The organism is Pseudobutyrivibrio xylanivorans (assembly GCF_008935055.1).
Taxonomy (GTDB): Bacteria; Bacillota; Clostridia; order Lachnospirales; family Lachnospiraceae; genus Pseudobutyrivibrio; species Pseudobutyrivibrio xylanivorans_A.
Genome location: NZ_CP043028.1, coordinates 3285001 through 3400343, shown reverse-complemented (window position 1 = coordinate 3400343; position 115343 = coordinate 3285001). Strand labels below are relative to the sequence as shown.

Annotated in this window: 110 protein-coding genes, 1 rRNA gene and 1 pseudogene (1 of these 112 running past the window's edge); 101 read left to right on the top strand and 11 right to left on the bottom strand. The window is 40.4% G+C overall.

Going from position 1 to position 115343, the window contains the following annotated elements; translation table 11 throughout:
• Positions 1-325: 325 nt before the first annotated feature.
• Together FXF36_RS15245 and FXF36_RS16675 are read right to left on the bottom strand one after the other, a co-directional pair.
• Positions 326-1258: pseudogene (locus FXF36_RS15245) on the bottom strand (ISL3 family transposase).
• The gene (locus tag FXF36_RS16675; protein ID WP_243143537.1) at positions 1239-1682 is read right to left on the bottom strand and encodes a transposase family protein; all 444 of its coding nucleotides are present in this window, start codon (positions 1680-1682) and stop codon (positions 1239-1241) included. Before FXF36_RS16675 ends, FXF36_RS15245 begins: the two are co-directional and overlap by 20 nt.
• A 194-nt stretch (positions 1683-1876) precedes the next feature.
• Here FXF36_RS16675 and FXF36_RS15240 point away from each other — a divergent pair, with 194 nt between their 5' ends.
• Complete coding sequence (locus FXF36_RS15240; protein ID WP_167511420.1) at positions 1877-2263, top strand: hypothetical protein; 387 nt, start codon at positions 1877-1879, stop codon at positions 2261-2263.
• Positions 2264-2384: 121 nt separating this feature from the next.
• On the opposite strand, the gene istB is transcribed toward FXF36_RS15240, so the two are convergent.
• Positions 2385-3176, bottom strand: coding sequence for an IS21-like element helper ATPase IstB (gene istB, locus FXF36_RS15235; RefSeq protein ID WP_167511419.1), 792 nt, complete (start codon positions 3174-3176; stop codon positions 2385-2387).
• Positions 3177-3190: 14 nt separating this feature from the next.
• On the bottom strand, positions 3191-4756 hold the full coding sequence (istA, locus tag FXF36_RS15230; RefSeq protein ID WP_151625558.1) for an IS21 family transposase: 1566 nt from the start codon (positions 4754-4756) through the stop codon (positions 3191-3193).
• Positions 4757-4903: 147 nt separating this feature from the next.
• Between istA and FXF36_RS15225 the strand changes: the two genes are divergently transcribed.
• From FXF36_RS15225 to FXF36_RS15195, 7 genes are all read left to right on the top strand, one after another.
• Entirely contained in the window at positions 4904-5569 is a 666-nt protein-coding gene (locus FXF36_RS15225; RefSeq protein WP_151625556.1) for a hypothetical protein, read from the top strand.
• A 507-nt stretch (positions 5570-6076) separates the two neighbouring features.
• Positions 6077-6343, top strand: coding sequence for a pyridoxamine 5'-phosphate oxidase family protein (locus FXF36_RS16670; RefSeq protein WP_243143536.1), 267 nt, complete (start codon positions 6077-6079; stop codon positions 6341-6343).
• On the top strand, positions 6268-6567 hold the full coding sequence (locus tag FXF36_RS16665) for a pyridoxamine 5'-phosphate oxidase family protein (protein WP_243143535.1): 300 nt from the start codon (positions 6268-6270) through the stop codon (positions 6565-6567). The genes FXF36_RS16670 and FXF36_RS16665 overlap by 76 nt, the downstream gene beginning before the upstream one ends.
• A gap of 54 nt (positions 6568-6621) precedes the next feature.
• Positions 6622-7251 (top strand): flavin reductase, encoded by a 630-nt coding sequence (locus FXF36_RS15210; RefSeq protein WP_151625840.1) that lies wholly within the window; start codon positions 6622-6624, stop codon positions 7249-7251.
• Positions 7252-7352: 101 nt separating this feature from the next.
• Entirely contained in the window at positions 7353-7544 is a 192-nt protein-coding gene (locus tag FXF36_RS17030; protein WP_151625554.1) for a linear amide C-N hydrolase, read from the top strand.
• Between the two features lie 53 nt (positions 7545-7597).
• Positions 7598-8632 (top strand): DUF8462 domain-containing protein, encoded by a 1035-nt coding sequence (locus FXF36_RS15200; RefSeq protein ID WP_151625552.1) that lies wholly within the window; start codon positions 7598-7600, stop codon positions 8630-8632.
• Positions 8633-8676: 44 nt separating this feature from the next.
• Positions 8677-9294: an acetyltransferase gene (locus FXF36_RS15195; RefSeq protein ID WP_151625550.1), complete on the top strand. Its 618-nt coding sequence runs from the start codon at positions 8677-8679 to the stop codon at positions 9292-9294.
• Between the two features lie 68 nt (positions 9295-9362).
• Here FXF36_RS15195 and FXF36_RS15190 read toward each other — a convergent pair whose 3' ends face one another.
• Positions 9363-10637, bottom strand: a complete 1275-nt coding sequence (locus FXF36_RS15190; protein WP_151625548.1) for an O-acetylhomoserine aminocarboxypropyltransferase/cysteine synthase family protein — start codon at positions 10635-10637, stop codon at positions 9363-9365.
• Positions 10638-10893: 256 nt separating this feature from the next.
• Between FXF36_RS15190 and FXF36_RS15185 the strand changes: the two genes are divergently transcribed.
• The 7 genes from FXF36_RS15185 to FXF36_RS15155 all read left to right on the top strand — a co-directional run bounded on the left by FXF36_RS15185 (position 10894) and on the right by FXF36_RS15155 (position 17324).
• The gene (locus FXF36_RS15185) at positions 10894-12351 is read left to right on the top strand and encodes an MBOAT family O-acyltransferase (protein WP_243143534.1); all 1458 of its coding nucleotides are present in this window, start codon (positions 10894-10896) and stop codon (positions 12349-12351) included.
• A gap of 47 nt (positions 12352-12398) precedes the next feature.
• A complete protein-coding gene (locus FXF36_RS15180) occupies positions 12399-13475 on the top strand; it encodes a hypothetical protein (protein ID WP_151625544.1) in 1077 nt (358 codons plus the stop codon).
• Positions 13476-13543: 68 nt separating this feature from the next.
• Positions 13544-13834, top strand: coding sequence for a nucleotidyltransferase family protein (locus FXF36_RS15175; protein WP_243143533.1), 291 nt, complete (start codon positions 13544-13546; stop codon positions 13832-13834).
• Entirely contained in the window at positions 13815-14219 is a 405-nt protein-coding gene (locus tag FXF36_RS15170; RefSeq protein ID WP_151625542.1) for an HI0074 family nucleotidyltransferase substrate-binding subunit, read from the top strand. Before FXF36_RS15175 ends, FXF36_RS15170 begins: the two co-directional genes overlap by 20 nt.
• Positions 14220-14231: 12 nt before the next feature.
• Entirely contained in the window at positions 14232-14897 is a 666-nt protein-coding gene (locus FXF36_RS15165) for an ABC transporter ATP-binding protein (RefSeq protein ID WP_151625540.1), read from the top strand.
• Between the two features lies 1 nt (position 14898).
• The gene (locus FXF36_RS15160; protein WP_151625538.1) at positions 14899-16188 is read left to right on the top strand and encodes an ABC transporter permease; all 1290 of its coding nucleotides are present in this window, start codon (positions 14899-14901) and stop codon (positions 16186-16188) included.
• 11 nt (positions 16189-16199) lie between these two features.
• Positions 16200-17324 carry an ABC transporter permease gene (locus tag FXF36_RS15155; RefSeq protein ID WP_167511418.1) on the top strand — a complete coding sequence of 375 codons (1125 nt, stop codon included), beginning with the start codon at positions 16200-16202 and terminating at the stop codon, positions 17322-17324.
• Here the strand turns inward: FXF36_RS15155 and FXF36_RS15150 are convergent.
• Entirely contained in the window at positions 17229-18101 is an 873-nt protein-coding gene (locus tag FXF36_RS15150) for an AraC family transcriptional regulator (protein WP_151625534.1), read from the bottom strand. The genes FXF36_RS15155 and FXF36_RS15150 overlap by 96 nt on opposite strands.
• A gap of 177 nt (positions 18102-18278) precedes the next feature.
• Between FXF36_RS15150 and glgP the strand changes: the two genes are divergently transcribed.
• From glgP to hypF, 14 genes are all read left to right on the top strand, one after another.
• Positions 18279-20528 (top strand): glycogen/starch/alpha-glucan phosphorylase, encoded by a 2250-nt coding sequence (gene glgP / locus FXF36_RS15145; RefSeq protein ID WP_151625532.1) that lies wholly within the window; start codon positions 18279-18281, stop codon positions 20526-20528.
• Positions 20529-20719: 191 nt separating this feature from the next.
• The gene (locus FXF36_RS15140) at positions 20720-21196 is read left to right on the top strand and encodes a hypothetical protein (RefSeq protein ID WP_151625530.1); all 477 of its coding nucleotides are present in this window, start codon (positions 20720-20722) and stop codon (positions 21194-21196) included.
• 115 nt (positions 21197-21311) lie between these two features.
• Positions 21312-22172, top strand: coding sequence for a VanW family protein (locus FXF36_RS15135; RefSeq protein ID WP_151625528.1), 861 nt, complete (start codon positions 21312-21314; stop codon positions 22170-22172).
• An 81-nt stretch (positions 22173-22253) separates the two neighbouring features.
• Positions 22254-23861, top strand: a complete 1608-nt coding sequence (locus FXF36_RS15130; RefSeq protein WP_151625526.1) for a GGDEF domain-containing protein — start codon at positions 22254-22256, stop codon at positions 23859-23861.
• A gap of 94 nt (positions 23862-23955) precedes the next feature.
• Positions 23956-24522 (top strand): thymidine kinase, encoded by a 567-nt coding sequence (locus tag FXF36_RS15125; RefSeq protein WP_151625524.1) that lies wholly within the window; start codon positions 23956-23958, stop codon positions 24520-24522.
• Between the two features lie 189 nt (positions 24523-24711).
• Positions 24712-26526: a hypothetical protein gene (locus FXF36_RS15120; protein WP_167511417.1), complete on the top strand. Its 1815-nt coding sequence runs from the start codon at positions 24712-24714 to the stop codon at positions 26524-26526.
• A gap of 21 nt (positions 26527-26547) precedes the next feature.
• Positions 26548-27357 (top strand): ABC transporter permease, encoded by an 810-nt coding sequence (locus tag FXF36_RS15115; RefSeq protein WP_151625520.1) that lies wholly within the window; start codon positions 26548-26550, stop codon positions 27355-27357.
• Positions 27358-27477: 120 nt separating this feature from the next.
• On the top strand, positions 27478-28293 hold the full coding sequence (locus FXF36_RS15110; RefSeq protein ID WP_151625518.1) for a glycerophosphodiester phosphodiesterase: 816 nt from the start codon (positions 27478-27480) through the stop codon (positions 28291-28293).
• A 133-nt stretch (positions 28294-28426) separates the two neighbouring features.
• Positions 28427-29728, top strand: a complete 1302-nt coding sequence (locus FXF36_RS15105) for an ABC transporter ATP-binding protein (protein ID WP_151625516.1) — start codon at positions 28427-28429, stop codon at positions 29726-29728.
• A gap of 33 nt (positions 29729-29761) precedes the next feature.
• Positions 29762-30250 carry a hypothetical protein gene (locus FXF36_RS15100; protein WP_151625514.1) on the top strand — a complete coding sequence of 163 codons (489 nt, stop codon included), beginning with the start codon at positions 29762-29764 and terminating at the stop codon, positions 30248-30250.
• Positions 30251-30253: 3 nt separating this feature from the next.
• Positions 30254-33784 (top strand): rhamnan synthesis F family protein, encoded by a 3531-nt coding sequence (locus tag FXF36_RS15095; RefSeq protein WP_151625513.1) that lies wholly within the window; start codon positions 30254-30256, stop codon positions 33782-33784.
• 21 nt (positions 33785-33805) lie between these two features.
• Complete coding sequence (locus FXF36_RS15090) at positions 33806-36271, top strand: glycosyltransferase family 2 protein (RefSeq protein ID WP_243143532.1); 2466 nt, start codon at positions 33806-33808, stop codon at positions 36269-36271.
• 131 nt (positions 36272-36402) lie between these two features.
• Positions 36403-37647 (top strand): nucleotide sugar dehydrogenase, encoded by a 1245-nt coding sequence (locus FXF36_RS15085; RefSeq protein WP_151625509.1) that lies wholly within the window; start codon positions 36403-36405, stop codon positions 37645-37647.
• A 20-nt stretch (positions 37648-37667) separates the two neighbouring features.
• Entirely contained in the window at positions 37668-39929 is a 2262-nt protein-coding gene (gene hypF / locus FXF36_RS15080; protein ID WP_151625507.1) for a carbamoyltransferase HypF, read from the top strand.
• Here the strand turns inward: hypF and FXF36_RS15075 are convergent.
• Positions 39882-40223, bottom strand: coding sequence for a hydrogenase maturation nickel metallochaperone HypA/HybF (locus FXF36_RS15075; RefSeq protein WP_151625505.1), 342 nt, complete (start codon positions 40221-40223; stop codon positions 39882-39884). The genes hypF and FXF36_RS15075 overlap by 48 nt on opposite strands.
• Before the next feature lie 140 nt (positions 40224-40363).
• Here FXF36_RS15075 and FXF36_RS15070 point away from each other — a divergent pair, with 140 nt between their 5' ends.
• The 6 genes from FXF36_RS15070 (at position 40364) to FXF36_RS15045 (ending at position 44948) form a co-directional block, all read left to right on the top strand.
• Positions 40364-40627: a HypC/HybG/HupF family hydrogenase formation chaperone gene (locus tag FXF36_RS15070; RefSeq protein ID WP_151625502.1), complete on the top strand. Its 264-nt coding sequence runs from the start codon at positions 40364-40366 to the stop codon at positions 40625-40627.
• On the top strand, positions 40627-41670 hold the full coding sequence (gene hypD / locus FXF36_RS15065; protein ID WP_151625500.1) for a hydrogenase formation protein HypD: 1044 nt from the start codon (positions 40627-40629) through the stop codon (positions 41668-41670). The genes FXF36_RS15070 and hypD overlap by 1 nt, the downstream gene beginning before the upstream one ends.
• Before the next feature lie 71 nt (positions 41671-41741).
• Positions 41742-42743 (top strand): hydrogenase expression/formation protein HypE, encoded by a 1002-nt coding sequence (gene hypE, locus FXF36_RS15060; protein WP_330583201.1) that lies wholly within the window; start codon positions 41742-41744, stop codon positions 42741-42743.
• 160 nt (positions 42744-42903) lie between these two features.
• Entirely contained in the window at positions 42904-43287 is a 384-nt protein-coding gene (locus FXF36_RS15055; RefSeq protein WP_167511416.1) for a response regulator, read from the top strand.
• 413 nt (positions 43288-43700) lie between these two features.
• Positions 43701-44150, top strand: coding sequence for a DUF4869 domain-containing protein (locus FXF36_RS15050; RefSeq protein WP_151625496.1), 450 nt, complete (start codon positions 43701-43703; stop codon positions 44148-44150).
• Between the two features lie 3 nt (positions 44151-44153).
• The gene (locus FXF36_RS15045; RefSeq protein ID WP_151625494.1) at positions 44154-44948 is read left to right on the top strand and encodes an AAA family ATPase; all 795 of its coding nucleotides are present in this window, start codon (positions 44154-44156) and stop codon (positions 44946-44948) included.
• A gap of 33 nt (positions 44949-44981) precedes the next feature.
• Here the strand turns inward: FXF36_RS15045 and FXF36_RS15040 are convergent, their stop codons facing one another.
• A complete protein-coding gene (locus tag FXF36_RS15040) occupies positions 44982-46298 on the bottom strand; it encodes a DegT/DnrJ/EryC1/StrS family aminotransferase (protein WP_151625492.1) in 1317 nt (438 codons plus the stop codon).
• Positions 46299-46543: 245 nt separating this feature from the next.
• Here FXF36_RS15040 and FXF36_RS15035 point away from each other — a divergent pair, with 245 nt between their 5' ends.
• The 24 genes from FXF36_RS15035 (at position 46544) to FXF36_RS14920 (ending at position 69606) form a co-directional block, all read left to right on the top strand.
• Positions 46544-47986: an ATP-binding protein gene (locus FXF36_RS15035; RefSeq protein ID WP_151625490.1), complete on the top strand. Its 1443-nt coding sequence runs from the start codon at positions 46544-46546 to the stop codon at positions 47984-47986.
• A 471-nt stretch (positions 47987-48457) separates the two neighbouring features.
• Positions 48458-49951 (top strand): ISLre2 family transposase, encoded by a 1494-nt coding sequence (locus tag FXF36_RS15030; RefSeq protein WP_151624494.1) that lies wholly within the window; start codon positions 48458-48460, stop codon positions 49949-49951.
• The gene (locus tag FXF36_RS15025) at positions 49938-50216 is read left to right on the top strand and encodes a hypothetical protein (protein ID WP_151624496.1); all 279 of its coding nucleotides are present in this window, start codon (positions 49938-49940) and stop codon (positions 50214-50216) included. The genes FXF36_RS15030 and FXF36_RS15025 overlap by 14 nt, the downstream gene beginning before the upstream one ends.
• A gap of 170 nt (positions 50217-50386) precedes the next feature.
• Positions 50387-51154, top strand: coding sequence for a transcription termination/antitermination NusG family protein (locus tag FXF36_RS15020; protein WP_151625488.1), 768 nt, complete (start codon positions 50387-50389; stop codon positions 51152-51154).
• 317 nt (positions 51155-51471) lie between these two features.
• A complete protein-coding gene (locus FXF36_RS15015; RefSeq protein ID WP_151625486.1) occupies positions 51472-51717 on the top strand; it encodes a hypothetical protein in 246 nt (81 codons plus the stop codon).
• Between the two features lie 88 nt (positions 51718-51805).
• Positions 51806-52441, top strand: coding sequence for a sugar transferase (locus FXF36_RS15010; protein WP_151625484.1), 636 nt, complete (start codon positions 51806-51808; stop codon positions 52439-52441).
• On the top strand, positions 52434-53990 hold the full coding sequence (locus FXF36_RS15005) for an acyl-CoA carboxylase subunit beta (protein WP_151625482.1): 1557 nt from the start codon (positions 52434-52436) through the stop codon (positions 53988-53990). The genes FXF36_RS15010 and FXF36_RS15005 overlap by 8 nt, the downstream gene beginning before the upstream one ends.
• Entirely contained in the window at positions 53987-54571 is a 585-nt protein-coding gene (locus FXF36_RS15000) for a PglD-related sugar-binding protein (RefSeq protein ID WP_151625480.1), read from the top strand. The genes FXF36_RS15005 and FXF36_RS15000 overlap by 4 nt, the downstream gene beginning before the upstream one ends.
• 10 nt (positions 54572-54581) lie before the next feature.
• A complete protein-coding gene (gene fabD, locus FXF36_RS14995; RefSeq protein ID WP_151625478.1) occupies positions 54582-55454 on the top strand; it encodes an ACP S-malonyltransferase in 873 nt (290 codons plus the stop codon).
• 10 nt (positions 55455-55464) lie between these two features.
• Positions 55465-56097: an acetyltransferase gene (locus tag FXF36_RS14990; RefSeq protein ID WP_151625476.1), complete on the top strand. Its 633-nt coding sequence runs from the start codon at positions 55465-55467 to the stop codon at positions 56095-56097.
• 26 nt (positions 56098-56123) lie between these two features.
• Positions 56124-57065: a sugar-transfer associated ATP-grasp domain-containing protein gene (locus FXF36_RS14985; RefSeq protein WP_151625474.1), complete on the top strand. Its 942-nt coding sequence runs from the start codon at positions 56124-56126 to the stop codon at positions 57063-57065.
• A 48-nt stretch (positions 57066-57113) separates the two neighbouring features.
• Positions 57114-58211 (top strand): 3-oxoacyl-ACP synthase III family protein, encoded by a 1098-nt coding sequence (locus tag FXF36_RS14980; protein ID WP_151625472.1) that lies wholly within the window; start codon positions 57114-57116, stop codon positions 58209-58211.
• Positions 58212-58242: 31 nt separating this feature from the next.
• The gene (locus FXF36_RS14975; RefSeq protein ID WP_263008653.1) at positions 58243-58968 is read left to right on the top strand and encodes an SDR family NAD(P)-dependent oxidoreductase; all 726 of its coding nucleotides are present in this window, start codon (positions 58243-58245) and stop codon (positions 58966-58968) included.
• A 48-nt stretch (positions 58969-59016) separates the two neighbouring features.
• Positions 59017-59235 carry an acyl carrier protein gene (locus FXF36_RS14970; protein ID WP_151625468.1) on the top strand — a complete coding sequence of 73 codons (219 nt, stop codon included), beginning with the start codon at positions 59017-59019 and terminating at the stop codon, positions 59233-59235.
• Between the two features lie 44 nt (positions 59236-59279).
• Positions 59280-59942, top strand: coding sequence for an MBL fold metallo-hydrolase (locus FXF36_RS14965; RefSeq protein ID WP_167511415.1), 663 nt, complete (start codon positions 59280-59282; stop codon positions 59940-59942).
• Between the two features lie 248 nt (positions 59943-60190).
• Entirely contained in the window at positions 60191-61897 is a 1707-nt protein-coding gene (locus tag FXF36_RS14960; RefSeq protein ID WP_151625464.1) for a glycosyltransferase, read from the top strand.
• A 13-nt stretch (positions 61898-61910) separates the two neighbouring features.
• Complete coding sequence (locus tag FXF36_RS14955; protein WP_151625462.1) at positions 61911-63038, top strand: glycosyltransferase; 1128 nt, start codon at positions 61911-61913, stop codon at positions 63036-63038.
• Positions 63038-64249: a glycosyltransferase gene (locus tag FXF36_RS14950; RefSeq protein WP_151625461.1), complete on the top strand. Its 1212-nt coding sequence runs from the start codon at positions 63038-63040 to the stop codon at positions 64247-64249. Before FXF36_RS14955 ends, FXF36_RS14950 begins: the two co-directional genes overlap by 1 nt.
• An 18-nt stretch (positions 64250-64267) precedes the next feature.
• Entirely contained in the window at positions 64268-65614 is a 1347-nt protein-coding gene (locus tag FXF36_RS14945; protein WP_167511414.1) for a hypothetical protein, read from the top strand.
• Complete coding sequence (locus tag FXF36_RS14940; RefSeq protein WP_151625457.1) at positions 65580-66731, top strand: glycosyltransferase; 1152 nt, start codon at positions 65580-65582, stop codon at positions 66729-66731. Before FXF36_RS14945 ends, FXF36_RS14940 begins: the two co-directional genes overlap by 35 nt.
• 77 nt (positions 66732-66808) lie before the next feature.
• Positions 66809-68170, top strand: coding sequence for an MATE family efflux transporter (locus tag FXF36_RS14935; RefSeq protein ID WP_151625455.1), 1362 nt, complete (start codon positions 66809-66811; stop codon positions 68168-68170).
• A 105-nt stretch (positions 68171-68275) separates the two neighbouring features.
• Positions 68276-68893, top strand: coding sequence for a superoxide dismutase (locus FXF36_RS14930; protein ID WP_151625453.1), 618 nt, complete (start codon positions 68276-68278; stop codon positions 68891-68893).
• Positions 68894-69029: 136 nt separating this feature from the next.
• Positions 69030-69287 carry a type II toxin-antitoxin system Phd/YefM family antitoxin gene (locus tag FXF36_RS14925; protein WP_151625451.1) on the top strand — a complete coding sequence of 86 codons (258 nt, stop codon included), beginning with the start codon at positions 69030-69032 and terminating at the stop codon, positions 69285-69287.
• A complete protein-coding gene (locus tag FXF36_RS14920; protein WP_151625449.1) occupies positions 69277-69606 on the top strand; it encodes a type II toxin-antitoxin system RelE/ParE family toxin in 330 nt (109 codons plus the stop codon). The genes FXF36_RS14925 and FXF36_RS14920 overlap by 11 nt, the downstream gene beginning before the upstream one ends.
• Positions 69607-69927: 321 nt before the next feature.
• On the opposite strand, the gene FXF36_RS14915 is transcribed toward FXF36_RS14920, so the two are convergent.
• Positions 69928-71757 (bottom strand): AAA family ATPase, encoded by a 1830-nt coding sequence (locus FXF36_RS14915; protein WP_167511413.1) that lies wholly within the window; start codon positions 71755-71757, stop codon positions 69928-69930.
• A gap of 245 nt (positions 71758-72002) precedes the next feature.
• Between FXF36_RS14915 and FXF36_RS14910 the strand changes: the two genes are divergently transcribed.
• The 9 genes from FXF36_RS14910 (at position 72003) to FXF36_RS14870 (ending at position 81523) form a co-directional block, all read left to right on the top strand.
• Positions 72003-73151 (top strand): THUMP domain-containing class I SAM-dependent RNA methyltransferase, encoded by a 1149-nt coding sequence (locus FXF36_RS14910; protein WP_151625445.1) that lies wholly within the window; start codon positions 72003-72005, stop codon positions 73149-73151.
• Positions 73152-73154: 3 nt separating this feature from the next.
• Positions 73155-74879: a lectin like domain-containing protein gene (locus tag FXF36_RS14905; RefSeq protein ID WP_151625444.1), complete on the top strand. Its 1725-nt coding sequence runs from the start codon at positions 73155-73157 to the stop codon at positions 74877-74879.
• A gap of 2 nt (positions 74880-74881) precedes the next feature.
• Positions 74882-75949: an N-acetylmuramoyl-L-alanine amidase gene (locus FXF36_RS14900; protein ID WP_151625442.1), complete on the top strand. Its 1068-nt coding sequence runs from the start codon at positions 74882-74884 to the stop codon at positions 75947-75949.
• 87 nt (positions 75950-76036) lie between these two features.
• Entirely contained in the window at positions 76037-76648 is a 612-nt protein-coding gene (locus FXF36_RS14895; RefSeq protein ID WP_151625440.1) for an XTP/dITP diphosphatase, read from the top strand.
• Positions 76629-77132 (top strand): metallophosphoesterase family protein, encoded by a 504-nt coding sequence (locus FXF36_RS14890; protein ID WP_151625438.1) that lies wholly within the window; start codon positions 76629-76631, stop codon positions 77130-77132. The genes FXF36_RS14895 and FXF36_RS14890 overlap by 20 nt, the downstream gene beginning before the upstream one ends.
• Positions 77122-78642, top strand: a complete 1521-nt coding sequence (locus FXF36_RS14885; protein WP_151625436.1) for an ASKHA domain-containing protein — start codon at positions 77122-77124, stop codon at positions 78640-78642. The genes FXF36_RS14890 and FXF36_RS14885 overlap by 11 nt, the downstream gene beginning before the upstream one ends.
• A 281-nt stretch (positions 78643-78923) precedes the next feature.
• Entirely contained in the window at positions 78924-79511 is a 588-nt protein-coding gene (locus FXF36_RS14880; protein ID WP_151625434.1) for an NADH peroxidase, read from the top strand.
• Between the two features lie 515 nt (positions 79512-80026).
• A complete protein-coding gene (locus tag FXF36_RS14875) occupies positions 80027-81100 on the top strand; it encodes an acyltransferase family protein (protein ID WP_151625432.1) in 1074 nt (357 codons plus the stop codon).
• Entirely contained in the window at positions 81101-81523 is a 423-nt protein-coding gene (locus FXF36_RS14870) for a GtrA family protein (RefSeq protein WP_151625430.1), read from the top strand. It abuts the gene before it with no gap.
• 19 nt (positions 81524-81542) lie between these two features.
• Here FXF36_RS14870 and FXF36_RS14865 read toward each other — a convergent pair whose 3' ends face one another.
• On the bottom strand, positions 81543-83153 hold the full coding sequence (locus FXF36_RS14865) for a hypothetical protein (RefSeq protein ID WP_167511412.1): 1611 nt from the start codon (positions 83151-83153) through the stop codon (positions 81543-81545).
• On the opposite strand from FXF36_RS14865, the gene FXF36_RS14860 reads away from it, so the two are divergent.
• From FXF36_RS14860 to FXF36_RS14825, 8 genes are all read left to right on the top strand, one after another.
• On the top strand, positions 83152-84993 hold the full coding sequence (locus FXF36_RS14860; protein WP_151625425.1) for a glycosyltransferase family 2 protein: 1842 nt from the start codon (positions 83152-83154) through the stop codon (positions 84991-84993). The two genes, FXF36_RS14865 and FXF36_RS14860, sit on opposite strands and share 2 nt — an antisense overlap.
• A 13-nt stretch (positions 84994-85006) precedes the next feature.
• Positions 85007-85978: a glycosyltransferase family 2 protein gene (locus FXF36_RS14855; RefSeq protein ID WP_151625423.1), complete on the top strand. Its 972-nt coding sequence runs from the start codon at positions 85007-85009 to the stop codon at positions 85976-85978.
• Positions 85979-86105: 127 nt separating this feature from the next.
• Positions 86106-87530: a sugar transferase gene (locus FXF36_RS14850; protein WP_174819759.1), complete on the top strand. Its 1425-nt coding sequence runs from the start codon at positions 86106-86108 to the stop codon at positions 87528-87530.
• A 2-nt stretch (positions 87531-87532) separates the two neighbouring features.
• The gene (locus FXF36_RS14845) at positions 87533-89047 is read left to right on the top strand and encodes a glycosyltransferase family 2 protein (protein WP_151625421.1); all 1515 of its coding nucleotides are present in this window, start codon (positions 87533-87535) and stop codon (positions 89045-89047) included.
• A gap of 155 nt (positions 89048-89202) precedes the next feature.
• Positions 89203-90594 (top strand): LCP family protein, encoded by a 1392-nt coding sequence (locus FXF36_RS14840; protein ID WP_151625419.1) that lies wholly within the window; start codon positions 89203-89205, stop codon positions 90592-90594.
• An 83-nt stretch (positions 90595-90677) separates the two neighbouring features.
• On the top strand, positions 90678-92510 hold the full coding sequence (gene glmS, locus FXF36_RS14835) for a glutamine--fructose-6-phosphate transaminase (isomerizing) (RefSeq protein WP_151625417.1): 1833 nt from the start codon (positions 90678-90680) through the stop codon (positions 92508-92510).
• Positions 92511-92627: 117 nt separating this feature from the next.
• Positions 92628-94001, top strand: coding sequence for a S1C family serine protease (locus tag FXF36_RS14830; protein WP_151625416.1), 1374 nt, complete (start codon positions 92628-92630; stop codon positions 93999-94001).
• Positions 94002-94047: 46 nt separating this feature from the next.
• Positions 94048-94509, top strand: coding sequence for a VanZ family protein (locus FXF36_RS14825; protein ID WP_151625414.1), 462 nt, complete (start codon positions 94048-94050; stop codon positions 94507-94509).
• On the opposite strand, the gene FXF36_RS14820 is transcribed toward FXF36_RS14825, so the two are convergent.
• Positions 94448-95380: a carbamate kinase gene (locus FXF36_RS14820; protein WP_151625412.1), complete on the bottom strand. Its 933-nt coding sequence runs from the start codon at positions 95378-95380 to the stop codon at positions 94448-94450. The two genes, FXF36_RS14825 and FXF36_RS14820, sit on opposite strands and share 62 nt — an antisense overlap.
• A gap of 255 nt (positions 95381-95635) precedes the next feature.
• Here FXF36_RS14820 and FXF36_RS14815 point away from each other — a divergent pair, with 255 nt between their 5' ends.
• The 25 genes from FXF36_RS14815 to FXF36_RS14710 all read left to right on the top strand — a co-directional run.
• Positions 95636-95809, top strand: a complete 174-nt coding sequence (locus tag FXF36_RS14815; protein WP_243143531.1) for a FeoA family protein — start codon at positions 95636-95638, stop codon at positions 95807-95809.
• 16 nt (positions 95810-95825) lie between these two features.
• Entirely contained in the window at positions 95826-96044 is a 219-nt protein-coding gene (locus tag FXF36_RS14810) for a FeoA family protein (RefSeq protein WP_151625410.1), read from the top strand.
• Between the two features lie 23 nt (positions 96045-96067).
• A complete protein-coding gene (feoB, locus tag FXF36_RS14805) occupies positions 96068-98503 on the top strand; it encodes a ferrous iron transporter B (protein WP_151625408.1) in 2436 nt (811 codons plus the stop codon).
• On the top strand, positions 98469-98564 hold the full coding sequence (locus tag FXF36_RS16660; protein WP_243143530.1) for a FeoB-associated Cys-rich membrane protein: 96 nt from the start codon (positions 98469-98471) through the stop codon (positions 98562-98564). The genes feoB and FXF36_RS16660 overlap by 35 nt, the downstream gene beginning before the upstream one ends.
• Before the next feature lie 72 nt (positions 98565-98636).
• Positions 98637-99725, top strand: coding sequence for a glycosyltransferase family 2 protein (locus FXF36_RS14795; protein WP_151625404.1), 1089 nt, complete (start codon positions 98637-98639; stop codon positions 99723-99725).
• 72 nt (positions 99726-99797) lie between these two features.
• The gene (locus FXF36_RS16415; protein ID WP_167511410.1) at positions 99798-99935 is read left to right on the top strand and encodes a hypothetical protein; all 138 of its coding nucleotides are present in this window, start codon (positions 99798-99800) and stop codon (positions 99933-99935) included.
• A gap of 67 nt (positions 99936-100002) precedes the next feature.
• Positions 100003-100830, top strand: a complete 828-nt coding sequence (locus FXF36_RS14790) for a DUF4422 domain-containing protein (protein WP_202880049.1) — start codon at positions 100003-100005, stop codon at positions 100828-100830.
• A 179-nt stretch (positions 100831-101009) separates the two neighbouring features.
• Complete coding sequence (locus FXF36_RS14785; RefSeq protein ID WP_151625401.1) at positions 101010-102257, top strand: nucleotidyltransferase domain-containing protein; 1248 nt, start codon at positions 101010-101012, stop codon at positions 102255-102257.
• Between the two features lie 18 nt (positions 102258-102275).
• Entirely contained in the window at positions 102276-104006 is a 1731-nt protein-coding gene (locus FXF36_RS14780) for an ABC transporter ATP-binding protein (RefSeq protein WP_151625399.1), read from the top strand.
• Complete coding sequence (locus FXF36_RS14775) at positions 103963-104238, top strand: PqqD family peptide modification chaperone (RefSeq protein WP_151625397.1); 276 nt, start codon at positions 103963-103965, stop codon at positions 104236-104238. Before FXF36_RS14780 ends, FXF36_RS14775 begins: the two co-directional genes overlap by 44 nt.
• A gap of 3 nt (positions 104239-104241) precedes the next feature.
• Entirely contained in the window at positions 104242-104670 is a 429-nt protein-coding gene (locus FXF36_RS14770) for a lasso peptide biosynthesis B2 protein (RefSeq protein ID WP_151625395.1), read from the top strand.
• Between the two features lie 122 nt (positions 104671-104792).
• Positions 104793-105710 carry a dephospho-CoA kinase gene (locus tag FXF36_RS14765; protein WP_151625393.1) on the top strand — a complete coding sequence of 306 codons (918 nt, stop codon included), beginning with the start codon at positions 104793-104795 and terminating at the stop codon, positions 105708-105710.
• Complete coding sequence (locus FXF36_RS14760; protein WP_151625391.1) at positions 105711-107648, top strand: asparagine synthase-related protein; 1938 nt, start codon at positions 105711-105713, stop codon at positions 107646-107648.
• A 126-nt stretch (positions 107649-107774) separates the two neighbouring features.
• A complete protein-coding gene (locus FXF36_RS16410; RefSeq protein WP_167511409.1) occupies positions 107775-107912 on the top strand; it encodes a hypothetical protein in 138 nt (45 codons plus the stop codon).
• A 42-nt stretch (positions 107913-107954) separates the two neighbouring features.
• Positions 107955-108089, top strand: coding sequence for a hypothetical protein (locus FXF36_RS16760; RefSeq protein ID WP_263008652.1), 135 nt, complete (start codon positions 107955-107957; stop codon positions 108087-108089).
• A 138-nt stretch (positions 108090-108227) separates the two neighbouring features.
• Positions 108228-108926: a response regulator transcription factor gene (locus FXF36_RS14755; RefSeq protein WP_167511408.1), complete on the top strand. Its 699-nt coding sequence runs from the start codon at positions 108228-108230 to the stop codon at positions 108924-108926.
• Between the two features lie 59 nt (positions 108927-108985).
• Complete coding sequence (locus tag FXF36_RS14750; protein WP_151625387.1) at positions 108986-109819, top strand: sensor histidine kinase; 834 nt, start codon at positions 108986-108988, stop codon at positions 109817-109819.
• A 23-nt stretch (positions 109820-109842) separates the two neighbouring features.
• Entirely contained in the window at positions 109843-110661 is an 819-nt protein-coding gene (locus FXF36_RS14745; RefSeq protein WP_151625385.1) for a metallophosphoesterase, read from the top strand.
• 174 nt (positions 110662-110835) lie between these two features.
• Positions 110836-111777, top strand: coding sequence for a hypothetical protein (locus FXF36_RS14740; RefSeq protein ID WP_151625383.1), 942 nt, complete (start codon positions 110836-110838; stop codon positions 111775-111777).
• An 84-nt stretch (positions 111778-111861) separates the two neighbouring features.
• Positions 111862-112755, top strand: coding sequence for a hypothetical protein (locus FXF36_RS14735; protein WP_151625381.1), 894 nt, complete (start codon positions 111862-111864; stop codon positions 112753-112755).
• A gap of 69 nt (positions 112756-112824) precedes the next feature.
• A complete protein-coding gene (locus FXF36_RS14730; RefSeq protein ID WP_151625379.1) occupies positions 112825-113784 on the top strand; it encodes a Gfo/Idh/MocA family protein in 960 nt (319 codons plus the stop codon).
• Between the two features lie 157 nt (positions 113785-113941).
• A complete protein-coding gene (locus FXF36_RS14725; protein ID WP_151625377.1) occupies positions 113942-114145 on the top strand; it encodes a PspC domain-containing protein in 204 nt (67 codons plus the stop codon).
• Positions 114146-114166: 21 nt separating this feature from the next.
• Positions 114167-114382, top strand: coding sequence for a hypothetical protein (locus FXF36_RS14720; RefSeq protein WP_151625375.1), 216 nt, complete (start codon positions 114167-114169; stop codon positions 114380-114382).
• Positions 114383-114468: 86 nt separating this feature from the next.
• Positions 114469-114933 (top strand): hypothetical protein, encoded by a 465-nt coding sequence (locus FXF36_RS14715; RefSeq protein WP_151625373.1) that lies wholly within the window; start codon positions 114469-114471, stop codon positions 114931-114933.
• Positions 114934-115287: 354 nt separating this feature from the next.
• Positions 115288-115343, top strand: a 16S ribosomal RNA gene (locus FXF36_RS14710) (it continues 1476 nt past the right edge of the window).

The following is a 115343-nucleotide window of genomic DNA, read 5'->3' as shown; positions in this document are numbered from 1 at the left end:
TCGGGCCAGCGGTCCATGGTGCGCGCGAATGCCCCTGAATTGTATATATCATCCTCGTAAGTGGTTACATATGTAATATTAATGCAATATCAGCTGTTAAGCAACTTCCTGTTAGTTGTAAAGTAAACGGTAAATCGGTTCTTTCCAAACTTAGTTGAATTTATAGTATAATTGCTCTTGCAACAATACTTTTGCCTTTAACAACTAAAAACTGTTTCTCCCATACATCACTCGCTTTATTACCTTTATCTTATTAACGCTGCCTACTGCTAATCCATTATTATACTGAAGATCAATTCCATTTTTTACAGCATCTATATCTGTTCTAATTCCATTTTACATATGTCTGTAATTCAGGAATGTTATAATCCTCCAGTCTTGATAACCAAGCATCTAGTCTATCTGAATGCTTAGAGTAAATAATTTCGTATAATTCCTTTACTGAAGCGTATAAATCAGCAATTATAGGATATGTCATGCCATCACTTCTCAACTTGATAACTTCAGCTTCATATGGTGCAAGTTTACCGGGAATTCTGACATTGTAATGCCCATTTTCAACGGAATAATCAGGGGACAAATAATTTTGTATCGTCTTAAATGTATGATGCATCTCTTTAGAGATTTCTTCAATCGGAACCCCACTTTTAGCTAGCATTCTGGCATTTTCCACCTCTTGCTGCTTTTGCTGTAATGCCAATAAATGTTGTTTTTCTTTAATTATAATTCTGTCTTCTATCTCAGCGGGTTCAAATTTCAAATACTTTTGAACCGTTTTAGTTGAAGAATGTAATAATAAAGCTATTTCATTTACAGTTAATTCTTCATCATGCTTTTGATGAGCAAATGCAACCCTTTTCGATCTGTTATTAATATCTAGATGTTGTCTATATTCAACATCATTGATGGACAAAGCAGGTATTTGTATTCTAGCGGGAAACTCTCTTATCAAATATTTTGAAACAGCTTCTGTTAGCCCTTTTATTATATGAAACCTGTCACTTACCTGTACAATATTAGGATGTGATTTTCTAGCAGCATTAGCTTATATTTGAGCACCATCTCTTGAGATAACCTCAATATTGGGAAACTGCGAAAGCCAATTATTTACTTCTTCCGTATTTCTTGTAGGTATCAAATCGATGATTCTGTGATTTTCCAAATCTACCATCATCGTTCCATACGAAAATCTTTTTCTTAGAGCAAAGTCATCAACACAAATTTTTCTAACAGAAGAGTTATCCACAAGTGCTGGCATTTTTTTTAAGCATCACACATATGCTGCTTTTCGAAACATTAATATGATTTGATTTCAATATTTTAGAAGCTGCCACCGAGCTCAATTGTGTGGATGTATAAAGAATATTATCCTCTAATCTGGTTGTTTTCTTAGCATTCTTACCAACGAACTTATGAATCTCAGAAAAGGTTTTCCTCTTACATAAATCATTGTCACAGAAAAATTTGCGGGTTGAAACCAATAAAACTACCTTTTTATTTTGAATTGGCAAGTCTTGTATTTCTCTTTGATATGTAGAATGTACTCTACTCGAAATAGCACCGCAATAAGGACATTTAGCCTCTGTTGCTTTATTTGCTATTTCAAATACTATTGTATCTACCTTATTTCTATATCTTATTAATTTATAATTAGTGTCCAAGTCGTTAATAATTGTTTCCATAGCCATCCTCCGATAACTATAATTATCTCACTTTAACACTTTAAATTCAACCAAGACTGGAAAGAACCTATTTACCGTTTACTTCTTTCAAAAACGAATGAGTATTACACTAACAAGGGAAGTATAGATAAAGTTCGTAAGTGTTTGCCATGATGAGTTTAAATAGTTAGGATTTAGAGGATTAGTGCTACATAATGAATAGACCTGATATTTTTAGTATGGAGAGTATTGAAAAAATATTAGGATATTGGTTATGTCTTAATATGAAGAGCAAAATATTACAGTTTATAATTGATGCTGTGGTATTGTTTGGAATAGGATTAGTATGTGATTTTTTCCTATCCTTCTATTTTTGTTTACTTATAGACTATGAAGGTGCATTTGGAGAGATCTATTGGCATATTTTTATCACATATTTCATGATAGTTGTTGTAATAGAGATATTGAATTATGAGCATAAAGATAGGCTAGTTTTAAATAAAATATTAAACTTGGTGATATATATATATATATTAACAAATGATAAAAATGTCAAAAATAAAATTAAAAAAATACTGCTAGGAGATTTTTGTCTATTCTGATTATTCTTGCCAATTTGGTACAAGCATCCTGTAACATTCGGACAATGGTTCCTGTATTATCCGGACAACGGTTCTAATAACATCCGGACAGGATTCCTGTACCAAGTTGACAAGATGACATCTATTTTTCTTCAGTATAATTGTTTGCGTTGGAACTGTCACCTCCAGCGTCAGCTGGCTGATGTTCCACCGTAGGTCTTCTTGATGGACCTTTTAGGTCGAAACGATATGCATTTCGCACGATTCTGTCAAGTACCGCATCTGCAATAGTTGGATCCTTGAAAACCGAAGGCCACTCCTTCACTGGAAGCTGTGCTGAAATAGCGATAGCTCTTTGATGATGGTAACGTTCTTCTACAACTTCAAGGAAATCCTGTGTCATTGGTAAATCCATTTGTTTCATCCCAAAATCATCAAGGATTAATAAATCAGGTTTTACCAGGTCACGCATAAGCTTATTGTATGAGCCGTCACCTTTACCAATGGTCAAATCGGTTAGAAGCCTTGTTGTTCTATAACTTCTAACTGAATAGCCCAAAATACAAGCAGCTCGGCCAAAAGCTGATAGCAAATAGGTCTTACCCACTCCTGTGGCGCCTGTGATAATTAAGTTGTTACCGTTTTTAATCCACTGGCAGTCAGATAGTCTTGCAACATCAGCTTTTTTTATCTTTCTAATTGGATCAAAGTCAATGTTTTCAAGCATAGCTGTAGGTTCTCTTAGCGAAGCCAGCTTAATAAGCCTATCTGTTTTTGCCCGCTGCCTTGCGTCATACTGAGCTGTGATAATCATTGCAAATCGCTCATCAAAAGGTAAGTCTTCTGATGCCGGCAGTTCATCTTGTCTTGCATACTCAAGACGCATCGCATGCAGCTTCATTGTTGATAATTGTTCAGCAGTTTGATAATTCACGGTGTACACCTCCTTTACATCCATTCTCCGATACGGAGATTTTCATGGTATGGAGTTGGGGTGTCCGCATCGGAACTGCTTTGCTTAATTGGTAACGAATCCTGACCATTCTTTAGAATGTTTTTCAGGGTTGTATATGTGACAGAGTTAAGACTAAGTGCTTTTTCACAAGCGTTCTCAACTCTAGTATCACCATATGTACGGCTGAAATTAATCACAGCCATGCATGATTTATAAGCCTGCTCTTCAAACTCATAAGAAGATATAAGCTTATCGACAAAGTTAAATGTGTTTGGTCCTATCCTAAAAGCTTTTTGCTTATAGTAAGTGCCATTAAAACCATTAAATTCAGCAATAGCTTGATGGTTTGCTGGCATGTGATCTGTATTTGTTACGTAGCGCTGACCCGCATATCTTCTTTGATGAATAGCGATTCTATTACCCACTACATCAAAGATTTCTATCTTTTTAGCGTAGGCATGAATTACAACACTACGCTTATAGTAGCTATACGGAACAGAATAATAAAAATCAGCAAATTTTACATGATAATTGTTTGGAACCTTGCTAACCTTTCTGGTTGTAAAGGCTTCAAAACGGTCCTGTGGTAATGGCCTGAGTGCTGGCTTATCTATAGCAATAAAGTTACTTCTTCTTGAACCAGGACGATGCTTAAATTTCACTTCAACAAGCTCTAGGACACGTTCTCTTATGTCGTGATTAAGAGCTTCAAAGCTGTAATAGATTCGTCCCTTAAGCCATTCAAGAAGCCAGGTTTCAAGCCAGCCAACACCTGATTCAACAGAGGCTTTATCACGAGGCTTACGCACTCTTGCTGGAATAATAGCGACCTGATAATGACGAGCCAATGCATTGTATGCCTCATTAATCTTTGGATCATAAAGGTTTGTATGCACAACAGCTGTCTTGCAATTATCTGGAACAAGTATGCGTGGCAAACCACCATACCACTCAAAGGCATCTATGTGAGCCTGATTCCAGTTAAGCTGTGTTTCATCAGGAAAAGCTTCAACAAATGGATACGAACTGTCACCAAGTGTTGTAACAAAGAAATGAGCTTCATGTTTTTCACCTGTGATGTTATCCACGACACAAGGAAGCGTATCGCCAATCCAGTCGATAAATAGTTCCTTGCCTGGCTCTCTTTCCTGAGGCATGACAACATTTTTACCAGTGTTGTCTTTCCACTCATTGTACTTGGCACAGAATCTGCTGTAACTGTATCCATCAGGATACTCAGGACGGTATTCTTCCTGCCAAATGTATTGGAGGTTTCTTCTTGGATTTATCAGTAACTCCTTGTGATAAACCTCCCAATCAGGTTCTTCTTTGGATTGCTTACGCCCAAAAGCGTCAGGATAAATGAGCTCATTAATTCTAGCAGGAGATAATTGTAAAGCATCTTGGTATGTGAGCCCACATTTTTTGCAGCGTGACAAAATTCCAGAAACAGTTGATTTTGAACAGCCAGCTGCTTCTCCAATCTCACGACAAGTTAGATGAATTTCTTCCTTCAAGCGAAGGATTTCAGTAATAGTCATCATTGGTAGACACCTCATTTCATTACCCTCCTTAGAATGTATTTACATACATTCTAAGTGAGTAGAATTGCGATGTCATTTGTCCGGATGTTTCAGGAACCTTGTCCGAGTGTTATAGGATTGCGTGTCCGAATGTTATAGGAACGCTGTCCGGGAGTTACAGGAATGCTGTCCGAATATTGCAAGAATCATCATCTATTCGTAGCGGTATTGGGAATTGTTCTCTATGGTTTTAGTATTGAATCATTTGGAGATAAACTTATAAAATCGGGCGATAACAGTTTATATATGCTTATAATATATATTTTTGTTACTCTCGTATATGTTATTTATGGAAATATTTCTTTTATTGAAAGAGATAATAAGAGACGAAAAATATGGGTTAATACTGTGGCTACAATTTTATGGTTTGCAATTCTTAGCTACAGAATACACATATATGTTGATGGAGCACAATCCGAAATACAGTACATTGATGCTGGTTTGTTGGTATTTAGTGCCTTCTTTATTATTCCCAATATAGAGAAAGATTTAGATTATATAAAATGCGTTTTTGTAGAATTATTTTCACAGGATGTTAGTCGCAAACGCAAAGAATTGCTCGAGTATTGTGATAAACGATGTGATGATACTAGAAACAGGATGACCTTGGTAAAGGAAAATCTAAATAGATTTACAAAAGTATATAAGAGAAGATGGAAAAACGGGGAACGGAAAATGGTAATAATTGATATAATTATTATGGTTATCATTGTAGCAACGTTTTTAATCTGTTATATAGTATTAATTAAAATGATTATATTCAAGCGAGTGGGTTCAAGATTTTGCTAAAGTAGGCACTAATTTTCTGGTTTGGAATTACTGTACAAAAGACGTGGAGATTTGATGACGTTCAAGATGATTTACTGTATATATGTGGGAGAAAAAATAAATCTGATTTATCGGGCTCATAAATTAAGTAAGTAATGTAACTTAGAAAGTGGTTAGAAGAATCGAAACCAAGAAAATATATTCCTAATTATTCAAAAAATATTGACTTCTACCAAATTCTGGAGCAGAAGGCCGATGAGGCGGTTAAAAATGCATCGAAATTGAAAAAACATTTTGCAGGAGAAAAGTGGCCATCTGCGAATTGCAATCCGAGAACAGAGGTTGGGGAGTTGGTGGAGATAATTCGTGAGTAGCGACTTGCGAATAACAAATCGATAAAATATAATAATTAATAGCTAGTGACTGTTTTTTCACAGGTATGATTAGGACATAGATCCTGCGGAGCATCCTGTTTACGGCGCTAGCTATTTTTATAAAGTACAGCAGGAGGCTGCTCAGTAAATAATAATGACCAAACGTGAACGAGAAATAACTGACCCAAACCAAATAGATGAAATCCTACGCTCGTGTATGCACCTGCATCTTGGACTGGTGGATGAAGGTAAGCCTTATGTGGTTCCGCTTAATTATGGCATTACTAAGGATGAGGAGGACGGTCACTACTTATCTACCTCCACAGCGGAAATACCGGACGTAAGTTGGAAATCATTAGAAAGAATCAAGACTGTTGTTTTACCATGGAAAGAAATGTGCAGCCGTTTGAAGGGCGCATAGCCTGCCAGCATGGAACAGCTTATGAGTGTATAATGGGTACGGGAAGGGTACATATCATTGATGATTCTACTGAAAAGATGAAGGCGCTGGAAAGCCTTATGTGCACCCAAACAGGTAGAAGTGACTTTGCCTTTGATGAGCGAATGATATCAATTGTTACTGTGATGCGCATAGACGTGGAGGAGCTCACAGCCAAACGTCGTCCACTTCCAGGAACGATGTAAATAATTACAAACATATTTTATTATAGTGTAAAAGGAGGTATCCCAATGTCAGATATGAACACAAAAGCAATGTACAAGCTATCTTATGGTTTATTTGTCTGCACGGCGGTTGAGGGGCAGCGAATGAACGGCTGCGTCATCAACACAGCCATTCAGGTTGCATCGGAGCCTAACTGCATTTCTATTGCTGTCAACAAGGCGAACTTCACTCATGATATGATTGTGAAGTCGGGCAAGTGCAACATCTCTGTGATATCTCAGGAGGCCAGCTTTGAGCTATTCAAGCATTTTGGTTTCCAGTCCGGTAGGGATGTGGACAAGTTTGCGGATTACCCATCTTCAAATTATAAGATGGCGGACAACGGAATTCCTTACATTACAGCTGGCACAAATGCATATTTTTCATTAGCGGTAAAGCAGACTGTTGATTTAGGCTCTCATACATTGTTCCTGTGCGAGCCAACAGCCATGGAGGTCCTCGCGGACGCATCTTCGTGCACCTATGAATACTATCAAAACAATATCAAGCCAAAGCCGGAAGCAGTGGGTACCACTCCAAAGGGTGAGACTATATGGCGCTGCCGTATATGCGGATACGAGTGGGTTGGAGAGGAGCTCCCAGATGACTTTATCTGCCCTATTTGCAAGCATCCGAAGGCCGACTTTGAAAAAATAGAAAGATAATAAATCAAAGCAAAGTTAAAAGCAATCTGAATGAAATAAACAAGCATTGCCTATAACTTTGCTTTTTTCTTTGTTGGAATGGCTACAAAAGGAGGGGGCCTATGTGTACTGCAGCAACATATTACAGCAAAGATCATTACTTTGGGAGAAACTTAGATTTAGAATTCTCCTATAATGAAACTGTTACCATCATGCCTAGAGGTTACAAATTCCCTATTAGACATGCCGATGACTTAGCGAATTGGATGTTATGTGAGTGCTACATAGTTGCCAAAAGTTATAGAAAGTTATAGAATGAAGAAAAAGTTATAGTAAGTTATAGAAAGAATTAGAAAGCGAGTTCAAAATGACTAATCCATTTACATTATCATTTGGAAAACAGCCACTAACATATATTTCCAGATTAGAACAGACTAATGAGGTTGTTGAGAATTTTTCATCTGAGCCTGCTAATTGCATGATGTATATGATTACAGGGGTCAGAGGAGCTGGAAAGACGGTTTTAATGACAAGCATAGCAAAGGAATTGGCAGAAGATAAAAAATGGATTGTTGTGGAATTGAATCCCGAGCTTGATTTATTAGAGCAGCTTGCAGCTAAGTTATATAATTTACCAGAGAGTCATGTGCTATTTACAAAAGCTAAAATTGATTTGTCATTTTTTGGAATAGGATTAAGTGTAGAAGGTGGGCAGCAGTTTACAAGTATTGATACAGCGATTGAGACTATGTTATCCCTTCTTAAAAAAGAAGGAAAAAAGGTGCTAGTATTACTTGATGAGGTCACAAATAATAAATCTCTGAGAATCCTAGCCCATTCTTTCCAAATATATATTAGAAAAGAATTAGACATTTTTATTCTAATGGCAGGTCTTTATGAAAATATTTACCAGTTACAAAATGAAAAATCATTAACATTTTTGTATCGCGCACCTAAAATTCACATGCTACCATTAAACACTGGAGCAATCATAGATAGTTACAAATCTATTTTTGATATTGACCAAAAATCTGCAAAGGAAATGGCTGATGAAACCAAAGGGTATGCCTTTGCTTATCAGGTTTTGGGATATGTTAAGTGGAGGAATCCAGAAAAAACCTTGAAACAGATTTTACCTGAATATGAGCAATATTTGGAAGAGTACGTATACCAAAAAATATGGTCAGAGTTGTCTGATACGGACCGCAATGTATTATTTGCGCTTGAAGGTAAAGAGGAAATAAAAATTAAAGAACTGAGAGATAAGATAAATATGTCATCTAGTTTGTTCTCAACATACAGAGATCGCTTGGATAAAAAAGGACTGATTGATACATCTAAGTATGGATTCATTGGATTACTATTACCAAGATTTTCAAATTTTGTGGAGAAGCAGAGATAGACAGTTGGAACAACACCAAAGGCAGATTTTGAAAAGGTGGAAAAATGAAAAGTATAGCAATAATGGGTGCCAGTGGGCACTGTAAAGTTGTGGCAGATATTGCCCTTTTAAATGGATATGACGAGATTGTTTTTATCGACAAGAATCCACAGATAGATATGCTAGCGGAGTATCCAGTGGCAGACGAGGATACTGATTTGGATTATTATATTGACCATCACTACGATTTTGTGGTCGGGATCGGAGAGGCCGCAATCCGCCGTAAGGTTCAGGAAATGTTGGAGGAGCGAGGAGCTGATATCGTCAGCCTTATTCATCCGGCAGCAACCATCGCTTATGATGTGAAAATAGGCGAGGGTACAGTGATTATGGCCGGAGCGGTCATTAATCCAAACACTGTAATTGGCAAGGGCTGCATTATCAATACCTGCGCATCAGTGGATCATGACAATGTGATTGGAGATTTTGCCCACATTTCCGTTGGGGCTCACACTGCAGGTACTGTTACAATGGGCGATAACAGCTGGCTTGGAATTGGCGCTGTTGTGAGCAACGATATCAATGTATGTAACGATGTGTTCATCGGTGCTGGTGCTGTTGTGGTGAAAGATATCACTGAGCCTGGAAAATATGTTGGTGTACCAGCAATAAAAACTTTATAGATTATTTATGATAAAACAAACCCCACCGAGCATTGAAATCGGTGGGGCTTTTAACACTAGAAGAAATATTATTTTAATGCCTGCGCAATATCAGTAATAAGATCAGCACTGTCCTCAAGACCGCAGGAAACTCTGATAAGTCCAGCTGGGATGCCAGCCTCTTCAAGCTGCGCGTCTGTCATCTGACGATGTGTTGATGTAGCTGGGTTAAGGCAGCAGCTTCTTGCATCAGCAACATGTGTTTCGATAGCAATAAGTTTAAGCTTCTTCATGAAGCTTTCAGCAGCCTTTCTGCCGCCTTCAAGCTCGAAGGAAACAACTCCACAGCCTCCATTTGGAAGATACTTCTGAGCGATTTCGTAATATTCATCACCTTCAAGACCTGGATAGGTAACCTTCTTTACCTCAGGTTGTTCAGAAAGGAACTTGGCAACAGCAAGACCATTTTCAACATGACGAGGCATACGAACATGAAGCGATTCGAGACCAAGGTTGAGAATGAAAGCATGCTGAGGTGACTGAATGCAGCCAAAATCACGCATAAGCTGAGCGGTACACTTAGTGATGAAAGCGCCTTCCTTCCCGAACTTTTCGGCGTAAGTGATGCCGTGATAGCTATCGTCTGGAGTGCAAAGTCCAGGGAATTTATCTGCGTGAGCCATCCAGTCAAATTTGCCGGAATCAACGATACATCCACCAACAGCAGCGCCGTGGCCATCCATATATTTTGTGGTAGAGTGAGTGACAATATCAGCGCCCCACTCGATTGGACGGCAGTTAACAGGTGTAGGGAATGTGTTATCCACGATAAGTGGTACACCATGCTCATGAGCTGCTTTGGCAAATTTTTCGATATCCAAAACAGTAAGAGCTGGGTTGGCAATTGTCTCACCAAATACGGCTCTTGTATTATCCTGAAATGCTGCGTTAAGCTCTTCCTCTGAAGCCTTTGGAGAAACGAAAGTGACATCGATTCCCATCTTCTTCATAGTCACGGCAATGAGGTTGAAAGTACCACCGTAGATTGATGATGACGCAACGATGTGGCTACCGCATTCGCAAATATTGAAAAGCGCAAAGAAGTTTGCAGCCTGTCCTGATGATGTGAGCATTGCAGCAGTTCCACCTTCAAGCTCGGCAATCTTTGCAGCAACATAATCATTTGTTGGATTCTGAAGACGTGTATAGAAATATCCGCTGGCCTCAAGGTCGAAAAGCTTTCCCATGTCTTCGCTTGTATCATATTTAAAAGTTGTAGACTGTACGATAGGAATCTGGCGAGGCTCACCATTTCCAGGAGTATAGCCTGCTTGTACACATTTTGTTCCGATTGTAGAGTTCATTTGAATACCTCCTAAGAATTTGCTGCATTCACTTTATCACATTAAAGAGTTGATTTCTACAATACTGCATATTTTTGGAAAAAAGTTGCATTTTCCATTAAAGAATGCAAAGATAAATTGATATGATTTCTTGCATGGAAAGATGAAAATCCACCAAAGAAACTACAGATTTTGAAGGGATTTAGTATTTATGCTATTTAATTCATATATTTTTATATTCCTATTTTTGCCTATATGCATACTGGGATATTTCCTGTTGAATCGAAATGGAAAATATCAGCTGGGACATGCCTTTTTATTGGGAATGTCCCTGTGGTTTTATGGCTATTTCAATCCAAGCTATCTGCTGATTATAATAGCAAGCGTGTGTGTGAACTATACCTTCTATTATTTGATGAAGCGGATGCAGAAGGAGACAATGCTTGCCGCTGTAACAGAGAATTATGAGCTGGCAAATGTAGCCAGTTCCTGTATTGGCAGGCTGAATAAATGCAAGCCAATAATGATGTTGGGAGTTGCGGTAAACCTTGGAATTATCTTTTATTTCAAGTACATGGATTTCTTCATCGAAAATGTTAATGCCATTGCAAAGACCGACTGGCCGCTTATGCACATTGTGCTGCCTCTCGGCATCAGCTTTTTCACATTCCAGCAGATTTCGTTTATCGTGGACACTTATCGCGGAGAGGTTCCAGAATATGATTTTCTCACATACGCCTGCTATGTTACATTCTTCCCACAGCTTATTGCCGGCCCAATCGTCACTCACGATGAGCTGATTCCACAGCTTAAAGATAAGTCGAAGAAGTCGGTGAATTGGGACAACATGGCGCGTGGCTTCTACATGTTTGCCATCGGAATGGGCAAAAAGGTGCTGCTTGCAGATGTTTTTGGTGTGGCAGTAAACTGGGGTTATGAAAATGTTTCTGAATTACAAGCGACCAATGCCATTCTCATTGCGGTTGGATACTGTTTCCAGCTTTATTTTGATTTCAGTGGCTACTGCGATATGGCAACAGGCCTTGGAAAGATGTTGAATATCGATTTGCCACAGAACTTTATTTCGCCATACAAGGCACTTACTATCACTGATTTTTGGAATCGCTGGCACATGACTCTCAGCCGATTCTTTACCAGATACGTGTACATTCCGCTTGGCGGAAGCCGTAAGGGAAATGTGCGTACCTATGTGAACTTGTTTATTGTATTCCTTCTTAGCGGCTTTTGGCATGGAGCGGCATGGACCTTTGTTCTTTGGTCGGTGTTGAATGGAATCTTTTGCATAATCACTAGAATGTTTAAGAAGTTCTTCAAGGAACTACATCCTGCATTGGGCTGGATGATTACACAGGGCTTTTTCACTCTGTCGGTAGTGTTCTTCCGCGCCAATACAATTCATGACGCAGTGGAGCTGATAAAGCAGATTCTTTATGTGGATTTCACACCAATCGATGTTCATATCTTGGAGGCATTCAAAATCCCGGGCCTGAATTACTTCTGGGATGGCACAGCACTGACACATTCTTTGCCATTTATTTATGTGGCTGTATTCTATTATTTGGCCCTTTATATTGTGCTTGGTTGCAAGAACTCCTTCGAGAAGATGAAGGCGTTTAAACCGACTGTCGCGAACATGCTTTGGTCGGGCGTACTGCTCGCCTGGGCAATTGCGTCGTTGTCCGGCATAAGCACATTCTTATATTTTAATTTTTAAAAATACGTAGAGCCTGTAGGCGTAACAGGCGGACTTGGAGCTTTTAGATGGTAAAATCAAGAAACTGGTTGATTGGCTTGTTGATAGTAGTGGTGGTAATTCTTAGTATGGTGGCCACCGTCATAATATATATTGATCCATACTTCCATTATCACAAGCCAAATGAAAACTTATATTACGATTTAAATAACGAACGCAGCCAAAATGATGGCATCATCCGCCACTTCAATTACGATGGGATGATTATCGGAACCTCTATGGCTGAGAATTTTAAGACTAGCGAAGCAGAGGAGCTGTGGGGCGGCACTTTTATCAAGGTCCCATTTGCTGGCGGAACCTACAAGGAACAGAATGACAACATTGCTAAGGCCATTGAATACAATCCAGACCTGAAGGTGGTAATTCGTCCTTTAGATTATGCTTATCTCATGGATGATAAAGATCGAGTTCGTAACGACCTTGGGTCATATCCTGAGTATTTGTACGATAATAACCCATTCAATGACGTGAAGTATATTTTCAATAAGCAGATTCTCTTTGATATTTGTCTGCCAATGCTTGATAACGCCAGGGCTGGGGTTGCAGGAGGCGTCACATCTTTTGATGAGTACGCTAATTGGATGGAGGATGCCCAGTTTGGCGCTGCAGTGGTACTTGGTGATAGAACGGAATATAAGCAGCCAGAGACCATTCAGCCATTCGTTGATGAAGTAAAGGAAATGGTAGAAGCCAATATCACTCAGAACGTAACGGAATTGGCTAAGGCACACCCTGAGGTGCAGTTCTATTACTATTTGACTCCATATTCCGTGGCTTGGTGGGGCTCCCAGATGGAGCTTGGCACTGTTGACAGGTGGCTTGCCGTGGAGCAGTATGCCATTGAGCTCATGCTAGAGTGCGATAATATACATCTATATTCCTTCAACAACGAGTTCGACATCACCTCAAACTTGGACAACTACAGTGACGAGTGCCACCATGGCGACTGGATGAACTCCCAAATTTTAGCGTGGTTGTTCAGTGGGACTGACCAATTGACACAGGATAATTACAAGGATTATTTATCTGTTGAGAGCAATTATTATAGATATTTTGATTATCAGGGGATTCTCACGAATAGATAGACTATAGAAACAATAATATTTTAGTAATATGGCTATAATGTTATAATCCTGTTATGGAGGGCTAGATTATGGTAAACCATTATACAATGCCAATTGATGAAATAATTAACCGAGTAGTCGCTATTGCGCATAAATATAATGTGGAAAGATTAGATCTTTTTGGTTCATTTGCGTTAGGAACAGCATCTGAAAGAAGTGATATAGATTTTATTGTTAGAGGATGTAGTGATATTGATAATTTCGAGGAAGAGGTTAACAACATACCTACACTCAGAAAAATTGACATTTTTAATTATGATGAAGTTTGCAGTGACTTGCTAAGGGAGGATATGGATAAGTATGGAAAGCAAATATTTTAATAGATATCAGAGCCTTTGCAGGAGCCTTGAAAACTTGAGACAATCAAGAGGTGCAGATATTGATGATCAGTTTGTTTTACCAGCAACAGTTCAGAATTATAATCTTACTTTTGATTTATCTTGGAAGGTGTTAAAGGAATTAGTGACCCATGAATTTGGAATGACTGATTTTGCAGCGGGGTCACCAAGAGAAGCATTGAAATCAGCTTTTTCAGTTGGACTGATTAGTGATGACAGATGGATGGATATGCTCAGAGTTAGAAACACTTTGGCTCATGATTATGATGGACAGGTTGCATTAAGATATTTTGATGATATTGTTGGTGATTATTTCACTTTAATTGAAGCTATGGTTATGGATATTGCACAGTACTATAAGGAATAGTAGAGATTAAAAATGTTTGAAATTAAAGGGATTGAGAAAAGTTATGGAAAGCATCAGGTGCTGCAGGGCGTAAGCTTTACTGTGGAACCTGGTGAGATAATTGGAATATTAGGAGCGAACGGCAGTGGCAAGAGCACACTGCTTTCTATTCTTGCGGGATTACAGCGGCCAAATGGCGGCTTTTTTTGTATGGGTGGCAAAGATTTGATTGGTGATTCAAAGTTGAAAAACCAGCAAATAGCCTTTGTACCACAGGAGAATCCGCTGATAGAAGAGTTGAATGCCTGGGATAATCTTAGGATGTGGTACGACAAGGCGACACTTGAAAAGGAACTGAAAAATGGAGTGCTTAAGCTCCTTGGTGTGGATGAATTCCTGAAGGTGCCAGTGAGAAAGATGTCTGGTGGAATGAAAAAGCGCCTTACTATAGCCTGTGCCATGAAGGGCAGTCCAAAACTCATGCTACTGGATGAGCCTACAGCAGCCTTGGATTTGGTATGCAGAAATAAAATCTATGACTATTTTGAGCAGTTCAGAAGTGAAGGTGGATCTATTATTGTGGCGACCCATGAACTACAGGAAATTGAGCTGTGTGACCGCTGCTTTATTTTGAAAAATGGTGTACTTTCTCCATACGAGTTTGATGGTGATTTACCACATTTGATAGGAAGGCTGTAGCATGATTAGCTTCAAAGATTATTTCCTGGTACAACTGAAAAGAATTCTAAAAATCCTTCCTGGAACTATCGTGATGCTGGCTATTTTTGCAGTCCTTTGCGGGACTATAGCCTATGCTTTGATTAATAATGAATCGATACTTGCGGAACATCAGCGATACAAGCTTGGTGTAGTTGGAGATACTTCAGATGATATGCTTACTATGGGCATAGAGCTTCTTGAAAACAATGACGATTCTCGTTTTATGCTGGAAATAGTGCGGTTGAATGATGAGTCTAAGGCGAAGGCGGCATTGCGCGAGGGAGCTATTTCAGCCTATGTTTTGGTAAACGACGATTTTATAAATTCGTTGAATGCGTTATCCAATGATATGAGTTTAGAATATTTTGCAACTTCAGGCCAAAGAGGAATAACTAATGTGATGATGGATGAAATTGCAGACATCGCATCTAATCTTGTAGTCAATTCGGAAAAAGGATTACTTTCGCTGAGGAAGCAAATGGAAGATGCAGGATATCCTGCAGAGGTGATAAATGGCAATACAAATGAGCTTCTAGCCCTTTATATTGGGGCAATGCTGGCCAGAACAGACATGGCAGAGATTAAGGATTTAGGTCTATCTGACGGTTTGTCTACAGAGCAATATTACAGCATTTCCTTGAGTTTATTTTTCTTACTTTTGATGTCATTTTGTGGAGTGAGCCTTTTTCTGGATGATAAAAAAGCAACCCATAAGTTTGTTAGCGCAAAAGGACTTGGAGCGGTTAGGCAGATTCTTGCGGAATTCCTAGCCTATTTTTTAATGAATTTATTTTGTGTAGAAGTAATCTTATTCTGTGTAAGAAGACTTTCAAATATAGGTGCCATTTCTAGTGAAAGTGCTGAAATGATTGGAGATTCTTTATTTATTAAATCAGAGATTAACATAATTCCGACGATAATTCTCTTCTCTGCATTAGGATTTTTGATATTTGAAGCTATCTCAGGAGTGATTAACAAGTGCTTGGCAGCTTTTTTTCTTTACACAGGCATGGCATACATTTCCGGATACTTTTATCCGAAGTCTTTTTTCCCAGATGCACTTCAGAGGATAGGGGGTGTTCTTCCAACAGGTGTTGCTTTTAGATATATGGAAGGGCTTCAGCGCGAATCTTTTTCATCAATTACTTCAAGTCGGATGATGGTTGGAGCCTATATTAGCCTGCTGCAATGCTATTTACTTATAGCTGCATATACTACTGTGTGTGTTTTAGGGGCAATTATCGTTAGAGGACTAAAAATTCGAAAATGAGATATCTTCTTTTGCTAAAACGATTATTTAAAAAGAAAAGTTATATATTAATGCTACTGCTGGTGCCTCTTATGGTCTTTCTTCTCAGATTTATAGGTGAAGATAATGGTGGTATCATGACTGTTGGTATTTGCATAATGGGAGACGATGCCAGCTCAATCATTTTCAGGGCGAGCATTCCTGAAGAAACTAGCCCAATTCATTATGAATTTTATGAATCAAAAGAATCTCTGATTGAGGCAGTGGAAAATAACACCGTCGATGAGGCATGGATTGTGCCAAAGAATTTGGATGGTATTGTAGAAACTGTAGCGAAAAATGAAATCCCCCTTGAAAGTGTGGAGATAGTTGTTCGTGAAAATGGATTATCTCATCTTCTAGGCAGGGAGATTCTGTGTAGCAAGATATACCCATCGGTTGCTAAGCAGTTGTTGATAAACTATATGAATGCCAGAGTCTATGGTGGAAACATGACAGAACAGCAACAGGCAGAATTAATGGAAGCCTTTGACAGCTTTGCTCTATCAGAAAGCTTATTTAATGCAGGTTATGTGGATGCTTCTGAAGTGGAAGATACATCCATTATACTGATGCCTCTTCGCGGAATATTAGCTCTTTGGCTTATGCTTTGTGGAATTGCCACATCCATGTATTATCTTGAGGATCAGGAAAATGGACTTTTTATTTGGTGGCATATCAGGGCTATTTTTATCAGAGAATTGGGATACTATCTAGTGGCCTTTATAGCTCCATCCGTTGTTGTGTTAATTAGCCTGGCTTATAGCGAAAGTTTCACAACAGTATCCCGTGAGCTTCCCGCACTTTTCTTGTATATCTTAGCCACTATCATTTTATCCATAATATTGAGGTTAGTTGTGCCAGATAAAAAGCATATAGGAATATTAATCCCAGCTTTAATAATTCTAAACTCGCTTTTATCTCCAGTGTTTATTGACTTTAAAGAGCTTCGCCAAATACAAAAATGCTGCCCGGCATTTCATTACCTGAGCAGCATCCATGATATATATTATTTGAAGACATTATTTGTTTATACGGTACTCCTTGGGGGTCTTGCTGTACTTCTTTTTAAACTGCCTGTTAAAATGAGACAGGTTTTCAAAGCCCACCTGCTGTGAAATCTCTAAGATATTTTCCTCGGTGGAAAGTAGCAGGCGCGCCGCCATTGAAAGCCTGTAGTCATTTAGATAAGTAATAAAGCTTACTCCGAAGGTCTCCTTAAAGAATCGCATGAAATGTGATTCTGAAAATCCGGCGCGGTCTGCCATGTCTGCCACAGTCATTGGCTCGCTGTAGTGTAGCTCTACATATTTGATGACGGGCTTTAGCTTGTCAATTCTGCGGATGCTTGAGGCATCCCTTTTTTCTTCATATAAAGTGACCAGATCAAAAAGCATCAGATAAAGGTTTCCCTTTATGGCAAGTCCCCATGCACCTTCACGATGACTTGAAATATTATCGTTACTATCTAAGTACTTGCGTAAACTCTCATACCCAGGAACGCCCTGTTTAAAAATCTTTGGCACCCTTACCGCATTCTCAAAAAACGGAAGTAGAAAAGTATCATAAAAATCATCCATCGAGGAAGAGAAGATTTTCCCATCAAATAGGATATTTTCATATTCCATTGTGGAATCATCCTTCTGAAAGATTCCATGAACATTTCCAGGGATAATGAGCGCAATGTCTCCAGCTGTCACAGCATACTCCTTGTTGTTGACAACTATCAGTCCCTCTCCCTTCTTTATATAAATGAATTCCACATCCTCGTGCCAGTGTAAAGGCACACTTTCAAAGTCCAGCGGAATCGTGCAAGGGTAAGTGTTGTAGGCAATATTATAGTCAAAGTGACTAGTCTTTTCGTGGATGGCTTGATATTCGTTTATGTTAATCATAGCAGAATAGTATCACTTTATAATAGAATTTCGCAAGTAAAATCGTATATCTTAGCAGTATACTCATACTATCATATGATGCTTAGTAAGTTTTTAAACAATTAAATGAGCCTGAGATACCCTGCGGGAGCACGGAGTACTGGAGGATATCTCAGGCGGACTATTAGGAGGATAAAAATGACAGCTAACGAGTATATCAAGGTAAGATTTGGCAGACACATGGACCAGTGCACAAATGAAGAGATTTACATCGGTCTTTTGGAGTATGTAAAGGACAAGGCACAGGATAAGGAAATCAAGGGTGGCAAGAAGAAGCTCTACTACATCAGTGCAGAATTCTTAATTGGAAAGCTTCTTTCAAATAACCTTATTAATCTTGGTCTTTATGACGAGGTTCAGAAGGAGCTTGAGGCTTGTGGAAAGTCACTTGCAGAAATTGAGGAGATTGAGGTTGAACCTTCACTTGGTAACGGTGGTCTTGGAAGACTTGCAGCTTGCTTCCTTGATTCAATCGCAACACTTGGACTTAATGGTGATGGTGTAGGTCTTGCATACCACATGGGTCTTTTCAAGCAGGTATTTAATAACAATCTTCAGAACGAGGTACCAAACCCTTGGATGTCTGAGCACAGCTGGATGACAAAGACAGACAAGACATACCAGGTAGATTTCGGTGGCTTCAACGTTCAGTCAAGAATGTATGATATAGATGTTACAGGTTATGATTCAGTAACAACAAAGCTTCATCTTTTCGATGTAGAAACAGTAGATGAGAGTATTATTAAAGATGGAATTAATTTTGATAAGGGCGAGTTTACAAAGAACCTTACACTTTTTCTTTATCCAGATGATTCAGATGATAACGGTAGATTACTCCGTGTATATCAGCAGTACTTCATGGTAAGCAACGCAGCTCAGCTTATCTTAGATGAGGCTGTAGAGAAGGGTTCTAACCTTTACGACCTTGCTGATTACGCAGTTATTCAGATAAACGATACACATCCATCAATGGTTATTCCAGAGCTTATTCGACTCCTTCAGATTCGCGGGCTTACTATGGACGAGGCAATTGATGTGGTTTCTAAATGTACTGCCTACACAAACCACACAATCCTCGCTGAAGCTCTCGAGAAGTGGCCAATCCACTTCATGATGAAGGCTGTTCCACAGCTCATGCCTATAATTCGCGAGCTTCACAACCGCATCGCAAAGAAGGTAAACGACCCAGATGTAGACATCATCAAGGATGGTCTTGTACACATGGCACACATGGACATCCACTATGGTATTTCTATCAACGGTGTTGCTGCCCTTCACACAGATATTCTTAAGGAGACAGAGCTTCACAAGTTCTACGAGCTCTATCCTGAGAAGTTCAACAACAAGACAAATGGTATCACATTCCGTCGTTGGTTATTATATTGCAACCCAGAGCTTTCAAAGCTTATTGAAGAGCTTATCGGACCAGGCTTCAAGAAGGATGCTACAGAGCTTAAGAAGCTGGAGCAGTTTATGAATGATGATGCTGTTGTACAGCGTTTCCTTGATGTAAAGAACACTCGAAAGACGGTTCTCAAGAACTACCTTGCTAAGACACAGGGAATCGAAATTGATGATAACTCTGTTTACGATATCCAGATTAAGAGACTTCACGAGTACAAGAGACAGCAGATGAATGCTCTCTATGTAATCAACAAGTATTTTGAGATTAAGGAAGGCAAGAAGCCAGCTCGTCCAATCACTGTCATCTTCGGTGCAAAGGCAGCTCCAGCATACGTAATTGCTAAGGATATTATTCATCTTATCCTTTGCCTCTCTGAAATCATTGCAAAGGATCCAGAGGTAAGCCCATACCTTAAGGTTGTTATGGTTGAAAACTACAACGTAACACTTGCAGAGAAGCTCATCCCAGCATGTGATATCCACGAGCAGATTTCACTTGCTTCCAAGGAGGCATCTGGTACATCAAACATGAAGTTTATGCTTAACGGCGCTGTTGCCATCGGTACAATGGATGGTGCTAACGTTGAGATGCACGATTTTGTAGGTGACGATAACATCTACATCTTCGGCGAGGATTCAGACACAGTTATTAAGCGTTATGCTGATGCAAGCTACTGCTCACGCGACTACTACGAGAAGGATGCAAATCTTAAGAAGTGTGTTGATTTCATCGTTTCAGACAAGCTTATGGAAGTTGGTCAGAAGGAGAATCTTGAGCGTCTCTACAACGAGCTCCTTAACAAGGACTGGTTTATGACATTCCCAGATTTCAAGGATTACTGCCAGACTAAGGAAAAGGCTTACAAGGATTTCGAGAACCGCACAGAGTGGGGCCGAAAGATGATAAAGAATATCGCAAACGCAGGCTTCTTCTCGTCAGATCGTACAATTGCTCAGTACAATGAAGATATTTGGCATTTATAAGCCGCCATACATAACCTAAAGCTAAGCTGGTAGGTATCAAGCTCTTGGTGTTACTCAGTGAGACATGTAGTCGAGCAGAGTAATACCAAGGCTTGAGGCCGTAACCAGCTTTTTATTGATTTTAGAGTGGCGGCATGATAATATATTCCTAGTTGTGGCTCCCGGGGAGCCTAGAAATTGGAGGATATTTAATGAGCACAGGATTGATCGTTTTGCTTGTGATCTTGGTAGTTATGATTGCAGCATTGGTTGCTCTTTACTTCATGGGTAAGAAGGCAGAGGCACGCCAGGCAGAGCAGAAGGCTCAGATGGATGCAGTCGCACAGCAGGTTTCAATGCTTATCATCGACAAGAAGCGCTTAAAGATGAAGGAGTCTGGTCTCCCAGAGGCAGTTATTTCAGCAACACCTTGGTACGCTAGAAATTCTAAGGTGCCAGTTGTTAAGGCAAAGGTTGGCCCACAGATGATGACTCTCATCTGCGATGCAGAGATCTTCGATGAGGTTCCTGTAAAGAAGGAAGTTAAGGCTACAGTTTCGGGCCTTTACATCACAAAGGTTAAGGGACTTCGCGGTGGCAATGCTCAGACAGAGACTAAGAAGAAAAAGGGTCTCAGAGCATGGGCACTTAACAAGCGTAAAGAGCTCGAAGCAGAGAAAAATAAATAGAGTTCACAGAATTTTTAAGAGCACCAGCGTTGGTGCTCTTTTTTATTACCCTCTAAAGTGATAGAATATTCTTAAAATTTAGAATATTGCGCGATAAATTGCGCTGGAGGGGTTTATGGAAAAAATGATGAAGAAAATTAGCAAGCTATTTCTGTCCTTTGCGTTGGTACTATTGGCTTTTTCTGTGATGCCAAAGCTGACAGCCCAGGCGGCTTCAAATGATGAACTTACCGCCTGCTCAAAGGTTTTTGATGGTGCATATTATGCGGCTCTTTATCCGGATGTTGCAGCATCAGTAAATGGCAGCCAGCTTGGACTTTTAAATCACTATGTATATTTTGGCATTTACGAAGGACGCAACGCCAGTGCAGCCTTCAATGCCACTGATTATATGAACAAAAATCCTGATCTTCAGGCATTGTACGGTGATAATCTTTTGGGCTACGTATTTCATTATGTAAATGCAGGAAAGGCTGAGGGCAGAGATGCAACTCCTGTGGCAGGCTCTGAAATCGTCATTCCTTCTAATTATACTTTACTTGGAATTTATTCTACCGAGTATAATGCCGAGCAGGCTCGCGCAACTAATATCAAGATTGCAGCTGACCATGTGAACGGCACTGTTGTTGAATCTGGGAAAACATTTTCAGCCAGCAGATCAATTGGTCCACGTAACACTGAAAATGGATTTGTAACAGCTCCTGTTTTCATTAATAAGGAGCACGCTATGGGAATCGGTGGTGGTGTCTGCCAGGTTTCTTCGACAATATACGCAGCAATGAAGACTGCAGGTATTGCAGCAAGCGAGAGACATCCACATTCTCTTCCTGTAAACTATCTTCCAGCTGGCTGGGATGCCACTATTTCAGGCAATGCGTTGGATTTGAAATTCGTAAATCATTACGATTCAAATATTGTTATATATGAAACAGCAAATAATGGAATTTTAACCGCAGCGTTATATCTTGAGAATTAAATCGCGTTAGGGCTAGATTTATAACGTATCTGATGCTATAATGGGCAAGTATTTTTGTTTTTTATATGCGAGGATAATATTGTGGAAGAGTTATTAAGTAAGAAGTCTCCGGACGTCGCGGAGTACATTCGACAAATTAATAGAGCTCGAAAAGTCGACAATGCTAAGCATTTAGATCTTGCCTGTGATTTGTTCGATATGGCCCAGGAGCGCGGCAACGAAGACTTGAAGGATTTTGCCAGCTGCACATTGGGAGACGCATGCTGTCAAAATAACGATTTTTCTCAAGCCCTTTACTATTTGTCTGCGGGAATAGAAGGCTTGGCGAAGACAGACGAATATATGCTCATTTGTCAGAGCTATAACGAAATGGGCATCATTTATAGAAGCGAAGGACATTCCATTACCAGTGAGGAGTGCTTCCTTAGTAGCATTAATATTGCCCGAGAGCATCGTCTGTATTATCAGGAGGCTCTTGCATGCTCGAATTTTGCGGCACTTTGTGAGCAGATGGGCGCAATGGCAGAGGGCTTGGAGTATCATTACCGCGCGGTTGAGTGCTGCGGTCTTATTGATAATTCCCAGCTGAAGAATACATTCCTGGTTGGCGAGTATGCGCTTATTACCACTCTCTTTGTTATGCTTGATAAAATCAGGGAGGCCAAGGGCACTCTTGACGATATGGAGCGCCTTGTGAAGCTCTATCCAGAGTTCAATGAGTCCTTTGAAATTTGCATAGCCCGTTGGTACTATTACAACGCTGTTGAAAATAATGAACGTTCCGAGGAGTGTAAGCGTGCCTGCATCAAGGCGTTCTATGACTGCGCAGATTTGGTACGCTATTTTGATGAGATTAACGCTTTCTCAAAGCTGATGCTTTATGATAAGGAATATCGCGAGCTCGAGAAAGTATTCGAACATATTGATAATGTATTTGTTTACGATGATTTGACAAATCTTCATCTTCATATAGAAGAGTACAAAATTGGTATGTATCAGGACATGGGTGATGAGGCGAAGATGCTTGAGGCCTCTTATAACTTCTATGAGTACAGCCGAATCAAGGCTGCCGACTCGAAGAAGTCATTCATGACAACCCTTAGACTTCGCTCCGAATTGCTTCAGCAGAAGACGAAAAATCTTTTCCTTTCTGCTGCTGCGGAGACTGACATGCTGACAGGTCTCGCCAACAGAACAAAGCTCAATAATGTTATTGATGAGCTGTTCATTATGGCTAATAAAGAGTGCAAAAGTCTTGGCGTTGAGATGCTTGATGTGGATTACTTCAAGCAGGTTAATGATAACTATGGTCATGCCAAGGGAGACCAGCTTCTAAAGACAATTGGTAAGGCTCTTAAGGAGTTTATAAATGACAAGATTTTCATCGCCCGTTACGGCGGAGATGAGTTCGTAATCTACTATTATGATATGACAGATGATCAGATTCTTGAGGTTGTTCGTGAAATTCAAAACAAGATGGATATCATCGGCGATGAGTTAGACCTTGGCGTAATCACTGTGTCTCAGGGTATTGTTAATCGTATACCAGAGCCTTGCAATAGAGCTTGGGATTATCTTAATTCTGCTGACTATGCCCTTTACTATGTTAAGAACAATGGTAAGTCAAATGCCCGCCTGATTCATGCTCGAAAAGAGCTTGAACAGGAAGAATGGTGCAAAGTTTTTTGACACATTAGATACTAAAAGTTTATAATATGTAATTAATTAGACAGAAGACATTTAATCGGTCTTCTGTCAATTTATGTGCGGGGGTATACTCATAATGGCAAAGCTATATTTTTACTACGGTGCAATGGGCTCATCCAAGACTGCGAATGCGCTTATGACACATTTCAATTACGAGGAGGTTGGGCAGAATGCACTTTTAGTGAAGCCAGCGGTGGATACCCGCGATGGCGAGCGCGTGGTTCATTCCAGAATCGGTCTGGAAAATGAATGCATCTTCCTCGAAGAACTGACAGAGATGGCAGAAGAGGAAATCAAGAAATACGATTGTATTATTGTTGATGAGGTTCAGTTTGCCACACCTGAGCAGGTGGATTATCTCTCAGATATCGTTGATTTTATGGATGTTCCAGTTGTAGCATACGGACTCAGGGCTGATTTTCAGAATGAACTGTTCCCAGGTTCAAAGCGCCTTATTGCAATTGCAGATGTGATTCATGAGGTAAAGACTGTGTGCTGGTGCGGACGCAAAGCAACCTGCAACTGTCGCTACAACGAAAATGGAGTAGTGCGCTCTGGCCCTCAGGTTATGCTTGGCGCCAACGACTCCTACGTGGCGTTGTGCCGTAAACACTTCAAGTTGGGACAGTTGAAGGATAATTAGGATTTAGATGAGCTGGTAAGTAACCAGCGGACTGAGGTATAGATGATATTCAGTATTACAACAACTTTAATATTTTTCTTGTATTGCATAGTGTGGATACAGATTCCAGGCTTGTTGCTGGTAACATTTTTACTGCCGAGAAGATTAAAGTTTTCCACAAGACTCTTGGCAGGCTTTTTCATGGGCTTTATGCTCATGGCAATGGTGTATTATCTGGAGTCTCTGACGGGCATCAAGTATTTGACTATGCTGGCAGGACCGATTGCAACACTTGTTGCTGTGGCCCACTATTCAAAAAAAGGCCGCCCTTCAGTTTTTAATGCTGGGGAGCAATTTAGATGGTCCTATTTGATTTTGTTTGCAATTATATATATTGCAGCTACTTTGAATGTGCAGGTGAAGTATCTGTTTGCTCTTGGTGGTCAGACCACGCAGGTTTATCACGACATTCTGTTTCACACAGGAAATATTGTTTCCCTTAGTCGTTCATTTCCTGGGGCGGACATCAGAATTGATGGCCTCACATTTTATTATCACTACTATTTTGAATTGATATTTGCCATGTGTAAGCACATCTTCGGCATGGATGCCTTCAGCGTATATATGAATGGCAATTCACTGATTAGTGCATTTCCACTTACATTGGCATTGATTACAATAGGCGAGAGAATTCGAGGGGGAAGAGTAGTTACTCCTTTCAAATATTTCTTCTTTTGCTCAGGAATTTTGGTTTCAGGCATTGCACTTTTACCATTGAATGTTGCAGGCGGACGCTTCCCACTTTCATGGTCTAACAATCATTTCTTCGGAAATATTAATGCAATGGGCTTGGCGGTTGCATTGACAATTCTGATGGTGGATATACTTGCTGAATTATGGTACGACTCACTTGATCACAAAAATCTAATCGCGATTTATCTTTTGAGCTGCGCGGCTACAGGCTTCAAGGGTACCACAGGAGCAATGCTGGTTGGAATTACCTGGTCAGTATTTGTAATTGAGTCTTGCATAATGAAGAAGTTTCACTTACAACAGCTTTTATATAATGCAGTTTTAACTTTGGGATTTATCCTTACATGCATTTTTGTTACCGTAGGACTGAATCCCTCAGGTGCCAACAATCGTTCAATGGAAATTACCTGCCAGGGCACTCTTGAGGCCGGAAGAGTAGGTCAGTTAATCGAAAAACTTGGCTTCAACTATATGTCATTTCCTTGGGTTGTGCTTGCAGTGCTTCTTACTGTTATATGTATTATAGGACCATGCATTATCGCTTTTGTTCCATTTACATTTGGTAAGTTTAAGACTCTCATCCAGGAAGGTGTCATCGGAGATATCTTTGACTGGTTTTCAATTGGAATGATTTTGATGGGACTCATTGGCTTTTGTGCTGTCAGTGTTCCTGGTCTTTCACAGGGATATTTTGTGATAACCACAGCAGGTCTTATCTTTTATTGTGCTATGAAATATATGAGCCTGAACAGGCTTAACAATATATATAAAATTATGCATTTTTGCTTTTTTGTGGGGCTTTTGATTCTGATTGCAGATGTGGCAAATTTCTGTTGCACAGACTACAAGCAAATGGCAGTATATGGTACTCCAGCTGATGACAGAGCGGACCTCGTATCTTCAGATACGATGGAGGCATATCTTTGGCTGCGGGATAACACTGAAGAGGATGCAAAGATTGCAGTGGACAGGTTGTCTGAGGAGCTTGATCATCGAAGCATTTACTTCTATGCCAGTGCCTTTTCAGAGCGCCAGTGCTATCTTGAGGGCTATGATTATTCTGATATTGCTGAGAAGCAGGTGGAGGCGATGCTTGCTACAAATGAGAAGTTCTTCAGCGATAATTTCATGGAGGCACAGGCTGCCATGGAAATAAATGGGATTGATTATCTGGTGGTCACAAAGCAGATGCATCCAGATTTCCAGCCTGAGAGCCAGAGATTTGAGCTGGTATTTAAAAACAGCGATGTTACAATTTATAAATACATGTAAAACACGTGATTTAGGAGTTTTATGATTAAAGACATTATCACCAACAAAAAATTAATAGCAAAGCTTGCAAAAAACGATTTCAAGCAGAAGTTTGCAGGTTCGACATTAGGTGTGATTTGGGCATTCGTGCAGCCGGTAATCACGGTGCTTGTGTACTGGATTGTTTTTGATAAAGCATTGAATCAGGGAACTCAGGGCACTAAGGCAGGAATTGATGCTCCATTCGTGCTTTGGCTTTCAGCAGGTATCGTGCCTTGGTTTTATTTCAGCGAAGTCCTTTCTGCTGGAACAGTTGTACTTCATGAGTACAACTATCTGGTTAAAAAGGTAGTGTTCCCAATCAATGTACTTCCAATCGTAAAGGCAGTTTCGTCGCTTTTTGTACATGGATTTTTTGTGCTCTTTACACTTGTTGTTTACCTACTTTATGGTTATGGAATTTCTCCATACATTTTGCAGGTGGTATATTATTCTGTTGCAATGATGGCACTTGTCATTGGACTTATTTATCTTACCAGTGCACTTTGTGTTTTCTTTAAGGATATGGCTCAGCTCATCAATATTTTCCTTCAGGTAGGAATTTGGGCTACACCAATCATGTGGAACTTCGACACAATGATGGAAAAGATTCCAACATGGCTTCAGATTCTGCTCCAGCTGAACCCAATGTATTACATCACCAGTGGCTACCGAGATTCCTTTATTTCGCAGACAGCCTTCTGGAACCGCCCATATTTAACAATCTACTTCTGGGCCCTCACAATCGTACTTTTCATTTTAGGAACACACGTATTCCGTAAATTACAGAGTCAATTTGCTGATGTATTGTAGGTTCTCGGAAAACTATACTAAAATACCCTGAGATTTTGGGGTATTTTTTTATCTGAAAATTTACAAAATCTTGGATGTGTTGTGATAAAATGAAACTAGCTAGAAAGAGGGGGCCTGCGTATGAAAAGTAAGTTATTTTCAAAAGTCGGGAGAACCGTCGCTGTCAGCATGGTTGCCTTACTTACTTCTTTTGTATTCTTAAATGCCTTCAACTATTTACCAGCCAATGCTGATGAGGATATTGTAGTTCAATTAGTGGCTCATAGAGGTTACTCTGGAGCCTATCCTGAAAATACTCTTAGCGCCTTTGCAGGCGCTTATGCTTGCGGCGCAAAGACAGTTGAATTTGATGTTCGAAAAACTAAAGATGGACAGCTGGTTATCTATCATGACGAGAATTTGCAGAAGATTGGCGGCGATGAAAGTACTATCGCCGATCACACCTATGAGGAGCTTTTGCAGTATGATGCAGGAATGTGGTATGGCAGGGAATTCCGCATGGAGCGTATTCCTACTTTAGATCAGACATTGAGCTTGCTTCAGTCTACCAATATGCGTATTTTCTGTGAGCTGAAGGACATAGGGGAGGACCCAGAGTTTGTAGCCCAGGTTTACGATAGATTTGAAAAGTTTGGACTTTTGGATAAGGTAATTTTTCTTTCCTTCAACTATGATTACCTGATGGGAATTAAGGCCATCAATCAGGATCAGCCAATTATGAAGCTGGCTTCCTTCGGAAAGTCAAATCTTCCGACTAAATACCCTGCAGAGTACTATGGGGTAAATATGAAGACACTTACACCTCGCACCGTGCGGGCTATTCACGAGGCAGGATCAAAGGTATATTGCTACACACCGGAGACAAAGGGCCAAATGCTTTCGCTTCAGCGTCTCGGCGTAGATGGGGTTATTACAGACAATGTTGTCTTTCAATAATTATCGCGTGTAACATATTCACCCGCTTTAGGTATGGGGTTGCCTAAAGCTATGGGGCACCAATAGTGGTGCCCCTTTTTTGATGGTGGAAAATGTGTTAAAATGGGGATTGATTAGTATATTAGGAGACGATATGAGCGATTACGTTATAGAAGTTAAGCATGTGGACAAGGTCTACAAGCTTTTTGATAGTAATAAAGCCAGAGTTGCTGACACTCTTGGCCTCACTCGAAAGAAGAATTATAAGGAGCACTTCGCCCTCAAGGATATGTCCTTTGAGGTGAAAAAGGGCGAGTGCGTTGGATTGATTGGAACCAATGGTTCCGGAAAGTCCACCATTTTAAAGATTATCACAGGTGTCCTTTCACCAACTAGAGGTGAGGTCAATGTAGACGGCAGAATATCAGCTCTTTTGGAGCTTGGAGCAGGCTTTAATCAGGAGTATACAGGCATTGAGAATATTTACCTGAATGGCACTATGCTCGGCTACACCAAGGAGGAAATCGACGAGAAGCTTGATGATATTCTCAGCTTCGCAGATATCGGAGATTTCGTTTTCCAGCCAGTAAAGACCTATTCTTCAGGTATGTTCGTGCGTTTGGCATTTGCTGTTGCGATTAATATAGATCCAGAAATCCTTATCGTTGACGAGGCTCTTTCCGTTGGAGATGTTTTCTTCCAGGCAAAGTGCTACAAGAAGTTCGAGGAGTTCAAGGCAGCTGGCAAGACTATTCTTTTTGTTTCTCATGACCTTGGTGCTATCAGCAAATATTGCGATAGGGCAGTGCTCATTAATAAGGGCGACAAGGTTGCAGAGGGCACACCGAAGGATATGATTGATATCTACAAAAAGATTTTAGTTGGTCAGGAACCTGCGCTAAACAGCAAGGTAACCGGACTCGATGACCTTTTGGATTCCAATGGACAGGCAGCTTCGGGAGCTGCTGACAATGGAAAGGCATGGAAGTCAAACTACCAGCTCAATCCAAATGTGAATGAATACGGTGATGGTCGCGCAAGTATTGTGGATTTCGCCGTAATTGATGATAATGGCAATTATACTAATGCAATCATGAAGGGTAGCACCTTTACGGTGAAATCAAAGGTGCACTTCAATACTGATATCGAAAATCCGATTTTCACTCTCACATTTAAGACACTGAAAGGAATCGATGTCACTGGCACAAACACCATGTATGAGAAGTGTGATGTGGGCCTCTGCAAAGAGGGCGACGAATATGTTGCAACCTTCACTCAGAAGATGGATATGCAGGGCGGCGAGTACCTCATGTCTATCAGCTGCACTGGCTATGACGGAGTGGATTTTGTGGCCTACCATAGGCTTTACGATGTAATGAATATCACAGTGGTCAGCACAAAGAACACTGTCGGTTTCTATGATATGAATTCAAAGGTTTCAGTTGAAAAAGTGTAATGTGCAATTACTATTTTGAAGGGATAGGTGCCTATGATTCAGGAAAAATATAACAGAAGAATCTTTGACGAAGGAACCATCGATGCAATTGAAAATTTGAGCCACCTGAGAAGTAATGTGCTCTCACCGGTGGGAATTGGCAAGGACGATAATGTGCTGATTCTTGAGCCGGACTGCACATCTATTGTTGAGTGGCTGCAGGAGACTGCATCTCAGGTGACCGTTGCAGGTTCGGGAACAATAGAAGAAGTTAAAGGCACATTTAATATTATTATAAACCTCGGACATATGATCGAGACCCCATCTGCTTTGAAAAAGCTTCTGTCAACAGACGGCAGGCTGGTTTATGCTTTGGCGGAAAAGGATAGACTGGCAGCCTTTGTTAAAAAGCTTTTGCTTGAAGCAGGCTTTGAGGACATCACCACATTCAGGGTGAGCCCGGACTACTTATTCACTAGAGAGATTTATTCTGAGGATTACATAGGGGGAGGGGCAGGTGACTATCTGCTCATTGCTAAATAATTTATGGAAAGATTACTTTACGAAAAGCTTTCAAACGAACGCAATCCTAAATATAACATTATCACAGATATTGTAGAGCGTGATGGCAAAAGGGTGGTTATCAAAAAGCCCTACGACAGTCAGGCGATAAATCATATACATAGAGTTTTCAACAGTTACAGAGGCTTGCAAGATCTTTTGCAGGGCTCTGCTTTTTGCGTAAATGAGAGTCAGCTTGTAGGCGATACAATCGAAAGCGAATTCCTTGAGGGTGAGCATCTTACGGCTGCTGATAGTCAGCAGTTTCTTGATGCGGTAAAGTCAGCCTTCATTCCAAAGTCTACTGAATTTGATGCAAGCGATGAATTTACCAAAGTGTTTGGTGAGGTGGATTTGCCTAGAGGAGTGCTTGCTTGCAAGTTCTTAGATATAGATTTAATTTTTGATAATATTATTAAGACGGACAAGGGATGGGAAATCATTGACTACGAGTGGACCTTTGATTTTCTTGTGCCTATCAACTATATGCTTTATCGCGTTGTGAAGTTCAGTGATCTTCCAGGAAATCTGGTGGAGATTTCTGACGAGGAGCGTGCGCAGTATGAAAAGATGGAAGCTCATTTTCAGTATCAGTACTGCTTTAAGGATGTGAAAAACCTTAAGGAGCTTTTCGAACATGCGGATAGCCGCAGCAAGACCAGTGCTGATTTTGCAATTGCAAGCCGTGACTATCAGATTTCTCAGTTGCAAGAATTGATCGCTGCAAAGGACACTCACATCAGAAATATCGAGGCTGTGAATGAGCAGCTTCGCACAATATATGACAACACCGTGAATACCAGAGGCTACAAGACTTTGGAGAGCATCCGCGCCTTTAAGTCCTTCCTCACTGGAAAGCAGACTCCAGCCAGGGAAGCCAAGCGTGCCGAGAGAGAAGCTGCAAAGGCCGCCAAGGCCGCAGCAAGAGAAGCTAAGAGGGCAGCGGAGCGAGGCGAGGAAGCACCTTCTATTGCCGTGCATCTTCATCTTTTTTATGTGGATTTGCTGCCAGAGTTTGTCAGCTATTTTGCAAACATACCTTACGGATTTGATTTGTATATTTCCTGCCAGGAGGGGGCAGATGTTAATGCCATAAGAGCAGGGCTTAAGGAACTGAAGCTTGCTAAGACAGTGGATATCAGACCACTTCAAAATCGTGGTCGAGACTTGGCACCGCTGTATGTAGCGTTTGGTTCTGAGATTTTAAAACACGATTATATTTTGCATGTACATTCAAAGAAGTCCCTGTATTCAGGACAGGAGAAGGGTGGCTGGAGACAGTTCTCCCTTGAGCTTTTATTAGGCTCTCCAGAGAAGGTTAATTCCATTTTTGATATGTTCAAAAATAAGAATGCTGGCCTTGTGTACCCAGATATTCATGAGGAAGTGCCTATGATTGCCTACTCATGGCTTGCAAACGCTGGCCTTGGAGCTAAGCTTGCCCAGGAGTATGATTTGGGTGAGCTGCCAAGCGTTTTCAATTATCCAGCAGGAAGCTTTTTCTGGGCTAAAACAGATGCAATCAGACCTGTTTTTGAGCATGGATACAGCTATGAAAGTTTCCCAGAGGAAGCAGGCCAGACAGATGGCACATTGGCACATGCCCTGGAGCGAATCCTTCCGTTTATTTCCCGCAAGCAGGGGTATGATGATTTCATCCTCTATTTGGAGGATGGTGACACCAGAATGAACAAGAGCCTTCGTCCATTTGCTGGAAACTTCAAGGTGGATAAGCAGCTTTTGATTATGAAGCTAGTTGCCTATGACGTTATTTCCTTTGATATTTTCGACACACTGATTACCCGCACAGTCTATGAGCCTGATGATGTGTTCAGACTTTTGGAGCGGATTATCTTTAACAAATATGGTAAAAAGGTGGATTTCCTGAAGCTTAGAAAAGCGGCCGAGTCAGCAGCTACTGAGAAGTACGGGGCCATGACTACCATCGATAAGATTTATGTTGAGGTGGCAAGGGACAAGACCATTGGTGATATCGCCATGGATATAAAAAAGCTTGAAATTGAGCTTGAAACTGCGGTATGCATTCCAAGACATGATATGGTCGAGGTTTACAATGCCATGAAGAGCATGGGCAAGCATGTCATTCTCGTCAGCGATATGTACCTGAATCGTGTGGAGGTGGTTGGCCTTCTTCACAAATGTGGTATTGCTTATTACGATGAGCTTCTCATTTCCTGTGAGGTGGGAGCACGCAAGGATGATGGTACTATGTGGAACATGGTTCTTGCAAATATGCCAAAGGATCGCTTCATCCATGTGGGTGATAACTTCCGTTCTGATTCACAGATCCTAATGGATAGAGGCGTGGCAAGTCACATCGTCCTCAATCCTAGGGATATGCTTACGCTTTCGGATTTCTCTTATTTTGGAAAGCTTGCCAAGAGAAGTCTTGCGGATTCTGTAATTGTAGGACAGGCAGTTAACGGTGGCATTTTCAATTCGCCATTTGCTTTCGATGAGAGTGGAAGCCTGCACTTTAAGAGCATGTACGATTTTGGCTACACAACCATGGGACCGCTGATGGCACGATTCACCCAGTGGATTGTTGATGAAAATACAAAGAGCGGGGAGCGACTGCTACTTCTTGCCAGGGAAGGCTATATGCTGGAGAGACTTATCAAGGGATACTGTCAGGCAAAGGGACAGCAGGTTCCTGATATTCACTATTTCCTTACATCACGACGCGCCTGCGCTGTGCCAGCTCTTGAAAATGATGAGGACATCCGTGAGTTAATCAAACAGAAGTATCAGGGAAGCTTTAGCAATCTTCTGTGGGAGCGCTTCGGCCTTACCATTCATGATGGTGATGAGGATAGGGAGTTTGATTACGAGACCAAGCCAGAGACCATAATGGAAGCGCTGGCTCCATATAAGAACGAGATTTTTGTCAAGGCTAAAGCTGAGAAAACTGCTTATCTAAACTACGCCAGTGATTTCTTTGCTGGTGCCAGTGATTTGGCCGTTGTAGATGTGGGATTTTCAGGCACAATCCAGTACTTCCTTATGAAGCTTACAGAACGTGATATCGCCGGACACTATCTGGCACTTCATTCTAACAAGCCAGAGAGAATCGGTGGCAGAGCAGATGCGATTTTTACAATTACGGACCCACGTCTTATTGATGAAAGTAAGCTTTTGCGCTACCAGCTTTTCCTTGAAAATGCACTTAGCGCACCATTCGGTCAGCTCATCAATTTCGAGATGAAGGATGGCAAGCCAAAGCCAAACTTCAAGGATGATGACTATGTGAGCGAGGCTGTAAAACAGCTACAGCAGGGCATCTTAGACTTTGTTATTCAATATGCTGCTACACTTCGCAGCACTGGAGATGGTATGGTTTCTGATGCAAAGCTTGTAGAAGATTTATTCTATGATATAATTGCTGCTGGTACACTGACACCAGAAATCGCGGAAAGCCTTACAGTTGAGGACGGCTACAGCCGCGGCGGTGTGCAGAAATTTGATGTAAAAACAGGAGCCTGGAAGGTTGAGTAGGCTTCTCCTTGAGGTGTAATATTGAGAGATACATTCAATGTGGTATTCATCCGATACCATCTAACCAAACAAAATACTCTGCTCTTCCAGGGCTTCTACCCTTTTGACAACCCAAAGGGCTATGACCTTGTGGCAGAGCTAAACGGCAAGCCTTACAAGATGGACATCACCATCAACGAGGGCAACGAAGTTCGTCGGCGCTACATTGCAGCCCACAAGAGTGTTTCCAAGGAATACGTGGGAGAGATTGAGCTTCCAGAGGATTTGAGCACAGTAAAGAGCCTGAAGCTTATTTGCGTTTTAGGTGAGAGTGGTGCTTCAAATCAGGTTCGCTCTGTGGTTTACAAGGCTACAGGCCGCGACCTTCAGAAGTTGAAAAAGGAATACGAGTACAATCTTGAGCGTGCAGCTGTCACGGATGACAAGATTCAGATTCTCGGTTGGGCAATTGGAAATGTTCCCGAAGAGTTCCATCTTTACGATGGCACAAAAGAAATCCCAATTTCTGTAAAGCGTATGTTCCGTAAGGATGTTTACGGGGTTTACCCAGAGCTTACCGAAAAATGTGACTCAGGTCTGGAGATTGTTTTCGACAAGGGCAACTACAAGAATCTGAGGCTTACTATCACAGCAAATGGTCAGGTTTACGATTGTAAGGTTGACACAGCACACGTGCTCACAGGTGGAAATCTTCTTCCAAAGAAGACACTCTGGGAGCGAATCGAGCTTTATCGTCAGGACAACGGACTTAGTGCCACAATCAAGCATGCCATTGATAAGTTCAAGGATGCCGATGCGCCAAAGTATACCTACATGGATTTCCTTACAAGCTTCGGTCCTACAGATGTTGAGCTTCAGCGTCAGCGCGATGAGAAGTTCGAGTATAATCCGTTGATGAGTATTGTGGTTCCGATGTATCAGACTCCTGAGAAGTTCCTTGTGGAGCTCATTGATTCAATCGTTGCTCAGACCTACAGCAACTGGGAGCTTTGCCTTGCAGACGGAAGCCCGGACGACAGCCTTGGGCAGTTCATTAATAAAAAATATGGCAAGGACCACCGTGTAAAATACACACATCTTCAGGCGAACCTTGGTATTTCTGATAACACAAATGCTGCAATCGCCCTTGCAACAGGTGATTATATAGTTCTTTCGGACCACGATGACACTCTTGCACCAAATGCTATGTACGAGTGCGTGGCTGCAATTAATAAGGACCGTAGCATCGATGTCATCTACACCGATGAGGACAAGATTTCCATGGACTCAAAGGAGTATTTTGAGCCAGTTTTCAAGCCAGATTACAACCTGGATTTGCTTTGCTCCGTAAATTATATCTGTCATCTCTTCATTTTCAGACGTGACATTTATGAAAAGGTGGGAGCATTTAATAAAGAATATGATGGCGCACAGGATCACGATTTCATCCTTCGTTGCTGTGAGGCAGCTGGAAATGTTCATCACGTTCCAAAGGCCCTTTACCATTGGAGAAGTCATGCGGCATCAACAGCCATGTCTGCTGAGAGCAAGCTTTATGCATTCGATGCGGGAGCCCGTGCTGTACAGGCTCACTACGACAGACTTGGCATCCCAGCAAAGGTTGAGCAGGATACCTTCTACGGCTGCTATCGAACCATTTACAACTGGGATAAGGAGCCACTGGTTTCCATCATCATTCCTAACAAGGACCATACCGATGATTTGGACAAGTGCATCAAGTCAATTGACACCAAATCATCTTACAAGAATATTGAATACATTATCGTTGAGAACAATTCCACTGAGCCAGAGACCTTCGAATACTACAAGTCAATCGAAGGCCGCCCAGATGTAAAGATTGTTCGCTACGAAACACCAGGCTTCAATTTCTCCGCTATCAACAATTGCGGTGCAAAGGCAGCCAGCGGTGATATGTACTTGCTTTTAAATAACGATACAGAAATTATCAACGAGAACTGCATCAAGGAGATGGTTGATGTTTGCCTTCGCCCTGATGTTGGAATATGCGGAGCACTTCTCTATTATCCAGACAACACCGTGCAGCACGCTGGCGTTGTAATGGGAATCGGAGGAATCGCTGGACACACCTTCGTAGGTCTTGAGAGAAGCGAGCCAGGCTATATGTTCCGTGCCGTTACTACTCAGGATTTGTCTGCGGTTACCGCAGCCTGCTTGATGGTGCGTAAGGATGTTTTCGAAGAGGTCGGAGGTCTCACAGAGGAGCTTGCAGTGGCATTCAATGATGTGGACTTCTGTATGAAGGTTCGTGATAAGGGCTACCTGGTAGTCTATAACCCACACGCAGAGCTTTACCACTACGAGTCCAAGTCCCGTGGTTACGAGGACACAGGAGAAAAGGTTGCCCGCTTCAACTCCGAGGTTGAGAAGTTAGAGCAACGCTGGCCAGACATCCTCGAAAAGGGTGACCCATACTACAACCCGAACCTGTCGATCCTCGATGGATGGTATCGTTTAAAAGAAGAGTAAATGTTAGTAAATGATTAAAGAATTTAGATGAGCCTTGTAACTATCAAGCTCTTGGTGTTGCTTGCAGAGCCAATCTCGCTCAAGAGCAATACCAAGGCTTGAGAGTGTAACAAGGCGGATTTGGAGAAATCATGAACAGAAAAATTGCAGTAGCCGGTACCGGCTACGTTGGTCTTTCAATAGCTACATTGTTATCTCAGCACAACCATGTTGTTGCCGTGGATGTAATTCCTGAAAAGGTGGATTTAATCAACAATAGAAAGTCCCCAATTGTGGACCCAGAAATCGAAGATTTCCTGGCTCACAAGGATTTGGATCTAACAGCAACCTTAGATGGCGAGTCAGCCTACAAGGACGCAGAGTTTGTAGTCATTGCCACACCTACAAATTACGACAGCGCAAAGAACTTCTTCGACACATCAGCTGTCGAGGCAGTCATTGAGCTTGTGCAGAAGGTGAACCCAAATGCCTACATGGTAATCAAATCCACAATCCCTGTTGGCTATACTCGAAACATCCGTGAAAAGATGGGGAGCGATAAGATTCTTTTCAGCCCAGAGTTCCTTCGTGAATCAAGAGCATTGTATGATAATCTCTATCCAAGCCGTATCATCGTAGGCACAGATGAAAGCGATGCTGATTTGACAAAGGCCGCTAATGAGTTCGCAGCACTTCTTGCTGAGGGCGCAATCAAGGAGAATATCGATACTCTTGTAATGGGATTCACAGAGGCAGAGGCGGTTAAGCTTTTTGCGAATACCTATCTTGCCCTTCGTGTCAGCTATTTCAACGAGCTGGACACTTATGCAGAGACGAAGGGACTTGATACACAGGCTATCATCAAGGGCGTTTGCCTTGACCCACGTATCACAGATCAGTACAACAATCCTTCCTTTGGCTACGGTGGATATTGCCTTCCAAAGGACACAAAGCAGTTGCTTGCAAACTATGCCGATGTGCCACAGGATTTGATTCGCGCAATTGTGGAGTCAAACCGCACCCGCAAGGATTTCATTGCCGATCAGGTGCTTAAAAAGGCTGGCTACTATGGCTATCAGGATACAAATCAGTACAGCAAGGAGCACGAGAAGGAAGTAACTATCGGCGTTTACCGACTCACAATGAAGTCAAACTCTGACAACTTCCGTCAGTCTTCAATCCAGGGCGTTATGAAGCGTGTGAAGGCAAAGGGTGCTACAGTTGTTATTTATGAGCCAACTCTTGAGGATGGCACAACCTTCTTCGGCTCAAAGGTTATCAACAACCTTGAGGCGTTCAAGGGCCAGTGCGATGCGATTATTGCAAACCGCTACGACAGCTGCCTTGACGATGTGAAGGATAAGGTCTACACTCGCGACGTTTTCGCAAGAGATTAATCTGGGATTGCAAACTGAAAATGGTTAAGAAATTTATTATAAAAGGCTTGGTACAGGGAATCGGGTACCGGCCTTTTGTTGCAAAGATAGCTGATGAACTGAATATCGCCGGCTGGGTCAGAAACACCGGCGGCATCGTGACAGTGATGGCTTGCGGAAGTGAGGAGGATTTAAAATCCTTCCACCGCAAGCTTTCTTTTGATGTGCCAACAGGTGGATTTGTAACGGATATTAGAATTGAAAATGTGGATAACTCGGACGAGTTCCGATTATCAGAGAAGGGCACAGGATTTGTGATTCTTGAATCGGATGAGGATGTGCAGGAGAATCTTCCACTGATTCCGGCAGATATTGCCACCTGTGATACATGTAAATCGGAGCTTTTGGATCCAGCCAATCGCCGTTACATGCATCCTTTTATCAGCTGCACAATCTGCGGACCAAGATACTCAATTATCGAAAAGCTGCCTTATGACAGGGATACCATCACCATGGCAGATTTTGAAATGTGTGACGATTGTAGAGCAGAATATACCGGCAAGAAAGACAGGCGTCGTCATGCCCAGACTATTGCATGTAAAGATTGTGGACCTAGTCTGAAATTTGTAAGATTAAAGTACAAAATTACTGACAATGTTACCGAATGTGGAAATGTTGATAACATTGTGGATATATATAACGAAAACGATATAGTTTCTGAAATTTCAAGGTCTTCTCAGTTGATAAAGTCCGGTGGAATCCTTGCTATAAAGGACATTGGCGGCTATCATCTGGCATGCGACCCATTCAATGAAAAAGCGGTGGCAGCCCTTAGAATCCTTAAACATCGCGAGGCCAAGGCCTTTGCGGTCATGTTTGAGGATGTGGATAAAGTCAGAGAGTTTTGCAATGTGGATAACTTTGAGGCTGATTTGTTAGAATCCCCTGCAAGACCAATTGTCCTCGTTAGGAGACGAGAAGATGTAAGTTTTCCACAAAACGTGTGCCTGACAAGTCCAGATATAGGTGCCATGTTACCATGTAACCCTGTGCAGATAATGTTGGTGCACGAGTGTGGATCACTGATTATGACAAGTGGCAATGCCAGCAGAGATGTGCTTGAAATTGACAATGACAGAATGACTGCCTGGCTTCAGGAACGGGTGAACTCAGGAGAATTACCAGAGGATGTGCCTGTTGGAATACTGAGTCACAATAGAAGGATTCTTCGACCTATGGACGATTCGGTTATGAAGGTTGTCAGAGGCCGTAAGCAGTTTATCAGACGTGGAAGAGGACACGTACCTAACCCTATACCTGTGGATATCTCTGGGGAAATATTTGCAGCAGGTGGAGATTTGAAGTCCAGCTTTTGTTATGTGAAGGATGGGCTTGCTTATGTAAGTCAGTATCTTGGGGATTTGGAAGCTGTCAGCTGTCAGCAGTTTTATAAAAATGAAATGACAGGCATGGAGCAGATTTTCGGATTTAAGCCGGAGGCTGTTGTCTGCGATTTGCACCCAGGATATTTCAGTCGCAAAATGGCGGCTCAGCTAGCTGAGGATAGGGCACTTCCTATAAGCTATGTGCAGCATCATAAGGCCCACGTGGCAGCTGTAATTGCAGAACATCATCTTCAGGGGCAGGTCCTTGGATTTGCCTTTGACGGTACAGGATATGGCGAAGATGGAACCGTTTGGGGCAGCGAAGTATTTATTTGGGATGGAAAAGGAAATATGGAGCGAGTAGCCCATATGAAGCCGGTAAAGCTAATCGGCGGAAATGAAGGTGCAAAGAACTGTGACACGATTCTCACCGGAATGCTTCATGCAGCAGTTCAGGACGATAAGGATACTAACCCAAACGCCAAGCTGATTGCAGCAGCCATTGATAACAATATAAATACGGTAGTTTCCACATCTATGGGCCGCTGGTTTGATGCAATGTCTGCGCACCTGGACATATGCCACTATAACAGCTATGAGGGGCAGGCTCCTATTGAACTGGAAAATATCGTATATACGAATTCAGATAAAGGAATAATAGCAAGAGAGTTTATATATTCTGTGGCAGATTTCATTCTGACACAGGCTAAGAAATATCAGATTAAGCAGGTGGTGCTGTCAGGAGGAACCTTCCTAAACAGAATCCTCCTTGAAAGAACTATAGACATTCTGGAGGCAGAAGGCTTTCAGGTTTACATCTCAGAACAGCTCCCACCAGGAGATGGAAGCATATGTTTGGGACAAGCGTATTTAGCACACTTCAATATTCTTCACCACAAACTCCGTACACCTTCTTAACCTCAAATTCTCACCCCCACACCTAGGACAGGTGTCTTTGAAGTCATGCCTACTGGTTTCTGTTCCACAATCCTTGCAAAGAATCATGGACTCCTTCACCTCGGCATCCACTTTAACACCCTCCAAAGGAGTCCCTTCGCTCATTACCTGAAGATATTCTTCGATAATCTCTGGGACATAATCACATTGATCCCCCATCAATAAATGAATCTTATTTACATGGCTGGCGCCCGCTGCGTCAGCCTGTTTTTTTACCAAATTAAAAACGTATTCCGTCACCGCAAGTTCGTGCATTATAAGTCCTCCAATACATTACAAGTACTAAATATTATATCAGATGACACCTCATCCGTCAGCACAGCTGACACCTTCCCCTCTTGGGGAAGGCGTGGTAAAATAGTTAGGCTGGAAATTGATTTTTAGGGGGAATTACAATGTGTGTTGCAATACCAGGTTTGGTAAAGAAATTAAAGGATGGCAAGGCCACTGTGGACTTCAATGGAAATGAGGTTGAAGCCTATGTGGGACTTGTTGATGTAAAAGAGGGGGACTATGCGCTGGTACACGCCGGCTGTGTAATCCAGACTTTGAAAAAGAGTGAAGCAGAAGAAATTTCAGAACTTATGAGCTCCACTGATGAGAGGCTTCCCCTTGAGGGGAAGCTGTCACCAAAGGTGACTGATGAGGTGTTTATATAATGGACATAAAACAGATGGTGGCTTACCTCGCATCCTATGCCGGCTCACCCATTCACCTCATGGAAGTCTGCGGCAGCCATACTCATGCAATCCAGGCTCATGGTATCAGGGATTTGTTGTCACCCAATATAGAATTATTAAGCGGCCCAGGGTGCCCAGTGTGTGTCACTCCAACAGCCTATATTGATAAGCTGATAGACTTAAGCCTTCAGCCAAACACAACGGTTGTTACCTTTGGTGATTTGCTTCGTGTACCGGGCTCCAAAGAAAGTCTGAATGAAGCCAAGGGCCGAGGCGGTTCGGTGGAGATGGTTTATTCTCCCATGAATGTGCTTCAGCTTGCAAAGGATAATCCAAATCGTATATACGTATTTGCAGCAGTTGGATTCGAGACCACTGCGCCTGTGTATACGGTGTTGCTGGACAATGCCATAGCCGATGGCATTACTAATATCAGGCTGTTGACCGCCTTAAAGACAATGCCAGGGGCTATTTCATATCTTTGTGATAATGGAGCGAGGATTGATGGCTTTATCGCACCGGGGCATGTGAGTGCAGTAACAGGAGCGGATTATTTTAATGGACTAGCAGAAAAATATCACATACCATTTGCAGTGTCAGGATTCACCGCAAAGGAGCTGGTGGTGGCAATCTATGGCCTAGTGAAAATGATTGAAAACGGTGAGGCGAGAGTTGCTAATTATTACACATCTGTGGTGGAGACCTCAGCCAATGTAATTATCAGCAGGCAGCTTGAAAAATATTTCAGACCATGTGATGTGGCATGGCGCGGAATGGAAATCATCCCTGGCTCAGGGCTGCTGTTAAGGGATGGGTATGCACATTTTGATGCAGGTTCTGCCGACCTGAATGTGGACAACAAAAAGAATAAAGCATGCCGCTGTGGAGAAATCCTTATGGGCAAAGCAAAACCAACCGACTGCCCACTTTTCGGAAAGTCCTGCACCCCAATGAAACCACAGGGCGCGTGCATGGTGTCGGAGGAAGGTTCGTGCTTTAACGTATATTTGACAAAGAATTAATAGAAAAAGTTAAAAATATAGATGAACAAATTGTAGGCGTAACAATTTGTGTACTAGGGGTTTGATTAATTATGATGAAAATACAGATGATGCATGGTTCAGGTGGCCGTGCAACAAATGAATTGATAAAAGATATATTCGAGACTGAATTTGATAATGATGTGCTTTCTCAGATGGAGGATGCAGCAGTCATCCCGGGTGATGCCACAATTGCCATGACTACAGATAGCTTTGTGGTGACTCCGCTGGAGTTCCCAGGAGGTGACATTGGAAGACTTTGTATTTGTGGCACAGTGAATGACCTGTGCATGCGCGGAGCTGTTCCAAAGTATATCACATGTGGATTCATCCTTGAGGAGGGTGCTGATGTGGAGACCCTCCGCCGTCTGGTGAAATCCATGGCAGCCACAGCAATGGAAGCTGGTGTAACAATCGTTGCCGGAGACACAAAAGTAATAGAAGGGAATGGGGGTATTTATATCAACACTGCTGGTGTGGGGTTTGTCCCAAAGGGTGTGGATATAAAAGCAAAAAATGCAGCAGCCGGTGATACTATTATCGTTTCAGGAAATGTGGGTGACCACCATGCCACAGTTCTAAGCCAGCGCATGGAAATCAAGAATTCCATCGAAAGTGACAATGCACCTCTTCAGGAGATGGTTGGAAATCTTATGGAAAGTGGCATACCAGTGCATGTACTTAGAGACGTGACCCGCGGTGGTCTTGCCACAGTTTTAAAGGAACTTGCAGTTGCAAGCCAGCTTACCTTTGAAATAGAAGAGGAAAAGCTTCCTGTGGACCCACAGGTGAAATCCTTCTGTGGCCTGCTTGGCCTTGATCCACTATACATGGGAAATGAAGGAAAGCTTGTGGCAATTGTTCCTGATGACCAGGCTGAAAGGGCAGTGGAAATAATCCGAAATAGTAAATATGGCAAGGATGCTGCTATCATCGGAAAAGTATCGCTTCCGGGAGGGGAGGACCCAAAAGGCTCCCTTATCCTTAGAACAGAGCTAGGAGGTCGCCGCTACCTCGATATTCTCCAGGGCGAAGGCCTGCCAAGAATATGTTAAACAAAAGGCTTCCCCTTGAGGGGAAGCTGTCAGCTTTAGCTGACTGATGAGGTGTGTATAAAATCTATCACAATTAATTCATAATTAGTTCGTATCATCCTATGCTATAATATACCTACACATCCAAATTAATCGTTTGTGGAAGAGGAGGATGCTAGTTTTGGGAAAGACAGTTCTTATAGTAGACGACTCCAAATTTATGCGAGCTGTTGTCAGAGGCGAGGTTGAGAGAAATGGTTGCACAGTAGTAGGCGAAGCAGATTGCAGTGATGGAGCTGTTGTTAAATACAAGGAGCTAAGGCCAGATATAGTCACCATGGATATTACCATGACGGTGGACGGCCATACAGTTGGACGAAGCTCCAATGGAATTGATGCTATCAAGCAAATCAAGGAATTTGATCCTGATGCCAAGATTCTCGTGGTAAGTGCCATGGGTCAGAAGTGCTATGTTATCGAAGCAATCGAGGCCGGCGCCAAGGATTTTGTCATCAAACCGTTCGATGAAGTTCGATTTGCCGAGGCTTTAGCACACTTTACATAAAACTTAATATTGCAATTCAGGAGACCACTTCATGTGGTCTCTTTTTTGGATGTGTCAAAGAACACAGAATTTTCATTTTTTTCTTGCAATAGTCTTTTAACTATATTATAATTCGAGACGTGGTAGGGAGTTTCCTTGCCGCACCCTTATTAATTATTTATACTCCCCTCAAAAAGACCGAAAACTCGGTCTTTTTCTTTTTATAGTAAATCATCTTACTCACCTGTCTTTTATGCCATAAAATCCGAGAGTTTCCATCGTGCACAACTAAATAAGAATAATTCTTGAAAACTTGTGCACATTAAACAAAGAGTGTGGAGAAATATATAGAAGTTCCTTTTTGATTGCGGAAACTGTATAATTGAGATGTCGTTATATTTTAGAGAATTAGAAGAAAAACTGGAGAGTTTTTTATGTTAAAAATAGTATTTGGAGATGTGGATAATTCAATTTATCACCCACCTACATATTTTGATAACGTATATTTGGATGAATGGATTACAGATCCTTTTTCCGTGAAAGCTATCAAGGATATTGATAAATCAGATGTCATTGGTCCTCGTGCGATTGACAGTCCATTTCTTGGCTCTATATCTACTAAGGAATTGTCTGGTGGAGTGAAGACCTTGATTCTTATGAGATTTGATGAAAGTGGAAAGATTTTCAATGCTTCAGCCTGCGGAGATAATTGCGCCAAATGGATTGTGGAGATTAGCAAGAAAAAGGATTTAACTATAAATCTTCATCATATTATGGACTTTAGCGCTTGTGAGACTTTCGAGGCTTATATTATTAATACGGACAAAACAGTGCATAGTTATCAGGAATATCTGGATGAAGCGATGAAGATTGAGGAAAGATAATATATGAAGGGAAAGTACCATATTATAGTTCAAAACGCCCGAGTAAAATTTGAATTTGACATAAAGAGGAATATTACAATAATTCGTGGTGACAGTGCCACAGGCAAAACTACTTTGATGAATCTTGTGGAAACACATGAAAGGCTTGGAGATGAATCAGGCATAACAATCTCGTGTGATAAGAAATGCAAGACATTAAATAATAGCAATTGGGAAAGTGTAATTGAACAAAGCAATGAATGTATCATTTTTATAGATGAAGAGACTCGTGCGATTAAGACGGTTGAATTTGCTGAAAAGATTAGGGAATCTAATAATTACTATGTGATTATAACAAGAGAAAGTTTGCCTAATCTTCCATATTCGGTGGAAGAGGTTTATGGAATCCATACAGCTGGGAAATATGCCGATGTCAGACAGACTTATAATTCTTTTTATAGGTTATATACCATGGATAATAAGGTAACTGAAGCAGCAGAGGTGATAATAGTTGAGGATAGTAATTCCGGGTTTGAATTCTTCAATGCCGTAAAGGGTGAGGATATTCAGTGCATATCAGCAGGGGGAAAGACAAGGATAAGAAGTATTGTAAATAATTACAATGGGCAAAAGGTTTTAATAATAGCTGATGGGGCAGCCTTTGGCTCAGAAATGAGTGAATTATACCTATATATGATGAGCAATCCTAAAATAAGTTTGTATCTGCCGGAATCATTTGAGTGGATTATTTTAGCATCTGGTCTGATTGATGGAAAGCGTATAGCTGGGATAATTGAAAGACCTGAGGATCATATGTAGAGCTAGAGTCTCCAGCTAGTGCTGGAGACCTTTTTATTCAAAGCAACTATGAATAACCTCAATTATAAAATCCTGCTCAGCTTCAGTCATCTTGATATCACTTGGTAGGCAAAGCCCTCTGCGGAAGATATCAGCGCCAACATCAACTCCGGTACCTGCAATATAAGCATTAGTCTTTCCACGTCCATTGCCTTCAACAGTAATAAATGGATGATTACGATATATAGGCTGCATATGCATCGGCTTCCAGATAGGGCGGCCTTCGGCACCATAGAAAGCGAGGGCATCGAGAATCTCGTGAGGGCTGCTCTTGCCAGGCTCAGTGGTCCAGAGGTAATCAGATTCGCCACGTACCATAGGAGCCAGAGCATCTTCATCAATAATCATGCAACTGAGCCAGTAATTAGGAACAGAACGCTCGGCGTCATATGGATTCATAGAAACAGGCAGGTCTTCAAAGCCAGCCTTATAGCGCTCATAGATTGCCCGCTTGAGTTCAATATGATCCTTCAGATGAGGCATCTGGCCACGGACAATGCCTGCGACCACGTTGCTCATGCGGTAGTTGTAGCCAATCTCTTCGTGCTGGTACCAAGGGGCAGCCTCACGGCTTTGTGTGCTCCATTTGCGCACCTTGTCAGCATCCTCTTTAGAATTGGTAAGGAACATTCCGCCAGAACTTCCGGTGATGATCTTGTTTCCATTGAAGGAAATGCAGTTGTATGAACCGAGGGCACCAGTCTCAACCCACTTGCCACTAAGCTTGTACTTGGCACCAAGGCTTTCAGCAGCGTCCTCAACAATTAAAGCGCCATGCTCATCTGCAATTCGTCTTATCTCCTCCATCTTCCCAGGAGTACCATAGAGGTGAGCCACGATAATCAGCTTCACATCAGGATAGATCTCAAATGCTTTCTCCAGGGCCTCCGGAGACATATTCCAGGTATCATATTCAGTATCTATAAAGACAGCCTCGCCATCCTCGTAAGCTACCGGATTGATTGAGGCATCAAATGTCACATCAGAGCAGAAGACCTTGTGGCCTGCAAGGGTGCCTGCATTAGGCTTGGCCTGACCGTATACCTTCTCTCCAGCAAGCTTTGTTGCAAGATGAAGTGCAGCAGTACCAGCGGAGAGTGCCACAGCATGCTCAACTCCGATATACTCAGCAACCTGTTTTTCAATTTCATTTATGTTTGTACCAGCTGTTGTGACCCAGTTGGTATCAAAAGCCTCATCAACAAAGGTGCGCTCCTCACCATGCATTGTAGGTGAAGCAAGCCAAACCTTGTTCACAAGAGGCTCTAACCCTGCAAATCTAGTGTCACTACTAAAGTCGTATTTATTCATAAACCTTAACCCCCTTTAGGAAATTCGTATTCCCAATAATATGAATTTAATTGTATCACTCATGAAGGTGACAGACAATTCTGGAAAGATTCTCGACTTTTAAATTTATGGAAACTTCAGCAATGTAGTTGATTTTGAAGTTATTGAAGCTGACTTTGAAGTTATATTGAAGTTGACTTTGAAGTGACCTTGAAGTAAAGTTGAAGTAACAAGAAGTAAACTATTAATCTTAGCGAGGAGATATTATGATTTTAGAAGAATTAGTCAATGGATTGTTGATTGAAAGTTCAAAATATGAGTGTAAAAGTAAGTTAAATCGCGAAGATGTACTGGGGTGGCTCAAAACAATAGCTGGATTTGCTAATGCTGAGGGTGGAAATTTCTATATAGGTGTAGAAGATAAAAGTAATAGGCTTATTGGTTTTGATAGAGAAGACGTGGATAATGAGCGAAACTATTTTAATAACCAAGTAAATGAGCATCTTATCCCAAGGCCAGAGCTGCACATTTCTTTTCTTCAGTATAAAGTTAAGGATAAGGAACGTTATATTATTCAAGTGAATGTTCCAGAATCAAAGGTTAAGCCGGTTGTGTTGAAATATAAGGGAATCCCATCTATTTTTATGAGAAGAGATGGTTTTACAAATGGTGCTACCTATGAAGAAATCATAGAAATGAGTATAAAGAGCAAGAACACCCAGTATGATGTCTTATATTCAGATGAGGAATATGATCCTAATAATTTTCAACAGTTACAAGACTTTTGTGCAAAACATAATGAAAAAAATCCGCATATTACTGATAAGGCGTTTAAGTCTATGGGATTTTTTGATGAGAATAATAAGCTTAGCAATGGGGCAACTTTATTTGCTGATGGGTATGATGGAGATAAAACACAGGTTCAGTGCTCACTATTTTCGGGATTTAATAAGGGAAGCGAAAGAATAATAACAATTAATAGATATTGTGGGAATATAACTTCCGTTATTGAGTACATTTTGGAGTTTGTTCATCAGAGGATGAACAGATCAATAAAAAAGCTTGGTGATGGACGTATAAATATAGATGCTTACCCAGAAAGAGCTTTGTTTGAAGGAGTAATAAATGCTGTAGCGCATAGAGATTATTATCTGGATGGAACTCAAATTCAGGTTGATATGTTTAAGGATAGATTAGAGATATCCTCTCCAGGAGGTTTCTATCATGGAGAAAAGATGGGGAAAACATACGATTTGTCACAAATTATTTCGAAACGAAGAAACGAGATAATATCAAGTGTTTTAGTTAGATGTAATGTAATGGAAGCCGCAGGTACTGGATTTGACAAGATAATAGAAGAATATGAAGGAGAAGATGACTTACACAAGCCTTATATATGTTCTTCATCAGATCATTTTACACTGGTTCTGCCAGACTTGACATATGAAGGTGGTATTGATAATTCTGAAAATCCGATTGTGGAATTTGTGCCTGTCCCAAATGGAACTAGCTATGACGCACAGGTATTATCCTTCTGTTATTACAAGGCTCGTAAAGTGGCTGAAATAGCAGAAGTTCTTGGTATATCAGATTCAACATATTTGCGAAAGAATATTTTGGGAAATATGGTAGATACAGGTTATCTTATTTTCAATAAAGAAGGCCGAGCATCATATTATAAAACTAATCCTGAAATGGTTAGAGTGTAATGTTATGACTTGAAAGGGACAGTCTATTTTGAATGGATTGTCCCTTGATTTTTTATTTAAAGCATCTATGATTAACCTCAATTATAAAATCTTGCTCTGCTTCAGCCTTCTTGAAATTATTGAAGTTGACTTTGAAGTGACCTAGAAGATATCTTGAAGTAAACCAATAAATGGAAAAAGTTACATCATGGTGGTGGAAAGCCCCATGCGTAATTATGATGTTATATTTCTCTACGAAAGCATAAAATTATGTTTCATAGAGAACTATAACATGAAGGCATTTGTGTTAACTAGATAGAGCTATCGATAAACAATTTATCATTCATAGAAGAAATGCTAATTCTGAAAAAAGTGTGAAGATAACGCTAGAGTAAAATTTTTATCGGAAAATTAAACAAATAAAAAGAACATCCTTCTTTGTGATAAGATATTGGTTTGCGAAACTATACTAACAAGGGAGGATGTTCTTTTATGGAAGAAATTATAAAGTATTTCGCAGATGTTTTCATCACAAATTTATATGATGCTAAGATTGATTTTTATAAGAATCCACAATCGTTAGCTGAACTGGTCATTGCAACTAAGAAGGAAACAGATGAGTTGGGACGATTGTTCATTCAGTCTGTGCTGCAGGAAATGGATACACTTTTAAAGGAATTACCTAAGAGAAAACGCTTATGGAATGTAGAGCATAAGGCAGATGCCAGACAGATTCTTACAACACTTGGAAGAGTTACTTTTACAAGAGCACTTTACGTTTCAAAGAACTCAAATTCAGATGAGAAGGAAGAATTATGCTACCTGTTAGATAAGTTGATTGGTCTAGGCGATAATCAGCAGATGACAGAAGACGTTATGGCGAACATTTATAGTGAAGCTGTTCAGACTTCATATCGGAAGGCTGGAGAGGTTGCATCTATTCCTGAAGGAGTTACTAAAACAACTGTAAAAAATTTGCTTCATAAGACAAAATTCCCAAAGAATTTCCAGATTCCTGAAATAAAAAAGGAAGTGGATTATTTATACATAGACGCAGACGAGGATCACTATCATCTTCAGTTTAAAGAACAACGTGGTGATTTAGAATACAACGATTACGGTAGAAAGCTAAATGGTGCTATTAATAAGATTATCTACGTATTTGAAGGAATAGAGCCTGAAGCACCTAGAAGTAAACGAAATAGACTTGTTGGAACACACTATTTTTGCCGTGGAGATGAACAGGACAATAAGGAGCTATGGAAGGAAGTTTTTGATTATGTAGAGGCAACATATGATGTAGAAAAAATAAAGAAAATATATATAAATGCTGACGGAGGAGCATGGATAAAAACTGGATATAGAGGTTTAGCCAATGTAACATTTGTATTAGATGAATTTCATATATCAGAGCATGTTTCTAGAATAATTTCACACATGAAGGATTCTAAAGATGATGTAAGGATTGAAATATATAAAACGATAAAAAGCAAAACAAATGCTGATTTTCTAAAACTGGTTGATAGATTAAAAGAATACACTTCTTCAGAAAATATACTTGCAAAAATATCGGCTTCAGCTGATTACATAAGTTCAAATTGGAATGCAGCTAAATATCGATTAAGAAAGCATGAAGGAGTGTTGGCCTGTTCGGCAGAAGGGCATGTATATCATGTGTTATCCAGTAGAATGAGTACGCAAGCGATGGGCTGGAGTAAACATGGAGCAAATCAGATGGCTCATCTGCGTGAGTATTATTATAACGATGAAGACATGTTAGAACTTGCAAAATTCCAAAAAGAAGAACTGCCGATGGCAGCGGGGGCAGAAAAAGTTATATTGACTGCTAATGATGTCCTGGCATCAGAAAAAAACAAGAGAAGTCAGCTATTGCGAGAATACGGTAAATATTCAGAGGCAATTCATTCAAGTATGAGTGTTCAAAATAGTAAACAGTTATTGTTTATGTTGAATGGAAAGCTGTAAAAAGGGAACAACACCTGACGGTGTTGCCTTTAATAAAGTGCTACGCACGGATCTAATCTTTCATTTGCTTGATTTACAGTGTATCTGCCCAGAAATGGGAGTCAAGGATGCTACGCACCGAAGGCTGAAGTCCTTGACACCCATTTCAAGGCAGATAAAATATCAACAAGCAAACGAAGGATTAATTGTCGTACAAAAAAGTACGGCTTTTAAACCAAAATCAGAGGCTTGCGGAGCAGGGCTTCCTTTTAGAATAGAAAAATAGTAAGATAATCACAAATCTAATTCTTGTCACAAAAACACAGGGATAGTCTTTTCTGTGATTTCCGAGTACAAATTTACGCTGCCTTTCCCCCTACAAAAGTTGCTCCACATTATCAGAAATGTTAGAATAAATATTATGAATTGAAAGAATACTGGGGAGAAGGCATAAAAATGTGGTATGTTATTCAGACATTGGCGGGCAAAGAGAACGAAATCTGCATTTGGGTTAACTCTTGTGTAGATAAGCGTTTATATAAAAAATGCTTTGTTCCTCTTTTTGAGGATGTTTGGCGTAAAGATGGGGTTGGAAATATTAGCGTAAAGAAAATGTTTCCAGGATATCTGTTTGTGGATACCGATACTCCGGAGGAGTTCTACGAGGGCTTGAGGAAAATCCCTAAGAAGAGCAAGCTGCTTTCGATAGAGGATAAGGGAAAGCGTTGCTTTACACCTCTTTACCCTGAGGAGCAGGAATTCTTTGATAATATTTTGGATGATGGCATAATGCGTGTCAGCTATGTTCACCGCAATAAAAATGGCAAGCTTGATCGTGTGATTGGAGCACTTTCAGATTACACAGATAAGATAGTGAAGGTTGACCTGCCACACAGACGTGCAATTATAGAGTTTTTCATGCTTGGCAGAATGAGACAGATAAAGTTTGGCTTGTGGCTTGATACAGATGGAAAGATAGGCTGGATAGAACAGGGCAAGGCGAAGCTTGGTGCGGAGCCAAAGATTAAAAGTGATGTGGGAAATTTCCTGGGATATACTGTTGGCGATAGGGTGACTGTAACCAGCGGGATATATGGAGATTCATCACTAGAGGTATCTGAAATCAGACCACGCCGTGGCACTGTGATTCTAAATGTGCCAATGTTTGGTACCATTGCAAAAGTTGAAATAAATGCAGATGAAATATGTAGAGCTTCCAGCTAGGCTGGAGGCTCTTTTTTTAACATAGAGTATTGTCTGACAAATATGGATTCCTTTTGTGAATAAACTGTGTCTTTATTGCATCACACTTCAATAACCACTATAATTGGTATTAGTTATAAGCAATATCTAAATGAAGGCGCCACATATTGATTAGTACATGCTGACAGTATGGTGGAATCGGATATAAGGATTGCTTTGCCGGGGTGAGTAATGTTTGGGGAAATACCGCGACAGTGGCGAAGCTCGGCTTTTAGGAACTGTGCAGATGCAGTTCTTTTTTTGAGATTTTCGCCTCGACAAAGTGGGAGGAGATTCATATGTTAGCAAAAGAAATGCCAATAATAGATGAAGCTTCTAAAACAGTATATGAAGTCACAGCTGAGGAGCATGCAAGACAGCTTTTAAAGGCTCGTCAGGATCAGATTAGATGTGAGAATGATGCAAAGCTTTACAAGGAACGTTTAGAAAAGAGATGTGCTGAGGCTGAGCAGGCTTATGAGGAAGTTAAAGCAGAGAATGAGGAACTTAAGCGTAAACTTGAGGAACTGTTAAAGAACAAATAGATAATTCATTAGGTAAATAACAGACAGGAACCACATATTGTGGTTCCTTTTTGAATGCAAAAAACTTGATAATTGTAGGGAGAGGAGAATGTACGAAAAATACGTCAAACAAATTTTAGATACTATAATAGCTCTCTTGGCAATTATTATTTTAAGCCCGCTTTTATTAGTACTTACTATAGTGGGGGCAATAAAGATGAAAGGCAATCCGTTCTTTACCCAGGAACGGCCTGGTAAAGATGAGAAGATATTTAAACTAATAAAGTTTCGAACAATGACAAATGAAAAAGATGCAGATGGGAATTTGCTTCCTGATGAGGACCGTCTTATTCCATATGGCCAATTCCTGAGAGCGACTTCACTGGATGAGCTGCCAGAATTATTTAACATCGTAGGTCAATCTATGTCGGTGGTAGGGCCCCGTCCACTGCTACCGCAATACCTTCCATGGTATTCCGAAGAACAATCACACAGGCACGATGTTCGTCCAGGACTCACAGGTTATGCTCAGGCCCATGGACGTAACACTGTAGACTGGGATGATAAATTCGCTATGGATGTCGATTACGTTAACAACATTACCTTCTTGGGCGATGTAAAGATAATAATAGATACCGTTAAGGTCGTGCTAAAGCGTGAGGGTATTAGCTCAGCAACAAGCGCAACAATGGAAAGTTTTGTAGATTATTGTAAAGAAAAAGGTAGGCAACCAAGAAATGTCTAAAGAACAATGGAATCCAAAATACATAGAGGACCTAAAACAACGACGTGCAAAGGCAAAAGCTGGCGGTGGAGAAAAGAGAGTTGAAGCCCAGCATGCAAAGGGGAAACTTACAGTATGGGAGCGAATCAGCTACCTCTTTGACGAAGGTTCATTCCAAGAAGTTGGATCTTTGGTAGAATCCCGCTTCACTGATATGGGGATGGATAAAAAGAAACTTCCAGGCGATGGTGTAGTTACAGGTTTTGGGACAATCAATGGAGTTCCAGTTTATGTGGCAGCAGAAGATTTCACGGTAATGGGTGGAACCTATGGTGAGTATCACAGCCGAAAGATTGTCAGAATAATGGATATGGCTTTTCAATCGAAAGCACCATTTATAACCATAAATGATTCGGGTGGAGCTCGAATGGAAGAGGGCATAAGTGGTTTGGATGGCTACGGAGACATGTTCCTTAGACATACAAGAGCCAGCGGAAAGATTCCACAGATTGCCGTTATCATGGGTCCATGTGCTGGTGGCGCATGCTATGGACCGGCCCTTTGTGATTACGTGTTCATGGTGGAAAAGACAAGCCAGATGTTCCTGACAGGACCAGTGGTAGTAAAGACTGTATTGGGAGAAAATATCAGTACAGAAGAGCTTGGCGGGGCTACTTCACACAGTTCTATGAGTGGTGTTGCACACTTCAAATATCCATCCGAATATGAATGTTTGGATGGAGTGAAAAAACTTCTTTCATATCTTCCAAAGAATTATAGAGAAAAGCCAGTAAGGATTATAGGTAAGGCGAGAGATCATTCTGAAGAGTTACAGGAAATTGTAACCGACAATCAGAAAAGAGCATATGACATTCATAAAGTAATAGATACGTTTGTAGATGAAGGCTCATTCTTCGAGGTACATGAGGATTTCGGAAAGAGTATAGTCGTGGGCTACTGCAGGATAGATTCCGAGGTGGTCGGAATTGTAGCATCGAATCCAATGTTTCTTGGTGGAGCACTTGATATTGACTCCAGCGAGAAGGCAGCACGGTTTGTGAGATGTTGCGATTGCTATGGAATTCCTCTTCTTACATTAATAGATGTACCAGGATTCATGCCAGGTAGCAAAATGGAGCATGGTGGGATTATTAGACGAGGAGCAAAGCTTCTGTACGCATATTGCGAAGCATCAGTTCCCAAGGTAAGTCTCATCCTGAGAAAAGCCTATGGAGGTTCATATATTGCTATGAATAGCAAGGGCATGGGGGCAGATATAGTTTATGCTTGGCCGATTGCACAGATTGCAGTTATGGGAGCTGAGGGTGCAGTTGGAATCATGTATAAGCATGAGCTTGAAAATGCTGCCAACCCTGAGCAGGTACGACAGGAAAAGATTCAGGAATATAATGACAAGTTTATGTCTCCATATATCGCAGCAAAGCTTGGCATCATAGATGAAGTAATCAGTCCAGAGGAGACAAGAAGAAAAATAAGAACAGCTTTTGAGAGTCTAAGTTCGAAGGAGCGTAGTGAGATAGCATTTTCACACGGGAACATACCATTATGAAAAATATCGTAATCATTGGAGCTGGAGACCTAGGTAAAGAGGTTGTCTGGCTAATAGAGGACATAAATAAACATAATCCAAGCTACTTGATTCTTGGATTTCTAGATGATGATCCAGACAAGCTTGGTGGAGAATTTTACGGCTACAAGGTTCTTGGAAAAGAAGAGGATCTGGAGGAAATAGCAAAAAAGACACCTCTTTCAGCAGTTATCGCAATACAGGATGGCAAGGTCAGAAAAAGAATTGTTGAAAAGCATAAAGATTTTGATGCTTGGGAAAGTATAATTCACCCTTCAGCTGTAATAGCTCAGTCAAGCTCAGTTGGAAAAGGTGGTATGGTGTTCCCACAGGTGTCTATTTCAGTAGATACAAAGGTTGGTGATTTCAGCCTATTGTATATTAATGCAACTATTTGTAACGATTGCAGGATTGATGATTATGTATCAGTTATGAATGCAGCATCAGTATCAGAAAGATGCGAGATTGGAAGTGAATGCTTTCTGGCAGCAGGCTGTACCGTTTATCCGCATAAGAAATTAGGCAATCAAGTGGAAGTAGGACGATTTTCATTATTTAAATGAGAGGACGAGTATGAACGCATTTTTATTTCCAGGTCAGGGCTCACAGGAAGTGGGCATGGGCAAAGCAGAATATGAAACAATACCAGAAGCAAAAGAGTTGTTGGACAAAGCAAACGAAGTTCTAGGATATGACTTGAAGGATCTGATGTTTAATGGTCCAATAGAAAAACTTACTGACACACAGTTTGCTCAGCCAGCAATTTTCACTTGCTCAGCGATGCATTTGGAAAAAGCTAAAAAAGAAGGAATTACATACGATTATGTGGCTGGTCATAGCTTGGGAGAGTACAGCGCATTATATGCAGCCGGAGTTATCAGTTTTGAAGATGGATTGAAGCTAGTAGACAAACGTGGTAAAGCGATGGCTGCACAGAATGGTAAAGGAACCATGGCGGCAGTACTTGGATTTACTGAAGACGAGCTTAAGCCATATATGAATGATGGAGTGGTAATGGCAAATCTGAATTCCAAGACACAGATAGTTATTTCTGGAACCATCGATGGCATAGACAAGGTAGAGGCTGCACTTCAGAACTTGATTGAGACTGAGGAAGTAAAGTTTAGAAGGCTTACAGTATCAGCAGCTTTCCACAGCCCGCAGATGCAAGAGGCTGAAGATGCAATGAAAGATATTATCGTAAATACGAATTTTAATGAACCTAATTGCAATGTGGTTTCCAATGTGACAGGAAAGCCAACAAAGGATTTGGAGGAGATTAAAGATAATCTCATAAGCCAGATTACCGGTCAGGTGAGATGGAATGACAGTATTCTTAACCTTAAAGATGCTGGAATAGATCAGTACTATGAAGTAGGACATGGAGAGGTTCTTAAGAAGATGAATAAAGGCATCACCTTGAGACCTAAGTGTCAGGTGATTTAGTGGAGTAAATATGCAAGATTTAATAATAGTTGGAGCCAGCGGATTTGGGCGAGAAGTGTTAGGTCTAGTCGAGACAATTAATGAAATCAATCCAACCTGGAATGTTCTTGGATTTATTGATGATAATTTACAAGCCCTAGATGGATTTGATTTAGAATACAAAATCTTAGGAAAGATAAGTGAGTGGCAGCCAAAAGATAACGAGCAATATGTACTAGCGATAGCCGCACCTAAAGTTAAAGAGAAGATTGTTCCTATATTAAAAGAACGAGGTGCTAAGTTCGCCACAGTTATACATCCCACAGCTACAGTTTCAAGAACCTCAGCTATAGGTGAGGGATTAGTTTTATTTAGGCATGCTAGTATAAGCGTAAATTGTGAAGTGGATGAATTCGTTTTTTTTAATGCGTATGCTCAGATAGGACATGATGTAAAAGTAGGCAAATATTCGACTTTATGTCCTAAAAGTGCAATGGCAGGGGGAACAACACTTGGCGAATGTGTTTTTGTAGGAACATCTGCATCGACTTATCCTGGTATAAAGATAGGCAATGGAGCAACAATAGGAATGAATAGTGCTGTTATTAGAAACGTAAAACCTGGAACAACAGTAATGGGCGTTCCAGCAAAGGTAATGGTGTAAGAATAACTTTGGAGAAATAAATCTGTATGAAATACATAGATAGATACATTGAAAGAAAAAAATACTATCAGACAAGTAAAGGCACGTTTATTTCTATGATAGTTAATTATATACTATTTGGCTCGTCAATTAATGATTATTTCATGTATCGTTTTTACGAGTTGCCTTGGAGAGAAAAGAGTACATATATCACTTGCAAAAAACATAAAAAAATACAGCTGATAGAAAATAACACTGAAAACAAAGCGTGTTTCATAGATAAGAGTATATTTAATGAAATATTTCAAAAATATATTAAACGTGAATGGATTGATATTGACAAAGCTCATATAGACGAGATACAGGAATTTATTGATTCACATATTATTTTTTTTAAAAAAGATAAAACTGGATGTGAAGGAAAAGGTGTTGAAAGAATAGAAAATAATAAACTTGATGCAATTCAAATAAAAAATGAGTGGGGGGGCTATCTATTAGAAGAGGCGGTATATCCTTGTATAGAATTATCCGAGTTTTGCCCTGATTCGCTGAACACTCTTCGAATAACTTGTTTACGTACAAGAAAAAATAGCTATGAAATTATAAGTGCAGTATTAAGAATGTCTTCTAGCGGTCCACTTGATAACTTATATCAAGGAGCGATTATTGCAGATGTAGACGTGAATACAGGTGAAGTTTTAACAAGTGCAGTTAATCGAAAAGGAGAAGAATTTGCTATTCATCCACTTACAGGTAAGAAAATCAAAGGCTTTAGAATCCCCCAATGGGAGAATGTGATATCCATGGTTAAGGAGATGAATGGATTGGTTCCTGGTGTGGGATATATAGGTTGGGATATGGCAATTACAGCCGATAGAGGAGTGTTAGTAATTGAAGGAAATGATTGTGCTGATCACGATGTTCCACAATTAGCAAAAAGGAAAGGTATGTGGAACGAGGTTCGTGAAAAGTTACCACATGTTGTATAAGATTTATAATCTTGAAATGAAAAAATACTTTGAAAGGAATAGAGAAGTATGGCTAGATTCAAATTTGATAACATTAAGATTTCTGGAATTGCAAGTGCGGTACCAACCAAGATAATCAAAAGTACAGATTATAATGAGCGATTTGGTGAGGATGCTGTGCAGAAATTTGTTGATATGACAGGTGTTAAGGAACACAGAGAGTCATTATTACACCAAACTGCTTCAGATTTTGGGTATGCTGCAGCTGAGAAGCTCCTTACAGAAAAAAATATAGACAGAGAAACTATAGGTGTTTTACTGTTCGGCGCGCATAGCACGGACTATCGGCGGCCCGCAACTGCTTGCGTGTTACACAAAAGACTTGGATTAAGCCGAGAATGCGTTGCGTTTGACGTTGGTCTTGGTTGTTCTGCTTTTGTCTACTGTGTACAGATTGCTGCTTCATTGCTTGAATGTTCTCAAGAAAAAAGAGCATTAATAATAGTTGGTGAGACCATGACAAAAATGATTAATCCTGAGGATAAATCAGCGGCGATGTTATTTGGAGACGGAGGGGCTGCTGTCCTACTTGAAAAAGCGGAAGATAGTTGTATAGAAGGAAAATTATGTTCTGATGGTACTGGCTATCGCGCAATAATTGCCCCTGCTGGTGGTTTTAGAAATTTAGAGGATTCTCATGAGCCTATGGTTTGGGCTGATGGAAGTACTAGAACCTTATACAACACAAACATGAATGGAACAGATGTATTCTCTTTTACGGTTACTAAAGTACCTAAGACTATAAAAGAGTTTTTGAGCGAGACAGAACAGGATGTCACACAATTTGACTGCTTGGCATTTCATCAGGCAAATCAGTTCATACATCAGCAGCTAGCTAAGAAGCTTAAGGCGGATATAAATAAAATGCCATTATGTCTTGATCGTTATGGAAACACATCGGCTCCGGCGATACCGATTCTTTTATCTGATGCATATGGTAATGATAGAACTGGTCAAAAACTGAATGTATTGATGTGTGGATTTGGTGTTGGATTATCATGGGGCGTAATGTCAGCTCATATTAATACTGACGATATCCTACCAATTATAGAAACAGATGAGTTATTTGAAGAGGGCGTGATTCATTCGCCAGAGGATATGCAATGAGAAACATAATTGATTTGTCAGGAAAAAAATATTGATAACTGGTGCTTCGTCTGGGATGGGGGCGGAAACGGCAATCTTGTGCAGTCAACTCGGAGCTTCTGTAATTTTAGTTGCAAGAAGGGAAGAGAAACTCATAGAAGTGAAAGAAAAGTTAGAGGGGAATGGACATATCATTTTTCCTTTTGACTTGAGTAAAGTCGATGAAATAGAAGGATTGGTAAAAAGTATTATAACTGAGTCAGGCGCATTAGATGGTTTTGTTCACAGTGCCGGAATTAGTAGTACGCGTCCACTGAAAATGCTTAAACCTAGTCATTTGAGTGAGGTTATGAATATCAATTTTAATTCATTTGTAGAAATAACCAGATGCATAACAAAGAAGAATTGTTTTAATGATGGATTAAGTATTGTTGGTGTGTCATCTATATCGTCTACACTTGGGAATCAAACCAAAACCGCATATTGTGCATCTAAGGCCGCAATGGATGCTGTGGTGAGGTGCTTTGCCAAGGAATTTGCTAAAGATGGTGTGAGAGCAAACACTGTGTGCCCAGGAATGATTAATACTGACATATATGAAAAATTCAAAGACAATGCAGGCGATAGTTATGATGCGGAGGTAAGGATGTATCGTCAGTATTTGGGACTAGGAGAGCCGGCGGATGTAGCAGAAGTGATAGCATTTTTGTTATCAAATGCGTCAAGATTTATTACAGGTTCAAACATAGGTGTTGATGGAGGAATGTTATCCTCTTGAATATAGAAAAAGATAATATGAAGGAATAAATATATGGAGGATTTTAGAATGACTGATGAAATTAAATTAGAATTATTGGCAGATTTATTTGAGTGCGAAGTAGAGGATTTGTCAGCTGAAATGTCCGTTGATGAAATAGAAAATTGGGACTCAATGACCAAGCTATCACTAATAGTTCTGATGGATGATGAGTGTGGGAAGACACTTACAAGTGATGGAATAAAAGCATTTAAAACCGTTAGAGATATTATGGATTTTATGGGTTAAATCTGAAAATCTAAAGATATTCATCTTACTTTGGAGAGTTGAATTTGGAAATAAAGCAGTTTACCTGGGATGTGGTCGATTCCAATTCCTGGCTAGTAGTTGAAGATGGGCATGGGTTACTAGTGGATGCAGTGGATAGCCAAGATTTATTTGATACGATAGCAGTGCTCAAGGATTTAATTGTGATCGTGACGCATTGCCATTTTGATCATATCGTGGGGCTTAATAAGATTCGTGAATTGAGGTCAGATGTGAAGGCTATTTCCACAGAAAAATGTAGTGAGTACCTTGGTAATGTTCATCGCAATATGTCTGCTATCGCGACAACGTTTGTGAGCTTCTATGATGGAGAAGTCAAGCGAAATGTTAAAATAGAGCCATTTACCTGCGAGAAAGCCGATGACACATTTGATGTGATAAAAGAGTTTGAGTGGTATGGACACAAGGTTGTACTTGAAGCGGTTTATGGTCACGGAGATGATGGATTGCTAGTCATCCTGGATAATGAGTATTTATTTTCTGGAGATACGTTGCTAGGAATCCCGACTGTTACTAGCTTCCCGAGGGGGAGTACAAAGCGTTTCTGGGCAGAGGATGTACCGAGGCTGAGAAAATTAAGTAAGAGTGCGAGAACAGTATACCCTGGACATGGGAGTCCTGGTGAAATTGCGGATATGTTGGGGAAAATCATCAAAGGACGCGTGTAACATGCGTAAATATTCACTTAGTAATCTCATAGAATCAAAATACAAGCGAAGATGAATTTCAGGCCTACCTTGAAAAACGTGGCTGGATATTGAAAACTTCCATAGGCCAACCATTTCGGGCATATAAATTTGTTCCTCTACACATTAGGCTTGGAGCGGATTTTATTCCAGATTTCATAATTATAACAGGTCAGTCAGATAGTTTTATTGGTACAAGTAGATTATTAAAGAATGCTAGGAGATAAATAGTGAAAAAAAAGGCATTAATGGTATCTACAATAGTCGGATTTCTCGCAACATTTGAAATCAATGATATTAATATTTTGCAGGGAATGGGATATGAAGTTCATTGCGCATGTAATTGCAGCAAATATGCTGATGAAAAACGGATTGAAAAATTAAAAGCTCAGAATATTATACTCCATCATATACCATTTACACGGTCTCCTTTTTCAAAAGAAAATATTAGAGCATACAAGGAATTGAAGCAACTTATGATATCAGAACAATTTAACCTTGTGCATTGCCATACCCCGGTAGGTGGAGTGTTAGGAAGAATGGTAGCTCATAAGTGTCGAGTGCCAAACATACTATACACTGCTCACGGATTTCATTTCTATGATGGGGCACCGCTCAAAAACTGGATAGTTTTTTATCCGATAGAAAAGCATTTTAGCAAATATACTGATGTACTTATCACTATAAATAAAGAAGACTATAAGAGAGCATCTGAAAAGTTTAATGCAAAGAAAACAGTCTATATTCCGGGTGTTGGAGTAGATACTGAGAAATTTGCTATCTGTAAGATAGATAAAAGTGTAAAGCGAACAGAGTTGGGCGTGACGGATAATGATTTTCTGTTACTTTCAGTAGGAGAATTATCTAGAAGAAAAAATCAGAAGATTATAATTGATGCTCTTGGGGAAATGAAAGCTGAAGGAACTTTAGGAAACATTGTTTATCTTGCTGCTGGAAGAGGGACACAGGAAGAAGAGTTTAAGCTACTAATTAAAGAGTATGATTTAGAAGATAATGTAAAACTTTTAGGTTTTCGTTCAGATATAGATGAGTTATGCGAAGCCGTTGATTGTTTTGTGCACCCGAGTATTAGAGAGGGCCTTGGAATTGCTCCGCTTGAAGCTATGGCAGCTGGATTGCCTTTGATATCTGCGGATGTTAATGGAATTAGGGATTATACAGAAGATGGTGTGTCAGGTTGCTGTATTAATCCTAGTGATGTTGCTGCGATGGTCAATGCAATAAAGCGAATGCGTGATGATATGGAGTTTAGAAACTCATGCGCTGCAAATAATAGTAGGACAGCAAAGATTTTTGATATAAGAAATACAAATGAAATAATGGAACAAGTGTTCAAGGGGGGGTGGAGTCACCTTGAATATTTGGCAATTAGACAGCAGAAACGAACGGAATTAGGGCTTAAAGCAGATGATTTTGTGATTATATCCGTGGGAGAATTAAATGACAACAAAAATCACCAAGTTATTATAAGAACTCTTAAATTGATTCCAAATCAAATAAAGTATGTTCTGGTTGGTCAGGGATGTCTTGAATCTAAGCTGAAAGCTTTAACAAGCGACTTAAAAGTAGAAAATCGCGTAGTTTTTACAGGATTTAGGTCAGATGTTAAGGAATTATTATATGCTGCAGATTGCTTTGCCTTTCCGTCCAAGCGAGAAGGTTTAGGGTTGGCTGCAATAGAAGCGATGAGTGTTGGATTGCCCATTGTTGGGCATAATGTTGGGGGTATTAGGGATTTTGTAGTCGATGGAGAGACTGGGTGGTTGTGTAAAAATAATACGCATGATGAATATAAACGATTAATTCTTGAGGTGATGACAAATCCAATTGATACAAAACAAATTGAGTTAAAAGCGGAAGGATTTGCTAAGAGTAAGACTAATACAATAATGAAAGAGGTATATAAGTTTTTTTAAAGGAAATATAATTATGCAACGAGACACGATAGTATATTTTGGAATTATCCAGTTCGAATATAATAATGCAATGTGTCAACATGCAACAGGGATAAAGAAAATGATATCAGAGCTGGGTTATAAAAGTGTATTAATTGGTGTTGATAGTAGTGTAAAAAGTAGGTCCTACAAAAAAATAGATGAGGGTGTTTTCGTTGTGAATGACCCCAATAATATGAGTGAGCGATTAACGGAGTGTGTTTCTGCATCAGCAATAAAATCAATACTTCTTAACATTGATTGCGACAGGATTAAAGCATTTATAATGGCTGACTATCGATTTATTCCTATGAGGCAGATGCAAAAATTTTGTAGTGCAAGGAATATCAATTATGTGGTAGATATAATGGACTGTTTTGTTGGAGGTCGTAGCCTAGTCACCAAGTTAAAAAAAATCGATAGTGACATAAGAATGAAGTATTTTTATTCAAAAGTAGAAAGAAGAATATATATATGTAGTAGTTATATAGAGCTGTTAGGAGAAAGTGCTCATACGGTTGTGGTTCCTGGAGTTACATGGGAACAAGTAAAATGTAATAAGAACGTATCTAGTAAGATAAGATTGTCTTTCATGGGGAGACCTGGAAGGAAATGTGATAAAGAGAAGATTGACTGGATAATAAAAGGGGTTTATGAGGCAGGATTAACTGATAAATATTACGTGCAACTAGCTGGTTTTGATAGAGATGAATTCTTAGCATGTAATCCAAATTTAACGAAATATGTCACTGATAACATTCAATTCGTTGGGCGACTTTCAAAACAAGAATGTTCAAATTTACTGAAGGAGTCTGATTTTAGTCTTGTTATTAGGCCAGATACGGTTCTCTCAAAATATGGGTTTTCTACGAAAATAAGTGAGGCATTTTCATACGGTGTCCCGGTCCTTGCAACGGATACAAGTGATAATAGAAAATATATTTTAGACGGTGACAACGGATTTGTATGTGGATGTACATACGAAGATGTTAAGGCTTTGCTTATAAGAGTTAGCCAATTGACAAATGATGATATTGAAAGAATTAAAGACTATTGCTTTAACAATAATCCCCTTTGGTACGAGAACTATTTGGAGAAATTTTCAAGGGTAGTGGTTGAATAATGAAAATTCTAGAGATTAATGCTTATTACGATTTTGGAAGTACCGGTCATATAGTGAAGGACCTATGTATTGAGGGTTTAAAAAGAAATTATGAAATGTATGCAATCTATTGGCTCTGCCGAAAGAAGGAATGTACTTCAGCTAATGTAATTTACTGTGGTGAAATGTTTGAGCCTTCTAAAATGAGAAAACTTACGCAGTGGATTATAAACGGCGGAAGGTTGAATTATAACGATGATAGGACAAAAAGGATAATTAGCGAAATAGAAAGGATTGCCCCTGATATAATCCATTTGCACAATTTGCACGGAGATTTTGAACATGGTTCAATTAATATAGAAATGCTACTTACAGCAATTGCAAAACTAAAATGTAGAGTAATTTGGACATTTCATGATTGTTGGCCTATCACAGGAAGATGCTACTATTTTAGTTATAAGTGTTGTGATAAATGGAAAAGTGGCTGTGGAAATTGTCCTCAAAGATGGTTCGATCGTCAAGGAATAATCATAGATTATAGTACCGAAAATTGGTTAAGAAAAAAGAAATTGTACGAACAAATTGAAGATTTGACAGTTGTTACAGTTTCAAACTGGCTAAATGAAGTTGTCAGAGAATCAATGTTAAAAAATCGAAGAATTGTAACTGTTCATAACGGAATAGATACAAAGATATTTACGCCAGCAGAAGAAAAAATAGGTAATGATAAATTTAGAATACTGTGTATTGGATGGGATAGACGCAAGGGATACAAAGACTATTATAAATTATCGAAAATGTTATCGGAAGATGAAGAGATAGTGGTTGTAGGTCGAAGACCTATCTTTAGACGATTTCACAGGTTACCTAATAATATTAGACAGATTAGTCGTGCGACATCTAAACTGTCAATGGCAGAAATATATAGAAATGCAGATGTTTACTTTAATGCTTCTCCTGCTGAAACCTTTGGTCTTACAACAGTAGAAGCCTTGTCATGTGGAACTCCGGTTGTGGGATATCGAAACACAGCTACTACGGAATTACTAGAATCTACAGGGTGTGGCGCTAACTTGGCTGAAAATGGAAATGTTGAGAATGTAGTTAATATCATTGAGCAAATAAAAAACTCAGATGTTAATCGAAAAGCACTCCATGAAATCTGCAGTAGAATGTTTGAACACTCAATGATGTTGGAACAGTATGTTGAAATATATGAAAATCTGACATGAAATAATAGGGAGATATTAATGGAAATAAGTATAGGAACAAGTAGGGAGAGAATTCCTATTGTGATTATTGATCTGTATATCGGCCTTGCTTTAATTTTGTATTATATAGGTCCAGTAAAATTTCATAGTCCGTATTCAGCAATTATGGGCGTTTATATACTTGTATTCTTACTTATTGTTAATTGCGTCTATTTTAGAGTGATATACAGGCATAAAAGAAAACGATGTATTATGGCAATAGAGAGTTTTGCCTATGTTGCATCCTGCAAACCGATGCCGCTTTGGTTTTATATATGCGGTGCCATAATACCTTTTTTTATGGTAGCATCCTCTGTGAGAATAACTGGTTTTACTGGTTTAAGTGGAAGCTTAGCCACTTATATGGCGCAGGCTTATACGTTTGTCCAGTCTGGAGGGCGTTACCAAGAGGGTCTAGATTTGCCAATGTGGATATATATGCACTTTGCCGTTTTCGTATATTTAACAATTATTGATGGCATTTTATTTTTTAAAGATAATACAGTTGCAAAAAAAATATTATGGTTCACATCATTGGTGCTTTTGATTGCTTATTTTGTACTATTCAGAGGAACGCAAAAGACATTGGGAGATGTTTTTGTCATAGGCGCATCTGCAATTCTTGTAAGAGTATATAGCACTAATAGTATTAGGAAAAAACATAAAAAAAAGATGATATTCATGTTGACACTGTTAGTAGTGGGCTTTGCTATTGTTTTAGCAACAATAATGGGAGCTCGCCTTAATTATTTAGATGAAATCGGTTATAGTGCGTCCAGTATACACCGCAAGTTTTGGGACACAAATCTGAATTACCCATTATTGAGATTCCTACCGATGTCAACGAGAAGAGGCTTCGCGACGCTTGTTTTCTATCTCTGTAATGGATTGTGTGGATTATCGTACTGTCTTGCAAGCCCATTTACTTGGACTTATGGATTGGGAACATTTCCCGATTTGGCTGACGTCCTTGGAAGAAGATTTGGACTGAATATTTATCAGCATACTTATATGTATAAGGCATATGAAACATATGGTTGGCATCATAGTGAACAATGGCATTCACTTTTTCCATATTTAGCTTCAGACGTTACATTTATAGGTGCGTTAGTAGTTATGGGGTTCGTAACTTATCTATACGCTATATGCTGGATGGAAATATTAGATGGGAAAGGCTCATGGAGTATATTTTTATTTAGTGTAATGAATATAATATGGGTATACCTTCCATGTAATAATCAAATATTCCAAACACGCACTACAAGTTTAGTTTTTTTGATTTGCTTATTCATGTGGATTAGGAGAAATAAGAATGCATCAGGGAAAAGGATTAGAATCAAAATATAAAGGGGAAGTGTTTTATATTTCGCCTTATTTACCACAAGAAAAAAAATATGAAAGACATTTTTCGCCTGCAGCCCAGACAAAAGTTGGATATGTAAGAACTAAGCTTCAGAAGTATGTCACGACAACTGTCTGTATTAATTGTTCATTGACAGTTGATAATTCAGTAATTCTGCCAAAACAATTTAAGGATGACTATGGTTCGATACGAATTCTCGGATCAGTCTCATCTACTAAGCGTTTATTTTTGCCCATTTGTGGAGCAGTAATGCTCTTTAGTGTTTTCTTGTATGTTCTGTTCAATATAGGAAAAGAGGACACGGTTTTTCTTTATCACTCAGTATATTATGATCCAATTGTAACTGCTCTAAAAAAAATAAAACACTTTCGTATCATATATGAAATAGAGGAGATTTATGCTGATGTACGAAAACATGGTGTAGGAAGAGAAAAAGAAATATCACGCTGTGAAGAGGCTGCGGATGGATTTATTTTTCCTACGGAGTTGTTAAATGAAATTGTAAACCGAAATTCAAAGAAAAGTATAATCATATACGGAGCATATCAGCCCGTTTCAATAGTTAGAAAAGGAATAAATAAAAAAACGAGTATCGTTTATTCTGGGACTTTGATGAATGGAAAAGGGGCCCAAGAGGCTGTTAATTGTGCATCGGCTTTAGATGATCAGTTTGAAATACATATAATAGGCTATGGTAGCATCGACGAAAAAAGAAAAATAGTGGAGATGATAGAGGATAATTCGTCTATGTGCATGGTTTCGTATGATGGAATGAAATATGGTGAAGAATATATAAATTATATGACAAAATGTGATATTGGAATCTGTATCCAACCAAGCGATAGTCTTTTCAATGGTTCTTCATTTCCATCAAAGATTCTTAGCTATTTTAATTGTGGTTTAGCTGTAGTAGCTTCCGAGATGGAGTCATTGAAAAAATCAAAACTTGCAAAATACATCTATTTTTCAAGGACCGTAAACCCAGAAGATGTTGCTACTGCAATTAGACGGGCTAGTATGAGCCAGGTTAGCAATATAGACATTATTTTGGCATTAGATGAAGAAGTGTCTGAGAAAATAGAGGATATTATGTTGTCATAAAAGCAGTTTTAACATGATTTTTTGTTCAAGGCGACCTGAATATCTTAATAATAAATGCAAATCAACAGGCCTTTAGTATGAATAAAATTGATATTTTAAGAAGTAAATGGAAGAATCTGTCAGAAAATAACCGAATTGTGTTTGTGAATGTTATAGGGGCGTTTATAATTAAGGGATTATCATTGGTTGTTTCATTGGTCCTAACGCCTGCATATATAAGGTTTTTTAATAATGAAATAGTTCTTGGGGTATGGTTTACCATTTTATCAGTTATTAGTTGGATTCTAAATTTTGATTTAGGAATCGGCAATGGTCTAAGGAACCAATTAGCAGTAGCATTTACAAAAAAAGATTTTGCTGAATCTAGACGACTTATTTCATCAGCGTATTTAGTTATAGGAATTCTTTGCAGCACTATCATTGTGTTTTTTTTAGTTGTTTTCAGTTTTGTCAATTGGAATGGATTTTTCAAAATTGATATAAATATAGTTTCTAAAGAAGCATTGCAAACAACAGTAAAGATTGTTTTTGTCGGTCTCGTATTGCAGATATTTATAAAAATAATTACATCCGTATTGTACGCAATACAGAAATCAGCTATCAACAATGCAATTGCATTATCCACTTCGCTGCTACTTGCAATTGCAATGCTGATAGTACCTTCTAGAAGTAATGACCTAAATATAGTATCTCTTGCAATTATTTACGATATAGCAATATTATTTCCATATCTTATTGTATCTATATATATATTTACTAGCAAAAAATACAAGACTATATCGCCTAGCTTAGGCTACGTAAGTAAAGCTCATGCAAGAAAAGTCTTGTCCTTGGGGGGATATTTTTTCTTAGTTCAAGTGCTTTATATGCTAATTATGAGCACAAACGAGTATCTTATTTCACATATAACGTGTAGCAAGGATGTTGTAGAATATAAGATATATTTTCAGATTTTTACTTTGGGAAGTACGATATTTGCCTTAACATTAACTCCAACTTGGTCAGCAATTACGAAAGCAATTACCGAAAAAAATTTGGATTGGGTGAAAAAACTATATCATAAACTGCTAATTGGAGGTATCATTGGAGCGACTATAGAAGTCTTAATTGTTCCATTTCTACAAATTATATTTAATATTTGGCTCCGGGGGACCACAATCATTGCAAATATATATATCGGAATGGCATTTGCTATTCTCGGAACACTTATGATATTTAATGCAATACTTTCAAACGTGGCAAATGGTATAGGTAAGCTTAAAACGCAAATGGTTGCATTCCTTGTTGGGGCGGTTATAAAGATTCCAATTGCTGTCATATTAGTTCAATTTCTAGATTCATGGGTAGGAATAGTTGTAGCAACTGATATTGTTCTATTGCTATACTGCTTTGTTCAGCCTATAACTTTAAAGAACAATATTAATGATATTAAGGAATAGAATGTCTATAAATGTAAGTCTTATTATTCACACAAGGAGTTCACTTTTTTATTAGCATCTACAATGATTGCTATAATATGCTGAAAGCAAAAGGAGGACTTTACAATGTTTGAACAAATCAAATTAAACTATGAAACTAATGCTTTGGAACCATGGATTGACCAAGAGACCATCGAGACTCACCACGGCAAGCATCATGCTACTTATACAAAGAATTTCAATGATTTGGTCGAGAAGGCTGGTTTAACTGGCAAGTCAGCAGAGGAAATCCTTGCCAGTCTTGATAGTGTTTCTGACACGGCATTAAGTCAGGGGCTAAAGAACCAGGGCGGTGGATACTATAATCATAATCTTTATTTTGAGATGTTTTCACCTAATCCAGCTAAGGCTCCTACAGGCAAGCTGGCTGATGCCATCAATGCACAGTTCGGCAGTTTGGATGCCTGTAAGGAAGAGGTTTCAAAGCTTGCAGCTGCTCAATTTGGCTCTGGCTGGGCTTGGCTTTCTACTGATAAAGCGGGCAAGCTGTATGTTTCCAATTCCTTGAACCAAGATAACCCTATCTCTGAGGGCACCGGACGTATTCCTTTAGTTGCATTGGATGTGTGGGAGCATGCTTATTATCTGAAGTATAAGAATCTTCGCCCTGATTACATTAAGGCTTTCTGGGAAGTGCTGGATTGGGGGAAGGTTGAGGAGAGGTATAATAAGATTGTTGGATAGTTAATAAACAATAGGCAGGGCCTAGGCCCTGCCATTGAGCCATTTAACTTATACATTTTGTTGAACTGATAAATGGAATATATTGCTCTGTGGCTAAATTGGGTATATAATTAAGTCACAGAGAGGAGTTGATATTATGCAGATAGTTCCAATGAGAGATTTGAAAAATACTGTGGAAATTGAACGTAGATGTGCAGAGTCCAATGAGCCTGTTTTTGTAACCAAGAATGGCTATGGAAAGCTTGTTGTAATGGATATTGATTATTATGAGCGTACAATGCGAAAAATAGATGAAGCAGCTCTTGTGAATAAAGGCATAGCTGATTATGAGGCAGGTAGAGTTGTAGATGGAAAAAAATCGTTAAAGAAACTGAGGGAGAAGTATGGCATTTAAGATATACGATTATGACTTTACTGAAATTGCCGAAGCTGACATCGATGAAACGCTCTACTATATTTCTAATGAATTGTGTAACCCAAAAGCTGCCAAAGATTTTGTAGATGAACTTGATGATAAGCTAGCTGATATATGTAAGAGCCCTAAAAACGGTAGACTTGTTGTAAATGAATTTTTAAAAAGGGATGATGTAAGACGTTTCTTAGTTGATAACTACATTGCTTATTATATTATAGATGAAGCAAATTCAAAGATAGTAGTATTGCGTGTAGTTTATAGTAAAAGAAATCAAAATGAAATTTTAAAAAATTTATAAAAGTTGATTTTCAAACTTTGTAACTTTATTAGTTACGAGGTTTTTTATTCCACAAGTAAAAAAATACTATAAATAAAAGTTATAAAAAATCAGAGACAGAGGCTGAAACACAGCAGACAGAGTCAAATGAAATTAATTCTAATGATAAGCGAAAAAAAATAATGCCTCTCTCGTCGGCAAACGGGAGAGGCGCCTCTCACTGAGAGGTATAAGTTAATCTTTCTCGGGAGCATCCACTTTGGAGTGGGTGCTTTCTTATCTATAATATAACATCCTTCCATTTTGGGTTTCAATGGATTTTTCCTGATATATAAGATTTGTTTATTTAGATATAACTACGCAATTCTTCTTCCAAAAAGCCACACCAATTTTACGAACTTCTCCTTGCAAATCCATTGCATAGTCTTTGGCATCAATCTGTAATACGGCTTGTTCAGCACATGCGGTAAGCTTATCTTTTATTTTAGTTTCTGGCAATTCATCTTTAACAGACTTTACTTCAATGATAAAATTTGGATTGATAGTATCTCTGGCTTTCAATCGAATATCAAATCGTCCATTACCAGCTTCCCTATTTGATTGAATTTCATAATATCTATATAAGGTTGCACTCAAGCCTAGGATTAGCCCATGATAAAATCCTTCTGCCGCAGCATCATAATAGCTGATTGTTTCTTTTAGGAAGCTTTGCAATACATTTTGCAGTTCAATTGCATCGCCAGTCATTAGAGCAGTTTGAAATGCAATTGCTCGGTCCTGTGTCATCATACTATCTTGGCGTGAGAGAATTTCTTTTTCATATACTAATTGTATTTCTTTATTTGGAATCTTAAGCTCACACATCATATTTCCATCAAACATTGTTTCAGATTGTTCTATGGTGAGATAACCACCCATTAATAGGAAACTAAAAACACTTGATGGATTTTTTATTACTTCAGGATATATTACTGCTGTGTCTACGTATGCTTTTTTAGATCCACCTAGCAATAATCCGCGGACTTCGTCAAGTAGCTTTGTATCACCTTTAGATAAAAGTTCTCCAATTACATCATTACTTCCTGTAGACTGCCAGTATGCTTTTGGAATGCATTCGGCATCTACATAATTTAATACAGACCAAGGGTTGTAAATCTCTGTATCACCAAATTTGTATCCATCAAACCAATTCTTTATTTCAGTCAGCTTATTTCCGCATCCATAGTCGTTTAAAATCTTTTTAACTTCTGATTCTGTAAAGCCAAAGAATTCACTATATCTTTTCTCCAATACAGAACTAACATATAAATTGTTTAGGCCGCTGAATATGCTTTCTTTTGCGACTCTCAATATGCCAGTTAAGAATGCCATATGTAAATGTGGATTATCTTTAAGACCACCTGAGAGGAGATTGCGCATAAAAGCAACAACTTCATCATAAAAACCGTTAGTGTGCCCCTGTTGGATAGGGGTATCATACTCGTCTATCAGTATGAAAACAGACTCTTCTTCTGCAAGATGAAGCATCTCCGACAGTCTAGACAAAGTAGTCACCCATAATGCAGAATTTAACGTACCATCTACCACAGAAGAAAAAAAATCCTTGTCTATCTGCTGGATATTGGGGCTTTCAAGTATGTTACTATGTCTTCGATACTCCAACTGAATTGTATTTTTTAGATTAATGAGAGTCTCGTCCCAATTAGAAAATTTAATGTCTTTAAATGTAAAGTAAATTACAGGGTATTTCCCTTGTTCATTTGTATATTTACTACCTTGGCGCCATATGTTAGTTCCAGAAAATAAATCAGCTTTGCTATCAGCATTTTTCTCAAAAAATGTTTTCAACATATCCAAGTTCAAAGATTTACCGAAGCGTCTTGGACGTAAAAACAGTGCCACTTGTGGTCTATAATCAATAACGTCTTTTATCAATGCCGTTTTGTCAACATAATAGTAATCAGAAATAGCAAGTTCGAAATTGGATACTCCAATTGGAAGTGGAGCATACCTGTTCTCACTTCCCACTTTCCACCTCGTGTCAGCTGGTATGAGCCAACGATTTCCTTCTTTGTAGGCTCCTTGCACGAGTCCTTTCGCACAACAATCGTTAACCCAACGCTTAGTTTTGCCTATTTTATTAGCCATTTCTAAAGATGTGATATATGTCATTGTAACACTCCTTTTGAGTACATTATAAAACGGGGAGTGGGAAGTTTCAAGATGAAAACACTTCCCACTTCCCGCTATGAAAATTGGCATATAAGAAATATGTTTATGAGGGTGTGCTAACGACTCTCATAAAATAATGGTAGAATACCAACATAATGGTGTATAATTAAGGCTGTGATTTTATATGCTTATGAAGTCACAGCCTTATTTATTGTTAGATTAATATAGAAAGAAATTGGTACTTTATGGCAAAGCTTTTTACTATCAGCTGCCCATGTCACTTTGGACTTGAGGCACCTTTGAAACGAGAAATATACGACTTGGGATACGATATCACCGAGGTCACAGACGGTCGCGTCACCTTCACAGGAGATGCGGAGGCAGTGGTTAGGGCGAATGTTCACCTTCGCACAGCGGAGCGTGTCCTTATCGAGGTGGGCAGATTCCATGCCACCACCTTCGAGGAGCTGTTCCAGGGGATTAAGGCCCTTCCTTGGGAGGATTATCTTCCAAAGGATGCCAAGTTCTGGGTCACAAAGGCAACCTCTGTAAAGAGCAAGCTTTTTTCACTTACAGATATTCAGTCCATCGCCAAGAAGGCAATGGTTGAGCGCATGAAATCCTACTACGATATTCAGTGGTTTGAGGAGAATGGCGCTGACTATCCAGTGCGAATTTTCCTATTGAAGGATGATGTCATTGTCACATTGGACACCACGGGCACACCTCTTCACAAGAGAGGCTATCGTACCTACACCAGCAAGGCTCCACTTTCAGAGACAATGGCGGCAGCGCTTATCCAGCTCACACCTTGGCGCCCAGACAGAATTCTTGTGGATCCATTCTGTGGTTCAGGAACATTTCTGATTGAGGCAGCCATGATGGCGGCAAACATTGCCCCAGGTCTCAATCGTGATTTCACTTCCATGGACTGGACTAATATCATCGATGAGCAGCTTTGGAAGGATATTTTAGACGAGGCTCGCGCCGATGTAGACACTACAGTAGAATGCGATTTACAGGGCTACGATATCGACCCTGACATGGTAAAAATCGCCCGCCTCAATGCAAAGCAGGCTGGCGTTGACCACATGATACATTTTCAGGTAAGGGATGTGGGGGCTCTTTCACATCCAAAGAAATACGGCTTCGTCCTCACCAATCCGCCATACGGCGAGCGTCTTGAGGACAAGAAGGATTTGCCGGAAATCTATGGTAAGCTCGGCCGCGCTTATGCTTCGCTTGATAGCTGGTCTATGTTTGTTATCACCAGCTACGAGAATGCGCCTAGGGATATCGGCCGCAAAGCTGACAAGAATCGCAAAATTTATAATGGAATGATAAAGACCTATTTTTATCAGTTCCTTGGACCAAAGCCAAAGAAAAAGGACTAGAAAATGAAGCTTTCCAAGAGATTTTTGGTGTTTGTTCTTATTATTTCAATCACCTTGTTTTTGAAATTGAATAATTGGAACGACCGCTATGCAGCGGTGGAGACTTTCAGAGGTGCAGCACTTAACGAAGATGTGCTGTATCCTTTGATGTCCAAAAATCTCAACGATGGTGGAAAGCTAAAGGTATATATTAACGGGGAAATATACTCCGACCAGAATCAGAATGCCATTTTGGATGATGGCTTGAATCCTGTGGGCTCGCTGGATTTCATTAGGACTGTTATGGGCGGCTCGGCTTTCATGTTGGACGATAGCAGTGCCATGGTTCAGATTACAAACGACATCTACGAGTTCCTTGCGGGAAACAGGAATGCCACTGCCAATGGCGATGATTTGGAGCTCTCTATAAAGCCTTCTGTTCACGTGGGTCAGCTCTACGTGGGCTTGGAGGATCTTTGCAAAGTCTTCGGGTACGAATACACCTACGACAAATCCACTTATACAGCAAATATCAATATTAAAAAGCAGCCACGTCTGCCTAAGACATACGATCTACGTTCTGCGGGCAGAGTTAGCTTTATCAGAAATCAGGGCTCTACAGCCACTTGTTGGGCATGTGCATCTTTGGAGGCACTGGAGTCATCTCTTCTTCCGGCTAATCAGTTCAAGTTTTCCGTTGATTCAATGATAAAGGACAATAGCTTCAGCCTTGATGAAGAGGCTGGCGGCGAGTACACCATGGCGTTGGCATATCTGCTGTCATGGCAGGGTCCAGTGGAGGTTGAGGAGACTACTAATATCATCGATGAGCTTACAGGCGACACAGACAAGACCAAGGTTCATCTACAGGAGGTTCACTTCTACGATTCAGAAAATCTGGATGGCATCAAGCGTGCCGTTTATCAGTATGGCGGTGTTTCCACATCAATCTATGCCAGTGTTTCAACTGCTGATTTGAATGGTTCTTCAAGCTACAATCGCAGAACCAATTCCTACTGCTATACTGGCAATGCCAAGCCAAACCACGACGTGGTTATCATCGGTTGGGATGACAATTATCCTGCTGAAAATTTCAGCACAGAGGTGTCAGGCTCGGGCGCTTTCATTTGCCAGAATAGCTGGGGCAGTGGCTTTGGTGATAATGGAGTTTTTTATATTTCCTACTACGATTCAAATATTGGAAATCAGGCGGTTTCCTATGTGAAGGCTGACCTGAATAACACTTACAATTACATCTATCAGAGTGATCTTTGCGGCTGGGTTGGTCAGATTGGCTACAGCAAGGAATGGGCTTACGGTGCCAACACCTTTACCGCAGATTCCGAGCAGCAGATTGAAGCAGCAGGCTTCTATGCACTTGGCAAGGATACCAACTATCAGATATATTTCGTATCAAACTATATAAATACCAGCACCCTTTCATCGAAGGAAATGGTTGCATCGGGAACGGTGGAGCAGGCTGGATATTATACGGTGAAATTCAATGCACCGAAGACAGTAACAGAGGGAGAAAACTTCGCCATTGTTATTTACATCAACACACCAAACACGCTGAGACCGCTGGCTGTTGAGTACGCAAGTGACAAAATGACAAAAGCTGTGGACATTACTGACGGCAAGGGCTTCATCAGCAATAATGGTTTGGATTGGGAGAATGTTGAGGATGTAGCAAAAGCCAATCTGTGCATCAAGGCTTACGCGAATAATGTTGTGGAAGTATTTAACTAAAAATGGAAGAGAGAGTAATGGGGGCCTTTACGGTCGTTGTGCTGGCAGTTGTCATAGCGGTGAGCTGCCTGCTGATTTATGTGCCAAACATGCACATAATTGCTCTGAAGCTTCGGGATAATCGCCTGGAAGGCGGCAGAGTTTCCGTTATGGAAATGCTGAGGGAATCCGAGGTGGAGCTTGAGGAAAACGACCCTGAGACTAGGGAAAATGTGCTAAAGGGGCATCAGATTCGATTGATGCTGCCACAGAATGTTACAAGCGCTAGTGTTTCAATTGATAATAATTATGTAGACAGAACAATCGCTATCACCATCAATGGTATTGGCAAGGACTATTTTTCAAAATATCCTATGCGTGGAAATGCGGACAATATCGTGGATGTCATCTATAACAGTGAGAATCTTGTGGGCGTAATTGAGCTTACAATGGACGATGTTCGCGAGGTCAAGATGACCTCCGAGGGAGAGTACATTTATCTTGATTTTGTGGACCCACACGAGGTTTATGATTATGTGGTTGTAGTTGATGCAGGCCATGGAGGCAATGTTCCAGGCGCTACCAAGATGGGTGTCAATGAAAAGGATTTGGATCTTGCAATCGTCCTTGAGCTGAAAAAACTGTTCTCAAGGAGTGACAAAAATATCGGAGTATATTACACTCGTACAGAAGATTGCAATCCGTCCTTCGAAGCCAGAGTTGGTCTTGCAAACGATACTGATGCGGACTTGTTCTTATCGGTTCATAACAATTCCACCGCTTCAGGACGTATGTCCTCAATCAACGGCACAGAGGTTATGTATAAGGGCGCCGACACAACCGGCGAGTCAAAGAAGTTCGCTAGCATGTGTCTGGAGAGGCTCCTTGAAAATCTTGGTTCCAAGTCCAAGGGCACAGTGGTGGGGGACGAGGTGTACATCATCAGAATGTCTAATTCACCAGTAGCATTGGTGGAAGTGGGTTTCATGACCAATGCACAGGAGTTGGAAAATTTACAGAATCGTGAATATCAGAAGAAAACTGCGGAAGCGTTGTACGACGCGGTTGTCGAATATTTATATGGCCGGTAGCTAACAAGCTAATAGGTAACTCAAGTGAATCATGTAGATGAGCGGAGTTACCTATTGTTTGTGAGTGTAACCGGCGTGGAGGAATAGATGAAAACTAGAATAATATTTGCAACAGGAAACAAAAATAAACTTCGTGAAATAAAGGAGATTCTCGGCGAGGAGAATTATGACATCCTCACAATGAAGGAAGCTGGAATTGATATTGACATCGTGGAGGATGGAAAGACCTTCGAGGAGAATTCTTTGATTAAATCAAGAGCCATCGCCAATCACGCAAAGGATGCCATCGTCCTTGCCGATGACAGCGGACTTGAAATCGATGCGCTAAACAAAGAGCCGGGTATTTACTCAGCCAGATATTTGGGCGAGGATACCTCTTATGATGTGAAAAATGCAAACCTGATCCAGCGTCTTGAAGGCGTTGAGAAGCAGGACAGAAGCGCCCGCTTCGTATGCGCAGTTTCTGCCGTGTTCCCAGATGGAAAGGAAGCGGTAGTTCGCGGCACAATCGAGGGCTATATCGGCTGGGAGCCAATGGGTGAAAACGGCTTCGGCTACGATCCAATCTTTTATCTTTGGGACAAGGATGTGAGTACAGCAAGCATCAGCCCAGAGGAGAAAAATGCCATCAGCCATCGCGGACAGGCACTTAGAATGATAAAGGAAGAAATAATCAAGCATGAAAATATTAGTTGTTAGTGATACTCATGGCAGGTCTGAAAATCTCAGAGATGTCATTCGAATCGAAAATCCAGACCGCATCTATCATCTTGGTGACGGACAGGGCGTGGAGGACAATCTTTGGATGATGTCAGAGGCACCTGCGGAATGTGTTTGCGGAAATTGTGACTGGGGGACCAATCTTCCAAATGAGGTGGTTCTTGAGGTTGGAAATCATGTAATTCTTCTTACCCATGGTCACTACTACGGAGTGAATTATGGATATGAGAAAATTGCAGAAGTGGCCAAAGCGAAGGGCTGTGACGTGGTGCTCTACGGTCACACTCACGTGCCAACTATCGACCATTACGAGGGACTTATTATTGCAAATCCTGGCAGTATTGCATTCCCAAGACAAAATTCCAGAGAACACACTTATATGACAATTTTGGTAGATAATAATGGTGAACTGAAATTGGATTTGCATTCACTTGAGGAATACGAAAGAACACATGGAAATTAAAGTCGTTATTGAAGATGTGACTCCCGAGGAGGAGCACATTCTTATGACAAAGCCTGGCGAGAGCATCACCTTTGCTGAGGCGATGGATTTGCTCGGTATGAAATTTTATAGGCCTTGTGGCGGCATCGGAAAATGTATGAGCTGTGCCATAAGGTTTGTTTATGGCGCTCCGGAAATCACTTATGAGGATGAAAGGGCGCTTGATTTTTCTGATATTCGAAATGGCTGGCGCGTGGGCTGCAAGTGCGTGATAACACACGACTGCAAGATTCAGGTCCCTAAGCGTCTGGTTTCTGAAATTACATCTATAGGCATGTCCTCAGCAGAGAATGATATGCCTCTCGACAAGACCAATATCGCCATCGCAGTTGATGTTGGTACCACAACTTTGGCGGCAACAGCCGTGGAACTGAATACTGGAAAGGTTTTAAGACAGCATACCTGGACCAACGGGCAGCTTAAGTATGGCGCAGATGTAATGAGCAGAATCAAGGCATCCATTGATGGTCACGGTGATGAGTTGCAGCAGCTTGTTATAAATGATTTGATGTCTCTTGGAACAAAAATCCTTGGAGAGGATTTTCTTACACACAAGGTGGTTGTATCCGGAAATACGGTAATGACCCATTTGTTTTTGAAATATCCGGTGGACGGTATGGCTAAGTATCCATTCGTGCCATATACCCTTGATGCTGTGAAATTCAGAGAGACTAGCCGAGATATTTTCTTTATGCCGTCTATCAGCGCTTTTGTGGGCGGAGATATCGTGGCAGGTCTTTACTATATAAAGCAGCAGGCGAAGAAGCATAATCGTGAGAAGGAAACCTTCCTATTTGTAGATATGGGAACCAATGCCGAGATTGTATTGTTCGACGGAGAGAAATATTATTGCTCATCTGCATCGGCAGGTCCTGCACTTGAAGGGGCTTCTCTCAGCTGTGGTGTGGCATCTGTTCGCGGGGCTATTAACCATGTTTCTTTGCAGGATGGAGTATTGAAATATACAACTATCGGCGGTGAGGAACCAATCGGTCTTTGCGGTAGCGGTGTCATAGATATGGTTCATGAACTTCGCCGCAATAATATCATTGATGAAGGCGGCCTGCTCCTGGAGGAATACGCTGACGCAGGTTATCCTGTCACAGACAAGATATTGATGACTGGAGAGGATATCCAGCAGGTTATTCTTGCAAAGGCTGCAATTGTATCTGGAATTCAGATGCTTCTTGAGGCATCAAAGCTTGGTCTTGAAAGCATTGACCACCTTTATGTTTCAGGAGGTCTTGGAGCTTCCATCAGCATATGGGCCGCAGCAGGTATCGGATTGGTACCGAAGGAGCTTGTTTCTAAGTTTGAATCCCTTGGCAATACATCACTTCTTGGTGACATCGAATTCATTCTCGACCCTAGCGAAGAAGCCCTTCAATCTATCCGTGACAATTCAAGGATTGTGATGCTTGCCACCACACCACACTTCGAAGAGCTGTTCCTTGAAAACCTTCATCTATAGAGTGTGAACATTTTTCGAACAATCAGTGATTTCCCGTTATTACGCCTCACGTGTGTTAAAATGGACTAATAACCTATAAGAATTTTAAATGAGAACTGTAATCTACAAGCTCTTAGATCTCTCAGTGAGACATGTAGTCGAAATCTGATCCCAAAAGGATGATTGCTTTAGCAATCAACTTTTGTGGTCTAGTAAGCTTTAGCTTACATTTACAGAGAGAACTAAGGCTTGTAGATGTAACAGTTCGGAGTTGAGTGTTTGTAGAAAGGAGTTTTTACACTATGGCTAAGTATGTATGTCCTGTTTGTGGTTATGTTCATGAAGGAGATAATCCTCCTGATGAGTGTCCAGTATGTCATGTATCTGGCGACAAGTTCAAGAAGGTTGAAGGCGAAATCGCTCTTGCAGCTGAGCATGTATTTGGTTTATATGATGTTACTGTAAAGAACAACCCAGACGTTTCTGAAGAAGACAAGAAATACATTTTTGAGCAGCTCAAGGCTAATTTCGAGGGCGAGTGCTCAGAGGTTGGTATGTATCTTTGCATGGCTCGTGTGGCACATCGAGAGGGCTACCCAGAGATTGGACTATACTGGGAGAAGGCAGCATTTGAAGAGGCAGAGCATGCTGCTAAGTTTGCTGAGATGTTAGGCTCCGACCTTGAGAAAAATATGACCGAATCAACAAAGAAGAATCTTGCATGGCGTGTTGACTGCGAGTACGGCGCAACAGCTGGCAAGACCGATCTTGCTAAGTGCGCAAAGAAGAATAATCTTGATGCCATCCATGATACAGTTCACGAGATGGCCCGCGACGAGGCTCGCCACGGCAAGGCGCTCGAGGGATTGTTGAATAGATATTTTAAATAATCTTTGACATTTGGTTTTCGCATAGAATCAAAAGTCATTATAATGGACTGGTATAAATTGCCAGTCCATTTATTTGACTTAAGACCAGAATTAACTATATTTTATGGTCATATAATGCTATTGAACCCCAACATATTAGTGCTTTTCAAATATGGTGGTACTATTTTTAAGAATAGCACCCCATTATGTAAGTTTTTTTGAAATCTGGTGGTATTAAAGTACCACAAGAATGAGCATTTCAATTGATAAAGAGGTATCTAGAAGCATTTTTATACCACCAGAAATATGGATAATAGCTATATTGTGGTACAGTGGTACCACAAACATGTTAATTATGCTTTTTCAGGTGGTACTGAAATTCCCCAATAATATGGTATTTATATAATGAGGGGGTAAAGGAGTGTCTTAGTCTCTTGTTATTAGAGTGAGGCGAAGGGGGTAATCTTCTTTTTTGAACTTTTTTATGTTAAAATGACCAAGTTATTAACAAAAATAAGTGAGATTAAAATATAGATATGAACAATTCAACAACCCTCGGTACACTTTCCCAGGGGCGCAACAACAATTTAAATATTCTCAGGCTCGTAGCCTCTTTCATGGTTATGTACATGCACTCCCTTGCACTATCAATTGCAGAGCAGGAGCGTGATTTGATGTACACTCTGAGCTTTCACAAGGCGCTGTCAGGTCAGGTGGCAGTGGATATTTTCTTTATCATCAGTGGATTTTTGATTTACCGAAGCTATGACAGGAGCCGCAATATCCCTAAGTATTTGAAGGCTCGTTTCCTTAGAATATGGCCGCTGCTTGGACTTTTTATTTTGTCCACAGCATACATCATCGGCCCTATGCTTTCCAAATTTTCCAGAGATGAATATTTTGCAACAGGCCTAAAGGATTACCTTCTGAATTTATTTTTTGCGTCATCCTACACCAGGCTCCCAGGTGTGTTCACCACTCACATTAATTTCAGTGTAAATGGCAGCATTTGGACGCTTCGTTATGAAGTAATTTGCTATTTACTGGTGCTTGTTTTCTTCCCGATTTTGATTAGGAAAAAAGAAGCTATCGGTGGTTTAATTGCTATTTCAGCTGCTACTTATCTGTTCTTCAATTATGGATTTACTGGTGACCATTTTTACATGATTCCATCAGGAATTCTTTTGAACCTTGGCAGACTTTCACTCCACTTTGAAATGGGTATTCTCTATTATCTTTACAGAGAACAGATTCCAATGAAGGTGAATTTATTTATCGCGTCGATTGTGGGCCTGGTTGCAAGCAGTTATTTCATTGATTATGAGATTGCCTTTGCAATCTTTGGAACCTATATGATATTGTTCATCGGTTTCCATGATTCTGCTATTTCTAGAGCGTATGATAAAGTTGGCGATTTATCCTACGGCGTATATATACTGTCATTTTTGGCGCAGCAGCTTGTAATTGAATGGATGGCAGTGAGCCCTGACGGTTACGAATATGTCCGTATGGATCCTTATGTAAATTTAGGAGTGTCAATTGTGATTGTGGTGCCACTGGCTTTTATCAGCTGGCATCTCTTTGAAAAGCAATTGCTGAAGTTGAAATAAATGATAGAAAAGATTTACAAGAAATTAGTTAATAAAGAAACTGGGCTTTACACAATTTTCGGTGTGCTGACAAGCATCCAAAATGTGCTGATGTTTGATATTCTGTTGCATTTTGGAATGGCCTATCGCATTGCCAATATCATCACATTGATTACGGTAAAGCTCACAGCATATATCTGCAACAAGAACTTTGTGTTCAAAAGCCACTGCGCTAACTTCCTAGAGCTCTTAAAAGAGTTTGGTCGCTTTGTGTTTTGGCGCGGAGCTACCATGCTCCTTGATTACTTCGGATTGATTTTTCTTGTGGAAGTTGTTGGTGCGCCAAAGCTCATCGGAAAAGTAGTGATGACTGTGTTTGTAATCGCGGTGAATTACGTCACCGGAAAAAGACATGTGTTTAAGAATAAAAAAGCTTCTCCATAAGGAGAAGCTTTTTACGTATTTAATTATGCAACAGGAAAAATGGAAAATTCCCGTAGAACAAAAGCAAAGCATATAACAGCCCACCGAAGTAAATCAAATGATTATATGCAACCTTTTTTCTATACTCGTCAACATCAGAAATTGTTGTTGTGGATGTGGTAGGGTCGTATCCATTTTCCTTGAGCAGTCCATCAAGAATAAATACCACAGCCAGTGCAAAAACAAATAGCATTGGCAGATAATATCTTGCCTGCGAGCCACCGGTGTAGCCGTTGTTCACCCAGTTGCCGTAGGCCTTTTTCAACTGAAGGCTAAAGGTGAGGATTGCTGAAATCCAGCCAGCCTTGATTGGCAAAGTAAGCTTGCCGGCAACATGCTTAAATTCTTTTGCAAAAGCAAATATAGGCAGTATCCAAAGCAACTCCATTGGAAGTGTGGAAATAGTCCAAGGTGAGCTCTTTCTAAGTGACAAATCTCCAGTCACAAGTCCCGACCAGGAAATAAAAAAGTTGTTGAAATAATTTGCAATGTAGCTAAGTGCGCCGACATCAGGGCGTTCATCTTCGGCAACATAAAAGAAGGAATTCTGGAAATACTCAGTAGGTGAAATAACCTTAAGTGTCGGCTGTAGTACACCATATCGCTGGTAAATCACAATAATATAAATAACTGGTAGTACGTAAAGTGGTGTTGTAATCCAAAATTCTTTTTTCAGCGAAAGTCGAAAATCCTTTTCTTTTACTATAGTAGCAACCAGCACAATGATTGCCATCAGAGCACAAAGCATGGCGGTTGTCATCTTGTTCAAGAAACTCAAAGTAATGCCAAGGGCAATCAAAATATAAGTGAGCTGAGTTCGATTCCCTTCGCAAAAACGAATCAGACCAAGTGCACAGATACAGCTTGTAATCAATGCAAAAGCATCATTTGAAACACCGCACATCTCCAAACAGAGAATAGGGATACAGGTAACAGTGGTGGCATAAATCAAGTGAAGCCAAGGCTTTGACCTGTCGATGCGTGACCATCCAATATAAAGCATCAGGGCAATTCCGATGGCGGCAATTCCCATGCTGAAATACCTAAGCCTAAACATATCAATGGAAACAACAACTCCCGGTTCAACCTCTTCGAAACCGCCTGCCAGCTGCATGATGTGGTAGTAAATTGAAGGGTGGCAAAGATAGTTTATCAAGGTGGAATTGTACTCGTAGTTGTTCACAGACCACTTCATTGGCTGTGAGCTAAAAAGGTGCATATTTTCAAAATGTGGAATGATTTCGTGAGTGGTGCGGACGTGATAAATGTAGCTGATGTGTGCCATTTCGTCCGGTGATGAATCTGGCAGGGCGTGTGCATAGAACAGTCCCTGTGCGCAGATGTAAAGGAAGGCAAGAATATAAATCGAAGCGATGAAACGACCTCTGATTTTCCTGTGCAATGAGGCGTGAAACGCTAGGACGATCAACGCCATAAAGGCGATTATCAAAACGATACCAATAACTGCGTAAAATGTCATATCAAATTCCTTCCCCAGACCATAGTTGACTTCATTGTAATCTATAAACTTGGGCTTTGCAAGGAAGAGAATGTTGCGGCAATAGTGGAAAGAAACTATAATAGAAACCATGATTAAAGAATATAAAGAACCTACAAATAAAATAGAAAAGGGCCTTTTGTATTTGCAGCATTATGGCCTGAAGCAGACAGTTGCAAAATCCATCAGAAAGGCAATGGGCCACGATCAGGAGCACTATAGCTACCGGAAGTTTTTGAAGGCACACCCGCTCACTAAGGAGGAGCTTGATAAGCAGCGCCATACCGTATTTACGTATAACCCTGTCATCAGTATTGTAATTCCGCTGTACAACACACCAGAGAGATTTCTTACGGAGCTTATTCAGTCCTTCACGGCTCAGACCTATCCTAACTGGCAGCTTTGCCTTGGGGATGGCAGTCCAAAGGATGGACTTTACAATATCATCCTGAAAGCCACTGGCGATATCTGGGACGAGAGAATCGTATATAAAAAGCTGGAGGGTAACACTGGAATCGCAGGCAATACAAATGCCGCAATGGAGCTTGCAACAGGAGATTTCATCGGCTTTACTGACCATGATGACCTTATCACACCAGATGCAATGTTTTATATTGCAAAGGCTCTGAACGAGGACAATACAATCCAGGCAATCTATTCCGACGAGGACAAAATCGATATGGATTCCAAGGAATATTTCCTTCCTCATTTTAAGTCGGATTTCAATATTGATTTGCTTTGCTCTCACAACTATATCACCCACCTGTTTGTAGCCAGAGCTGATTTGGTAAAGGCCTCAGGTGGCATTAAGTCAGAGTTTGACGGTGCACAGGATCACGATTTTGACCTTAGGATTTTGGAACAGTGTGACAATATTTATCACATTCCAAGAGTGCTGTATCACTGGCGTACTCATCCTGCATCCACAGCGGACCATCCGGAGGCAAAGATGTACGCATACGAAAATGGTCGCCGCGCTGTGGAGGAACACTACAAGAGAATCGGTGTGCCTGCACGAGTGGAGCTGGATACTCATCTTGGCTACTATCGCACTATTTATGAGTGGCCAGACACACCGCTTCTGTCTATCGTCATTCCCAATATGAACCACAGACAGGACTTACAGGAGTGCATAGATAGTATCGTAAATACGAATTCATATACCAATGTGGAGTTCATTATTGTTGAAAATAATTCTGATGACACAAAGCTTTTTGAGTATTACAAGGAGCTTGAGCTTCGCAGTGATATCAATGCAAAGGTACTTAATTATACTGAGACTCACCCAGAGACAAAGGGCAGCTTCAATTTCTCTAAGTTGGTGAATTACGGTGTGGCAAATGCCAAGGGAGACTATATCCTTCTTCTTAACAATGATACTCGCATGATAAATGCCGATGCCATCTCAGAGATGATGGGCTTTGTCAGACGTGAGGATGTAGGCGTAGTTGGTGCCAGACTTTATTATGGAAACAATACCGTGCAGCATGCAGGTTTAATTCTCGGACTTGGCGGAGTGGCCAATTCCCAGTTCCTTGGAAGCGGTCGTGAGCAGGTGGGATATTTTTACAGAAGTACCTGCGTTCAGGATTTATCGGCTGTTACTGGTGCATGCCTTCTTACAAAGCGTTCTCTTTGGGATGAAGTGGGAGGCTTCGATGAGGAGCTTGCAGTAGCCTTTAACGACGTGGATTATTGCCTGAAGCTTCGCGCTCTCAACAAGCTTTGTGTTTACACACCGTTCGCTCAGTGGTATCATCTTGAATCGTTGAGCCGCGGTCTTGACCATCAGGATGCCGAGAAAAAGGCTAGAATGGACCGAGAGACCGAGGATTTCATGGCTAAGTGGAAAGAGGTTTATGAGGCTGGAGATCCATACTATAACCCAAATCTTTCCCTTACTAAATTTGACTACTCTTTCGGAAGAGATTAGAAAGGATTTTTAAATGAAACTTATTATTCAGATTCCATGCTATAACGAGGCAGAAACTCTTGAGATTGCTCTCAACGATTTGCCAAAGCACATTGATGGAATTGATGAGATAGAATATCTGATTATCAACGACGGCAGCAGTGACAACACTGTTGAGGTTGCCCGTAAGTGGGGTGTTAATTACGTGGTGAATTTCCGTCGCAACAAGGGCTTGGCTTACGGCTTCATGGCTGGTCTTGATGCCTGCCTTAGAAACGGAGCTGACATTATCGTAAATACGGATGCAGATAATCAGTACGTGGCAGATGATATCGAGCTTTTGGTTCGTCCTATTATCGATGGCAAATCGGATATCGTCATCGGCGAGCGTCCAATTGATGCCACAGAGCATTTTTCACCTACCAAGAAAAAGCTTCAGCATTTTGGAAGCTGGGTTGTTCAAAAAGCCAGCAACTCCAATATCCCTGATGCGCCTTCAGGCTTCAGAGCTTATTCAAGGGATGCTGCCATGCGCCTTAATGTCACCAACGATTACACCTATACCTTGGAGACAATCGTTCAGGCTGGCAGAAACCGAATTGCACAGACCAGCGTGCCAATTCGCACCAATGGCGAGCTTAGACCCTCACGACTTTTCAATAGTATGATGGGTTATGTAAAGAAGTCCATGGTGACAATCCTTAGGGCATATCTTATGTATCAGCCACTGAAGACCTTTACACTTTTTTCAATCCTGCCGTCTGTTGTTGGAATCGGGGTTATCATCAGATTTTTGGTGTTCTATTTTACTGATGGCGGGGCAGGCCACGTTCAGTCGCTGATACTTGGCTGTACACTTCTTTTGATGGGATTCATCGCAATCATGATTGGAATGATGGGGGATTTGATGGCGAAGAATCGAAAGCTTCTTGAGGATATTGAGTATCATGCCAGAAAGCTGGATTATGACGGTGTAAAGCTTGAGAAGGACCAGGATAATAAATAGTTTTATCAGGTTTTAATAATATCTAGAAAAAGAATACAGAATATTTTATAATAACTATTAAGTATTTTGACACCTTACGGGGGAATAGGTGTTAATGTAAAAATGTATTGGGAGAATAAGTAAAAAGTTGTACAAGACAAAGAAACGGTCGTGGGTCAAGCATCTGGATTTTATTCTGCTTGATATGCTTGCAGCTGAGATTGCACTGTTCCTTGGAGTTTTTATTAAATTCGACGGGGCAATCATATTCGTTAGCAGATTTGAGCATTACACTCTGTATCAGAATCTAGCGACAATTTTGCCAGTTCTGGATTTGACCGGAGTGCTTTTCACAGAGACTTACACGGGAATTTTACGAAGAACAAAATATCAGGAAGCTTTAGCTACCATTTGGCACTCTGTTGTGAATTTCTTTGGAGTGCTTCTTTACATGCAGGCAATGAAGGCCACATATTTCTATTCAAGACTTGCCCTTGCTCTTTTTGGCCTGTTCATGATTATGATTTCCTACACATTTAGATGTAGCTGGAAGCGCGTAATCAGGCACAAGATGATTTTGGATGTTAACAAGACATCCCTTATTGTAGTGTCTGAGTCGGACGTGGTGGAGGAGTGCCTCGGAGACATCGCCCTCACCCCATACATGGAATTTAAGGTGAAGGGTGTGGCTGTTTTAGACAAGGACATGATGGGACAGAGAATTATGGGAGTACCTGTCATAGCCACCGCCGATAGCGTATTTGAATATCTTAGAACCAACGTGGTGGATGAGGTCTTTTTGGATGGCAAAACAAATGCAGGACATAAGGATTTGGCAAGACGTTTTGTTGAACAGGGACTGACAGTTCACGTTGCCCTTATCCATACTGACAATCTCATGCCTAACAAGATAATGGAAACCTACGGACGATATGTGGTGCTAACTTCTAGCATGCATATAACCAACAATCGCCAGGCATTTATCAAGCGGGTTTCTGATATTGCAGGGGCACTGGTCGGTCTTGTTTTCGCACTGATTGCATTTATCATTTTTGCTCCTATCATCAAAATTCAATCTCCTGGGCCGGTATTTTTCACACAGACCAGAATTGGAAAGAATGGTCGCAAATTCAAATTCTATAAATTCCGCAGCATGTATATGGATGCGGAGGCCAGAAAGCAGGAGCTGATGGCTCAGAATGAGGTTCAGGGCAACATGTTCAAAATGGAAAATGACCCTCGAGTTTTCCCAATCGGTCGCTTCATGAGAAAGTATTCCATCGACGAACTGCCTCAGTTTTGGAATGTGCTGAAGGGGGATATGTCACTGGTAGGCACACGCCCACCTCTTGAGGATGAGTATGAAAATTACGCTCTTCATCATAAGGCACGACTTTCCATCAAACCAGGACTCACTGGAATGTGGCAGGTCAGTGGTCGGAGTGATGTGAAGGATTTCGAGCAGGTTGTTGCACTTGATACAGATTATATTGCGAATTGGTCCCTTGGACTTGATATTAGAATCTTACTTAAAACTGTAGCTGTGGTACTTGGTGGAAAGGGGTCGAAATAATAATGAATGGCGCATATTTTTCCCTGATTGTCTGGACACACGATACAAATATGGACCAGTTTAAGGACATGCTTGAGTCCATCGACGAGCAGGAATATCGCGAGTTCGAGTTGTATATTTTAGACGACAATCCAACGAATACAATCGAGGTGACTATCAAGGAATTCTTCCCGGATATTGTTGATAAGGTTCACTATCGCCGCCTTAAGAAAAAGGTGGGGGGAGCCTATGCGCTAAATGTTGGCGCTCATTTTGCTGAGGGTGACAACTTGGTTTTTATCGGCCAGCATGACAGATTAAGCTATCACACACTGAAGGCTATAAATGAAAAAATCGATGAACTGAAGGGTATAATTGTAGATGAGGATGGCAACAGAAATGTCATTGAAACAGCGTTGAAGGATACCCTCTCAGATAACAGCTATATCATTTATGCGGATCATGACGAGCTTATTGGATTGGACAGACGCAATCCTCATTTTAAGACTGGCTTCAATAAGGAGCTTTTACTTCAGACAAATTATATTGGTGATTTTCTGTGTATTTCCAAGGAGGCTTTCAAGAAGCTTGGCACCTTCAATGAGAAGGCTAAATATGCCTACGTCTACGAGTATTTACTGCGTGCCTGCTTCAAAAAGATTCCTATCGAGCACATCCCATATCTTCTTTATCACAAGAGAACCTCTGACAAGATGATGACAAAAGAGGAGCGAAAGGCCGCAAATTACAGCGGCAAGGAGCATCTTGCACTGGCTCTTTCTTACCTTAGACAAAGTGGCGTGCTTTGTGATGGGCGCGTGGATCCTTCCTTGAAAAAATGGCACATTGAATATGACGATAGCAGCTTCCGCCGCTTTAGTGGCGATTACAAATTTATAAAGGAAGAAAACGTTCAGTTTATCACTAGAAATAATGCCAAGAAAATGTACGCCTATCTGTCTCAACCAGACGTTGCTGTGGTTGGTATCAGATTTTTGGGACGGGGCTTCACCTATGATAACGCAGGTTATATCGTGTCTGAGGATGGCAGTCAGTACCCAGCATTTCACGGCCAGAGAATTTTTAGGGACACCTATGAGGGCCTTGGAAGCATGGCAAGGGATGTGAGCACAGTTGATGGTGCATGCTGCATGATTGATGCCAAGGTTTTCAGAATGCTTCGAGGCTTTGATACAAGCCTTACAGGGGAGGATGCGCTTCTTGATTTCTGCCTGAGAGCAAGAGCCAGAGGCTTCCGCACAGTGGTAGTTCCAAAGTGTGTGGCAAGGTATAAAAACAGACCTGAAAGGGCCGTGGAGAAGCAAGAGCCCAAGTCTGAAAAAGAGCAGGAAAACGAATTAGAGAATCAGTCAGAAGAAGCAGTTGAAAATGAGAATTTTGGGACAAAAAAAATCTCACCTGTGCATGCAAGATTAATGGAAAAACATGGTGATTTAATAGAAAAAGGTGATAGATTTTACAATAAAAATCTGCCTTTGGGAATGGATAATTTTATATTGCCAGGAACGGGCGAATAATATTCGAACAAATTCTAAAGATTTATAAAATATGACGGAAATATTAAGATTCCTTGACAATTATAGAACGCATAGAGTAGACTAAATTATAATGCTGTCAGTTTATGACAGCATATAATTTTTGTATATGAAAAGATTGGAGACAAGTAGTTAAGATGAGTAATTTTGACGATTACGATTTGAGCATTGACGAGTGGGATTCTCCTAGAAGACGTCCACAGGGTACTCGCAGCTCAAACGGCAGACAGGCAGGCACCAGATCTTCAAGCAATACCAGACGATCATCAGCTTCAGGCAGAAGCTCAGCAGATAGACCATCAGGACAGAGACAGCGTCCATCAGGACAGGGCTCAAGACCTTCAGGTACCAGACCAACAGGTCAGCGACCTTCTAACAACAGAAATCGCAGACCAAGCAAGGCGGCACGTAAGAAAAAGATTCGTACCAAGATTATTGTTATCGAGATTGTTATCTTAATTATTCTCGCACTTGTATTCTTCCTTTGGAGCAAGTTCGGCAAGGTTAATTGGGACAATATCAATATGGATACAGTCGAGGTTAACAACCTTGATGAGGCCACAACAGAGGTTCTGAGTCAGTACACCACCATCGCTCTTTTCGGTGTAGATAACCGTTCAAACGGAAATCTTGACAGTGGTAACTCAGATGCCATCATCCTTGTTTCTATTAATAATGATACAAAGGATGTTAAGATGCTTTCGGTTCAGCGTGATACCTACCTTCAGGTGGATAAGGACCTTTATCGCAAGTGTAACTATGCTTACAACCACGGTGGAGTTGAGAAGGCTCTCGAGATGCTCAACACCAACCTGGATATCAAGATTGACGGATATGTTTCTGTTGATTTCTATGCTTTGGCAAAGATTGTTGATGACCTTGGCGGTCTCGACCTTGAGGTTACAAGCAAGATGATTTCTACAGACAATCCTGAGACACATATCAATGCTCTCGCAGGTTATATCGCAGAGGTTGAAAATGTCCTTAATTACTATCCTGACGAGGAAGAGGGATGGAAATACAGTGATTGCTTCTTTGATTCACCAGGAATGTATCACATGAATGGTGCGCAGGTAGTTGGATATTGCCGAAACAGATATGCAGTTAATAATGATTACGGTCGAAGCGAGCTTCAGCGTAATGTTATCAAGCTTATCGTTGAGAAGGCAAAGGGCGCAAGCGTTTCTCAGCTCAACAAAATTGCTGATGACGTATTCCCTAAGATTTCTACCAGCCTTTCACTTACACAGTGCATCGGAATGGCTACAGAGGTTGGAAAGTACAACATGGCAGAGTCTTCAGGATTCCCATTTGCACTCAAGACCAAGACAGTCAGCAAGAAAACAGGTAGCGTCGTTGTACCATGTACGCTTACTTCAAACGTAGCGCAGCTTCATCAGTTCCTTTACAATCAGGATAATTATGATCCTACAGATGATATGGTCGATGTTATTAGCGACCACATTGTAAATGAGACTGGATTGAATGAATCTAGTGCGGAGATTAACCAGACCATAGACGGTCAATAATATAATTTTACAAACTTACAATCAACGGGGATTAGCATTTTAATAAAGGGCTAGTCCCCTTGTTTCACAGAAAGGAAAATATTATGTGTGGAATAGTTGGATATGTTGGAAAGTCACAGGCTGCACCAATTCTTTTAGATGGTCTTAGCAAGCTTGAATACAGAGGCTACGACTCAGCAGGTATGGCTGTTTATGATGGAAAGAAGATCGAGTTTGAAAAGGCAAAGGGACGTCTTCGTCTCCTTTCAGAGAAGACTCATGATGGTGAGACACTGCCTGGAACAATCGGTATTGGTCACACACGTTGGGCTACTCATGGTGAGCCTAGCGAGACAAATGCTCATCCACATCTCAACGAAGCGGAGACTATTGCAGTAGTTCACAATGGTATTATCGAGAACTATGCAAAGCTTAAGGAAAAGCTCATCGGCCGTGGCTACAACTTCAAGTCAGAGACAGATACAGAGGTTGTTGCACACCTTCTTGATTATTATTACAAGCAGGGTAATGATCCACTTGCATGTGTGACAAAGGTTATGCACCGTGTTGAGGGTGCTTATGCACTTGGAATCATCTTTGCAGATTATCCTGATACTATTTTTTCAGTTAGAAAGGACAGCCCACTTATCGTTGGTCTTGGAAAGGACGGCAATCTTATTGCTTCTGATGTTCCAGCTGTTCTTAAGTATACACGCAATGTTTACTTCATCGAGAATGAGGAAATTGCAAAGCTTACAGAGAACTCAATTGAGTTCTATGATGTTGATGGTCAGCCAATCGAGAAGCAGTCTAAGACAATTGACTGGGATGTTGACGCAGCAGAAAAGGGTGGCTACGACCACTTCATGATTAAGGAAATTCACGAGGAGCCAAAGACTGTTCGTGATACTATCAGCCCTCGTATCAAGGACAATACAGTTGATATCGAAGAGCTTGGTATGACAGATGAGGAAATCAAGTCTATTTCCCGCATCCGTATCGTTGCTTGCGGTAGTGCTTATCACACAGGTGTTACAGCAAAGTACGTATTTGAGGATATGGCACGTATCCCTGTAGAGGTTGATATTGCATCAGAGTTCAGATACCGCAATCCTATTCTTCAGGATAATGAGCTCGTTATAGCAGTTTCACAGTCAGGTGAGACAGCCGATACAAAGGAAGCTGTACGTATGGCTCGCGCAATGGGCAATATGACTCTGGCTATCGTAAACGTAGTTGGTTCATCTATCGCCCGCGAAGCTGAAAAGGTTATGTACACTTGGGCAGGCCCTGAGATTTCAGTTGCTACAACAAAGGCATACTCAGCACAGCTCGTAGCTTTCTATCTTCTTGCTATGAAGTTCGCAGAGGTTAGAGGACTTCTCAAGCCTGAGGAGATGAAGGAGCTCATCACAGATTTAAAGATGCTTCCAGAGCAGATTGAGATGCTTCTTGGAAACAAGGAACGTATTCAGAAGTTTGCAAACAGATTTGTTGCTGCAAAGGATGTATTCTTTATCGGTCGTGGTATCGACTATGCAATTGCCCTTGAGGGTTCACTTAAGCTCAAGGAAATTTCATATATTCATTCAGAGGCTTATGCAGCAGGTGAGCTGAAGCACGGTACAATTTCTCTTATTGAGGAGGGTACACTTGTCGGCGCTGTTGCTACACAGGATAGTGTTTACGCAAAGACTGTTTCAAACATCGTAGAGTGCAAGACTCGTGGCGCTTTCATTCTTGCGGTTACAACAGTTGGAAACGAGGACATTGAGAAGGTAGCGGACTATGTAATGTATGTTCCAAAGACAAACCGTTACTTTACAAACTCGCTTGCTATCATTCCACTCCAGCTCTTCGGTTACTACGTATCAGTTGGAAAGGGATATGATGTAGATCATCCTAGAAACTTAGCAAAGTCAGTTACTGTTGAATAAATCTGAATAAACTCAAAAGGTACTTGTATTTTTCTCATGAAAAACAAGTACCTTTCACTTACTTATCACATTCAAGATTTAAACTACTACCTGTAATTAAGAAACGGAGGCGAGTTTATGAGCGATTTTTTCAACAATGACAATGGCTCAAACACAAATGAGCAGAACAACTCAACATATTCCTATAAGAAAGATGAAATTAATCAGGGTGAGTCCTATTACCAGTGGTCACCATATGATGATGGCAATAGAGCAAAAAAGAAAAAGCAGAGTACCTTTGGCAAGAAGCTTGGACGTACAGCAGCAGTTGCTTTAGTTTTTGGTCTTATTGCAGGTTTGGCATTCCAATCAGTAGTGGTTGTTTCAAACAAGCTGATAGATGCAAATTCACAGACGGCAATCGAAACCACCAAGTCAGATGATTCTTCTTCCGAGAAGGAAAAGGTTTCATCAACAAGTACAGCAGTTGGAACCACAGCTTCCACAAAGATTACAACTGATGTTTCAGAGATTGCACAGAATGTACTTCCTGCAATCGTTCAGGTTACAAATGTAGGAATCAAGGAATACCAGACACTGTTTGGTCTATACCAGCAGCCAACTACATCAGCTGGTTCTGGAATCATTGTTTCACAGGATGATAATTATATTTACATTGCTACAAATAATCACGTAGTCAGCGGTGCAGAGACACTTACAATCACCTTCAATGATGGAGAGGCTGTCGAGGGCACAATAAAGGGAACAGATTCTTCCTGCGACCTTGCAGTTGTATCCGTAGCTGTTTCAGATATCAAGGCTGACACACTTTCAGCAATCAAGGTTGCAACACTTGGCGATTCTGATGCAACAGTCGTTGGTGAGGCGGCAATAGTAATTGGTAATGCCCTTGGCTATGGTACATCAGTTACAGATGGTATCATCTCTGCAAAGGACAGGGAAGTTTCAATCCAGGACGATGACGGAAATACAGTTACTAATTCACTCATCCAGACAAATGCAGCAGTAAATCCTGGAAACTCAGGTGGTGCGCTTCTTAACGCAAAGGGTGAGGTTATCGGTATCGTTTCTGCAAAGCTTTCAAGTGAGCAGGTTGAAGGCATGGGTTATGCAATCCCAATCAGCTATGCATGGAACATCATCCAGCAAATGATTGACAATGATGTAGTTTCAGAACTTGATGCTTCTTACATCGGTATTGCAGGCAAGGATATCACTCAGGAGATGTCTGAGCAGTACAACGTACCTGTTGGCGTTTATGTAGCGCAGGTTGTTACAGGATCTGGCGCAGAGGCTGCTGGCATCAAGGTAGAGGATGTCATCACAAGCTTCAACGGTCGTAAGGTTACTTCAGTAAATACACTGAACAATATCATGAAGTACATCCCGGCTGGCACCACTGTAGAAATCACAGTTGCCCGTGCAGACAACGACTATCAGGAGGAAACACTGGAGGTTACTCTTACAAGAAAAATTGATAAAGTACAGTAAAGGAAAGGACTGGCAGAAATGCCAGTCCTTTGTTACAATACTCTTTATGAAAAAGAAGATTATTTTAGGGATTTTAATTATTTTGTGGCTATGTTTCATCTGGGGCCACAGCATGCAGGTGGCAGAAGTATCAGATGCAGAAAGCGGAGTGTTCTTGGATTTCTTTTCAAAGTATCTCCCATTTATTCCATACAATGATGATGGAATGTTTCTGGTTAGAAAGGCTGCCCATTTTACAGAATATGGAGTGCTGGGGGTATTGATATCTCTAGAGGTGTCATGCTTCGTCACAGAAAGTTTTAGAAGATTCATTGAATCAGTTGGAATGGTGCTTTCAGCAGCATTTGTAGATGAAACAATTCAGCTCTTTGTCGAGGGTCGCTCAGGCCAGGTATCTGACATGTGGGTTGACTTAGCTGGAGCGACCCTTGGCATTTTACTGACAATTATTTTCCAATCATGGTTCCGGTCTGGCCGCCGACAGCATTGCCAGCATCGGAAAGCTTAGTGATAAGTACTTTACGGATGGCTGAGTCACCGATGTAATCGATGGCAGCCTGAATCTTTGGTGCCATATCTGTGGCACCGAATTCACCAGCTTCAAGCATTTTCTTAGCTTCTGATACAGAAATGTAATCAAGAGGCTCTTGGTTTTCTTTACCAAAATTTCTACAAACCTTAGTAACTGAAGTGAGGATGACAAGCATGTCTGCATCAAGCTCTGATGCAAGAAGACCTGCTGCTGTATCCTTTTCAACTACAGCTGATGCACCCTTAAGCTTGTTGTCCTGAGTGAGGACTGGGATACCACCACCGCCACAGGCAATGACAACCTGATCTGCCTCACAGAGTGCTTTGATAGCATCAATTTCTACAATTTCCATTGGCTTTGGTGCAGCCACAATTCTACGGAAACCGCCTTCCACCTGTGTGGTGTGATTGCCCTTGGCTTCCTCAGCTTCTGCCTCTTCGGCAGTCATAACTCTTCCAATTATTTTAGTAGGTTTATAAAAAGCTTCATCGTATGGGTCAACTGTAACCTGAGTGAGGATTGTTGATACTGGCTTGTAAACGCCGCGGCCAACTAACTCTGAGCGGATAGCCTGCTGTAAATCGTAGCCGATGTAGCCTTGGCTCATTGCTGAGCAGACAGACATTGGAGTAGGTGTGTAGTCTGGATGATTTTGATAGAACTCAGAAAGTGCAGTGTGAATCATGCCAACCTGTGGGCCATTGCTGTGTGTGATTACCACCTGATAGTCCTGGGCAATAAATTCTGCCACTGCAACAGCTGTGCGCTTAGTCGCATTCCACTGCTCCAAAACTGTAGTACCAAGTGCGTCATGTCCAAGTGCGATAACAATTCTCTTTTTGCTCATACGATGCCTCCATTTAATACGCAAATATGCAAGTTGTAATTAAATATGTACCTATTCTACCATAACGATTTTGAAAATAGTCAGATATTTATATAAAACTTTCGATAATATTATGAAACTTGGGTTAGGCTATTGCAACAAGAGTTAGATAGTGATATATTATATACGCGTTAGTGAGTACTAACGTAGATTATACAAATGAAATCGAGGTTAGAGATGATGCCATTAATCGTAGCGCCAGAAGGCGAAGAACAAATGATTAAAAGAATTGGCGGCAACGAAGAGGTTAAGCGCCATCTTCAGGAACTGGGATTTGTACCAGGTGGGTACGTCACAGTGGTAAGCCAGATTGGAGGAAATCTAATCGTTAATGTTAAGGATTCCAGAGTGGCTGTGGATAAGCAGCTGGCTCAGAAGATAATGGTTTAGTAAAAGGAGAGAAAATATGACACTGAGAGATGTTAAGATTGGCCAGACAGCCAAGGTAACAAAAATCACTGGCGAAGGCGCAGTAAAGCGCAGAATCATGGATATGGGAATTACTAAGGGCGTGGAGGTTTACGTTCGCAAGATTGCACCACTTGGAGATCCTGTGGAAATAACAGTCAGAGGCTATGAGCTTTCAGTTCGTAAGGCCGATGCAGAGATGATTGAAGTTTGCTAACAAAAGATTAGGAGGATAGAAAAGTGGGAATCAGAATTGCACTTGCAGGTAATCCAAACTGCGGTAAAACAACATTATTTAATGCACTTACAGGTTCAAATCAGTTTGTTGGAAACTGGCCTGGTGTTACAGTAGAGTATAAGGAAGGAAAGTACAAGGGTGACAAGGAAGTTAAGATTGTGGATCTCCCTGGTATTTATTCCCTTTCACCATACACACTTGAGGAGGTTGTTTCTCGTAACTACCTTATTGATGAGAAGCCAGAGGCAATCATCAATGTAATCGATGGTACAAACCTTGAGAGAAACCTTTATCTTACAACTCAGGTCGTAGAGCTTGGTATTCCAGTTGTCATCGCTATCAATATGATGGATGTTGTTGAGAAAAACGGCGACAAGATTAACACCAAGAAGCTTTCAGAGGAAATAGGTGTTCCTGTTGTAGAGATTTCAGCTCTTAAGAACAGAGGTCTCAAGGAAATCGTAGATGCAGCAGTTAAGGCTGCAAAGAGGGCAAATGCACAGTCACCAAAGCATAGATTTAATGGCTCAGTTGAACATGCACTTGCTCATATTGAGGAGCTTTGTTTACATAATATTAATGACGAAAATGTTCAGCGTTGGTATTCAATCAAGTTATTTGAGCGCGATGAGAAGATTCAGGAGAAGCTTGGTCTTTCAGCAGATGTTATCGGACATATCGAGAAGGACATCGCTTCTTGCGAGAAGGAGCTTGATGATGATGCTGAGTCTATCATCACAGGCGAGAGATATAATTACATTGGTACAATCATTAATGAATGTGTAAAGAAAGCTAAGAAGGGAATGACAACCTCTGACAAGATTGATCAGGTTGTTACTAACAGATTCCTTGCACTTCCAATTTTCGCAGTTGTAATGTTCCTGGTATATTTCGTTTCAGTTACAACAGTAGGTACATGGGCAACTGACTGGGCAAACGATGGTGTATTCGGCGATGGTTGGCACTTGTTTGCAATCGGTTCAAGTGACTATGCTGATGCAGCTGATGAGTTTACTGCAAACCAGCTTATCGTAGATGGCTATGACCTTATTGTTGAAGAGACAGGTTCAGAGCCTACAGGAGATTTTGAATATCCTGTAGAGGATGAGGAGACTGCAGCAGTTGAGTATGAGACAGCTTCACTTGATGATTACGCAGCTGCAAAAGCTTATGTAGAAGCTAACGAGGAGCCAGACCCAGCTGACTACGGCGTATGGATTCCTGGTGTTCCTGTATTTGTAGAGGCAGGCCTTGATGCTATTAATTGTAACGATGTAGTTAAGGGACTTATCCTTGATGGTATCGTAGCAGGTGTGGGTGCAGTGCTTGGTTTCGTTCCACAGATGCTTGTACTTTTCATCTTCCTTGCATTCCTTGAGGCTTGCGGTTACATGGCACGTGTTGCATTCATCATGGACCGTATCTTCAGAAAGTTTGGTCTTTCAGGTAAGTCATTCATCCCAATGCTTATCGGTACTGGTTGTGGTGTTCCTGGTATCATGGCATCACGTACTATCGAAAATGATAGAGACCGTAAGATGACAATCATGACAACAACATTTATTCCATGTGGAGCTAAGCTTCCATTCATCGCAATGGTAGCAGGCGCTATCTTCGGTGGAGCAGCTTGGGTTGCACCAACAGCTTATTTCCTTGGAATTTTCTCAATCATCGTATCAGGTATTATGCTTAAGAAGACAAAGCTCTTCGCTGGCGACCCGGCACCATTTGTTATGGAGCTTCCTGCATATCATTGGCCAACAGTTACAAATGTGCTTCGTAGTATGTGGGAGCGTGGCTGGTCATTCATTAAGAAGGCAGGTACTATCATCTTACTTTCAACAATCGTAGTTTGGTTCTGTACATTCTTTGGATTTGTTGATGGTGCCTTTACAATGCTTGAAGAGGATCAAATTGATTCTTCGATTTTAGCAGGTCTTGGTAAGGCGCTTGCTTGGATTTTCATTCCACTTGGCTTTGGTGATTGGGAGGCAACAGTTGCTTCAATCACAGGTCTTGTAGCTAAGGAAAACATCGTAGGTACACTTGCTATTATCTATGGTGCATCAGGAAATGTTTATGATACAATGCGAGCAGCATTTACTAATGCATCAGGTATGGCATTCCTTGCATTCAACCTTCTTTGCGCTCCTTGCTTCGCAGCCATGGGTGCAATCAAGCGTGAGATGAACAACACTAAGTGGTTCTGGACAGCCATCGGATATCAGTGTGGCTTCGCATGGGTAATCGGACTCATTATCTACCAGGTAGGCCGTGTGTTCACAGGTGAAGGTGCAGGTGTTGGTATCGTATTTGGACTTGCTGCAATCGCACTTTTGGTTTATGGTGTAGTAAGAAAGGATAAATACAATGGGAACAGCAATAGTAGTATTAATTCTAATAGTGATAGTGTCAGCAATAGTAAAATCGCTGGTTAAGAAACATAAAAACGGCGGCGGATGTGGTGGTAACTGCGGAAGTTGCGGTGGATGTCATTAATGCATAATAATACCCCTGGGAATATTTTCCCTAGGGGTATTTTTTTGAGTTACAGTTTGGTATGATGAAAATATGAACGACAAAATAAAATTTTCGGTAATTGTTCCTACCTATGGGGTAGGAGATTATATAGGTGATGCCCTAGGCTGCCTCATGATGCAAACCTATGACAACTTTGAGGTTATCATTGTGGATGACTGCTCTCCAGATAAATCTGGTGATATCGCGCGGACTTTTGTTCAGAGAGATGACAGATTTATCTACATACGGCACGACACAAATCAAGGTGTTTCGGCAGCAAGAAATACGGGCATAGATCATGCCACTGGAGATTACATTTTATTCCTCGATCCAGATGATTTGTATGAGCGAAATCTTCTTAGGGTGTGTGCAGCAGCATTACAGCGTAATCAGGTTGACTTGCTGGTGTATAGCTTCACTGAGGATTATCGTAATTACGAAACAGGTAAGATGGAATATAGAAAAGGTATTACTCTCGAGCTGTTGGATTATGATGATGATGTTATTTCCACCAACGACCCAGTAACTATCCATAGGCTTGCCATGCAGATGGAGGAAATTACCATGCTTGGCTACCCTTGGAACAAATGTTACAAGACCAGCGTTGTGAAGGAACATAACCTTCGTTTCCAGAAGATAAAGCATGTGGAGGATATCCTGTTCAACTGCGATATGCTTGATTATACTGAGTCGTTAATGATATTAAACGATGTGCTTTATCACTATCGTAACCAGGGACAGATGAGGCTCACAGGCGGCGAAATAGATGATTATTTTGAGTTGCAGAAAATTCGCGTTAAGCGAATTTATGAGCAGCAGCAAAAATGGAAGACTTGCGACTTTGAGGTTTTGGGAATCCTTGCCAAAGAATACTTCCGTAGCTTCCAGTCAGCTATGGTGCGACAGCTTGAAACTAAAACAAAAACTGACGATATTCTTGCATGGTGTAAGAAGGAATCACAGACAGAATTATTCCAGGAGTTTAGCAGATACCTTCCAAGCGATTCCAAAACAATAAAACTTCTCTACAAACCAATTGCCGATGGCATGTTTGGTACAGCTCTTCGTCGCGCGCGTTTGATGAAGTATACAAAACAGTACTTCCCAGGCGTGTTCAATCGCGCGAAGCAGATACGATAAGGTGGCGATTTGTCTGTTTGCTTTTAGGTATTGAAAGGGCTATAATGAATGTTGTGAGAAGGAGGGTTTTGTATGACTGAGGGCGGTTTTTTGATTTTCTTTTTTGCACTATTGTTACTAGTTGTCATTGTTGCAGTTATTGCAGTGGTATCTGCGGTTTCAGGTGCTGCGGCAGCAATTGTAGACGAGGAAGACGGCGAAGAGGATTAGCATCCTTATTTGAGATTATGTGAGACGTCTATGGAAATAGACGTCTCTTTTTATGGGAGACTGTGCCTTGGATATAAAAATATTTGTGGCGACACACAAACCTTGTCAATTGCTGGAGGAAGCCTGCTATGTTCCAATTCAGGTGGGCGCCGCTGGCAAAGACCCAATTACATACGAACAGCTTGGAATTAAAAATAGAACTGGAGCCATAATCAGGGATGATTGCGGAGAGAATATCTCCCAGAAGAATCCATATTATTGTGAGCTCACAGGTACATATTATATATGGAAGAATGTGACAGCAGATGTGGTGGGATTGTGCCACTACAGGCGATTCTTTGCTAGCAAGAAAAGTCTTGGCGATGACAAAGATGCTTTTAGCAATGTATTGACACAGCAGGAGATAGAAGCACTTATGTCAGAATATGATGTTATCATTCCGAAACGAAATAAATATTTTATTGAGACTCTGTATAGCCACTATTCACATACCATGGATGGCATGCATTTGGATGTGGCTCGTGAGGTAATGGCGAGAGTTTTTCCAGAGGATTTGAAATATTTGGATGCCATCTATTCACGAACTAATGGAAGTATGTACAACATGTGCATTATGAAAAAAGAATGCTTTGATGATTATGCTCAGTGGCTTTTCAAACTTCTTGAAGGAGTTGAGCAGCGTGTGGACGTAACCGGACTCTCCGCTTTCCAGGCACGCCTTTTTGGAAGAGTCAGCGAAATCCTTATGAACGTATGGATTTTGAAGATTCAGACCGAAGGAAAGAAGGTGACTGAGGTCACTGCAGCCTACTCTGAGAAAATCAATTGGATTAAAAAAGGCTGGTGGTTCTTAGAGGCCAAGTTCTTCGGTAAAAAGTACACAAAGAGTGCGTAAAGCAACAGATATTGGAATAATGTGGTGTAATACTCAGACAATTACTTTGTATAGTGTAAAATTCACAAAAAAGTTCTAACAAAACTGTTACTTTGTATAACGTATTTAGATTGATTTAGAAACTCATTGCATATATACTGTTTAAGGTATTGAAAATATACGATATTTAGGAAACGGCAATGAAGTTACAGGACACAAATTTTATAAAACTGACAAGCAAGGCCATTATCCAAGATACATCGGATGATGGCCATTTTTTATCAGCAGATTGGGAGAAAGTTTATGAGTTAGCCTGCAGGAATACTCTTGCAGGTGTGACTTATGACGTGGCAAAGGCACAGAGCAGCCTGCCAGAGGAACTTCGAAAGAGATGGGACTTCTTTCGATTCCAGATTTTTGTGCGTCAAAAGAAGCACTTCCATGCATTGATTGATTTGATTAGGGAGATTGAATCATCAGGGATTGACTATGCCATTTTTAAGGGCATAGTTGTTGCAGACTGTTATCCAAACCCTGCATACAGACCGTCATCCGATTCAGATATTTTAGTGGATTCAGGTGATGCAGCAGCAGTTTGTGCCATGATTGAAAAGCGTGGTTATGTGAAAAATGAGCACAAGACTAAAGAGCATGTCTTCGTTTATGAGAACGAAACGACGGGACATATGATTGAACTTCATACCACAGTCTATGAAGACTATGAAGGTCAGAAAATCGACAAACTTAAAGCAGCGGACTTAGAATCACCATCTAAGCGAATCACTGTGGAAGTCGACGGGGAAAAGGTTCGGACATTTGGTCACAATGAGCATCTTGTCTATCAGATGTTTCATATCATTAAGCATTTTATGCTTGAGGGAGCTAGTGTTAGATTCTTTACAGATATCACTCTGTTTGTAAATCGTCATTTCGACGAGCTTTCCAAGGATTATTTTTGGCAAATGATGGATAAATTGAATTATGGTTTCTTCTGCGAGAATTTCTTAGGAATTTGCGTGGAGTATTTTGGTATGAATCCAGCTTTTACAGAGGGCCGAAAGCCAAAAGCTTCAAAAGAAGTGTTGGAGGCTATGATTGTTGATTTTATCTACAAGGGCGACGAAGCACAGCTTAGAAGCGAGGATTGGCAGCTTACCACTACACTTGAGCCTTATCTTGTGGGTAATTTGACATCGGTTAATGGTAGCAAATCAGGACGTATCATAAGATTCCTTTTTCCAAAGGCTGAGGAGCTTGGAGAGAGATACGTATATGCGAAGGAGAATCCGCTCCTACTTCCAATAGCTTGGATTCACAGATTTGGTTATAAGGCTATCTGGAGCCTGTTCCAAAAGGAAGAGGGGCAGTACTCAGCTACTGAGAAGATGATAGTAGTGGAGAATAGACTTGGCCTTATGAGCAGTGTTGGACTTTTGGACGAGGAGTAATTTTTTAGAGTAATTGTTATGAGTAATTTTGGAAAATGGGTCAGAGATTGGCCTAATCAGAAAACATATTTTAAATGGTTGTGTGAATACACTAAGCCATATTTGCCAAAGATAATTCTCATTATGGGAATGGATATAGTTGGTACATTGTTTGGTCTTGGCATGGCCATTACTTCGAAGAGTATCATCGATAAGGCTACAGGTGGAAATGGCGTTATTGGTCTTTTAATTGCCTACGCAGTCATGATTTTAGCGGTGATTGTTTTTGATATGGGAAGCCAACTGCTTTCGCTGGTTTTGGATGAAAAGTTCTCATTTGGTATCCGAAAGCAGGTATACGAGCAAATTGTTCGTGCTTACTGGATGGATATAAAAAAATATCACACTGGTGATTTGATGACACGTCTTACCAGTGATGCGGGAAATATTGCAGACGGAATCATCTATACGATTCCAACTATTGTAAAGCTTGGAGTTCAGTTCTTGGCGGCATTTATCACGATGCTTTACTATCAGCCAATACTTGCGCTTGTTGCACTTTGTTTGGGACCGGTGGCTGCACTGGTGAGTATTTTCCTTGGACGTAAGCTAAAATATCTTTCTCTTAGAGTTCAGGAGTCAGAGTCAGTTTATCGTTCATTTATTCAGGAGAGCATGGCAAACCTTTTGGTAGTTAAATCATTCGCTAATGAGGATTATGCGACAAACAGATTGGTAGAGCTTAGAGATGAACGTTTTAACTGGGTATACAAGAAGAGCCGAATGAGCATCTTCAGTGGCTCGGTTATGTCGCTTAGTTTTCAGCTTGCGTACATTGTGGCTTTCACATTTGGAGCAATTTCATTATCAAGAAACACTATCACTTACGGAACAATGTCACTGTTTCTTGTGTTAATCAACAGAATTCAGGCACCAATTATTGGACTTGCACAGCAGATTCCAAAGATTGTTCAGATTTTTGCATCAGCAGAGCGTGTAATGGATTTGGAAAATATTCCACTTGAGAAGCGTGAAGCTGTTGATAAACCAGAGGGGTCAATAGGTGTTCATGTGGATAACCTCACTTTTGGTTATGATTCAAAGGAAAATGTTTTAGAGGACGTTAGTCTTGATATAAAGCCAGGAGAGTTTGTTGCTATTATCGGTGAATCGGGAATTGGAAAGACTACACTTATCAGACTTATCATGTCATTCATGAGTCGCTACAGTGGAAATATTTCGTTTCAGGGAGAGGACGGAAAGCCTGTACCAGCCGGCGCAGGAATGCGTGATTTCATGAGTTATGTTCCACAAGGCAATACCCTTTTCAGTGGAACCATCAGAGAAAATATCCGAATGGGTAAGCTTGATGCTACAGAGGAAGAGATGATAGAAGCTCTTAAGATGTCGGCAGCTTACGATTTCGTTATGGAACTCCCAAATGGGATAGATACAGTCATTGGCGAGAGAGGCCACGGTATATCAGAGGGTCAGGCGCAACGTATCGCCATTGCACGATGCCTTGTTAGAAAGGCTCCATTTATCATATTCGATGAGGCAACATCCTCATTGGATTCTGAGACAGAGATTGCGGTGCTTAAGGGATTAGAGAGCATTTCACCAAAGCCTACTTGCATCATAATCACACATAGATTATCTGTGCTTCCATATTGTGACAGGCAGATCAAAATCGAAAATAAAAAGATAGACAAGAGGGAAATAAGTTATGGATTTAATGAACAAGAAAATCAAAATCGAAAAGAAGCTTGACGTAACAGAGCTTGACGGGGAGAAAGTTATGATTGATTTTGATAGCGGCAAATATTTCATGATTAAGGGAAGCGGCAACGATATCTGGGATATGATGGAGGATAACATGGATATCAGCACTATCGTTGAAAACCTTTTGAAGGAATATGATGTGGACAGAGAAGTTTGTCAGGAGTCTGTTATCTCATTCGTAAATCAAATGAAGGATTATGGTTTTGTATCATTGGTTTAAGAGATGAATGTAGTTAATTTTTTTAAGATCAATCCAAATAAAAAAATGACACTTGCCATCTATGGACTAACTGCGTTTTATCGCGCCCAGATGCTTTTGATTCCAAGCAAGAAGCTTGAACAACACTGGGGCGATAAGGGCGTGGAGTCACCTGAGGAGGATACCAGGGAGCACTATTGGTATGCTTACTGCGTATCCTGCGAGGTGAACCGAATCGCAGACAAGACGCCATGGGAGAGCAAGTGCTTGGTGCGCGCTCTTACAGCGCGTTTTCTTTTACACCGCAAGAGTATTCTTACCACCATGTATCTTGGCGTTGGTAAGGATGAGCAGGGTTCAATGATTGCACATGCCTGGCTCAGATGTGGTGATAAATATGTAACAGGTGGCGACGGCAGCAGCTATGCCACCGTGGCAAAATTTTGTATGTAACACTCTGGTGGCCTTGTAAGTGTCAAGCTCTTGGTGTTACTCAGTGAAACATGTAGTTGAACAGAGTAATACCAAGGCTTGTCGCTGTAACAAGGCTGATTAGAGAGGGTTGGAGAATTGTTATGAGTTTCAAATATTTATTATATGGTCTCCATGTGGAGTCCGAACTGGAAATCGAAGAGGCTTACGCCCAGGACTTCGATGGTGAACCAGATGTTAAGGTGGTCTATGGGGACCTTCCTAACGAAGTAAAAGCAATGTATAAAGATAAAATGGAATCAGATTTTTTTGTCGCAACAACTAGGTCAGCAATGGCATTTAGAATCCCTGATGTGGGAGATTATTGGGTAACTGAAAACATTATCACAATTAAGCCATTTGAAAATGCTGCTGAAGAACAGATTAAATGCTTCCTTTTAGGAAGCTCCTTTGGTTACTGTATGATTCTTAGAAATATGGTTGTAATGCATGGTGGTGGAATATCTAAATACGGCAAGGGGGTCATTGTTACTGGCGAAAGTGGTGCTGGCAAGTCTACGGTTTCGGATTCTCTTTTAGATATGGGGTACAAGTTTATAGCAGATGATGTATGTGCACTTACTGATAATGGAAGTAAGGCACATATCAACATGGCTTATCCACAGCAGAAGCTTTGCAGAGATGCAGCTTTGAACAGAGGATATAATCTAGAGGATTTAATCTATATAAATGAAGATAGAGATAAATTTGCACTCAGATTAAAGGATGGCTATCTAGTAGATGGAAAGGATTTTGATTATCTTTTTGAACTTGTTGTGTCAGATTCCGATGAACTTGATATTCGTGAGGTGAAGGGGCAGGAGAAGCTATCATTATTGATGAAGAATATTTATCGAGGTTCTGATGGATTCCATAGTTGGGGGGTACCACCGATGTATATGAAGCAGTGTCTCAAGGTGGCATCCACGATTAAGGTGTACCAGATAGCTCGCCCTAAGGCTATTAATACACTACCTGATATCATTGGATTTATAGATAAATGTGTTCAAGAGGGGGCATAAATGTCTGCTATATTTGGTGTTATTGATTTAAAAAAAGGTGAAGTAAATTCTAAAATAGGGGAGAAGTTTGCTGAAAAGTATAGAGAATGTGCTATTGATAGATTAGAGTATGGCATAGACAATAATGTACTTATGGGTTGTGGAATACAGTATTTTAACAAGGAAGCTGAAAAGGAACAGCTTCCTTATTACGATGAGAAGAAAGACTTGTTTTTTACAGCAGATTGCGTAATTGACAATCGTTTTGAATTAATTGGACAATTGGGACTTCCAGATGATATTCCTGATGGAAGGATTATTCTTGAGGCTTACTATAAATGGGGAGAGGCTTGTCTTGAGAAATTAAGGGGGGCTTTTTCTTTTGTAATATATAGCAGAAAAGACAATGCAGTATTCATGGCTGTAGATCAGTTCGCACAGCGATGCCTTATGTACCATGTAAGAGACGGGGTGCTTTATTTTTCTACTCTGTTTTTCCCTATGCTGGATTGCACAGGGCTTCAGTTTAAAGAGAATGAAAGGTGGCTTGTTGATACAGTATCCATGCGATCACCTGCTATGATTACTGAACCAAGAGAGACGGCGGCATTAGATGTATTTAAGGTTGTTTCTGGTACTTATGTAGAATTCAAGTTGGTTGCTTCGAATTGTGAAATAGAAACACGTGAGACTAGATATTTTGATCCACAAAATAGAATCAAGACGGATTGGTCTATTACGCTTGAGCAGAGCGAAGAAATGGCTAGAGATACCATGACTAAATCAGTTTCAATGATTTTGAGAGATGATATTAAAATATCTTCACAGTTGAGTTCAGGGCTCGATTCATCAACTGTAGCGTGTATAGCTGCTGGGAAATTAGCAGCAAAAGGAGAAAAACTCTATACTTATACATCAATTCCATTAAAGGAGGCGGGGCTGCCTGAAAAAGGCTATAGAGTCTACAACGAGCAAAAGGGAGTGGAAGTTATTTGCAAGGCATATCCGAATATTGTGCCAACTTTTGTCGATTCAAAAGGGCGCAGCTATTTAACAGAGGTTGACGATATATTGGATTATTGGGAAATGCCATGCAAATCACAACAGAATGCAATCTGGCTAGATGAAATTTACAAACAGGCTTCTAAAAATGGTGTCAAAATAATGCTTACAGGTGCTACGGGAAATACTACCATTTCTGCCGGAGATTTTACCAACTCAGCTGTATTTTATGCTAAAAAATTTAGATTCTTGAAAGCGTTACGAATGCTCGATCCATTGAAAAATAATAATGCTTCCCGAAAGAAATTTATCAAGGGTATGTTCAAAAGTTTAGTGGATTATTATAAATGGTATTTTGATGAAGATGCAAAGAATGTTTATCGGGAAAATGTTACTAGAAAAGATATTGGTGAAAAGAACAATCTGACAAATCGTTTTCGAAAGAAGATGATGCATTATTATCCATTTACGAGCATGAATAAAATGCGGGAATATATGTATATGATAGATGCTAATTCTCAAATAGGAGAAATTGACACCAAGGACAGTTTAAAATATGGAATACTTCTGAGAGATCCAATCAGAAATGTAGAAGTAGTTGAAATGTGTTTAAAGCTTCCAATGGAGTGCTTCTCATCCTCTGATTTCGATCGACGATTAGTTCGAGTGGGCATGAAAGGGATAGTTCCGAAAGAAATTCGCGAGGATATATGTCATAGGGGCGCCCAGAGTGGTGATAATATTTATAGAGCAAATAAGGTATGGCCTGAAACAAAAACTATAATTAAGGAATCAATATATACAGCCCATGTATTGAAGTATATTGATCAAAGTAAAGTGGACACTTTGATTAAGAGCGTAGATGATGGATTGGATAAGGGGGATGGACTATTAGTTAGTGATATATATTCTTTTTCTAAATATTTGAAAATTCTTGAGAAGAAGAATGTCATCTAACAATTCTAACAAAACACAACAGATTCTAACAAAACTGTTAGGTGTATTGTAAAAATGTGTTCGTAACATTATATTATATAACGTAGCAAGGGCTATATAGTTTTTTAAAGAAAAGAGGGAAAAATTATGAAGACATGGAACACTCCAGTAGTTGAGGAAATCAACTTCACAGCAACACAGTACGGTGGACCACAGGATAACGATTTTGATAATCAGTGGTACAACACAGAGACAGGCAAATGGGAAGGAACATTTAAGTCTTAAGATTTAGATTTCTCAACAATACTAAAAACGGAGGAAATTACTATGAAGACATGGGAAAATGCAGCTGTAGAGGAAATCGAATTCACAGCAACAAAGGAAGGTGGAGTACCTTCACGTCGTTTCGATAATCATTGGTTTGATGAGAATGGTGCAGAGCACGTAAACTTTGAATCATAATCAAAGGATTGTTAAATGATTACAAAGCGGGGACCACAAGGTTCCCGCTTTTTTGCGAATTTGATTAAATTTTTGTGATAGAATGTTTTGGTATTTTTAGCACTGAAGATGTTAGCGCATGCTAGCATGGAGGGTTTAATGAGCAACAGGTTATTACTAGTAGACGACGATCAAGAAGTGTTGTCAATTAACAAAAAGTTTTTCGAGCAGTACGGCTACGACGTGGTCACAGCTACAGATAGTGTGATGGCCATCGGGGAGCTTTCTGATAACAGCGCTTTTGATTGTATTGTTTTGGATATAATGATGCCAGGTGTAAACGGTTTTGAGCTTTGCAAATGGGTTAAAGATAGATATAATACTCCGGTTATTTTCCTTACAGGAAAGGATTCGGAGGATGACAAGGTAAATGGTCTGCTTTTAGGCGCAGACGATTATATGGTGAAGCCATACAGCTTGAGAGAGCTAGAGGTCAGGATTCAGGTGCTGATTAGAAGGTACAAGAACACTGCTTCACCAAGGACGGAAATCATAGATTTTGCGCCACTTCATATCGATTTATCAAAGCATGCGGCATATTTCAATGATGAAAAGATTCAGTTGTCAAACAAGGAACTGGATTTTCTAATATTGCTTGCAAAATCGCCTACTAAAACTTTTACATTCGAGGAATTAGGCAATTCTATTTGGGGCGGCTATATTGATTCGGATCGCAAGACGATAATGGTTACCGCCAGTAGACTTAGAAAGAAATTGGACCTTTATCCGGGGTTGGAAAATAGTATCGAAACTATCTGGTCAAAGGGATATAAGTTTGCTATGAACAAAAAGGCTTAATTTTTTGTATTAAGATAACAAAAAGAACAAATATAAAAGATATACTAAAATGAATAAATATGAAGAACGATTTTAAAACACCGGAATTATCGGTGTCAGATTTAACACAATCACTATACGAGGTTTCCAAGAAACTACAGCAGGCTAATAGGGATCTGCAGGCTCACGAGGAGGATATGGCTCTTTTTTATGCTAATATTTCCCATGACCTTCGTTCACCGATCACTGCTATCAGCAACGGAATTGAGTATCTTCAGTCCAACGAGGATAATATTTCCAAGGGAGAACTTCATGACACCTTGAAGGTGATGTCGGAGAGAACTAAGTATCTTACGCAACTCATCAACGATATTTTCTTGATGGCTTCGCTTGATACACCATCGCTTTCAGTCCATACGGAACCGGTAAACCTCCGTTTCTTTTTGGAGGATTACTTCTATATGAATCAAGTGGATGTGGCTTACGAGGGATGCGACTTGGAGCTTAAGCTTTCGGATGCATTTATCGAGCTTAATCCATTCGTTATGTTAGATCCGCATTTGATTGCCAGAGCGCTGGACAATCTTTTTACCAATGCGGTGAAATATTGTGACGATAAGCCAAAGATTATCCTTGGCGCAGATATTATTGATGACGGCAGTTTAGTAGTTTTTGTGAGAGATAATGGCATCGGAATCGATGCTAAAAATATTGAGAAGATTTTTGATAGAGGTTATCGCGTGGATGCCTCTAGAACCCCTGGGGCGGACAATGGATGTGGCTTCGGTCTTTCTATAGTGAAGAGCATCGTTGAGTGCCACGGGGGAAGTATCACTTGTGAGAGTACGCTGGGAGAGGGGACAGAATTCAGGACAGTATTTTCAATTGATAGGCACACGGGCACGCTAGGATAAGTTATAAAAGGAACAGATAATTAATGAAGGGTAGTAGTAAAAAGAGAATAATTCTAAAGTGTTTGCTGATTATCTTTGGACTGCTTATGTGTGGATTTATTGCTCCTTTAAAGTTAACAAAATATGATTTCAGGTATGAAAATCTACCAGATGAATTTGACGGATATAGGATTTTTCAGATTTCAGACTTTCACTGTAAGTCCTTCGGAAAAGACGAGGAACCATTGATAAAGATGGTAAAGAAGGCAAACCCTGATATTATTGTTTTGACAGGTGACATTGTTGATGAGGTTCATACCACAAAGAATGCTGAGGCTTTGCTGAAGGGGATTACGGATTTGGCACCAGTTTACTATGTAACTGGCAATCATGAGTATGTGAGTGGTGCTCCTTATGACGAATTCATCGAACTGTGCAATCAGTACGGGGTAAAGGTTCTTCATGACGAGACTGTCGAGATAAAAAAAGGTAATTCGAAGATACTTCTTACTGGGGTTGACTACACTTACAATTCTGTGGCTCACATGAAGGATGTCGTGGGTTACGCTAACCAGAACTATTTTAATGTTCTGCTGTACCATGATTCTAGCAAGTTTAACTATATTTCTGAGTATGGCTATGACCTGGTTCTTTGTGGCCATGGTCATGGAGGTCTTGTGCGCCTCCCATACTTTGGAGGAGTGTTTGGTACGGATGGTCATTTATTCCCTAAGTACGATTACGGAGTATTTAAGGAAAAAAACTCAACCATGGTATCAAGCTCAGGCTTGGGCAATGCACGCATCCCTCGTTGGAATAACCCGAGGGAGTGCGTAGTTATTAAACTTCATAAGGAAAAATAAGCATTCATTGTATCTACCCACTGACTGCTTGAAAGGTGCATTATTACATAGAAAAATAATTTGTGTGGATTTTGTTAAATAGAATAATGTTTAGAAATCCTTCACAAATTAGGCTCCCAAAAAGATTAAAATATACAACTGAGTAGAAAATTCTTTTTTGAAGGGAGTAAGATTATGACGAGACAGATTGAGAAGGTATTAGCATTAATGGTGACTGCAACAGTGGTTGGCGCAATGTTTGTTGGCTGTGGTAGCAGTGCAGGGCAGGCGGCGGGGAAAGAGAGCGCGACTCTTTCTGAAGAGGCAGCGCCTACTTCGGCATCAGAAGAAAAGGTTGGCGCCCCATATTTCACAAAGGGCGTGTATGCAAACTATTCTTCAGAACTTGACAATCCAACTAAGGATTATTTTTATGTGTTCTATGATGAAGGCGCAGGCTATACCGATGATGGAGTTAGCGGCTTACCATTCAGCTGTACACAGGAAGATGGAAAAATCACATTTTCATTTGGTGGCGAAGGTGAAGCAGAGGAAGTTCTTGTTGTTACCGAAGTGAAAGATGACCTTGTCTATGCATATTTTGAGGGCGCAGAGGATAGACCACTTGTATTTGAATTGATGGCAGATGCTGACCCTGATAATTTTAGTGCTGAGAATTATCTTGGCAATGGCACTGACAATGTGTATAATGACGCAAATGGCTGGAGGGTTCATTACAATCCAAGCTGTATAGAAGTTAACACTCAGGGCAATATTACTACATTTGTCTATACTGGTGACTGCGCAGGAACATGCATGGTTTCTGTAACCTATGATGTTGATAAAAATGCAAAGGAAGTCAGCGAAGACCTTGCAAAGCAGTATGGAGATAGCGCATCAGTTAGCGAGGGGATTTTCCCTGGAACAGAGGATGAAAAGGGATATTGGATTACATCTTCATCAGATGGGAATGATTCAGGTCTTTACATGACTGGAATCGTGAGAGATTATATGGAAGGCTATCTTTTGTTTGAAAATATAATGCACATGGGTGGAGACGAAGAAATGGATATGGCGGCGTCAGACAGTTTGGCAACAATCATTGATTCGTTACAGTTTTCAACAAATGAGAATTAAGCTGTTAAGTAAAATATAAAAGGATTTTTAAAAGGCTCAAGGTGAATTGTCACTTTGAGTCTTTTGAATGTAAGGCAAAAGTATATGAAGATTTATTATCACCTACCAGGTTTATTTGAATTTTATGAGCTGTACAAGGCTTTTCTACCATTATTTCGTGAACATAGAGAATACTTCTATGACTGGTGTGAAATAGGCTCAATTTACGGCGCACCTGGAGATTGCATATGGGGTGGAGGCAGAATAGGCTTTGGAGAGGCATCTCCAAAGGCTGTATATTCTCTAATGGATGAGTATGGAATCTCATCGCGCCTTACCTTTAGCAATTCGTTGTTGAACGAAGAGCATCTTAACGATAAAAAATGTAATACATTATGTAAGCTCTTTGAAAAGAATGACAAGGTGAAAAATGGAATAATTGTTCATTCGGATTTGCTGCTTGAGTATTTAAAGGTTAATTATCCGGACTTCTATTTCGTTTCTTCTACAACAAAAGTGTTGACGGATTTTGATACATTTGTGGATGAATTAAACAAAGATGATTTTAGATATGTTGTTCCAGATTTTAGGTTGAATAAGGAATATGAGAAGCTAAATATTTTGTCGAATGAACAAAAAGAAAAGGTTGAATTTCTCTGCAATGAATGTTGCTGGTTTGGCTGTTATGACAGAAAGCGATGCTATGAAAATGTGAGCAGAAAGAGTCTGGGAGATACTTGTGAAGACCATATTTGCGTCTCTCCCACCGCAAAAAGAGGCTATAGATTTTCCGATGCTATGAATAACCCAGGGTTCATAGGTGTATATGACATTGTAAAAATATATGAGCCCAATGGCTTTTCAAATTTTAAGATTGAGGGACGTGGTTTGGGTAGTGCTATAATTTTAGAGTTTTTACTATATTATATGACTAAACCTGAGTATATTTTAAAGGTTAGGGAGGAGATATATCTTGATAGTATGTTGGATTTGTTTTAACTTAGAATAGAGTATGTGGGTATGAGGATAATTATATCCTATGTATTTTTTCTATAGGAGGAATAATGAATGATACTTGGAATTGCAGGCAATGGTGTGATTGTTGAAGAAGTTTTATCTTTCATAGATGAAATAGGATTTGACGAGGTACGTATTTGCGGAAGAAAGCAAAGTGAGGATAAACTCAACACTTTGGCTAAGAAATATAATTTGGGTACTGTATATACGGATTTTGATGAAATGTTAAAGTCTGATATTGATGTGGTATACGTAGGCGTTTTAAATGATTTGCATGTGGAATATTCTAGACGTGCACTGGAGGAAAAGAAACATGTAATATGCGAAAAACCAATTACTATCAAGACTTCTGAGCTAGATGAATTAGATGCTTTGGCAAAGAAAAATGGTGTGATGCTATTTGAGGCTATGAGTGTTTATCACATGCCTGCATATAAGCAGCTGCAGAAGGATGTAAAGCTGGTTGGGGATTTAAAGCTTTGCATGTTTAACTATAGTCAGCGTTCCCGCAAGTATACAGCTTTTCATAATGGAGAAAGCACTCCAGCAGTGTTTGATCCTGCTCACAATGGTGGGGCGCTTAGGGATCTAAATGTCTATAATATTTCTGCGATGGTGGGACTCTTTGGCGAGCCCAAAGGTGTTACATATAGTGCTAACATGGAAAGAGGCGTGGATACTAGCGGAGTATTGATTGCTGATTATGGCAATTTTAAATGTATCTGTGTGGGTTCAAAGGAAACTGTGGCACCTGGACCAACTACTATTCAGGGCACAGATGCTACAATTTGCGTTTATCCGCATGTAAATGGCATGCAGGAGTATGATGTGATTTTCAATGATGATACCACCGAGACAAAAGAGGTTGACTATTCGGATGGTAATCATCGTTTATATTTTGAGTTCGTAGATTTTAAAAGAATAATCGAGGAAAATGACCAAACAGCATGTGATGCAATAATGGCATGTAGCAAGGCTGTTGCACGAATAATTGATGAGGCTACTTCCTAGTGAGGTGACCTCATTTTTCTATTTTCGCAAAATATAATGACATTTATCACTAGATTAGTAATATATTTAAAGCTATATTGTTTTTATAATAAAACCAACAAAGGAAATATATTTATTGGTGGGATAAAAAATTTTAGGATGTAGGAAGGAAATTATTATGAAAAAGAGATTATACAAGAGCGCAGATAGGAAAATTTGTGGTGTTTGTGGCGGAATAGCAGATTATTTCGATGTGGATCCAACTGTAGTTAGATTGTTATGGGTATTGTTTACATTAGCTGGAGGCTCAGGAATCCTTGCATATATCATAGCTGCAATCATTATGGAAGATGAGCCTGGTTATATTGATGTTGATCAATAAAACATTTTGGAGGGTTTAATTATGTTATCACTATTATTTTTTATATTATTCTTTGCAGTATTCGGAAAGATGATAGGCTTTGCTTTTCGCGCAACATGGGGACTGCTTAAGGTTTTATTGGTTATAGTTTTCTTGCCTTTGATATTAGTAGGACTTGTATTTGGCGGTTTGCTCTACATTGCATTTCCGATATTAATAATAGTCGGAATAATCAGCTTAATAGCGAATGCAGCATAAGGTTAGGCTGTGTGACACGTTTGTGACAATTTGTTTGATATACTTATCTCAACGTAGGAGGAAGCTTATTTTAAGGAGCGTGTGACATGGTAAAAATCAATGTAGAATTAAGAAAAATGTTTGCAGCTTGTTTCATTGTCTTATCAACTATCGTTGTAATGTCTGGTTGTGGTGCAGAATCCACAAAAGCTGAAGGGAATAAGGCGTTTATCGATGTTAGCGCTGACGGAAGAATAGTAACTGCAAATTTTGATGGTACAAATGCTGGAACAGCAGGTGCTAGCGGGATAACAATAAATGAAAACGAATACCTTATTATAGACAGAGCACTTAGTGAAGGGGTTGTTCATGTAAAGCTTATACCAGGTGGAGATGATATTGATTGGGACATAACAAATGATGTCCCTGCTACGATTGATTATATTTTTGACGAAGCAGGAATAGTTGAATATGAATCAATAGCTCCAGGTAATTATATGGTAAAGGTTGAGGTGGAGGAAAATGCCACAGGAACAGTTGCTTTCTCGGTAATGGATGACACAGCCGACTAAAGTTACTAAGTGCTTTATAGCAAAGTAAATAGAAAGTAGGCCTGTTGTTTGTAAAATTAGCACAATTCAAACAATAGGCCTATTTTTTATTTATTGATTTACTTTGGGAAAATATGCAAAAAACACTTTACAACCTGCAATCAGGATGATATTATAATCGAGCACTGAGGGACAGCAAGTCACACAGAGCAAAACAAATAAACGAAGATTGATAACTGAACAGTGAAACAAACCTTGAATTAATACAAGTTTTTAAAACATGTATCCTTGAAATTCATTTAGTTTCTAAGACGAAACAAAACCTTTAATTATAGTAAACAAGTCAGTTTTATACTGATTCGGAATTAAACTTTTTAACATGAGAGTTTGATCCTGGCTCAGGATGAACGCTGGCGGCGTGCTTAACACAT

Coding starts and splice junctions, on each gene's coding strand:
- FXF36_RS16675 (WP_243143537.1), bottom strand. CDS start 1,682: ATGGAAACAATTATTAACGACTTGGACACTAATTATAAATTAATAAGA.
- FXF36_RS15240 (WP_167511420.1), top strand. CDS start 1,877: ATGAATAGACCTGATATTTTTAGTATGGAGAGTATTGAAAAAATATTA.
- istA (WP_151625558.1), bottom strand. CDS start 4,756: ATGAGGTGTCTACCAATGATGACTATTACTGAAATCCTTCGCTTGAAG.
- FXF36_RS15225 (WP_151625556.1), top strand. CDS start 4,904: ATGCTGTCCGAATATTGCAAGAATCATCATCTATTCGTAGCGGTATTG.
- FXF36_RS16670 (WP_243143536.1), top strand. CDS start 6,077: ATGACCAAACGTGAACGAGAAATAACTGACCCAAACCAAATAGATGAA.
- FXF36_RS15210 (WP_151625840.1), top strand. CDS start 6,622: ATGAACACAAAAGCAATGTACAAGCTATCTTATGGTTTATTTGTCTGC.
- FXF36_RS17030 (WP_151625554.1), top strand. CDS start 7,353: ATGTGTACTGCAGCAACATATTACAGCAAAGATCATTACTTTGGGAGA.
- FXF36_RS15200 (WP_151625552.1), top strand. CDS start 7,598: ATGACTAATCCATTTACATTATCATTTGGAAAACAGCCACTAACATAT.
- FXF36_RS15195 (WP_151625550.1), top strand. CDS start 8,677: ATGAAAAGTATAGCAATAATGGGTGCCAGTGGGCACTGTAAAGTTGTG.
- FXF36_RS15190 (WP_151625548.1), bottom strand. CDS start 10,637: ATGAACTCTACAATCGGAACAAAATGTGTACAAGCAGGCTATACTCCT.
- FXF36_RS15180 (WP_151625544.1), top strand. CDS start 12,399: ATGGTAAAATCAAGAAACTGGTTGATTGGCTTGTTGATAGTAGTGGTG.
- FXF36_RS15175 (WP_243143533.1), top strand. CDS start 13,544: ATGGTAAACCATTATACAATGCCAATTGATGAAATAATTAACCGAGTA.
- FXF36_RS15170 (WP_151625542.1), top strand. CDS start 13,815: ATGGAAAGCAAATATTTTAATAGATATCAGAGCCTTTGCAGGAGCCTT.
- FXF36_RS15165 (WP_151625540.1), top strand. CDS start 14,232: ATGTTTGAAATTAAAGGGATTGAGAAAAGTTATGGAAAGCATCAGGTG.
- FXF36_RS15160 (WP_151625538.1), top strand. CDS start 14,899: ATGATTAGCTTCAAAGATTATTTCCTGGTACAACTGAAAAGAATTCTA.
- FXF36_RS15150 (WP_151625534.1), bottom strand. CDS start 18,101: ATGATTAACATAAACGAATATCAAGCCATCCACGAAAAGACTAGTCAC.
- glgP (WP_151625532.1), top strand. CDS start 18,279: ATGACAGCTAACGAGTATATCAAGGTAAGATTTGGCAGACACATGGAC.
- FXF36_RS15140 (WP_151625530.1), top strand. CDS start 20,720: ATGAGCACAGGATTGATCGTTTTGCTTGTGATCTTGGTAGTTATGATT.
- FXF36_RS15135 (WP_151625528.1), top strand. CDS start 21,312: ATGGAAAAAATGATGAAGAAAATTAGCAAGCTATTTCTGTCCTTTGCG.
- FXF36_RS15125 (WP_151625524.1), top strand. CDS start 23,956: ATGGCAAAGCTATATTTTTACTACGGTGCAATGGGCTCATCCAAGACT.
- FXF36_RS15120 (WP_167511417.1), top strand. CDS start 24,712: ATGCTCATGGCAATGGTGTATTATCTGGAGTCTCTGACGGGCATCAAG.
- FXF36_RS15115 (WP_151625520.1), top strand. CDS start 26,548: ATGATTAAAGACATTATCACCAACAAAAAATTAATAGCAAAGCTTGCA.
- FXF36_RS15110 (WP_151625518.1), top strand. CDS start 27,478: ATGAAAAGTAAGTTATTTTCAAAAGTCGGGAGAACCGTCGCTGTCAGC.
- FXF36_RS15105 (WP_151625516.1), top strand. CDS start 28,427: ATGAGCGATTACGTTATAGAAGTTAAGCATGTGGACAAGGTCTACAAG.
- FXF36_RS15100 (WP_151625514.1), top strand. CDS start 29,762: ATGATTCAGGAAAAATATAACAGAAGAATCTTTGACGAAGGAACCATC.
- FXF36_RS15095 (WP_151625513.1), top strand. CDS start 30,254: ATGGAAAGATTACTTTACGAAAAGCTTTCAAACGAACGCAATCCTAAA.
- FXF36_RS15085 (WP_151625509.1), top strand. CDS start 36,403: ATGAACAGAAAAATTGCAGTAGCCGGTACCGGCTACGTTGGTCTTTCA.
- hypF (WP_151625507.1), top strand. CDS start 37,668: ATGGTTAAGAAATTTATTATAAAAGGCTTGGTACAGGGAATCGGGTAC.
- FXF36_RS15075 (WP_151625505.1), bottom strand. CDS start 40,223: ATGCACGAACTTGCGGTGACGGAATACGTTTTTAATTTGGTAAAAAAA.
- FXF36_RS15070 (WP_151625502.1), top strand. CDS start 40,364: ATGTGTGTTGCAATACCAGGTTTGGTAAAGAAATTAAAGGATGGCAAG.
- hypD (WP_151625500.1), top strand. CDS start 40,627: ATGGACATAAAACAGATGGTGGCTTACCTCGCATCCTATGCCGGCTCA.
- hypE (WP_330583201.1), top strand. CDS start 41,742: ATGATGAAAATACAGATGATGCATGGTTCAGGTGGCCGTGCAACAAAT.
- FXF36_RS15050 (WP_151625496.1), top strand. CDS start 43,701: ATGTTAAAAATAGTATTTGGAGATGTGGATAATTCAATTTATCACCCA.
- FXF36_RS15045 (WP_151625494.1), top strand. CDS start 44,154: ATGAAGGGAAAGTACCATATTATAGTTCAAAACGCCCGAGTAAAATTT.
- FXF36_RS15040 (WP_151625492.1), bottom strand. CDS start 46,298: ATGAATAAATACGACTTTAGTAGTGACACTAGATTTGCAGGGTTAGAG.
- FXF36_RS15035 (WP_151625490.1), top strand. CDS start 46,544: ATGATTTTAGAAGAATTAGTCAATGGATTGTTGATTGAAAGTTCAAAA.
- FXF36_RS15030 (WP_151624494.1), top strand. CDS start 48,458: ATGGAAGAAATTATAAAGTATTTCGCAGATGTTTTCATCACAAATTTA.
- FXF36_RS15025 (WP_151624496.1), top strand. CDS start 49,938: ATGGAAAGCTGTAAAAAGGGAACAACACCTGACGGTGTTGCCTTTAAT.
- FXF36_RS15020 (WP_151625488.1), top strand. CDS start 50,387: ATGTGGTATGTTATTCAGACATTGGCGGGCAAAGAGAACGAAATCTGC.
- FXF36_RS15015 (WP_151625486.1), top strand. CDS start 51,472: ATGTTAGCAAAAGAAATGCCAATAATAGATGAAGCTTCTAAAACAGTA.
- FXF36_RS15010 (WP_151625484.1), top strand. CDS start 51,806: ATGTACGAAAAATACGTCAAACAAATTTTAGATACTATAATAGCTCTC.
- FXF36_RS15005 (WP_151625482.1), top strand. CDS start 52,434: ATGTCTAAAGAACAATGGAATCCAAAATACATAGAGGACCTAAAACAA.
- FXF36_RS15000 (WP_151625480.1), top strand. CDS start 53,987: ATGAAAAATATCGTAATCATTGGAGCTGGAGACCTAGGTAAAGAGGTT.
- fabD (WP_151625478.1), top strand. CDS start 54,582: ATGAACGCATTTTTATTTCCAGGTCAGGGCTCACAGGAAGTGGGCATG.
- FXF36_RS14990 (WP_151625476.1), top strand. CDS start 55,465: ATGCAAGATTTAATAATAGTTGGAGCCAGCGGATTTGGGCGAGAAGTG.
- FXF36_RS14985 (WP_151625474.1), top strand. CDS start 56,124: ATGAAATACATAGATAGATACATTGAAAGAAAAAAATACTATCAGACA.
- FXF36_RS14980 (WP_151625472.1), top strand. CDS start 57,114: ATGGCTAGATTCAAATTTGATAACATTAAGATTTCTGGAATTGCAAGT.
- FXF36_RS14970 (WP_151625468.1), top strand. CDS start 59,017: ATGACTGATGAAATTAAATTAGAATTATTGGCAGATTTATTTGAGTGC.
- FXF36_RS14955 (WP_151625462.1), top strand. CDS start 61,911: ATGCAACGAGACACGATAGTATATTTTGGAATTATCCAGTTCGAATAT.
- FXF36_RS14950 (WP_151625461.1), top strand. CDS start 63,038: ATGAAAATTCTAGAGATTAATGCTTATTACGATTTTGGAAGTACCGGT.
- FXF36_RS14945 (WP_167511414.1), top strand. CDS start 64,268: ATGGAAATAAGTATAGGAACAAGTAGGGAGAGAATTCCTATTGTGATT.
- FXF36_RS14940 (WP_151625457.1), top strand. CDS start 65,580: ATGCATCAGGGAAAAGGATTAGAATCAAAATATAAAGGGGAAGTGTTT.
- FXF36_RS14935 (WP_151625455.1), top strand. CDS start 66,809: ATGAATAAAATTGATATTTTAAGAAGTAAATGGAAGAATCTGTCAGAA.
- FXF36_RS14930 (WP_151625453.1), top strand. CDS start 68,276: ATGTTTGAACAAATCAAATTAAACTATGAAACTAATGCTTTGGAACCA.
- FXF36_RS14925 (WP_151625451.1), top strand. CDS start 69,030: ATGCAGATAGTTCCAATGAGAGATTTGAAAAATACTGTGGAAATTGAA.
- FXF36_RS14920 (WP_151625449.1), top strand. CDS start 69,277: ATGGCATTTAAGATATACGATTATGACTTTACTGAAATTGCCGAAGCT.
- FXF36_RS14915 (WP_167511413.1), bottom strand. CDS start 71,757: ATGACATATATCACATCTTTAGAAATGGCTAATAAAATAGGCAAAACT.
- FXF36_RS14910 (WP_151625445.1), top strand. CDS start 72,003: ATGGCAAAGCTTTTTACTATCAGCTGCCCATGTCACTTTGGACTTGAG.
- FXF36_RS14905 (WP_151625444.1), top strand. CDS start 73,155: ATGAAGCTTTCCAAGAGATTTTTGGTGTTTGTTCTTATTATTTCAATC.
- FXF36_RS14900 (WP_151625442.1), top strand. CDS start 74,882: ATGGAAGAGAGAGTAATGGGGGCCTTTACGGTCGTTGTGCTGGCAGTT.
- FXF36_RS14895 (WP_151625440.1), top strand. CDS start 76,037: ATGAAAACTAGAATAATATTTGCAACAGGAAACAAAAATAAACTTCGT.
- FXF36_RS14890 (WP_151625438.1), top strand. CDS start 76,629: ATGAAAATATTAGTTGTTAGTGATACTCATGGCAGGTCTGAAAATCTC.
- FXF36_RS14885 (WP_151625436.1), top strand. CDS start 77,122: ATGGAAATTAAAGTCGTTATTGAAGATGTGACTCCCGAGGAGGAGCAC.
- FXF36_RS14880 (WP_151625434.1), top strand. CDS start 78,924: ATGGCTAAGTATGTATGTCCTGTTTGTGGTTATGTTCATGAAGGAGAT.
- FXF36_RS14875 (WP_151625432.1), top strand. CDS start 80,027: ATGAACAATTCAACAACCCTCGGTACACTTTCCCAGGGGCGCAACAAC.
- FXF36_RS14870 (WP_151625430.1), top strand. CDS start 81,101: ATGATAGAAAAGATTTACAAGAAATTAGTTAATAAAGAAACTGGGCTT.
- FXF36_RS14860 (WP_151625425.1), top strand. CDS start 83,152: ATGATTAAAGAATATAAAGAACCTACAAATAAAATAGAAAAGGGCCTT.
- FXF36_RS14865 (WP_167511412.1), bottom strand. CDS start 83,153: ATGGTTTCTATTATAGTTTCTTTCCACTATTGCCGCAACATTCTCTTC.
- FXF36_RS14855 (WP_151625423.1), top strand. CDS start 85,007: ATGAAACTTATTATTCAGATTCCATGCTATAACGAGGCAGAAACTCTT.
- FXF36_RS14845 (WP_151625421.1), top strand. CDS start 87,533: ATGAATGGCGCATATTTTTCCCTGATTGTCTGGACACACGATACAAAT.
- FXF36_RS14840 (WP_151625419.1), top strand. CDS start 89,203: ATGAGTAATTTTGACGATTACGATTTGAGCATTGACGAGTGGGATTCT.
- glmS (WP_151625417.1), top strand. CDS start 90,678: ATGTGTGGAATAGTTGGATATGTTGGAAAGTCACAGGCTGCACCAATT.
- FXF36_RS14830 (WP_151625416.1), top strand. CDS start 92,628: ATGAGCGATTTTTTCAACAATGACAATGGCTCAAACACAAATGAGCAG.
- FXF36_RS14825 (WP_151625414.1), top strand. CDS start 94,048: ATGAAAAAGAAGATTATTTTAGGGATTTTAATTATTTTGTGGCTATGT.
- FXF36_RS14820 (WP_151625412.1), bottom strand. CDS start 95,380: ATGAGCAAAAAGAGAATTGTTATCGCACTTGGACATGACGCACTTGGT.
- FXF36_RS14815 (WP_243143531.1), top strand. CDS start 95,636: ATGATTAAAAGAATTGGCGGCAACGAAGAGGTTAAGCGCCATCTTCAG.
- FXF36_RS14810 (WP_151625410.1), top strand. CDS start 95,826: ATGACACTGAGAGATGTTAAGATTGGCCAGACAGCCAAGGTAACAAAA.
- FXF36_RS14795 (WP_151625404.1), top strand. CDS start 98,637: ATGAACGACAAAATAAAATTTTCGGTAATTGTTCCTACCTATGGGGTA.
- FXF36_RS16415 (WP_167511410.1), top strand. CDS start 99,798: ATGACTGAGGGCGGTTTTTTGATTTTCTTTTTTGCACTATTGTTACTA.
- FXF36_RS14785 (WP_151625401.1), top strand. CDS start 101,010: ATGAAGTTACAGGACACAAATTTTATAAAACTGACAAGCAAGGCCATT.
- FXF36_RS14780 (WP_151625399.1), top strand. CDS start 102,276: ATGAGTAATTTTGGAAAATGGGTCAGAGATTGGCCTAATCAGAAAACA.
- FXF36_RS14775 (WP_151625397.1), top strand. CDS start 103,963: ATGGATTTAATGAACAAGAAAATCAAAATCGAAAAGAAGCTTGACGTA.
- FXF36_RS14770 (WP_151625395.1), top strand. CDS start 104,242: ATGAATGTAGTTAATTTTTTTAAGATCAATCCAAATAAAAAAATGACA.
- FXF36_RS14765 (WP_151625393.1), top strand. CDS start 104,793: ATGAGTTTCAAATATTTATTATATGGTCTCCATGTGGAGTCCGAACTG.
- FXF36_RS14760 (WP_151625391.1), top strand. CDS start 105,711: ATGTCTGCTATATTTGGTGTTATTGATTTAAAAAAAGGTGAAGTAAAT.
- FXF36_RS16410 (WP_167511409.1), top strand. CDS start 107,775: ATGAAGACATGGAACACTCCAGTAGTTGAGGAAATCAACTTCACAGCA.
- FXF36_RS16760 (WP_263008652.1), top strand. CDS start 107,955: ATGAAGACATGGGAAAATGCAGCTGTAGAGGAAATCGAATTCACAGCA.
- FXF36_RS14755 (WP_167511408.1), top strand. CDS start 108,228: ATGAGCAACAGGTTATTACTAGTAGACGACGATCAAGAAGTGTTGTCA.
- FXF36_RS14750 (WP_151625387.1), top strand. CDS start 108,986: ATGAAGAACGATTTTAAAACACCGGAATTATCGGTGTCAGATTTAACA.
- FXF36_RS14745 (WP_151625385.1), top strand. CDS start 109,843: ATGAAGGGTAGTAGTAAAAAGAGAATAATTCTAAAGTGTTTGCTGATT.
- FXF36_RS14740 (WP_151625383.1), top strand. CDS start 110,836: ATGACGAGACAGATTGAGAAGGTATTAGCATTAATGGTGACTGCAACA.
- FXF36_RS14735 (WP_151625381.1), top strand. CDS start 111,862: ATGAAGATTTATTATCACCTACCAGGTTTATTTGAATTTTATGAGCTG.
- FXF36_RS14730 (WP_151625379.1), top strand. CDS start 112,825: ATGATACTTGGAATTGCAGGCAATGGTGTGATTGTTGAAGAAGTTTTA.
- FXF36_RS14725 (WP_151625377.1), top strand. CDS start 113,942: ATGAAAAAGAGATTATACAAGAGCGCAGATAGGAAAATTTGTGGTGTT.
- FXF36_RS14720 (WP_151625375.1), top strand. CDS start 114,167: ATGTTATCACTATTATTTTTTATATTATTCTTTGCAGTATTCGGAAAG.
- FXF36_RS14715 (WP_151625373.1), top strand. CDS start 114,469: ATGGTAAAAATCAATGTAGAATTAAGAAAAATGTTTGCAGCTTGTTTC.